This window comes from Saccharibacillus sacchari DSM 19268, assembly GCF_000585395.1.
In the GTDB taxonomy this organism is placed as follows: Bacteria; Bacillota; Bacilli; order Paenibacillales; family Paenibacillaceae; genus Saccharibacillus; species Saccharibacillus sacchari.
On record NZ_KK073875.1, the window covers coordinates 438,529 to 553,871 of the forward strand.

The 115,343-nt window shown below is 52.7% G+C and carries 96 protein-coding genes, 1 pseudogene and 1 riboswitch (2 of these 98 only partly in view); of the genes and pseudogenes, 20 read left to right on the plus strand and 77 right to left on the minus strand.

What is annotated here, in order from left to right; all coding sequences use genetic code 11:
• A protein-coding gene (locus tag SACSAC_RS02015; RefSeq protein ID WP_037282928.1) for a glycoside hydrolase family 1 protein crosses the window boundary here: on the plus strand, window positions 1–1,145 show its 3' portion. The gene continues 313 nt to the left of window position 1, outside the view; 1,145 of the gene's 1,458 nt are visible here — the last part of the coding sequence; its start codon lies off the left edge, out of view; the stop codon is at window positions 1,143–1,145.
• Window positions 1,146–1,586: 441 nt separating this feature from the next.
• On the opposite strand, the gene SACSAC_RS02020 is transcribed toward SACSAC_RS02015, so the two are convergent.
• A complete protein-coding gene (locus SACSAC_RS02020; protein ID WP_037282930.1) occupies window positions 1,587–2,039 on the minus strand; it encodes an NUDIX hydrolase in 453 nt (150 codons plus the stop codon).
• Window positions 2,040–2,151: 112 nt separating this feature from the next.
• Between SACSAC_RS02020 and SACSAC_RS02025 the strand changes: the two genes are divergently transcribed.
• On the plus strand, window positions 2,152–2,814 hold the full coding sequence (locus SACSAC_RS02025; RefSeq protein ID WP_037282932.1) for a hypothetical protein: 663 nt from the start codon (window positions 2,152–2,154) through the stop codon (window positions 2,812–2,814).
• Here SACSAC_RS02025 and SACSAC_RS02030 read toward each other — a convergent pair.
• The 3 genes from SACSAC_RS02030 to SACSAC_RS02040 form a co-directional block, all read right to left on the minus strand.
• Window positions 2,811–3,785, minus strand: a complete 975-nt coding sequence (locus SACSAC_RS02030) for an alpha/beta hydrolase family protein (protein ID WP_037291805.1) — start codon at window positions 3,783–3,785, stop codon at window positions 2,811–2,813. The genes SACSAC_RS02025 and SACSAC_RS02030 overlap by 4 nt on opposite strands.
• Before the next feature lie 172 nt (window positions 3,786–3,957).
• Window positions 3,958–4,608, minus strand: coding sequence for a GNAT family N-acetyltransferase (locus SACSAC_RS26705; RefSeq protein ID WP_051506797.1), 651 nt, complete (start codon window positions 4,606–4,608; stop codon window positions 3,958–3,960).
• Window positions 4,595–5,392 (minus strand): MerR family transcriptional regulator, encoded by a 798-nt coding sequence (locus tag SACSAC_RS02040; protein ID WP_037282935.1) that lies wholly within the window; start codon window positions 5,390–5,392, stop codon window positions 4,595–4,597. The genes SACSAC_RS26705 and SACSAC_RS02040 overlap by 14 nt, the downstream gene beginning before the upstream one ends.
• Before the next feature lie 372 nt (window positions 5,393–5,764).
• Between SACSAC_RS02040 and SACSAC_RS02045 the strand changes: the two genes are divergently transcribed.
• On the plus strand, window positions 5,765–7,954 hold the full coding sequence (locus tag SACSAC_RS02045) for an ATP-dependent Clp protease ATP-binding subunit (RefSeq protein ID WP_051506798.1): 2,190 nt from the start codon (window positions 5,765–5,767) through the stop codon (window positions 7,952–7,954).
• Window positions 7,955–8,036: 82 nt separating this feature from the next.
• Here the strand turns inward: SACSAC_RS02045 and SACSAC_RS02050 are convergent, their stop codons facing one another.
• The gene (locus tag SACSAC_RS02050; RefSeq protein WP_037282937.1) at window positions 8,037–8,888 is read right to left on the minus strand and encodes a MurR/RpiR family transcriptional regulator; all 852 of its coding nucleotides are present in this window, start codon (window positions 8,886–8,888) and stop codon (window positions 8,037–8,039) included.
• Between the two features lie 175 nt (window positions 8,889–9,063).
• Window positions 9,064–9,705, minus strand: coding sequence for a hypothetical protein (locus SACSAC_RS02055; RefSeq protein WP_051506799.1), 642 nt, complete (start codon window positions 9,703–9,705; stop codon window positions 9,064–9,066).
• 134 nt (window positions 9,706–9,839) lie between these two features.
• Between SACSAC_RS02055 and SACSAC_RS02060 the strand changes: the two genes are divergently transcribed.
• Window positions 9,840–10,841 carry a Gfo/Idh/MocA family protein gene (locus SACSAC_RS02060; RefSeq protein ID WP_037282940.1) on the plus strand — a complete coding sequence of 334 codons (1,002 nt, stop codon included), beginning with the start codon at window positions 9,840–9,842 and terminating at the stop codon, window positions 10,839–10,841.
• A 133-nt stretch (window positions 10,842–10,974) separates the two neighbouring features.
• On the opposite strand, the gene SACSAC_RS02065 is transcribed toward SACSAC_RS02060, so the two are convergent.
• The gene (locus SACSAC_RS02065; RefSeq protein WP_037282942.1) at window positions 10,975–11,337 is read right to left on the minus strand and encodes a winged helix-turn-helix transcriptional regulator; all 363 of its coding nucleotides are present in this window, start codon (window positions 11,335–11,337) and stop codon (window positions 10,975–10,977) included.
• A gap of 201 nt (window positions 11,338–11,538) precedes the next feature.
• On the opposite strand from SACSAC_RS02065, the gene SACSAC_RS02070 reads away from it, so the two are divergent.
• The 3 genes from SACSAC_RS02070 to SACSAC_RS02080 all read left to right on the plus strand — a co-directional run bounded on the left by SACSAC_RS02070 (window position 11,539) and on the right by SACSAC_RS02080 (window position 15,748).
• Window positions 11,539–12,750 (plus strand): MFS transporter, encoded by a 1,212-nt coding sequence (locus SACSAC_RS02070; protein WP_037282944.1) that lies wholly within the window; start codon window positions 11,539–11,541, stop codon window positions 12,748–12,750.
• A 73-nt stretch (window positions 12,751–12,823) separates the two neighbouring features.
• Window positions 12,824–13,690, plus strand: a complete 867-nt coding sequence (locus SACSAC_RS02075) for an aldo/keto reductase (protein ID WP_037282948.1) — start codon at window positions 12,824–12,826, stop codon at window positions 13,688–13,690.
• Between the two features lie 345 nt (window positions 13,691–14,035).
• Window positions 14,036–15,748 carry a methyl-accepting chemotaxis protein gene (locus tag SACSAC_RS02080; protein WP_037282951.1) on the plus strand — a complete coding sequence of 571 codons (1,713 nt, stop codon included), beginning with the start codon at window positions 14,036–14,038 and terminating at the stop codon, window positions 15,746–15,748.
• 104 nt (window positions 15,749–15,852) lie between these two features.
• Here SACSAC_RS02080 and SACSAC_RS02085 read toward each other — a convergent pair whose 3' ends face one another.
• The 3 genes from SACSAC_RS02085 to htpG form a co-directional block, all read right to left on the minus strand.
• Window positions 15,853–19,329, minus strand: coding sequence for a DEAD/DEAH box helicase (locus SACSAC_RS02085; protein ID WP_084777874.1), 3,477 nt, complete (start codon window positions 19,327–19,329; stop codon window positions 15,853–15,855).
• 197 nt (window positions 19,330–19,526) lie between these two features.
• A complete protein-coding gene (locus tag SACSAC_RS02090; RefSeq protein ID WP_037282955.1) occupies window positions 19,527–20,102 on the minus strand; it encodes a DUF6097 family protein in 576 nt (191 codons plus the stop codon).
• A gap of 487 nt (window positions 20,103–20,589) precedes the next feature.
• Entirely contained in the window at window positions 20,590–22,470 is a 1,881-nt protein-coding gene (gene htpG, locus SACSAC_RS02095; protein WP_037282957.1) for a molecular chaperone HtpG, read from the minus strand.
• A 187-nt stretch (window positions 22,471–22,657) separates the two neighbouring features.
• Here htpG and ybaK point away from each other — a divergent pair, with 187 nt between their 5' ends.
• A complete protein-coding gene (gene ybaK, locus SACSAC_RS02100) occupies window positions 22,658–23,140 on the plus strand; it encodes a Cys-tRNA(Pro) deacylase (protein WP_037282959.1) in 483 nt (160 codons plus the stop codon).
• Between the two features lie 76 nt (window positions 23,141–23,216).
• Here the strand turns inward: ybaK and SACSAC_RS02105 are convergent, their stop codons facing one another.
• The 21 genes from SACSAC_RS02105 to SACSAC_RS02205 form a co-directional block, all read right to left on the minus strand.
• The gene (locus tag SACSAC_RS02105; protein WP_037282962.1) at window positions 23,217–24,278 is read right to left on the minus strand and encodes a glycoside hydrolase family 53 protein; all 1,062 of its coding nucleotides are present in this window, start codon (window positions 24,276–24,278) and stop codon (window positions 23,217–23,219) included.
• 61 nt (window positions 24,279–24,339) lie between these two features.
• A complete protein-coding gene (locus SACSAC_RS02110; RefSeq protein ID WP_342666437.1) occupies window positions 24,340–25,410 on the minus strand; it encodes a glycoside hydrolase family 53 protein in 1,071 nt (356 codons plus the stop codon).
• Between the two features lie 43 nt (window positions 25,411–25,453).
• A complete protein-coding gene (locus SACSAC_RS02115; protein ID WP_051506800.1) occupies window positions 25,454–27,133 on the minus strand; it encodes a type 2 periplasmic-binding domain-containing protein in 1,680 nt (559 codons plus the stop codon).
• A gap of 590 nt (window positions 27,134–27,723) precedes the next feature.
• Window positions 27,724–28,602 carry an RNA polymerase sigma factor RpoD gene (rpoD, locus tag SACSAC_RS02120; RefSeq protein ID WP_229714293.1) on the minus strand — a complete coding sequence of 293 codons (879 nt, stop codon included), beginning with the start codon at window positions 28,600–28,602 and terminating at the stop codon, window positions 27,724–27,726.
• Window positions 28,603–28,893: 291 nt separating this feature from the next.
• Complete coding sequence (locus tag SACSAC_RS02125; protein ID WP_037282967.1) at window positions 28,894–29,661, minus strand: hypothetical protein; 768 nt, start codon at window positions 29,659–29,661, stop codon at window positions 28,894–28,896.
• Window positions 29,655–30,356 carry an ABC transporter ATP-binding protein gene (locus tag SACSAC_RS02130; RefSeq protein ID WP_037282969.1) on the minus strand — a complete coding sequence of 234 codons (702 nt, stop codon included), beginning with the start codon at window positions 30,354–30,356 and terminating at the stop codon, window positions 29,655–29,657. Before SACSAC_RS02130 ends, SACSAC_RS02125 begins: the two co-directional genes overlap by 7 nt.
• Entirely contained in the window at window positions 30,340–30,744 is a 405-nt protein-coding gene (locus tag SACSAC_RS02135; RefSeq protein WP_037282970.1) for a GntR family transcriptional regulator, read from the minus strand. The genes SACSAC_RS02130 and SACSAC_RS02135 overlap by 17 nt, the downstream gene beginning before the upstream one ends.
• Before the next feature lie 116 nt (window positions 30,745–30,860).
• A complete protein-coding gene (locus SACSAC_RS02140; protein WP_245608715.1) occupies window positions 30,861–31,604 on the minus strand; it encodes an ABC transporter permease in 744 nt (247 codons plus the stop codon).
• 1 nt (window position 31,605) lies between these two features.
• Entirely contained in the window at window positions 31,606–32,583 is a 978-nt protein-coding gene (locus SACSAC_RS02145) for an ABC transporter ATP-binding protein (RefSeq protein ID WP_051506801.1), read from the minus strand.
• Between the two features lie 183 nt (window positions 32,584–32,766).
• On the minus strand, window positions 32,767–33,228 hold the full coding sequence (gene nrdR, locus SACSAC_RS02150) for a transcriptional regulator NrdR (RefSeq protein ID WP_037282973.1): 462 nt from the start codon (window positions 33,226–33,228) through the stop codon (window positions 32,767–32,769).
• Window positions 33,229–33,285: 57 nt separating this feature from the next.
• Window positions 33,286–33,846 (minus strand): lytic transglycosylase domain-containing protein, encoded by a 561-nt coding sequence (locus SACSAC_RS02155; RefSeq protein ID WP_037291819.1) that lies wholly within the window; start codon window positions 33,844–33,846, stop codon window positions 33,286–33,288.
• Complete coding sequence (gene coaE, locus SACSAC_RS02160; protein WP_037282975.1) at window positions 33,843–34,439, minus strand: dephospho-CoA kinase; 597 nt, start codon at window positions 34,437–34,439, stop codon at window positions 33,843–33,845. The genes SACSAC_RS02155 and coaE overlap by 4 nt, the downstream gene beginning before the upstream one ends.
• Window positions 34,440–34,441: 2 nt before the next feature.
• Entirely contained in the window at window positions 34,442–35,284 is an 843-nt protein-coding gene (gene mutM / locus SACSAC_RS02165; RefSeq protein WP_037282978.1) for a DNA-formamidopyrimidine glycosylase, read from the minus strand.
• A 47-nt stretch (window positions 35,285–35,331) separates the two neighbouring features.
• Window positions 35,332–38,010 (minus strand): DNA polymerase I, encoded by a 2,679-nt coding sequence (gene polA / locus SACSAC_RS02170; RefSeq protein WP_037282980.1) that lies wholly within the window; start codon window positions 38,008–38,010, stop codon window positions 35,332–35,334.
• A gap of 121 nt (window positions 38,011–38,131) precedes the next feature.
• Complete coding sequence (locus SACSAC_RS26710) at window positions 38,132–39,172, minus strand: magnesium transporter CorA family protein (RefSeq protein WP_051506802.1); 1,041 nt, start codon at window positions 39,170–39,172, stop codon at window positions 38,132–38,134.
• A 198-nt stretch (window positions 39,173–39,370) separates the two neighbouring features.
• On the minus strand, window positions 39,371–40,030 hold the full coding sequence (gene phoU, locus SACSAC_RS02180) for a phosphate signaling complex protein PhoU (RefSeq protein WP_037282982.1): 660 nt from the start codon (window positions 40,028–40,030) through the stop codon (window positions 39,371–39,373).
• Between the two features lie 40 nt (window positions 40,031–40,070).
• Window positions 40,071–40,826: a phosphate ABC transporter ATP-binding protein PstB gene (pstB, locus tag SACSAC_RS02185; RefSeq protein ID WP_037282985.1), complete on the minus strand. Its 756-nt coding sequence runs from the start codon at window positions 40,824–40,826 to the stop codon at window positions 40,071–40,073.
• Between the two features lie 96 nt (window positions 40,827–40,922).
• A complete protein-coding gene (locus SACSAC_RS02190; RefSeq protein WP_051506803.1) occupies window positions 40,923–42,341 on the minus strand; it encodes a methyl-accepting chemotaxis protein in 1,419 nt (472 codons plus the stop codon).
• Between the two features lie 114 nt (window positions 42,342–42,455).
• Complete coding sequence (locus SACSAC_RS02195) at window positions 42,456–43,190, minus strand: response regulator transcription factor (protein WP_037282987.1); 735 nt, start codon at window positions 43,188–43,190, stop codon at window positions 42,456–42,458.
• Between the two features lie 168 nt (window positions 43,191–43,358).
• Window positions 43,359–45,164: a two-component system histidine kinase PnpS gene (pnpS, locus tag SACSAC_RS02200; protein ID WP_037282990.1), complete on the minus strand. Its 1,806-nt coding sequence runs from the start codon at window positions 45,162–45,164 to the stop codon at window positions 43,359–43,361.
• Window positions 45,161–46,135 carry a bile acid:sodium symporter family protein gene (locus SACSAC_RS02205; RefSeq protein WP_037282993.1) on the minus strand — a complete coding sequence of 325 codons (975 nt, stop codon included), beginning with the start codon at window positions 46,133–46,135 and terminating at the stop codon, window positions 45,161–45,163. The genes pnpS and SACSAC_RS02205 overlap by 4 nt, the downstream gene beginning before the upstream one ends.
• A gap of 180 nt (window positions 46,136–46,315) precedes the next feature.
• Between SACSAC_RS02205 and yfbR the strand changes: the two genes are divergently transcribed.
• Window positions 46,316–46,948, plus strand: a complete 633-nt coding sequence (gene yfbR / locus SACSAC_RS02210; RefSeq protein ID WP_037282996.1) for a 5'-deoxynucleotidase — start codon at window positions 46,316–46,318, stop codon at window positions 46,946–46,948.
• A 98-nt stretch (window positions 46,949–47,046) separates the two neighbouring features.
• Here the strand turns inward: yfbR and SACSAC_RS02215 are convergent, their stop codons facing one another.
• The 19 genes from SACSAC_RS02215 to SACSAC_RS02305 form a co-directional block, all read right to left on the minus strand.
• Window positions 47,047–47,928, minus strand: a complete 882-nt coding sequence (locus SACSAC_RS02215) for an SDR family oxidoreductase (RefSeq protein ID WP_037282999.1) — start codon at window positions 47,926–47,928, stop codon at window positions 47,047–47,049.
• Between the two features lie 159 nt (window positions 47,929–48,087).
• Window positions 48,088–48,516 carry a hypothetical protein gene (locus tag SACSAC_RS02220; protein WP_037283002.1) on the minus strand — a complete coding sequence of 143 codons (429 nt, stop codon included), beginning with the start codon at window positions 48,514–48,516 and terminating at the stop codon, window positions 48,088–48,090.
• Window positions 48,517–48,715: 199 nt separating this feature from the next.
• Window positions 48,716–49,669 carry a malate dehydrogenase gene (gene mdh / locus SACSAC_RS02225; protein WP_037283004.1) on the minus strand — a complete coding sequence of 318 codons (954 nt, stop codon included), beginning with the start codon at window positions 49,667–49,669 and terminating at the stop codon, window positions 48,716–48,718.
• A 212-nt stretch (window positions 49,670–49,881) separates the two neighbouring features.
• Entirely contained in the window at window positions 49,882–51,180 is a 1,299-nt protein-coding gene (gene icd / locus SACSAC_RS02230) for an NADP-dependent isocitrate dehydrogenase (RefSeq protein ID WP_037283007.1), read from the minus strand.
• Window positions 51,181–51,360: 180 nt separating this feature from the next.
• Window positions 51,361–52,473: a citrate synthase gene (gene citZ / locus SACSAC_RS02235; RefSeq protein WP_037283010.1), complete on the minus strand. Its 1,113-nt coding sequence runs from the start codon at window positions 52,471–52,473 to the stop codon at window positions 51,361–51,363.
• A 413-nt stretch (window positions 52,474–52,886) separates the two neighbouring features.
• On the minus strand, window positions 52,887–53,279 hold the full coding sequence (locus tag SACSAC_RS02240) for an FxsA family protein (RefSeq protein WP_037283012.1): 393 nt from the start codon (window positions 53,277–53,279) through the stop codon (window positions 52,887–52,889).
• A gap of 14 nt (window positions 53,280–53,293) precedes the next feature.
• Window positions 53,294–53,815, minus strand: a complete 522-nt coding sequence (locus SACSAC_RS02245; protein ID WP_037283013.1) for an acyl-CoA thioesterase — start codon at window positions 53,813–53,815, stop codon at window positions 53,294–53,296.
• A 368-nt stretch (window positions 53,816–54,183) separates the two neighbouring features.
• A complete protein-coding gene (gene pyk, locus SACSAC_RS02250) occupies window positions 54,184–55,602 on the minus strand; it encodes a pyruvate kinase (protein WP_037283015.1) in 1,419 nt (472 codons plus the stop codon).
• Between the two features lie 264 nt (window positions 55,603–55,866).
• Window positions 55,867–56,841 (minus strand): acetyl-CoA carboxylase carboxyltransferase subunit alpha, encoded by a 975-nt coding sequence (locus SACSAC_RS02255; protein WP_037283017.1) that lies wholly within the window; start codon window positions 56,839–56,841, stop codon window positions 55,867–55,869.
• Between the two features lie 4 nt (window positions 56,842–56,845).
• Complete coding sequence (accD, locus tag SACSAC_RS02260) at window positions 56,846–57,739, minus strand: acetyl-CoA carboxylase, carboxyltransferase subunit beta (protein WP_037283019.1); 894 nt, start codon at window positions 57,737–57,739, stop codon at window positions 56,846–56,848.
• A 98-nt stretch (window positions 57,740–57,837) separates the two neighbouring features.
• Window positions 57,838–58,026, minus strand: coding sequence for a hypothetical protein (locus SACSAC_RS02265; protein ID WP_037283021.1), 189 nt, complete (start codon window positions 58,024–58,026; stop codon window positions 57,838–57,840).
• Between the two features lie 361 nt (window positions 58,027–58,387).
• Window positions 58,388–62,089 carry a DNA polymerase III subunit alpha gene (locus tag SACSAC_RS02270; RefSeq protein WP_037283024.1) on the minus strand — a complete coding sequence of 1,234 codons (3,702 nt, stop codon included), beginning with the start codon at window positions 62,087–62,089 and terminating at the stop codon, window positions 58,388–58,390.
• 29 nt (window positions 62,090–62,118) lie between these two features.
• Window positions 62,119–63,453: a DRTGG domain-containing protein gene (locus SACSAC_RS02275; protein ID WP_037283027.1), complete on the minus strand. Its 1,335-nt coding sequence runs from the start codon at window positions 63,451–63,453 to the stop codon at window positions 62,119–62,121.
• A 174-nt stretch (window positions 63,454–63,627) separates the two neighbouring features.
• The gene (locus SACSAC_RS02280) at window positions 63,628–63,972 is read right to left on the minus strand and encodes a YlbF family regulator (protein ID WP_037283032.1); all 345 of its coding nucleotides are present in this window, start codon (window positions 63,970–63,972) and stop codon (window positions 63,628–63,630) included.
• A gap of 72 nt (window positions 63,973–64,044) precedes the next feature.
• Window positions 64,045–64,737, minus strand: coding sequence for an HAD family hydrolase (locus SACSAC_RS02285; protein WP_037283035.1), 693 nt, complete (start codon window positions 64,735–64,737; stop codon window positions 64,045–64,047).
• A 7-nt stretch (window positions 64,738–64,744) separates the two neighbouring features.
• Entirely contained in the window at window positions 64,745–66,109 is a 1,365-nt protein-coding gene (locus SACSAC_RS02290) for a hemolysin family protein (RefSeq protein WP_037283037.1), read from the minus strand.
• Window positions 66,110–66,155: 46 nt separating this feature from the next.
• On the minus strand, window positions 66,156–67,292 hold the full coding sequence (gene yfkAB / locus SACSAC_RS02295) for a radical SAM/CxCxxxxC motif protein YfkAB (protein WP_037283039.1): 1,137 nt from the start codon (window positions 67,290–67,292) through the stop codon (window positions 66,156–66,158).
• Between the two features lie 128 nt (window positions 67,293–67,420).
• Complete coding sequence (locus SACSAC_RS02300) at window positions 67,421–68,515, minus strand: HD-GYP domain-containing protein (protein WP_084777877.1); 1,095 nt, start codon at window positions 68,513–68,515, stop codon at window positions 67,421–67,423.
• A 120-nt stretch (window positions 68,516–68,635) separates the two neighbouring features.
• Complete coding sequence (locus tag SACSAC_RS02305) at window positions 68,636–70,072, minus strand: bifunctional metallophosphatase/5'-nucleotidase (RefSeq protein ID WP_037283042.1); 1,437 nt, start codon at window positions 70,070–70,072, stop codon at window positions 68,636–68,638.
• Between the two features lie 639 nt (window positions 70,073–70,711).
• On the opposite strand from SACSAC_RS02305, the gene SACSAC_RS02310 reads away from it, so the two are divergent.
• Window positions 70,712–71,767 (plus strand): HD-GYP domain-containing protein, encoded by a 1,056-nt coding sequence (locus SACSAC_RS02310; protein WP_037283044.1) that lies wholly within the window; start codon window positions 70,712–70,714, stop codon window positions 71,765–71,767.
• Window positions 71,768–71,834: 67 nt separating this feature from the next.
• Here the strand turns inward: SACSAC_RS02310 and SACSAC_RS02315 are convergent, their stop codons facing one another.
• From SACSAC_RS02315 to SACSAC_RS02370, 12 genes are all read right to left on the minus strand, one after another.
• On the minus strand, window positions 71,835–72,404 hold the full coding sequence (locus SACSAC_RS02315) for a hypothetical protein (RefSeq protein WP_037283047.1): 570 nt from the start codon (window positions 72,402–72,404) through the stop codon (window positions 71,835–71,837).
• 246 nt (window positions 72,405–72,650) lie between these two features.
• Entirely contained in the window at window positions 72,651–74,246 is a 1,596-nt protein-coding gene (locus tag SACSAC_RS02320) for a response regulator transcription factor (protein ID WP_051506804.1), read from the minus strand.
• Window positions 74,221–76,059, minus strand: a complete 1,839-nt coding sequence (locus SACSAC_RS02325; RefSeq protein WP_245608716.1) for a cache domain-containing sensor histidine kinase — start codon at window positions 76,057–76,059, stop codon at window positions 74,221–74,223. The genes SACSAC_RS02320 and SACSAC_RS02325 overlap by 26 nt, the downstream gene beginning before the upstream one ends.
• A gap of 65 nt (window positions 76,060–76,124) precedes the next feature.
• Complete coding sequence (locus SACSAC_RS02330) at window positions 76,125–77,768, minus strand: type 2 periplasmic-binding domain-containing protein (protein ID WP_037283050.1); 1,644 nt, start codon at window positions 77,766–77,768, stop codon at window positions 76,125–76,127.
• Between the two features lie 34 nt (window positions 77,769–77,802).
• Window positions 77,803–78,696 (minus strand): carbohydrate ABC transporter permease, encoded by an 894-nt coding sequence (locus SACSAC_RS02335; protein ID WP_037291831.1) that lies wholly within the window; start codon window positions 78,694–78,696, stop codon window positions 77,803–77,805.
• 11 nt (window positions 78,697–78,707) lie between these two features.
• Complete coding sequence (locus SACSAC_RS02340) at window positions 78,708–79,601, minus strand: ABC transporter permease (RefSeq protein ID WP_037283052.1); 894 nt, start codon at window positions 79,599–79,601, stop codon at window positions 78,708–78,710.
• 159 nt (window positions 79,602–79,760) lie between these two features.
• Window positions 79,761–81,158, minus strand: a complete 1,398-nt coding sequence (gene sufB / locus SACSAC_RS02345) for a Fe-S cluster assembly protein SufB (protein WP_037283055.1) — start codon at window positions 81,156–81,158, stop codon at window positions 79,761–79,763.
• 18 nt (window positions 81,159–81,176) lie between these two features.
• Window positions 81,177–81,602 (minus strand): Fe-S cluster assembly sulfur transfer protein SufU, encoded by a 426-nt coding sequence (gene sufU / locus SACSAC_RS02350; protein ID WP_037283058.1) that lies wholly within the window; start codon window positions 81,600–81,602, stop codon window positions 81,177–81,179.
• Window positions 81,592–82,812 (minus strand): cysteine desulfurase, encoded by a 1,221-nt coding sequence (locus SACSAC_RS02355; protein WP_037283061.1) that lies wholly within the window; start codon window positions 82,810–82,812, stop codon window positions 81,592–81,594. The genes sufU and SACSAC_RS02355 overlap by 11 nt, the downstream gene beginning before the upstream one ends.
• Window positions 82,812–84,113, minus strand: coding sequence for a Fe-S cluster assembly protein SufD (sufD, locus tag SACSAC_RS02360; RefSeq protein WP_037283064.1), 1,302 nt, complete (start codon window positions 84,111–84,113; stop codon window positions 82,812–82,814). Before sufD ends, SACSAC_RS02355 begins: the two co-directional genes overlap by 1 nt.
• A 32-nt stretch (window positions 84,114–84,145) precedes the next feature.
• Complete coding sequence (gene sufC, locus SACSAC_RS02365) at window positions 84,146–84,934, minus strand: Fe-S cluster assembly ATPase SufC (RefSeq protein WP_037283067.1); 789 nt, start codon at window positions 84,932–84,934, stop codon at window positions 84,146–84,148.
• A gap of 305 nt (window positions 84,935–85,239) precedes the next feature.
• On the minus strand, window positions 85,240–85,704 hold the full coding sequence (locus tag SACSAC_RS02370; protein WP_037283069.1) for a Dps family protein: 465 nt from the start codon (window positions 85,702–85,704) through the stop codon (window positions 85,240–85,242).
• 378 nt (window positions 85,705–86,082) lie between these two features.
• Here SACSAC_RS02370 and SACSAC_RS02375 point away from each other — a divergent pair, with 378 nt between their 5' ends.
• Complete coding sequence (locus tag SACSAC_RS02375; RefSeq protein WP_037291833.1) at window positions 86,083–86,625, plus strand: hypothetical protein; 543 nt, start codon at window positions 86,083–86,085, stop codon at window positions 86,623–86,625.
• A gap of 255 nt (window positions 86,626–86,880) precedes the next feature.
• Here the strand turns inward: SACSAC_RS02375 and SACSAC_RS02380 are convergent, their stop codons facing one another.
• A complete protein-coding gene (locus SACSAC_RS02380) occupies window positions 86,881–87,264 on the minus strand; it encodes a DUF423 domain-containing protein (protein WP_037283072.1) in 384 nt (127 codons plus the stop codon).
• 321 nt (window positions 87,265–87,585) lie between these two features.
• On the opposite strand from SACSAC_RS02380, the gene SACSAC_RS02385 reads away from it, so the two are divergent.
• Both SACSAC_RS02385 and SACSAC_RS02390 read left to right on the plus strand, forming a co-directional pair.
• A complete protein-coding gene (locus SACSAC_RS02385) occupies window positions 87,586–88,176 on the plus strand; it encodes a hypothetical protein (protein ID WP_037283076.1) in 591 nt (196 codons plus the stop codon).
• 254 nt (window positions 88,177–88,430) lie between these two features.
• Complete coding sequence (locus SACSAC_RS02390; protein WP_037283080.1) at window positions 88,431–89,279, plus strand: DegV family protein; 849 nt, start codon at window positions 88,431–88,433, stop codon at window positions 89,277–89,279.
• A gap of 63 nt (window positions 89,280–89,342) precedes the next feature.
• Here the strand turns inward: SACSAC_RS02390 and SACSAC_RS02395 are convergent, their stop codons facing one another.
• Entirely contained in the window at window positions 89,343–91,253 is a 1,911-nt protein-coding gene (locus tag SACSAC_RS02395; protein ID WP_051506806.1) for a PAS domain-containing protein, read from the minus strand.
• Between the two features lie 185 nt (window positions 91,254–91,438).
• On the opposite strand from SACSAC_RS02395, the gene SACSAC_RS02400 reads away from it, so the two are divergent.
• Window positions 91,439–92,989: a phospholipase D family protein gene (locus tag SACSAC_RS02400; RefSeq protein ID WP_084777879.1), complete on the plus strand. Its 1,551-nt coding sequence runs from the start codon at window positions 91,439–91,441 to the stop codon at window positions 92,987–92,989.
• Window positions 92,990–93,098: 109 nt separating this feature from the next.
• Here the strand turns inward: SACSAC_RS02400 and SACSAC_RS02405 are convergent, their stop codons facing one another.
• The 5 genes from SACSAC_RS02405 to SACSAC_RS02430 form a co-directional block, all read right to left on the minus strand.
• Window positions 93,099–93,938 carry an alpha/beta hydrolase gene (locus SACSAC_RS02405; RefSeq protein WP_037283083.1) on the minus strand — a complete coding sequence of 280 codons (840 nt, stop codon included), beginning with the start codon at window positions 93,936–93,938 and terminating at the stop codon, window positions 93,099–93,101.
• 202 nt (window positions 93,939–94,140) lie between these two features.
• Complete coding sequence (locus tag SACSAC_RS02410; RefSeq protein ID WP_037283085.1) at window positions 94,141–95,148, minus strand: DMT family transporter; 1,008 nt, start codon at window positions 95,146–95,148, stop codon at window positions 94,141–94,143.
• 187 nt (window positions 95,149–95,335) lie between these two features.
• A riboswitch (FMN riboswitch) is annotated at window positions 95,336–95,490 on the minus strand.
• 235 nt (window positions 95,491–95,725) lie between these two features.
• Complete coding sequence (locus SACSAC_RS02415) at window positions 95,726–96,277, minus strand: acyl-CoA thioesterase (RefSeq protein ID WP_051506807.1); 552 nt, start codon at window positions 96,275–96,277, stop codon at window positions 95,726–95,728.
• 492 nt (window positions 96,278–96,769) lie between these two features.
• Window positions 96,770–99,319, minus strand: a complete 2,550-nt coding sequence (locus SACSAC_RS02420; RefSeq protein ID WP_037291843.1) for a beta-mannosidase — start codon at window positions 99,317–99,319, stop codon at window positions 96,770–96,772.
• Between the two features lie 330 nt (window positions 99,320–99,649).
• Window positions 99,650–100,654: a LacI family DNA-binding transcriptional regulator gene (locus tag SACSAC_RS02430; RefSeq protein WP_037283089.1), complete on the minus strand. Its 1,005-nt coding sequence runs from the start codon at window positions 100,652–100,654 to the stop codon at window positions 99,650–99,652.
• 183 nt (window positions 100,655–100,837) lie between these two features.
• On the opposite strand from SACSAC_RS02430, the gene SACSAC_RS02435 reads away from it, so the two are divergent.
• The 3 genes from SACSAC_RS02435 to SACSAC_RS02445 all read left to right on the plus strand — a co-directional run bounded on the left by SACSAC_RS02435 (window position 100,838) and on the right by SACSAC_RS02445 (window position 103,181).
• Window positions 100,838–101,554 (plus strand): DUF2161 family putative PD-(D/E)XK-type phosphodiesterase, encoded by a 717-nt coding sequence (locus tag SACSAC_RS02435; protein ID WP_037283091.1) that lies wholly within the window; start codon window positions 100,838–100,840, stop codon window positions 101,552–101,554.
• Between the two features lie 149 nt (window positions 101,555–101,703).
• Entirely contained in the window at window positions 101,704–102,120 is a 417-nt protein-coding gene (locus SACSAC_RS02440; RefSeq protein WP_037283093.1) for a hypothetical protein, read from the plus strand.
• Window positions 102,117–103,181, plus strand: coding sequence for a phosphodiester glycosidase family protein (locus SACSAC_RS02445; RefSeq protein WP_037283095.1), 1,065 nt, complete (start codon window positions 102,117–102,119; stop codon window positions 103,179–103,181). The genes SACSAC_RS02440 and SACSAC_RS02445 overlap by 4 nt, the downstream gene beginning before the upstream one ends.
• Window positions 103,182–103,264: 83 nt before the next feature.
• Here the strand turns inward: SACSAC_RS02445 and SACSAC_RS02450 are convergent, their stop codons facing one another.
• From SACSAC_RS02450 to serC, 3 genes are all read right to left on the minus strand, one after another.
• Entirely contained in the window at window positions 103,265–103,519 is a 255-nt protein-coding gene (locus SACSAC_RS02450; protein WP_037283097.1) for an AbrB/MazE/SpoVT family DNA-binding domain-containing protein, read from the minus strand.
• A 165-nt stretch (window positions 103,520–103,684) separates the two neighbouring features.
• Window positions 103,685–104,152 (minus strand): tRNA (uridine(34)/cytosine(34)/5-carboxymethylaminomethyluridine(34)-2'-O)-methyltransferase TrmL, encoded by a 468-nt coding sequence (gene trmL, locus SACSAC_RS02455; RefSeq protein WP_037283100.1) that lies wholly within the window; start codon window positions 104,150–104,152, stop codon window positions 103,685–103,687.
• A 151-nt stretch (window positions 104,153–104,303) separates the two neighbouring features.
• Window positions 104,304–105,392 (minus strand): 3-phosphoserine/phosphohydroxythreonine transaminase, encoded by a 1,089-nt coding sequence (gene serC, locus SACSAC_RS02460; protein ID WP_037283103.1) that lies wholly within the window; start codon window positions 105,390–105,392, stop codon window positions 104,304–104,306.
• Between the two features lie 270 nt (window positions 105,393–105,662).
• On the opposite strand from serC, the gene SACSAC_RS26715 reads away from it, so the two are divergent.
• Window positions 105,663–107,411 (plus strand): methyl-accepting chemotaxis protein, encoded by a 1,749-nt coding sequence (locus tag SACSAC_RS26715; RefSeq protein WP_051506808.1) that lies wholly within the window; start codon window positions 105,663–105,665, stop codon window positions 107,409–107,411.
• A gap of 292 nt (window positions 107,412–107,703) precedes the next feature.
• On the opposite strand, the gene glnA is transcribed toward SACSAC_RS26715, so the two are convergent.
• The 5 genes from glnA to aldA all read right to left on the minus strand — a co-directional run bounded on the left by glnA (window position 107,704) and on the right by aldA (window position 113,632).
• Window positions 107,704–109,128 (minus strand): type I glutamate--ammonia ligase, encoded by a 1,425-nt coding sequence (gene glnA / locus SACSAC_RS02470; RefSeq protein WP_037283105.1) that lies wholly within the window; start codon window positions 109,126–109,128, stop codon window positions 107,704–107,706.
• 281 nt (window positions 109,129–109,409) lie between these two features.
• Window positions 109,410–110,474, minus strand: coding sequence for a 3-deoxy-7-phosphoheptulonate synthase (gene aroF / locus SACSAC_RS02475; RefSeq protein WP_037283107.1), 1,065 nt, complete (start codon window positions 110,472–110,474; stop codon window positions 109,410–109,412).
• 211 nt (window positions 110,475–110,685) lie between these two features.
• Complete coding sequence (locus SACSAC_RS02480; RefSeq protein ID WP_037283110.1) at window positions 110,686–111,660, minus strand: permease prefix domain 1-containing protein; 975 nt, start codon at window positions 111,658–111,660, stop codon at window positions 110,686–110,688.
• Between the two features lie 5 nt (window positions 111,661–111,665).
• Window positions 111,666–111,992 carry a PadR family transcriptional regulator gene (locus tag SACSAC_RS02485; protein WP_037283113.1) on the minus strand — a complete coding sequence of 109 codons (327 nt, stop codon included), beginning with the start codon at window positions 111,990–111,992 and terminating at the stop codon, window positions 111,666–111,668.
• Window positions 111,993–112,186: 194 nt separating this feature from the next.
• The gene (aldA, locus tag SACSAC_RS02490; RefSeq protein WP_281175745.1) at window positions 112,187–113,632 is read right to left on the minus strand and encodes an aldehyde dehydrogenase; all 1,446 of its coding nucleotides are present in this window, start codon (window positions 113,630–113,632) and stop codon (window positions 112,187–112,189) included.
• Between the two features lie 193 nt (window positions 113,633–113,825).
• On the opposite strand from aldA, the gene SACSAC_RS02495 reads away from it, so the two are divergent.
• Both SACSAC_RS02495 and SACSAC_RS02500 read left to right on the plus strand, forming a co-directional pair.
• Window positions 113,826–114,590: a (Fe-S)-binding protein gene (locus SACSAC_RS02495; RefSeq protein ID WP_051506809.1), complete on the plus strand. Its 765-nt coding sequence runs from the start codon at window positions 113,826–113,828 to the stop codon at window positions 114,588–114,590.
• Window positions 114,587–115,343, plus strand: a pseudogene (locus SACSAC_RS02500) (LutB/LldF family L-lactate oxidation iron-sulfur protein) (its annotated part continues 656 nt past the right edge of the window); the annotation flags it as partial. The gene SACSAC_RS02495 and the pseudogene SACSAC_RS02500, both read left to right, overlap by 4 nt.

The following is a 115,343-nucleotide window of genomic DNA, read 5'->3' on the forward strand; positions in this document are numbered from 1 at the left end:
CGGAGCCTAGCGAAGAAGGTTTGAAGTTCTACGATAGCGTCTTCGCCGAATTGAAAAAGCAAGGCATCGAGCCGCTTGTAACCATTTCCCACTATGAAGCGCCTTTCGCTCTCGCTCAGAAATACAACGGCTGGTCCGACCGCCGCGTCATTGACTTCTACGTCAAATACTGCGAGACGCTGTTCAACCGTTATAAAGGCGTCGTGAAATATTGGCTGACCTTTAACGAAATTAACATCCTGACCATGCCGTTCGGCACATTCTTGGCCGGTGCTATGCTTCCCGAAGGCGGCATGGAGTTGACTAACCCGAACTCCAGCTCCGACCAAGCCCGTTTCCAAGCGCTGCACCACCAATTCGTAGCGAGTGCCAAAGCCGTTAAGCTCGGACACTCGATCGACCCGGACTTCAAAATCGGCTGCATGATCGCTTACATGTGTGCTTACCCGCTCACCAGCAATCCGGACGACGTTATTCTCGCGCAGCAAAAAGACAATATCGGCAACTTCCTGTGCGGCGACGTTCAAGTGCGCGGCGAGTATCCAGGCTTCGCGAAGCGTTACTTTGCGGAAAAAGGCGTCGAACTCGAAATTGCGGAAGGCGACGAGCAAACGCTGCTGGAAGGCACCGTCGACTTCTATACGTTCAGCTACTATTCCTCCGTGTGCGTAAGCGCCGATCCCGAGCAAGAAAAAATCGGCGGCAATATGTCGATGGGCCTCAAAAACCCATATCTCAAAGCCAGCGCTTGGGAATGGCAAATCGACCCGCAAGGCCTGCGTTGGGTGCTGAACAATGTCTACAACCGCTACCGTCTGCCGATGATGGTCGTGGAAAACGGCCTGGGCGCGGTGGACGAAGTTCAAGCCGACGGTTCGATCCATGACGACTATCGGATCGAATACCTGCGCGAGCATATCAAGGAAATGAAAGAAGCGATTATCGACGGCGTAGACTTGATCGGCTATACGCCTTGGGGCTGTATCGATCTGGTAAGCGCGGGTACGGGCGAGATGAAGAAGCGTTACGGCTTCATTCACGTCGATAAAGATAACGAAGGCAAAGGCACGCTGGACCGTTCGCGGAAAGATAGCTTCCATTGGTACAAAAAAGTAATCTCCAGTAATGGGGAAGCTTTGGAATAAGCTTCTGGGGAAAGTCCTATTCGGGGAAGAAGCTGGGGCGCTGCGGGGGAATTCGTTCAAAGGCGTTTTTCACTGAATTCCCCCTCCGCTTTTCGCCTCGTCCGCGAGCGGAAAATTCCCCAAAGCTTATAGTCAGCTTTTAAAAGTGAACAGCAGCTTGACCGCTTAAGATGTCAGGTTGTGCCCATCGCAAACCTTGAATTTAATGCGGTCAAGGTACTGCTTTAAGGACTTTGACTATTTTCCATCTCGTTATACCCGTAATACCCCCATGTTAAAGCCGCTCCCTGCTTCCCTCAGGGTATGGCGTTTCCGTGATCTTCGGTGAAGATGACGGGCACGCCGAGCGGCTTTTTGTTATGCGTATTTTAGTTTGCGAGGCTTCGGTCGGTTGGCTATGCGCATAGACCAACAGTCTTGATCCGACGCTTATCTAAGCATTTATTCGCCTTCGTAATTAAAAGTATCGTACCACCGGCCTTGTTGAGCGTTTTTCCAGGCTTGTTTGATAAAAGGGATCGTTGTATCGGGCAGACTGTGCAGCGGGAACCAGGATAATTCTTGGCATTTATCCGGTTCGCGGTTGGTAATCTCGCCGTTCCAGCGGGTGGTTCGGAAAAAGAAGTCGATGCGTTCGTCGGCTTCCGGGTGAGGTGCGCCTATTTGCATGACGGCAATCAGACATAGGTCATCGGGATCGACGACGGCGCCGCATTCTTCGAAGGCTTCTCGGACGGCGGCTTGAAGGGCGATTTCTCCGCGGTCGATTTTGCCTGCGGGGAGTCCGTATTGGTTGTCGTTATGGCCTGTGTTTTGCCTTTTCAAGAGGAGGACTTGGTCTTGCCTCGTAAAAAAGATATGGGCGACGCTGACGCGTTTGAAAGTTGAGGTCATGACGGCTTTTTTCTCCATTCTGTCAGGTTTTGATTTCGGATTTCGCTTGCAACACTTTTCTATTTCTTTGCGTTATTAAAGATAAGAAAAAGGATTGATCAGGGAGGTTCGTATGAAAAATGCTGCATGGTTTCGGGTGACGACGATCATGATTGTTCTATTCGTTACATGTACGGCTTGCGGAAATCCGTCGGAACAGTCGAATGGAACGAATAGCGCGCGTAAAGTCGGCCAAGAGCATCAGGATCGGTTTATTGCTCATTCCCAGCCTGAACTGATTCAATATGATAAAAATCAATTGGTGAACGAATCGGATGTGATCGTGTCCGGCATTGTGCTGTCGCAAGAAGTTCAAAAGGATTTTGAAGGACTTCCTGCAACGGATACATGGATACAAGTTCAAACGGTATATAAAGGAACTTCTGCCGAGACTGTGGAAATACGAGCGGACGGCGGAGAGATGGAAGATGTCATTCATATCGTCGATGTTCCTACCCCGCTCCAGTTTTCTATTGGCGAAAAAGTAATGGTGTTCCTTAGTCATAATAAAGGTTCTCGGCCGGATCAGGAAGATTTCGGCTACTATGTGGTCGGACAAGCTCAAGGAAAATTTAATATCGACGCGCTTTCGGAATCTTTGATCCAAAACGATACAGGCACGCACCGTTTCGATCTCCAAAACTTTCAGCAGGAAATCGATCAGATCGAGGCTTACAACAAGAAACATAATACGCCCAGAACGACGTTACCCGAAGGGCAAGAAAGCCGGATTTAATAACGTAGAAATTCCCGCATTCCGCTCAAATAGCCTTTATCGAACAATTGTTTTGGCATGAATATGGCAGTGAGGGCCGTCCAGAGCTTCGAGTCGACCATTTGCGGCTTCAGCATAGAGTGGTTGGCTTCTGGTAGACGTTGTACATCCAGTAGAGATTTCGGAATCTTGCTCCGGTATACGGCTTCGGTATTGTCCGAATCCACATTGATATCTTGGCCGCCCAGCACCAGATACACGGGACTTTTAAAATTCGCCAATTCATCGGTCGAATCCGATTCGAAGTTTTTGCCGATAAAAGTCCAGCGGTCTTGTGAAACGGCTTCTTCATCGGATAAGGCGACTTTCTCCCGATACTCTTCATAAGTCGCACGCTGCTTTAACAGTTCCAGCACAATGGCGTCTTCTTGTTCGACTTTTGCGATATCCGCTGTGGATGCTCCACTCTGCTCCAATTCTTTTCGCGTATTATATCGTCCCTGCCGAATCCAGTTCACCGCGGGAGCTACGAGAATATGGAAGGCCAGATCAGGCTCGTCACGGTCAATTTTAGGAATAACCCAACCTGCCTGGCTTGCCCCCCACAGACCGATATGCGAAGCGTCGATCTCCGGCTGAGCGCGCGCCCACTCTATCGCATACCGTGTATCTCTCGCCCGATCCTCCATGCTCTGATCCAACCAGTTCCCCTCAGATCCGCCAACTCCCCTTTTATCCAAAGACAACGATGCATAACCTTCCTCGGCAAAAGCTTCCCATAATGGCTTATAAGCATCGTCATAAGTGGCATTCGTTGGACCGTCTCCATGGACGAATACAACCAATCCGAACGGACCGGAACTGTTTTTCGGCAGCACTAACACGCCCGTCAATATTCCCTCCGGCGTCTCGATCGACACCTGCCGCTCGTCAAAACGGAACGTATTTTGAACAAGGAACAAGGCGACGGCCGTCGCGACAATCGCAAGCATAACCGCCCCGGTGATCCAAAGCCGTTTTCTACGGAGAGATGGTTGGATTTGCTTGTACGGTTTCCGCTGCTCCGCAATCTGATTCTGATCTTCAATCGCTTGTCTTCTCTCCATCTTGCTTCGAATTCTCCTTCCTTCATGCCTTGAGTCAAAACGTGTTATCTTTGGCGGCTCAACGAACATTCCTTTTCATCAGCTGCCAGTTTCGTTCGCCGAACAGCCATCCGCCCAGCGGCCGCCGCTCGGTTCGAACATATGAAAATCCCATGGATTCATACAGCCGCATTGCACCCGAATTGTGTTCCGACACATGCAAGGAGAAAACTGTAAAGCCGTGTTGATAAGCAAAAGATAAAACCTGCTGCATCAGTTTCCGTCCGATTCCACACCCCCGATAACGAGAATGAACCGCCACATGCTCGACATAACATTCGCCCTCGGACGGCGTATACGCGAGTGCGGCCATTCCCGCTGTCAGACGCAATACGTCCCATAACCCGAATTCCAGCACAAGCGCGATGAGCGAAGGTTCGTTTGTCTGACTGCCGGCACGAAACGCATCATCTTTATATCGAGGCGTTCCCTTCCAGGCAATCGTTCCGACGGGCGTATGTTTCAGGAAAGCTGTGTACTGCCGACAATCTCCTTCATTACGATACGGCCACGATGCGGCTAGCAAGCGGGCAATCTTTTCTTTATCCATTCGAGCGGAAGTCGCGAACTTTTTCCGAAATGAGCCGGCCAGCAATCGACATGCGTCGAGATGATAATCCGCACTGCTCGGTTCAATTCGAAGAGACGATAAGACTTCAAGATTCGTCATCTTCTTCCCACTCTCCCACGCGGACTTGCAGCTCGACCTTCATCGAAGTCCCGCCGAACAGCGAGAGGTACGATTTTTCGATCAAAATAAAGATGTCCGCCTCAAAGCCGAAAGTTTCTTGGATATAGAGAAAAGCCTCTTCGATTCTTCGACCTACCTCCGCGTTATCGACAGCATCGAAGTTCTCGCACAGATACAGGCCGCGTTCAAGAATCCGATCGACCGAACACGCCTGCCGGTCGTCCTCTGCATCGAAATATAAAATCGTTCCTTGATCGCTCTGTACATAATATAAGTCTGTCTCGAACAAATTCGCCGGACGATTTTGTGCTTTCAGCAGCATTCTTGCCGTTGGCTCGGTTCGATCTCCAAGCTCTACCCAACGTACAAGTTTACGATCAGGTTGACGCCGTAGCTCTCGTTGGACGTTCTTTTGTGCCTGCATATTCGCTCGTTCCTCTAAAATATGCCGGGTAAAATATTCGATTCGTTGCAAACGAACAATCTCTCGCTGAAGCTGCTGCACGGAATCAAGCAAGAGCTGTTCATGAGCTTCCGCATCGTCTTCATCAAACACCTTCCCGACCTCCGCTACCGGAATATTCAAGTTACGCAGCAGCAGAACATGCGACAGTCGGTAAATTTCGTCAACGCCGTAGCGCCGATAGCCGTTGGCTTCGATATGCGCGGGAAGCAGCAGCCCTTTTTCTTCAAAATAACGCACCTGATGCACGGACACTCCCATCAATTGCGCAAATTCGCGTATGCTCAAAAAATCATTCATGACCTTTCCCCTTTCCGATTCCTGTCTTTACTATAAAGGTTAGGTCAGACCTAAGGTCAATCTTTAAGTCGTATTTGCATGTTTGCCACCTTTTTCAACAAACTTACTAAAAATAACCGAAAAAGTGTTGACATTGATTGTGCACGAGGTATAATAAGGTCAAAGAAAGTCAAAGTCAGGTCGAAAGATCAAACTTTTACCTTGATGAACAAACTTGAAGAACGTCACCTCCGATTAGCGGTCTTCGATTCTGTGCAGCCTTTGACTTTCGTTCCCCCTATTCCGGCAGGCCCCTTCTCCCCTGAAGGGACCCGCCGTTTCCTGAATCACATGAGAAATACTTAAATCGTACAATGAAAGGGGCATGCCTTCATGCGCTGTCAACACTGTAACCATAATCAAGCAACCGTCGGTTTGAGCCTCACCCTTAACAATAAATCCGAAAAAATGTTCCTTTGCGAAGACTGCTACGCCAAAGTGAGCGGCGGCGTGCCGTTCGCGGCAGGCATGGGACAGTCTGGCCAATCACCGTTCGAAGAACTGTTCCGCGGCTTCATGCAAGGTCAGTCCTCCAACGGACAGCCATCCCGCCAACAAGGCGCTCAAGCGCAAAACGGTCGCCGCGGCGGCGGTCTGCTGGATCAACTCGGCCGCAACCTGAACGATGCGGCTCGCGGCGGCAAGATCGACAACGTCATCGGACGCGACGAAGAGATCGATCGCGTGATCGAAATTCTGAATCGTCGCAACAAAAATAATCCGGTCCTGATCGGCGAGCCGGGCATCGGCAAGACGGCGATCGCCGAAGGTCTTGCGCTCCGCATCACGGAAGGCCAGGTTCCCGCGAAGCTTTTAAATAAAGAAGTATACTCGCTGGACGTCGCTTCCCTCGTGGCAGGCACAGGCGTCCGCGGTCAATTCGAAGAAAAGGTCAAGCAACTGATCGCCGAGCTGGAGCAGCGTCAAAACGTATTGCTGTTCATCGACGAGATTCATTTGCTGGTCGGCGCGGGTTCTGCGGAAGGTTCCATGGACGCGGGCAATATTCTGAAGCCGGTACTCGCTCGCGGCGAACTGCAAGTGATCGGCGCGACGACATTGAAAGAATACCGTCAGATTGAAAAAGATGCCGCGCTGGAACGTCGTTTCCAACCCGTGATGGTCGATGAACCGACTGCCGAAGAAACGGTCGAAATTCTGAAAGGACTGCGCGCGAAATACGAGCAGTTCCACGGCGTTCGTTACCCGGACGAGACGCTTGAAGCGTGCGTGCGTTTGTCGAGCCGTTACATTCAGGACCGTTTCCTGCCGGACAAAGCGATCGACTTGCTGGACGAATCCGGAGCGAAATTGAATCTGCGCGCTTCCACGGGCGGAACCGATGAGATCAAGGCTCGTTTGGAACAAATCAAGATCGAAAAAGACGCCGCTGCACGGGAAGAAGATTACGAACGCGCCGCCAAGCTGCGCGATGAGGAAACATCCCTGACCGCTCGTCTGAACGGCGAAGTTCCGGCTGAAGAGATGCTTGAAGTCAGCGTCGAAGATATTCAAAACATCATCGAACGCAAAACAGGCATCCCGGTCGGCAAACTGCAAGCGGACGAGCGCGGCAAAATGAAAAATCTGGCCGCGCGTCTGGAAAGCCGCGTCATCGGCCAAGCGGAAGCGGTCGACAAAGTTGCCAAAGCCGTTCGCCGCGGACGTGCCGGACTGCGCAACGATACCAAGCCGATTGCCTCCTTCCTGTTCGTCGGACCGACCGGCGTCGGCAAAACGGAATTGTCCAAAGCGCTGGCGGATGAATTGTTCGGCAGCAATGAAGCGATGATCCGTCTCGATATGAGCGAATACATGGAACGCCACTCCGTGTCCAAGCTGATCGGCTCGCCTCCGGGTTATGTCGGTCACGAAGAAGCAGGGCAATTGACGGAAAAAGTCCGCCGCAATCCGTACAGCATCATCCTGCTCGACGAGATCGAAAAAGCGCACCCGGATGTTCAGCATATGTTCCTGCAAGTGCTCGACGACGGGCGTCTGACCGACAGCCAAGGCCGTACGGTCAGCTTCAAAGACACGGTTATCATCATGACGTCGAATGCAGGCACAACAGCCGAGAAGAAAATCACGATGGGCTTCACGGCGAAAACGGAAGAAACGCGCTCGATCATGAATTCGCTGGGTCAGCATTTCCGTCCCGAGTTCCTGAACCGTTTCGACGGGATCGTACCGTTTGCTTCACTCAAGGAAGAAGACTTGGTGACGATCGTCGACAACATGCTCGGCGAGATCAAATCCAATCTGTCGGCGCGCGGCATCTCGCTGGATATCACGGACGAAGCGAAGCGCAAACTGGCCGAGCTGGGCTACGATCCTTCCTTCGGTGCCCGTCCGCTGCGCCGTATGATTCAACAACATGTGGAAGACGGCGTGACGGATTTGCTGCTGGATGACGAGGACGTAACTGCCATCACGGTAGAGTTGGTTGACGATCAGATCGTGGTCGTACGAAACGAAGACGTTCAAACCAGCGTAGCGCCTCTGCTGCATAAAGAAGTCTAAACTTAATCCCTTTTCTTTTCGACAATATAGATACAAAAAAGCTGCCTTGAACCGATTACCGGTTCAAGGCAGCTTTCTTTTTTTACAATCCATTCGTCCGCTCGACATAAGTCTGACCGGACTGCTTCATCTCGAAGTTGCTTTCGTAGCGCAGATTGAACATGCACGAATACAAGACGTTTAATACATAATCAATCGCAATCTGGGAAGAAAAGGTCGCAATCTTGCCCATCGGATCTTCGCTGAGCGGCAGCGGAAGCACCAGATCGCACAGATTAGCGAGCGTCCCCTCGCTATTGGCGGTGATCGCGATCAGCTTGACCCCTTTTTGCTTCATCGTATCCGCATATGCCGCGTACCCCGATTGCCGACCGTGATACGTAATGAACACCGCGCAGTCTTCCGCTCCGGCATTATAGGCATGATAGCCTTGTTCCTGCATCAGGTGGGTCACATGCACAAGCCGATTGATCTTCAGCAGCTTCCCCTGAAAACTGAGCGCCCGCACCATGGAATCCCCTGTCGCGAACAGATACACCTGCCGCGCCGAATCCAGCATGGCGGCGGCAGCGTCCAGATCCGGTCCATGCAGCAGCTCCGCGCCTTCCCGCACGGTCGCCTGAGTCAAATCAGCGATGCGTGCGGCAATGGTCTCCGCGCTTTCTTTTAGACCGAAAGGCACGTTGGCATCTACGTCTTCGATCCCTGCCGAACGCTCAAGCTCCGAAGCCAGCACAATCTTGAATTCGCGAAAACCGCTGACGCCCAGCTTTCGGCAAAGACGCACAATCGTGGGGTTGGAAGCATAAGCCGCCGCCGCCAACTGTCCGATCGTCATGCCCAGCACCTGCTCCCGACGCTCCAGCACATAGCCGGCAATCTCCCGTTCCGCTTCGGAGAAACCTTCCCCGCGGCGTAATTTTTCAAGCAGCAATGAATTCCCTCTTTTCCCGTTTCGACTCCGAATCCCGATCATTCAAGCGTACTTAAAGTACGTATCCGCGAAGGCTTTGTCCGTTTCCATGTACTTCAATTATAATGTCCGCCGGGTCGAGCCACAACAGGCAGAGAGCGCCTATAATGGGGGTGGGAACTCTCTTGTTGTACCTTTAATTCGGGACAATGCTGGTCAACGAATTGGAAATAATCTCGATAAACGTTCCGGCGAATTCGCTGGTCGGCGCATGGACGCGGAACAGATACGAATCCCCTTTTTCCGACGTCCAAATGATGTAGTTCCAAAGATTACCCTTCGAATCGCTTGCTTGTATTAACAGCTTGGCAGAAGCCATCGGGCTTTCGAATAATTGGTCGCCGCTGTAACTGCTGACCGTACCGTACTTTTTCAACTCGGCTCTGCCCTGCTTACTCACTTTTTGCAGATTGAAGTTGGCCGGAAGTTTCTCGATCTGCGCGTTATAAGACGGATATTGGGTCAGGTAGATCTTGTTTTTCGCCTTGCTGAACGTATAGCCGTTGGCCACATAGAGCGAGTAGCCGTTGCCTTGCTTCAGGTGAGCCGTACGTTTGACGTTCTTGCCTTGAACCATTAGCGAAAACGACTGAGTGGCCGGACGCACACTTTTGCTGGCAGAGGCGGAGCTTGCAGCCGCAGCCGATAAGGTCGTGCCTGCCGCATGCGCCTCATTGGACAGCAGGGAATTATCGGAAGCTGCGAACGGGACGGCTAAGGAAAAAGCAAAAGTCAACGCGGCGATTTTACGGAATGGTTGGTTGAATGTACGTTTCATGATTGAACACTCCTCTAATTTGGGTTTGGGGAACAGAGAACGAAAAGCCCCCTGGTCCTTGTGATGCATTAGACGGGAGTGTGCATCGAGGCATTACACTTTTCGCAAAATTAATTTGAAAAGAGGAATCATAGATGAAGATCGGAATCGCAGGAAGCGGCATGATCGTACGAGTGGCTTTGGATGCGTTGGCAGCAATCGAAGGGACAAAAGTGACGGCGATCTGTGTGCGGGAGCGCAGCGAGCAGACCGGACGCGAACTGGCTGAACGTTATGGTATCGATACGGTCTATACGGACTACGATGTGATGCTCCAAGACCCGGACGTCGAATTTATTTATATCGGGATCGTGAACAGCTTGCACCATCACTATGCCAAACGCGCGATGGAGGCGGGCAAGCATCTTCTGGTGGAAAAACCGTTCACGTCGACCGTGGAAGAAGCGCGGGAATTGATGGAACTGGCGGAGTCGAAAAAGCTTTACCTATTCGAAGCGGTCGTAACGCCGTATTCGCCGGATTACCTGAAAGTCCGCGAACTGCTGCCGGAGATCGGTCAGGTTCGCCTGGTGCAAAGCAACTTCTCCAAGCGCTCCAGCCGCTACGGCGACTACCTGGAAGGCAAAGTGCTGCCCGCGTTCGATCCGGAACTGGCCGGAGGCGCGCTGTATGACCTGAACATTTACAATCTGCATTTCGCGATCGGCTTGTTCGGTCGTCCGAACGATGCACGCTATATCGGAAATATCGGTCCGAACGGGATCGACACGTCCGGCGTGCTGACGCTGGCCTACGATGGATTCGCGGCTGCCTGCCTGGCAGGCAAAGACTCCGACGGCGACTGCTTCACGCTTCTTCAAGGAGAGAACGGCAGCATCCGCGTGGACGGTCCGCCGAATATGTGCAGCTCGATCACGTTGAAGACGCGCGAACGCGAAGAGACGTTTGCGTTTGACGTTCCTAACAATCATATGTCGAACGAGTTCCGCGCCTTCGCTCGAATGTACCGGGATCGGGAATGGGGAAAAAGCATGGAGATGCTGCGGCATTCCGTGCTCGTCATGGACATCGCGACGAAAGCGCGCCGCGAAGCCGGGATCGCGTTTGCGGCGGATCGAGTGTCTCCAAGCGTATGACCGTGAGCAAACTCAATGACGCGCATCTTCATCAGAAAAAGCGGTACGGGAACATTCGGTTCCCGTACCGCTTTTTTGTGCGTTTCGTTTTTGACTATGCGCCTATCATTTTTCCCGAATCGCTCGGCCGAAATTACCGGTTCAACACGCTGTCTTCCAACATTGAGGCTTTATCCCCGAATTTGCGCTCGATATGCACCATGCCCCAATTGCATAGCGAATCGAGAATGCCGCGAAGGCTTTGCCCGTACTCCGATAATTCATATTCGACCTTGGGCGGGACCTGATTATACGCGATGCGGTTGATAATCCCGTCTTCCTCCAATTCGCGCAGCTGTTGGGTCAACATCTTCTGCGTGATACTCGGCATAAGCCGTTTGAGTTCGCTCGTGCGGAGCTTGCCGTGAGTCAAATGACACAGGATCACGCATTTCCACTTCCCGCCGATGACCTCAAGCGTGGCTTCGACCGAGATATTATATTTTTTTGCCGCCATTATAGGTTCGCTCCTTGTATCGGGATGAATTCGGATCGTATAGGCACCAAAAAGTACCTACAGTACTTAAAAGTACGTACTGTTCATTCCTAACCCTTTGTTTCATACTAACATCACCGGCCGAAATTAACCAGGGCGTGCACGCCCCGTCATGACTCGCATGCGCTTCGCATCGCGAAACCGAACAGGAGTGGAATCATTATGGCTTTATCCTCGAAAAGAAGTACTTTGGCATTGCTCGCTCTCGCGGTCAGCGCCTTCGCGATCGGTACCACCGAGTTCATCAGCGTCGGGCTGCTGCCGCTGATCTCTGCCGATCTGGACATCCCGGTCTCTCTGGCAGGATTGACCGTCACCTTATATGCGCTTGGCGTTGCTTTCGGCGCTCCGGTCCTCACTTCGCTCGCCTCCGGCGTACCGCGCAAAACCTTGCTGCTGGGCATTATGGTGGTGTTCGTGATCGGCAACGCGCTTGCCGCAGTCTCGACGGAACTTACCCTGCTGCTTATTGCACGGGTACTCAGTGCTTTCGCGCACGGCGTATTTATGTCGGTCGGATCGACCATCGCCGCCGACCTGGTTCCGGAAAACCGCAGGGCCAGCGCCGTATCGATCATGTTCTCGGGCCTGACGGTCGCGACGGTAACGGGCGTTCCGCTCGGTACTTTTATCGGCCAGCAGCTCGGTTGGCGCGCCGCGTTCGTCGCGATCGTCGTGATCGGCGCCGTTGCCTTTGCAGCCAATCTGCTGCTGATTCCCAAAACCGGATTGCGCGGAGGCACGCGGACGCCGGTATGCGAGCAATTGAAGTTTGCGCGCAACGGTCGCTTACTGCTGGCCTTGCTGATTACCGCGCTGGGTTACGGCGGCACATTCGCTGTATTCACTTATCTGTCTCCGATTCTGACGGGTATTACCGGTTTCGGCGAATCGGTCACGGCCCTGCTTCTGCTGCTCTACGGCGTCTTTATCGCGGTCGGCAATCTGGTGGGCGGCCGTGCGGCAAACCGAAAGCCGTTATCGGCGCTGCGCATCATGTTTGCCGCTCAAGCTGTCGTACTGCTTATTTTGTTCTTCACTGCGCCGTTTAAAGTCGCCGGATTGATTACCGTACTGGTCATGGGGCTGTTCGCGTTCATGAACGTACCCGGTCTTCAGGTGCATGTCGTCAATCTGGCCGAACGGCTGTCTCCCCAAGCCGTCGATGTCGCCTCGGCTCTCAATATCGCAGCTTTTAACGCAGGCATTGCGCTGGGAGCTTATATCGGAGGAGTGGCGGCCGAACACGGAGCGCTTCTGCATACCGCTTGGATCGGTGCGGCAATGACGGCATCGGCCGCTCTGCTGACCGGCTTCGCTATTTCGTTAGAACGCCGCACTGAAGCCAAACGTTCCGGCGGCCTTGCCGCTTGATCGATGAACACAAAACCTATCGTTTTGGAATACTTTTATTTCTATTATTCATGACATTCAGGAGGAACAGCTAATGAAAACGACTTCTAATCAACAGACTGCCCTTGCTCTTAACGATCGCATCACACTGGTTTCCGGTACGGCGATGCCTCCGCTCGGACTCGGCGTATTCCAAGTCGAAGAAGGCGACGATCTGATCGCCGCGGTCAAAAGCGCGATCCGCCTCGGCTATCGCAGCATCGACACGGCAGCCGTGTACGGCAACGAATCCGGCGTCGGCCAAGGGATTCGCGAAGCGCTGCTCGAAACCGGCCTTCGCCGCGAAGAATTGTTCATCACTTCGAAAGTATGGAATGCAGACCTCGGCTATGCCGAAACGCTGGCCGCCTACGAGCTAAGCTTGCAAAAGCTGGGATTGGACTATTTGGACTTGTATCTGATCCACTGGCCGGTCGAAGACAAATATCAATCGGCATGGAAAGCGCTCGAAGAGCTTTACCTGGCAGGCCGGGTCAAAGCGATCGGCGTCAGCAACTTCCAAACGCGTCATTTGGAAAAACTGATGCAGAATGCCGAGATCACCCCGATGGTCAATCAAGTCGAGTTTCATCCGTTTCTGACGCAAAAAGAGCTTCTCGATTTTACTCGCAAGCACAATATCGTAATGGAAGCCTGGTCGCCGTTGATGCAGGGCGGTTTGTTCGAAGAACCCTTGCTGCTGGAGCTGGCCTCCAAATACGGCCGAACGGTCGCCCAGATCATTCTGCGCTGGGATTTGCAGCACGGGGTCGTCACGATTCCGAAGTCGATCCGCGAAGCGCGCATCGCGGAAAATTCGCAGGTATTCGACTTCGAACTCTCCCCGGCGGACATGGAGCGGATCGACGGATTGAACCGAAATCTGCGCGTCGGTCCCGATCCCGACGATTTCGATTTTTAATTATAGACATAAGGAACACCTTCGGGTGTTTCTTTTTGTTTTTCCAAGGTGCGCGCGTTGTTGAGTTTGCTTAGACGCCGTGGTTTTCACCCTTTACCTTGCTTGCTTTAATACAGCGAAGAAAAAAAGTTTTTTTCTTTTTTTATATTCATTTTTTGTCGAACTACACCGATAAATTCCATATAAAAGGGGATTTTATGTCGAAGGAAACGGCATATTGAACGCGTCGAAAAGATATTCCGGCGCGTCAAGCCGTCACTTCCGCGTGAACGCAAGCTTGTCATCGAACGCGTTCGACGTACCGATTCCACAGCTATTTATTCCAGGATAATGGAGAGTGACTTTATGAACATGTTTCACAACCTCAAGCTTCGTTCCAAACTTTTAATTCTGAATGCAACAGCCATCGTATTCCTGCTGATCATAGGCGGGGTCAGTTACGCCTCGGTCAACCAGATGGCTTCGAATTCGCGCATGATGTACGAAGAAAGCCTGGTTAAGGTCAAATCGATCAATCAGGTCATCACGAACTTCAACCGAATCATGAATGATATTTTGCAAATGATGCTGACTACGGATGAGGCCAAAAATACAGAAATGAAGCAGCGATTCCAAGATACGTTCGAAAAAAACTCTAACCTCCTCGAACAATACGATCAAATGAACATGACCCCGGATGAGCAAGCACTCTTCGATCAACTTGGCGATTCTCGCGCAAAATTACTCGATCTGGAAAACCAAGTCATCGCGTTAGCTGAAGCCAACCAAAATACGGAAGCTTATTCGCTTTATTTGAATGAACTTGAGCCTCAAAAAGAAGGAAGCGAAACACTGTTCCTGCAATTGGCGGCTTATGTCGAAAATGATGCGGAAGTCAGCAACGTCAAAAATATCGAAGCGGCCGCGTTCTCCAAAACGGTAAGCATCGTTTCGCTCGTCTTGGCGGTCGCTTTGCTATTGCTGATGGCCACCATGATTTTGCGCTCGATCACGCGTCCGCTGCGCGAGCTGCAAGTTCTGATGCAGCAGGCAGCCGAAGGCGACTTCACCTCGACGGGCAAAAGCCTGACCAAAAACGAAATGGGTGCACTGACTCGTTCTTACAACAGCATGGTCGGGGCATTGGGTGTGCTGGTGAAGCAAATTTCGGAAAATGCGGTTACTCTGGCCGCAAGCTCGGAGCAACTTCTTGCAAGCTCCGAACAAACCGCTCAAGCCACCGAACATATCTCCACGCAAATTCAGGAACTTAGCGAAGGGTCCGACTCCCAAGCTCGCGGATCGATCGAAATGAGCCGCACGATGGAAGAAATGAATGTCGGTATTCAACGGATTGCCGAGTCGGCAACGGAATTGGCTTCGAATTCCCAAGAATCCGAAGTCAACGTGACTCGCGGGCACGATAAACTCGAACAAGCGATTCGCGAAATGGAACAAATCCATCGCTCGATCGGAACCTTGTCCGAAGTCGTCACTTCGCTTAACGAAAAGTCCGCCAGCATCGGCGAAATCACCGACACGATCAAAGCGATCGCGGATCAAACCAGTCTGCTGTCCCTGAACGCGGCTATCGAAGCCGCCCGCGCAGGAGAGGAAGGCCGAGGCTTTGCGGTAGTTGCCGCAGAAGTCAAAAAGCTGGCCGAACAAACCCAGGAATCCTCCTCCAATGTATCGGGACTCATCCATGAAATTCAGAGCGAGACGCAAAATGCTTTCCGCAGCATGGAACTCAGCCGTACGCAAGCGGAAACCGGACGTCAAGTGATGCGCGACGTATCCCTCGTCTTCGACGGCATCATGAGCAGTACGCGCAATCTGTCCGTGCAGCTGCATGAAGTCTCCGCAGTCACCGAAGAGATGTCCGCAAGCTCAGAGGAAGTATTGGCAACGGTCGAGTCGTCCTCCATGATCGCGACCAATTCCAAAGACATGACCCAAAGCGCAGCCGCGGCCACGCAGGAGCAGCTTGCTTCCGTGCAGGAAGTCACCGGCTCCGCCGCTTATCTCAGCAAGCTCGCGCAGGATCTGCAAACATCAATCGAACGCTTCAAAGTCTGATCGAAGACGGAAGCGACAAAACAAGCATCGACACGCAAAAAAGGAAGATATCCCTTCGGGGATGTCTTCCTTTTTCTCTTGAGGATGTCGATATTGCGAGTCGCTTATTCCGGTCCCAACAGCTCCAACAAATCAGCATCCGTCAACGACGTTACGCTGTCTTCGCCGGGGCGAATCACATCGTCGATCAGGGTGATCTTTTTCTGTTGGAGTTCATGCATCTTCTCTTCTACCGTTCCGCGTGCCACCAGTCGGATAACCTGAACCGCTCGGGTCTGGCCCATTCGGTGCGCACGGTCTTCGGCCTGGCGCTCGACAGCGGGATTCCACCACAGATCGTATAAGATGACGGTATCGGCCCCGGTAAGATTTAGTCCGGTTCCGCCCGCTTTGAGCGAAATCAGGAAAATATCTTTTTCGCCTTCATTAAATCGTTCGCATCGATCCAGTCGTTCTCTCGGCGGCGTATTGCCGTCCAGATAAAAGAACGGCATCTCGCGAACCCCCAATTCGCGTGCGATCAGGCCGAGCATCTCCGTAAACTGCGAGAACACCAGCACCCGGCGTCCCGCGCGGCGGCATTCCTCCAACGTCTCCAGCAGCTGCTCGAACTTGGCCGAACGTCCTTCGTATCCTTCCACGAACAGTGCAGGATGGCAGCAAATTTGGCGAAGCCGGGTCAAACCGGCCAAGAAACGGACACGACTTCGTCCCAGCTCTTCGCTGTTATCCAGATGCTTCAATGTTTCGTACCTGAGTTTGGCAAGCTGGCCTGCGTAAAGCCGCTTCTGCTCCGGCAGCAGTTCCGTTACGCGCACGGATTCGATCTTCTCCGGCAGCTCGCCGAGCACGTCGACCTTCAATCGACGCAGCAGAAACGGTCTGGCCCGTTTGGCTACGGTCTCGCGCGTCAACTCCGCGAATTTGCGGCGGTTGGGATATAGGCCCGGCAGCACGGCATCGAATATGGATCGAAGCTCGTCAAGAGAGTTCTCGATCGGCGTGCCGGTCAAAGCAAAACGGAATCCGGCTCGCAGCGACTTAACGGCCCTTGCTGTCTGCGTATCCGCATTTTTGATCGCTTGCGCTTCGTCAAGCATGAGCGCGTGAAACTCCATGCGTTCGTAATGCGGCAGATCCCGACGCAATAGCGGATAAGAGACGATCAGCACATCTGCCTCTGCCGCATGCTCGGGAGACAGCAGCGATTCCCGTTCAGCCTTACTCCCATCCGCGATCAAGGCGCGAAGCTGCGGCGCAAACCGTTCCAGCTCGCTGCGCCAGTTGTACAACAGCGATGCGGGAGCCACGATAAGCGCAGGTCGGCCGCTTTCCCGGATCTCCGGCAGTACGGACAGCAGGTAGGCGATGCTTTGAACCGTTTTTCCCAGACCCATATCGTCGGCAAGCACGCCGCCCAGGCGATAATGGGCCAGCGTCTTCAACCAGCGATAACCGGTTTGTTGATAATCGCGCAGCACTGGAGCCAGCGATTCCGGCACGGGGAAATCGAGCAGATCCGGGCTTCGAAGACTATCCAATAATCGGCGCAAGGCTCGATCAGGCCGCATTAAGCTATCCGGACCTTCTGCATACTCTTGCAGCAAATGCAGTCCTTCTGCAACGGGTAGACGGAACGACGCCGCGTCTTCCTCCGACAAAAAAGGGCGATGCCCGTTCAGAAATTCAGTCAGCGTTCGAAAAGCCTGCGTCTCAAGCGGAAGCAGCGCACCGCTGCGCAAACGATAATACTTCCGTTTATCCAACAGCGCTTCGACAGCAGAACGAATTTCGGCTTCCGGGATTCCTTCGATGGCAAAATGAAACTCCAGCCAGTTGGATCGTCCGTCCAGCGCAGCCGAGATTTTCGGCGGCGGACTGGCCGTAATCACGCGTTCTTTGACCGAGGTCGTAGCGTACACCTTCGCTATTTTTTCCAAATGCGGAACGATCCCGTGCAGGAAAGCAAATTCCCGTTCTTCGTCCTGCATATAATAACCGGCTTCTGTACGGATAAAGCCGGCCTGCTCCATCAACTCCAAAATTTGCAGTTCCTTGCCGCCTTCCCGGACAAGAATCCGGCTTTCTCCCCGCCGTTCTCCTCCGCGCTCCAGCGGATTGATGACGATATCTCCATATTGAAACTCCAATCCGGCCAACAATCGATCATGCACCCGGTCCAGGTAAACGCGTGCAGCCAGCGGAATCCGTACCACCTGATCCGATACGCCGCCTGCAAAAAACACATCGCCCAGCTTCATCAGTCCCGGCACGACCCGTTCCATAAACGCACGAATGTGCGGCTCGGGAATATCCACCGTATCCCCGTCAAGACCGTTATCGCCCGACTCTGTATTCGCCGCCAGAATCTGCTTCAATTCAGCTAAACGACGCGCCTCCGCCGAACCGATGCGGTAAAAGATTCCGGCGTTGAGCGTCAGTCCGTACGATTCAAGCACGGTCGTCTCATCCATGCCGCGCGCACGCATACGCAGCGAGCCCGCTTGTCCGCGATCAAACTCGAAACGAAGCGGCAACAATTCCTTCGAGACGTTGATTCCCGAATGCGTACGCCCTTGAGCCCGAACCGCCGCCTTGGGTGCCGCCCCCAATAAGCTCACCAATCCTTCCCAAGCATGCGGCGGCAAAGGCAGCGAAGGGGGATCTCCGATTTCTCCCGTATATAATGCACCTGCCGAAGCCCGCTGCATTTTCTCGCTTCGACGAATCTCCGCCAATCTCAGCAGCACGGCATCATCCCGAATCCCGAAGCAGTGATCCGCAGGATCGTAGGTAAAATGACGGGAGAAAGAATAACGTTCCCCGCGTTCGAATCGGGTTAAAAATTCGCGGATATCCGATACAGCGTATGTTCGGTCTGGGCCGACTCGCAATTCCGCACCAAGCAATCCCCGCCGTGGCCCATGCGGATAAGGAGCAATCCAAAATTCCGCTTTTAACTCTTGTCGCGATTCGAAGATCGAACGCGATCCGGCCAACGCACGCGGCTGCCGGCGGAATAAATCCATCACTCGACCCACCAACCGGTTCTCTGCCCGTTCTTCTTTCTTCAAGACACTCTCGCCGTCCAAACGTCCGCTTTCCCTTTCCGCTACATCAGCTTCAAAACGCCCCGGCTCGTCTTGCACGTCTTCGGCAAAGCTTTGCAGCTCATCGCCGTCGCCATCATATGCATGCAGAGTCTCTGCGCTCTGAGCATCTTCTGCTCCATTAAGCGTCAGCCGATCTGCACTCTCATGACTCAACAATCCTTCTCTTCGCAAATAAAGAAGCTGCAACAAGGCCGCCGCCGTATGCTTGCAGCAGCGTTCAAAAGCAAACCCGGCCGAACATTCGCACTGCGCCGCTATCCCGTCATCGCTTCCAAAACGAAGGGTCAAACGCAGCGTATCGCCGTCGCGCACGAAAGCTTCATAGACCCCCGAGCCTTCCTCCGTCAGCCGCCGCACTTCCGCTTTTCCAGCACGAAACAACGTCTCGCCTTTCCGGTAGGCGCCTGCTCCGCACAACGACTTGATCATCCGTTCATTCCATTCTCTCTCCGCCGCTCGTTCTCTCAATGCACGTCCTCCATTGCGTGTAGTCTGAGTCCCAGTTTAACAGAAGCCCGCACTGTTTGCATCGTGTTCGCATGTCTCCAAGCTTGCCGAACACGACAAAAAACGGCTCAGAACGAGAAATTCCCGTACGCAAGCCGTTTTCCCTTCAAAGTCGATGCCCGTAAAAAGGCACGCAGCCTCTTCCATTCTTATGTAGTTCAGAAAAGAGAATTCGGATTAGCTTCTTCATCCCGTACGGCCTGGCGGCTCATCCATTCATTCAACGCTTCGGACAACGCATAAGGCGAGTCCGCGGGCATATCCAGTGCCGGATTGACCACCTCAAGCACCCGCTGCCATAATTCCACCAGTCGTTCTTCGAGTTCCCGCCCGAGCGAGCGACGAAGGCCCATTAATCCGACCGTCAGCATTAGCAGCGCCGCTACTGCCAAAAGCACCGCTTCCAGATTGGCCGCGACCCCTCCAAGGATCGACTCGCGCAGCCCTAACGAAGGCCAAACCAGATCAAGTCCCGCCGTTCCCAACATGCCGACCAAGATCAGCAGGGATAACCCGTTAAGCGCATAATCGGCAATCCGCAACCTTCCCGCCGCGCGTTCGAACCCCACTTCACCGGCGTAGCGCTCCAGATGAATCATCTGCTTGCTGAAGCTCCAAGGCTCCTTTTCCACCGGCAGCAAATAATAATCGATCAATCGCTGCGCCGCCGACAAATGCGAACCGGTGACACGGAACTCATGCGGCCCCAACACCGCCTGTCTCATCAGACTCATACGGATTCCCTCCTGTTCTTCCAGTCTTTTCTCAGTTGCTTCCAGTATAGGAGATTTGCGCACATAAAAAAAGCCTCTACCGTCCGACAGGCTTTGGTCCCAGTATTCGTCTTTTTCCATCACTCACAAGGTCTTACGCCTAGGGTTTTTTATAAGAAATTTCTTTCCCTTCCCGACTTGCTCCCTCATCCCGGGACTCCGCCGCCTCGAAATCCGGGACACTGAAGTTGTTTGATTTAGCGGTGACAGTCCAAAGCCGCCCAATAAAAAAAGAAGCTCGGAACGATAACAGTTCCAAGCTTCCTCTATGTTTTGCTTTTTTCCCTGTTCCTACCCACTAAGAAAAGATAGAGCGGCGAAAGGGGAATGTCTGTGGAGAGAGCCTTTGCAATCGGGAAGCCTCATTCTGCGTCCAATCCAGCTTCCCGATTGCAACACGCGAACGAAACAGACATTCCCCCGGCAGCCGCTCAATCTTTTCTAACCTCTAAACCATCACCTTGCACATCATGTTCGTAAACTCCACGGGATCTTCAATCGGCAAGCCTTCGATCAGCAGCGCCTGATTGTACAGCAGGTCCGTGTACAGATCGAGCTTCGACTTGTCGTTTTCCAGCGAGGATTTCAGCGAAGCGAATACGTCATGGTTCACGTTCACTTCCAGTACTTTGTCGGCTTTGACGTTCGGGTTGTCCGGCATCATGCTCAGGATTTTTTCCATCTCGATCGAGACTTCGCCGTCGCTGCTCAGGCAGACCGGATGCGAACGCAAACGCTTGGACGCGCGCACATTCGATACTTTTCCTGCCAGGCGTTCCTTCATGTACTCGAACAGTTCTTTTTCGCCTGCGGCTTCCGCTTCGTCCTGCTTTTCTTCTTCGTCCGATTCGATGCCAAGATCGCCGGCGGATACGGAGCGGAATTCTTTTTCGTTGTAACTCAGCAGCACCTTCACGGCGAATTCGTCGATATCGTCGGTGAAGTACAGGATTTCGTAGCCTTTATCGGCAACCATCTCCGTCTGCGGAAGCTTCTCGATCCGCGAATGCGAAGCTCCGGCCGCGTAGTAGATGTATTTCTGTTCTTCCGGCATGCGTGAAACGTACTCGTCCAGCGTCACCAGCTTTTTCTCCGTCGAAGAGTAGAACATGAGCAGGTCTTTCAGTGCGTCCTTATGCGTGCCGTAGTCGCTGTATACGCCGTATTTCAGCTGGCGTCCGAATGCTTCGAAGAACTTGTCGTACTTCTCGCGGTCGTCTTTTTGCAGCGATTTGAGTTGGCTTTTGATCTTGCTTTCGATATTTTTGGCGATCAGCTTGAGCTGGCGGTCATGCTGCAGCATCTCGCGGGAAATGTTCAGCGAGAGACTCTCGGAGTCGACCATGCCTTTGACGAAGCTGAAGTAATCCGGCAGCAGATCGGCGCATTTATTCATGATCAGCACGCCGTTGGCATACAGCTCCAGTCCTTTTTCATACTCGCGGGAGTAGAAGTCGAACGGCGGCGTTTCCGGGATAAACAGGATCGAGCGGTACACCACGGCACCGTCGGCGTTGATGTGTACATGCGACAGAGGCTTATCGAACCCGTAATGCTTTTCGGCATAGAAGTTCTCATAGTCCGCTTCGGTCAGCTCGCTTTTGTTTTTGCGCCAGATCGGCACCATGCTGTTGACTTGTTCTTCTTCAATCTTCTCGTCGAATTCGCCTTCCGCTTCTTCTTTCGGTACGCGAACGGTCGTGTCCATTTTGATCGGATAACGGATAAAATCCGAGTATTTCTTGACGATGGAGCGCAGGCGATAGTCTTCCAGGAACTCGTCGTAGCTCTCGTCTTCCGTGTTGTTTTTGATCGTCAATACGATTTCCGTACCGACTTCGGCTTTCTCGGCAGGCTCGACCGTATAGCCGTCGGCGCCGTCGGATTCCCATTTGTAAGCTTGGTCTTCGCCCAACGCGCGGCTTGTCACGGACACATGATCCGCGACCATGAATGCCGAGTAGAAGCCTACGCCGAACTGCCCGATGATATCGTGGCCGTCTTTCGCTTCGTTTTCCTTTTTAAAAGCAAGCGATCCGCTTTTGGCGATGACGCCCAGATTGTTCTCCAAATCTTCGCGCGTCATGCCGATCCCCGTGTCGGTCAGCGTGAGTTTGCGGTTCTCTTTGTCTACGGACAATTTAATGTAGTAATTTTCAGGGTTAAAGGTCAGGTTGTCGTCGGTCAGAGCCCGATAATAGATCTTGTCGATCGCATCGCTCGAATTGGAGATCAATTCGCGCAGAAAGATTTCTTTTTGCGTGTAGATCGAGTTGATCATCATTTCGAGCAGGCGTTTGGATTCGGCCTGGAACTGCTTCTTTTCCATGCGTAATTTTCCCTCCGATTGGTTGAGACTAATGTTGTTAGCACTCTTTATCGCGGAGTGCTAATCCAATTTCTTTTATAGCATTCTTCTATTTTCATGTCAAGAAAAGGCCCTTTTCGTTTTCGGCACTTTTTCGAGTATAATTTCAGCATGCGGAAAAAGTACGGCTTAATTAGGAGGTCTTTTTATGGCAGCACCCAAAGCAAGCAAAACAAACGCCATGCGCAAACTCGACGATCTGGGAATTCCGTACGAGGTGTTCAGCTACGATAACGAAGACGGACGGATTCACGGCACGGCCGTCGCAGAAAAGGTCGGACTCTCGTCGGAAACGGTCTTCAAAACGCTGGTCGCCCATTCAGGTCCGAACGGCTTCGTTTTCGTGATTCCGGTCGGCGAAGAGTTGGATTTGAAAAAAGCGGCACGGACCGCGGGCGAAAAAAAGATCGAAATGCTTCCGCTCAAAGAACTCCAAAAATGGACCGGCTACGTGCGCGGAGGCTGTTCGCCGATCGGGATGAAAAAACATTTCCCGACGTTCATACATGCCGGCGGCGATGCCTTGGAGCATGTGGCAGTCAGTGCGGGCAAAATCGGGCTCCAAATGAAGCTTGCTCCCCGCGATCTGGCCGAAGCGGCTCAAGCCTCGTTTGCGGATCTGATCAAGTAAAGCGCCATTCCCCATATACGAAGCAAAAGAACCGATCCTTCTTGAAAAGGATCGGTTCTTTGCCGTTGATCAAGACTTAATTCAAGAAACCTTCCAACGCCTGCGTCGGCTTGCCGTCGGTTCCCCAAGCGCCTTTGTTGTAGCCGCCGTTGTAGCCAGGAGGCGCTTCAGGTTCCCAATAAAAGACGCCTTTGCCCCGACCGTTCGGGATATTGCGAATTTTCTGCTTGATATCGGAAATAAAGCTTTTGGTCGCCGCGGCCTGGTTATACTCCAGTCCGATCTCGGTGACGATGACGTCTTTGTTGTATTTGGCGATGATATTGTTGGCGTTCGCCGCCGCTTGGTTGACTTTGGTCTGCCAATCGGACGCGCTCGGATACAGCGACATCGCCACCATATCGAACGTCGCCCCGTTGTTGATCAGTCCGCCGATATTCCATTCGAACAGTGCCGAATCATGGCCGCTGGCCAGATGCACGATCGTTTTGGTACTGCTGCTGACCGATTTGACCGCGTTGTTGCCCGTGTTTACCAGCCACGCGTAATTTTTCATTCCGCCTTGGGAAGCACGGCCGTCCGGCCACAGCATCCCGTCGCTCGTCTCATTGCCGATCTGCACCCAATCCGGCGTTACGCCTTTGTTTTTCATCGTGTTCATCACGTAGACCGTATGACTCCATACGGCGTCCATCAATTGGGTAAAGTTGAAATTCTGCCATGCGTAAGGTTTGGTCTGCTGGCCGGGATCGGCCCAAGAATCGCTATAATGCAGCGTCAGCATGACGCTCATGCCGAGTTTCTTGGCGCGGGCCGCAAGTTCTGCCGCTTTTTCAGCGTTCAAATATCCGTTTTTGTAGTCGCTCATGTTCGGATTGACCCAGACGCGAATCCGCACGGAATTGATCTGATAATCGTCTTTAAGAATTTGCAGAATGTCTTTTTGCTTGCCGGTTTTGTCTTTCCAGGTCTGACCTTGGGCTTCGAGCCCGGCTACCCAACTGATATCCGCGCCTTTGGCGAATGCGGGCGCGGCAGCCGAAGCCGTGTTCGGAGCGGCGACGCTCCACGTCGAGATCAGGAAAACGGCGCACAACACCGTCAACATTAGGGTTCTGATCGGCTTTCTTGTCTCCATTCTATCCCTCCTGGTTGAAAAACTCGGCCGGAAGCCATTCAGACGGGCTTCCGGCCGGCGATCATTTCGCAGTCTGTCCGGCGAACGCCGCAAAAGACTTCAACGCTTTGCCTTCGAAATCGAACATCGTCAGATTGGCCCAGTTGTTCGGATGCCCCACGGACCATTCTTTTTGAGAAGGAATCCAGGCCGGCTCCCAGTAATAAAATCCTTCGCCCAATCCGTTCGGCACAGCGCGCACGATAGCGATCAATTCCTCCAAATAACGCTGTTGCCCTTCGGCTGTCGGCGGGTATTCCGGCAGCGGGAGCAGTCCTTCTTTGCCGTTCATCACCCATTTCGATCCTTCCGGTTCTTCCAACGTCCACGGATAAGCCGTTTCGACCACGTTGATCGGTTTGCCGTAACGGGCGGCCAGATCATGCAGGTTGTCGCGCAAAGCATCCAGCGTTCCGTGCCACCACGGATAGAAAGATTGCCCGATCACGTCAAATTCCACTTGAAGCTCCTCGAACCGGTCGAAAAATTTGACGCTGGACGCATTGTCGCCGCCACGGTCGATATGGATCATGACGCGGATATCCGTACTTGCCGCATGTACGGCTTCGATGCCCCGTTTGACCAACCCGGCAAATTGTTCCCACTGCCGGTCGTTGTCGTAAGCTTCGCCGTCCACTTTGCCTTCGTTCCACAGCATGCCGGGCGTGATCTCGTTGCCGACCTGCACCATATCCGGCAGCGCGTTTTCTTTTTTCAACGCATCCAGCACTTCCGCGGTGTAATCATAAACGGCTTGTCCGAGCTGCTCGAAGGAAAAAGTTTCCCAAGCCGCGGGTTTCCATTGGTTGGCCGGATCGGCCCACTTGTCGGAGTAATGGAAGTCGAGCAAAAAGCGCAGTCCTGCCTGTTTGATCCGTTTGGCGATCGGCACGGTGCGCTCCAAGTTGCAGAAGCCTCCGACCGGATCGTTCCAAATACGCAGCCTTACGGCATTGACGCCTTTTTCCTTCACCAGTTCCAGCAGCTCCCGCTCCTGTCCCAATTCATCGAAATAACGTCCGCCTCCATGTTCGATTTCATCCATGAAAGACAAATCCATGCCGACCGAAAAGTCCTTATCGCGAATATCCAAGATTACGTTCCTCCGTTTGCCTATTTATGCGCGTGCAAAAAGGTTACTTCACGCTGTCATACCATTCGTTGACTTCCTGCGTGATTTGTTCGCCGCCTCCCGATTGCCAGGATTGCGCGAACGCATCGAATGCATCGACCGGACTTTTGCCGTAAATGATTTCGTTGAAGACCTGATTCTCCATTTTGTTCAGATAATCCAGTTTGGATTTCATCGTCTCGGTAGTCGGTCCCGTAAACATGTTTTTCTTGGAGATTTCTTCCTGGCTCAGCAGAACTTTGGCCGCGGCAGGAGTCTCCGCCCCGTAGTTGAGCGCCACGTCTTTTTCCATCTTGCTCACCGGTTCTTCGCCGTCCGCAAGCTTCAGCAGCGCTTTCATCTGGGCATCCGGAATGCGGGCTCCGTCATGAACGAGCAGGTACAGCGTGACGTTGACATAGGCGCCGTCTTTGCTTTCTTCGCCCGGAATCGGCTGTCCTTGCGCATCCAACTCGTAGTCGTAGCCTTCGAACAGGCCGTAATCGTACGGGCTTCCCGGCGCCGGGTCCGCGTAGTTGTCGAACAAATAGTTTTGATACGTGAAAAACGCTTCCGGATGCGCCATGTCTTTTTTGATCAAAATGACGCCGTTGGAAAATTTCGTCTCGTGGCGCATCGCGGTACCGTCCGGACCTGACGGAATCGCGATCGGTTTCCACACGGCATCCGGCACGTTTTGCTCGGTGTCCTGAAGCGGCCATCCGCTCATCCAATACGGCCCCGGAATGATGCCGGCCGTTCCGGCAACCGCGGGCTCTGCTGTTTTGTTCGCATCCCATAAAGCCGCTTCCTGAGGAATATATCCTTTATCGAGCCAGTCTTTGATTTTGACGAGACCTTCTTTCATGGCCGGGTTGACTGATCCGTATTCCAGCTTGCCGTCCTCGCCCGTGTTCCACTGCTGCGGCAGCGTGCCGTAAGCGCCGAAAATCCAGGAAGGGTCGCCCATCCAAGTGTTCATTGTCGTTTTGAACCCGATACTGAGCGGAATCACTTTATCCGGCGCCAAGCCGTCGGGATTTTTGGTTTTGAAAGCCTCCATGACCTTTTCCAGTTCATCGATCGTTTTCGGCGCTTGCAAGTTCAACTTGTCCAGCCAGTCTTGACGAATCCACAACAGGTAGTCGTTATTGTAAGCGTAATCAAGAATCGGGATCCCCATCCGTTTGCCGTCGCGCGTATACGGGTTCCAAATATTCGGGTCAAGCTCCATCGCTTTTTTCCATGTATCCGAAGCATATTGATCGAACAAAGGTCCCGCTTCCTGATACATGCCGGAGTCGATCAAATCCTGTGCCAACAAATCGTCGCCCACGGTCACGATTTCCGGCATTTCCTGTCCCGAAGACATCGATAGCCTCATTTTCGTCGTGAACGCGTTGTTCGTGTCCGTTACCGACCAGAGCGATTTGATGTCGATGCCGAACTTTTCTTTGGCCCACTTGGTCGCCACGTTGTTTTCGATCGTTTCTCCGTTTTTGAATTCGGCGATCGGATTGATGCCCCAAGCGGTAGTGATGGTCACCGGCGGATCATAGCTCTCTTTGTATACGTTTTCAACTTTCGGCGAATCGCTGCTTTCCGCCGTTTCGCTGCTTGTTCCTCCGCCGCCGCATCCGCTTAATGCCAAGCCGGCGCATAGCGCCAGAAGGCCCCCTTTAATTCCCCATCGTTTTGTTCCCAATTCTTCCCCTCCCTAAGTTTTGAGATCGCTTCCTTTTTATTGTAGAGGGGAAAAGGCTTCGCGGCCTATGTCGCATCTCCAACATTTCTGCACCTTTCGCAACCTTTTGGAGCGTTGTGTCGGTGGAGGAAGAGTTTCGTTTCGGTCGCGTGTTGAACCAGGGCGTGTCTTCAAACCTCGACGGAAGCAGATTTTGCCGAATTTTCGTGCTGAATAAGGAACTTTTCTGAAGGCGTGCCGGGGCACGTCAAGGGAAAGTGACGCGACGTTGCCGGAATCGTACACGCTTTAGGTACGAATCCGGGGCAGTGCGAAAAGGCGGTAAAAGATGCACGTTGGCAGGTTTGAAGACACGCCCTAGTAGAAAGAGACCGGGACGACAAGATTTGACTCCTTATAAAAAAAGCGAAAAGCGGAGGGAGAAATTCAGTTTAAGACGCCTTTGAACGAGGAAAGCCGGAGGCTTTCTGCGTGAGGCAGCGACTTAAACGAATTTCTCCCGCAGCGCCCAAGCTTTCCGCACGAACAGGATTTTGTCATCAAAAAAAGACCGGAACAAAGTGTTCCGGTCTAAGATAAGAAACGAAAGTCTACTCCAGGTAGCCTTTCAGAATTTTGCTGCGGCTCGGGTGGCGAAGTTTGCGCAATGCTTTAGCTTCGATTTGGCGGATCCGTTCGCGGGTAACGCCGAACTCTTTTCCGACTTCTTCGAGCGTGCGGGCGCGGCCGTCTTCCAGACCGAAGCGCAGACGAAGAACGTTTTCTTCGCGCTCGGTAAGCGTATCGAGCACTTCTTCAAGCTGTTCGCGCAACAGGCCCGCTTCCGCGAACTTGGATGGGGCGATAGCTTCTTTGTCTTCGATAAAGTCCCCGAGTTTGGAATCTTGTTCATCGCCGATCGGCGTCTCGATCGAGACCGGATCTTGCGCGATTTTCATGATGTCGCGGATCTTCTCTTCGGTCATTTCCATCGCTTTTGCCAATTCTTCGACGGAAGGTTCGCGGCCGAGCTCCTGAAGCATTTGACGCGAGACGCGCATGAACTTGTTCATCGTCTCGACCATATGCACCGGAATACGGATTGTTCTGGCTTGGTCGGCCAGAGCGCGCGTGATCGCCTGGCGAATCCACCAAGTCGCATACGTACTAAATTTGAAGCCTTTAGTGTGGTCGAACTTTTCAACGGCCTTAATCAGACCCATGTTGCCTTCTTGAATCAGGTCGAGCAGCATCATGCCGCGTCCGACATAACGACGGGCAATGCTGACAACGAGACGCAAGTTCGCTTCGGCCAATCTCCGCTTGGCTTCCTCGTCTCCTTGTACGATGCGTTCCGCCAAGGAAATTTCTTCGTTCGCAGACAAAAGGGGCGTGCGCCCGATTTCCTTCAGGTACATTCGTACCGAATCGTCGCTTCCCGCGCCGGTTAGAACAGCTTCTTCCGGAATCTGAGCGGACTCGGTTTCCATGTTTCGATCCATTTATAGTTCCCCTTCCTTCCAGAAATTGAGGGTTGACTCCCTAATAAATCGTTCTAAAAATTATTTGACAATAAAATCAATCCGTGCTATGATTTTAATATATTTGTTTATAATAACTAAATTACGGACAGCTATTAGTATAACATCTTTCGAGTTGAAAATCAACTGCGGAAGATTTTTTTATTTCAATCCTAAACAAATAGGTAACTTGTGTATGAATGTATTAGATAATAAAAGAGCCCTCTCCATTATATAGTGGAAAAGGCTCTTTTTTGTTGCCTATTTTATTTGAACGCGACGATCAATCAGCTTGATCGTCAGCCAGATACACAAAACCACGACAACCGCTTCAAAAACAAAGGCTGCCCAACCTGCGTCGAGGCCTTGAATACGCAAATCCATAACGGACTGACTTTCAACTCGAATGCCTGGTATAGCTTGTGTACCGCGTCCGCCAAAAAAAGCATTTTCTATCCACGAGAGTAGCGAGCCCATTGCGAAAAACAAGAAGACGCCTACCAGGCTTCGAGCCTTGACGCGCAAGCTCTCTGTTAGGGTGATCGCTAAAAACAAGGCTGATAATCCTAATATTACTGCCCATAATAACGTAAACGGAATACCTAACCAAATCAAAGGCGGCGTTAGCCATTCCAATCCCTTGATATTAACAGCTCCGAGACCTTTCAGTTCTTCCCATAAGCCGCTCTGCCAATAATAAAACAGTTGTCCGATTCCCAGCACCAGCAAGCAAATACCTGTTAATAACGCATACAAGCCCGCTGACGCGATATAGGTCCAGCTATGTACAGGCAGCAGCCTTCGGCTAGTCGACCCGATGTTTTTCCGAAAACTGGTACATACAATGACCAACATCCCGCAGCCGGCAAAAAAATACGTCAGCACGGTCAGTACAAATCGAACGTCGGCTTCCATGCTCCAGTATCGCCCGCCTATTTCAATCGCCAGTAACAACAAGACGATTGCCGCCCCGCCGCCAAGCAGCATGAACATATCCCTTTTCAAATCATACTTCAATAGCCTCAACATTCGGCATACACCTCTTTGAACAGTTGGTCGATGCTTTTGCCCGATGCCATCCGCAGCTGTTCCGCATCCCCCTGCATGATCACGCTTCCTCCTTGAATCATCACGATCTCGTCAAAAATCCGTTCGATATCGGAGATCAGATGGGTCGAGACCACGACACTGCTCTCTTCCTCGTAAAACTCGACCAACGCATCCAGAATATGATCGCGCGCTACCGGATCGACGCCGCCGATCGGCTCGTCGAGCAAATACAGCGAAGCCTTGCGCGATAACGCCAACGTCAACTGTAGCCGTTCGCCCATCCCTTTTGACAAGGAGACCGCTTTATCCCGTCTCGACAGCTTCATAAAATCCAGCATTCGCCGTGCTTTGTCCGCATCGTAGTCCGCAAAAAAATCCCGTTGAAAATCAAGAGCATCCCCAATGCTCATCCATGATTCAAACTGCGGACGATCCGGCATAAAGGAAACAGCAGCTTTCGTTCGAACTCCCGGAAGTTGCCCCCGAATACGGACGCTGCCGGAGTCCGGATGAAGCAACCCGGCCGCGATCTGCATCAAGGTCGACTTGCCGCTCCCGTTGCTGCCTAGCAAGCCTACGATCCGTCCCGGTTCAACCGATAACGAGAGGTCAAGCAATGCCGTTTTTTTCCCGTATGCTTTGCTGACCGACTGCAACTCAAGCAAGGGTACCATGCGCGTCTCCTCCTCCCCCGCTCCGACCGCCTTCGACCGACTCCGTGACGATCTTCACGATATTTTCGTTGTCGAAACCAAGCTCTCGCATGCCTCCGATGAAGCGGTCGAGCAGGTCGGAGGCCATCTCTTTTTTTATACTCATGATCTTCTCATCCTCGCTTGTCACGAACCGGCCCAGGCCGCGCCGACTCTCGGCTACGCCTTCCCGTTCGAGTTCCTGAAACGTCCGCTGGATCGTGTTCGGATTAATCTTCAGTTCGGAGGCTAACTCGCGCACAGAAGGAATCTTCTCGCCGGGGCCCAGTTTGCCTGTCACGATTTGCAGTTTGATGTAATTCATGATCTGCAGATAGATGGGTAGATTGTTGTCAAATTCGATAGTCACGCCTGACGCTCACACCTTTCCGCATGCCGGGACATACGCGCAGTATCCTTCATCCGTCACGTTGAATGATGTAACGGACAGCCTGCTCTTTCGACGCCTTTAGTATTGACAAGGTACTAAGCCACGTCCCGGCGTCTGAACACAGTATACCCCGCGACCAGAAACAGCGCCACGTATACAACCAATACCAGAATCGAAAATCCGAGCGTCATCCCCGGCAGCGGAGGTCCCATATTGCCGTAGACCGACAGATCCGCATTCGGGAACAATACATATTTGTAAAAGTCTTTGTAGATGAGAATTCCGCCGAACATCGTCCCCGTCAACCCTACGCCAATCGCAACGCCCGTCGAACGTGTCAAGACGCCGATCATAAAAGCAAACGAGGCATACACCAGAGAGTAGACAAAGCCGTAAGTCGCCTGTTTCAGCACGGCTATCCATTGCTCGCCCGTACCTCCGAATCCAAAAGCCATTCCTCCGACGATAAAAAGAACAACAGCTGCAATTGCCATCATCATCAAGATGTACAATAAAACGACCAGATATTTCGAAATCAAGATTTCTCCGCGACTGCGGGAACGGATCAGCAAAAATTTAATCGTGCCTTGCGCATACTCCTGAGCAATGATTCCCGATGTCGCGACTACGGACAAAATGGCGATAAATTGCCCCATCCCCGAAGCACCCAGCATCCCGGCCATGTAAGCAACTCCCGAGCCCATCTCCTCTACATCGGTTCCGAATTTGTAGAGCATAAAGGTCACTAATCCGGTAATCGCGACCAACAAAGCCGGCGATACCCAGAAGCTTTTCTTTTTCGTCAGCTTCAGCCATTCGTTCTGTACCAATGCCGTCATATTACGCAATTTGGTTGCCTCCCGTCCATTGCAGGAATTCGTCTTCAAGCGATTTTTTCGATTCGGCAATGCGGTATACAACCACGTCCGCTTCCCGAAGCGCATCGATCAGGGTCGGCATGTCCGCGTCCGCTACCCGGCAGACCAACTCGGACGCGTCTTCCTTAACCTCGATCATCTGCACAGGCTCCAGCTTTTTCAAAATTTGTACCGCTGCAGAAGGACGATCTACGCGAATTCGCAGTTCCGGAAGCAATGTCGCATTCTTTGGATCCCCGATATTGTGCTCCGTTACCAACTTGCCATTTTGAATGATAACAACGCGCGTGCACATCTGCTCAACTTCCGACAGCAAGTGGCTGGACACCAAAATGGCGATTCCCTCGGATTGCGCGATCTTCTTCAGATAGTCGCGCATCTCGCGTATTCCCGCCGGATCAAGCCCATTCGTCGGTTCATCCAAAATCAGCAGCTTGGGGCGATCCAGCAGTGCCTGCGCAATCCCGAGACGCTGCCGCATGCCGAGCGAATAAGCTTTAACTTTCTTATGAAGCGCCTCCTGGAGGCCGAGAAGGCTAATAACTTCCGTAATACGCGCGTCCGTCACGTTATCCGTCATGCGCGCCGCCTGCTTCAAATTATCGAACCCGCTCATATACGGATAAAATTCCGGATTTTCAATAATGCCTCCGACATGAACGATGGCTTGCTTAAACTGCTTCCGAATGCTCTGCCCCGCAATGCGAATATCGCCTTCATTGATCGTAAACAATCCCGTCATCATGCGAATCGCCGTCGTCTTCCCCGCGCCGTTCGGCCCAAGCAGACCCACAATCTCCCCGCGACGCACTTCAAACGACAATCGGTCCACAATCGTCTTCTTCCCAATACGCTTCGTCACCTGATCCAGCATAAGCACCGGTTGTTCATGACTGACCTGCTGCGAGGAATTCGGATGATTCGTTTGTTCCAAATTCATGAGCCTTACCTCCATGTACTAGTGTTATATTTATATAGTACACCGACACACATGGAGTGTAAACCATTTTTTTGAAAAACAAAAAAAGCGTTCATATGCCTGAGGCAAATGAACGCTCATCTTTTCTTACCCTACAAAAATCCGATCCCAAAGCGCTTCCTTGCGAATCGGATTTCCTCCTTTTCACTGCCCGTCTTTCGAGAGCAGCGTTTTCAGTTCCTTCATGAACATATTAATGTCCTTGAACTGCCGATAGACCGAAGCGAAGCGCACATAGGCCACCTCGTCCACCGGATATAGCTCTTGCATGACCTGCTCGCCGATCTGACCGCTTTCGATCTCTGCCACTGCCGTATTGCGCAGGGAGCGCTCGACGCGGGAGACGACCGTCTCCAGCTGCTCGACTGATACCGGACGCTTTTCGCAAGCCCGGATCAATCCGCGCAAAATTTTATCCCGGCTGAATTCCTCACGGCTTCCGTCCTTCTTAATAACGATCAGCGGCGTCTCCTCGACCATTTCGAATGTGGTAAACCTTCGGGCACAACTTTCGCATTCGCGCCTTCTCCGGATCGATTTGTTTTCGTTGGCCGGCCTTGAATCCAGCACGCGGGTACCGCTGTAATCGCAATAGGGGCATTTCAAAATTTTCACTTCCTTTCTTCCGGCAGCCGGAGCTTCCGTACAGGGTTCTCCGTCCGTTCAGAACGTCTCGTAAACCTTCGTATACTGATTATAATAGTAAACGACCCGCTGTACATAGTGCCGGGTCTCTCCGATCGGAATATTCCGCACACTTTCCAGCTTCCCGTCCCAAGTCCCTTCCTCCAGCCATTTCTTCACGTTGCCGGGTCCCGCGTTGTACGCAGCCACTACCGCCAGCGTATTATCGCCGAATTGATCCGACAGGTTGCGCAGATACCAGGTTCCGATACGAATGTTCGTATCCGGCTCGTGCTTGATTCGCTCGATCGTCGCTTCAGGCAGCTTGCCCTGTTCGATCGCCCAGGTTGCCGTGTCCGGCATCAGCTGCATGATTCCGAGCGCCCCGACCCTGGATTCCTTGCTCGGCTTGAAGTTCGTTTCCACTCGAATGATCGACGCGATCAAAAACGGATCGATGGCATAGGAGTCGGACTGCTGCCGGATTTCTTCCTTGTAGCCGATCGGATAGACCCAGGACATCCATCCGCTATTGAAAAAAAGCACGCCCAGCACCAACACGAACAACGGCAGTACAAATCTCTTCTTCAACATTCTCATCGCGCCACCCATTGCTCCAACAGTTCCTCGACCTGACGCCGAGTCTCTTCAAGCGTGCCGCTGTTGTCGATCACGAAGTCGGCTCTGCGCTTTTTTTCCTCGATATCGAGTTGGGCGTTCAGGCGGCCCTCCGCCTGTTCCGGCGTTAGACCGTCCCTAGACGTCAACCGTTCGAGCTGCACGGCACGCGGCACGTAGACCACGACGATCTTCTCGTATAAGTCTTCCAAACCCGACTCGTACAAAAGCGGAATATCCGCAGCCACGATTCCCGTCGGGTCAGCCGCTTCCGCGGCCTCGACCTGTCCTCGAATCTCCGCTCGGATCGCCGGATGGACGATCGCATTGAGCGCTTCGCGTTCTTCGGGCCGGTTAAAAATATGCTCCGCCATCCGCCGCCGATCCAATCCGCCTTCCGGCAGCAAAAACTCCGAGCCGAATCGGTCCGCCACGACAGCTAACAACGGTTGCCCCGGGTTCATTACGTCGCGCGCAATGATGTCGGCATCGACGATATGAACGCCGCGAGACGCCAACATTTTGGAGACCGTGCTTTTGCCCGTCGCGATGCCGCCGGTCAATCCGATTCTCATGCTTAAAGCCCTCCTTCGTTCGGCTTCTGGCAGTTCGGGCAGTAGTGAGTACCGCGCCCGCCTACCACGATGCGCTCGATCGGGGTCCCGCAATTATGGCAAGGTTGTCCTTTGCGACCGTATATTCGATGCTGATCCTGGAACGAGCCGGATTCGCCCTGACCGTTCACGTAGGATTTCACCGAAGATCCGCCCGCAGCGACCGCTTCGTTCAGGATATCCACGATGCAGCGATGCAAACGTTCCAGCTCCGCTCGATTCAGGCTGCCTGCCGCCCGCTCGGGATGCAGGCCTGCGCGGAACAACGTCTCGTCCACATAAATGTTACCGATGCCCGCCACAATCTCCTGATTGAGCAGCACCGTCTTCAGGCGCGTTTTCTTTCCTTCCAGCTTCGCTCCCAGCGCGTCAGCCGTAAATTCCGGTACCAAAGGCTCGAGACCGAGCTTAAGCAGCGGAGCGCCCGCAAATTCCTCGCCGGCAGGCAGCAGATCCATCGTCCCGAACTGCCGAACGTCGCGATAGCGAAGCTCGGTGCCGTCCGTAAAGTGGAAAATGACATGGGTATGCTTCTCCACCGGATCGCTTGACGCGTACAGCCCGTATCGGCCTTCCATGCGCAAATGGGACACGATGACCCACCCGTCCAGATTGAAAAGCAAAAACTTGCCGCTGCGCTCGATATTGCGCACTTGTTGTCCTTCGAGCAGCGCGGCGAACATCAGCGGGTCTTCCGGGCGGCGAATGATGCGCGGCAACGACACGGTAACGCGTTCGATCGTTTTGCCCGTGATGAGCGTATTTAAAGTTCGTCTGACGGTTTCGACTTCTGGTAATTCCGGCATGCTTTTATCACCTTTCTGTATGGCAACCGGGTTATCCGGCAATGCGATTATTTCGCTTCGTACCAGTTGTCGCCGAAGCTGACGTCCGCCTTCAACGGCACGGACAGCTTAAGCGCGCCTTCCATCGTTTCCGGTACGAGCTTTTTCATGAGTTCCAATTCGTCCGCCGGCACTTCGAATACCAATTCGTCGTGCACTTGAAGCAGCATGCGGCTCTTGAGCCCGCGCTCGGCGAGTACTGCATCGACCTGAACCATCGCAAGCTTGATAATATCCGCGGCGGTACCTTGAATCGGGGTATTCATGGCCGTGCGCTCGGCGAACGAACGCTGCGCGAAATTACGGTTATGGATATCCGGCAGATAGCGGCGGCGTTCAAGCATCGTTTTGACGTAACCGTCTTTTTTCGCTTCTTCCACGATATCGTGCATATACTGCTGGACGCCTTTGAACGCGGCGAAATATTGCTCGATAAACTCGGCGGCTTGTTTCCGAGTAATGCCGAGGTTCTGCGACAGTCCGTAATCGCTGATTCCGTATACGATGCCGAAATTGACGGCTTTCGCCGAGCGGCGCATGTTGGAATCGACTTCTTCCTTTTTCACGCCGAACACGTCCATCGCCGTTTTCGTATGGATATCCATATCGTGCAGGAACGCTTCTTTCAACCCTTCGTCGTTCGAAATATGCGCCAATACGCGAAGTTCGATCTGCGAATAGTCGGCGGCCAGAATCGTCCATCCCGGCTCCGACGGAACGAAAGCTTTACGAATTTTGCGACCTTCCTCCAGACGAATCGGGATGTTCTGAAGGTTCGGATATTGGCTGCTCAGACGTCCGGTGGCGGTCAAAGCCTGACGGTAATACGTATGCACCTTGCCGGTCTCCGGGCGAATTTCTTTCAACAGGCCGTCGATATACGTCGATTGCAGCTTCGCCAATTGGCGATACTGCAAAATGGTCCGCACGATCGCGTGATAAGGCGCCAATTCCTCCAACACTTTCGCATCGGTCGAATAACCGGTTTTGGTCTTCTTTTTCACGGGCAAGCCCAGTTTGTCAAACAGGATCTCGCCCAGTTGGCGCGTCGAGTTGATATTGAATTCAGTGCCGGCATGCTCGTAAATCTCGCCTTGCAGACGTTTGATCTCCACTTCGAATTCGCTGCCCAACGCCTCCAGATCATCCGGATTGACGGCGATTCCCTGCTTCTCCATATCGGCCAGAATGCGCGAGAGCGGCATCTCCAGCTTATAGAACAGATCGTTCATTTCGAAACTTTCCAGCAGCTCGCGCTGCTTCGGAATGATCGCTTCGAGCGCTTCGACTTTGCGCGCCGAATGATCCGCGAGCGTCTCGACGTCCGGCCACGCGAACTTGGTCAGACGGCCGTAGACCGCGTCGTCCTCGGCCAGCGTCGGCAGTTCGTATTTGACCGCAAGGCCGCTTACCGTCGTCGCCGTCTCCGTCGGATCGATCAGGTAAGCCGCAAGCTGCGAATCGAATGCCGCGCCCGCGAAGCGCACGCCGTTCCAATACAGCGCCAGATCGGTACGGTGCAGATCGTAGCCGCTTTTCGGCGCGTCGGCGTTTTCCAGCCAATCCAGCACCGGCGAAGCTTTCGGCGAACGCAGCAGCTCGAACGGCACGTAATAATACCGATCTTGCCCGTGCAGCGTAAGTCCGGCGACTTCGGCGTGATGCGGGTTATCGCCGTGCGTTTCCGCGTGCAGAATGCTGATGTCCGGCAGGAATTCGATCAGTTCGCCCAGCGTGCCTTCGTCCGCGATCCGCACATCGAGCGGCGGACGGTCTTCCGCTTTCGGAGCGGGTTCCGCGAACGGATCTTCGTCTTCTGCGCCCGCGTAAGGGATTTTTTCGATCAACGAATTAAACTGAAGCTTGCGCAGGACGGGTTCCGCCGTTTCGCGGTTCGCCCCGGCGTAAGCGAGCTCGTTCCATTCCAGCGGCAGCGGGACTTCGCGGAAAATAGTCGCCAGCTTTTTGCTGAGCAGCGCGCTATCTTTATTTTCTTCGACTTTTTCTTTTTGTTTGCCTTTCAGCTTGTCGGTATTGTCCAGCAGATTCTCGACCGAACCGAATTCGTGCAGCAGCTTCAACGCCGTCTTCTCGCCGACCCCCGGCACGCCGGGAATGTTGTCGGACGAATCACCCATTAAGCCTTTGAGATCCACGATCTGTGCCGGCGTCAAGCCGAAGCGCTCCATGATCTGCTCGGGTCCGTGCGGCAGCACGTCGCCTACTCCCTTGCCCTTGAGCAAGTTGATGCGCACATGTTCGGAGGCCAACTGAAGCACGTCCTGGTCGCCGCTGACGATGACGGTTTCGCATTTCTCCGCATCGGCCCGAGCCGCGAGCGTTCCCATAATATCGTCTGCTTCATAGTTTGCCAATTCGTATTGCTTGATGCCCAGCGCCTCGATCAGCTCCTTCAACAAAGGAAACTGCGTGGTCAGCTCGGGCGGCGTTTTTTGACGTCCTGCTTTGTACTCGCTATACGCGTCGTGCCTGAATGTCTTCTTGCCTGCATCGAACGTGACCAGGATGTGCGTCGGCTTCTCGTCCTGCAGCAGCCGAAGCAGCATCAGCATAAAACCGTACACCGCGTTGGTCGGCCGTCCGTCGGCCGTCTGGAGCGGGGCGGTAATGCCGTAGAACGCCCGGTAGATCAGATTGTTGCCGTCGATCATCATTAATTTGTTCATGCACAACCTCCGCTTTGGTGTAATCTTCGTTCCTCTATGATACCATCAAACGCGTAAAAAGCCGAATTGCGCTTCTGCGTAATCCGGCAAAAAACAAGAGCTGCCAAGCGGGGAAAAGGAATCATTTATGCTTACGGCGCTCCTTTTTTCCCGTTCGGCTTCCTTGGGCGGAATCGGTGTTCATATTGAGGATATCCGCTGTCAACCCCCGCTGTTTCAACCACCAATAGGTCGCTCCGGTAGAGGCCAGAATCACAGCCAACGCGAACGCATACCCTAACGGCCACGACAGCTCCGGCATATGTTCAAAGTTCATCCCCCAGATGGCTCCGAGGGCCGTTGTCGGCGTCAACAGTACCGTATAGAGAGTCAGCGCCTTCATAATGTCATTCGAACGGTAATTGGTAATATTCTCGTCCACCCGCAACAGCGAGTCGATCTCCTCGTTGTACTCGCGCTGGAGCATCCCGATTCTGCGAAGGCGCAGATCCAGAATATGCTTGCAATCCGACTCCTCTACATCGCTGCGGAAGGTCTCTTCGGAGGCATAGCGGATTTCCTTGATCGGAATGATCTGTGCGTTCCAGTAGGTCAAGTCGTTGCGCAGATTAATCGTTTGTTTCAAAATTCGTTTGTCGTTGCGAGTACGCATCTCTTCTTCCATAGCATGCAGACTTTGTTCGAATCGATCGGACTGGATAAAAAAGAACTCCAGAATTTCGCTGAGAAGCACCAGCAGCGCGTCGATCGGCGCCTGACAGGCGAGCATGGACTCCGCCAAGCGTTGCTCATCCGTTCGAGTCAAGCCCACGCCCAGATCACCAATCAGAATCAGCAGATCTTTTTTCACGAAATAATGGATTAACAGATTATTGTCACGCTTGTTGGGTGCCATATCGAGCGATAGGGTTCCGTTGAGCACGCTGTCTTCAACGGCGGCATGGCGAGCCGTTGCAAGCGTGCGATTATGTATTCTCGCCGTGCTCTCCGACAACCACTGAAGAATGACGGGATCTGCTGCGTAATCCGGGTGCGCTTTCGCTTCAGCGTGATCCGAAAACGCATACCATCGCCACTCCCGCCCGGCTTCTTTTACGCCTTCCGACTGTTCTTGATTTCTATGTCTATTGCGATGTATGCGCGGTTGATCTTCTTTATTCATGCCGATTCTTCCTTCCCTGCATGCTCACGTCTGCCTTATCCATTACCCTGCCGGCTTCGCTCTGCAAACCAAATTGAAAAGCCCGCGTTCTCCGGCAGGGAATACCGGAGAACACGGGCAGCGGGAAAGCGAGCGTTGGGTGGTAGCGGGCAGCGGATAAAGCCACTGCCAAGCTGGGGCGACGCTCGCGGGAAACAATTAAGAATTCAAATCGGGACGGCGTCCGGTTACCAGGAATACGACGTTCTCGCCGATATTCGTCGCATGGTCGGCAATACGCTCGATGTAGCGGCCCACCATCTGAAGCAGCATCATTTGCGGCGCGGCTTCCGGTTTGTCGATCAGCAGCGCATACAACTCACGCAGCATGGAGCCGTACAGCTCGTCGACTTCGTCGTCGTCTTTCGCCATTTTATACGCGAGATCGGTGTTTTCGTCCATGTAGGAACGAATCGACTCCGAAATCATGGTCGAAGCGATGCCGGCCATGTGCGGAATATCCACCAACGGCTTAACAATAGCTTCGCCATCCAAACGTACGGTTACTTTCGCGATATCGCGGGCCAGATCGCCCATACGCTCCAAATCGCTCGAAATTTTGAAAGCCACGATAATGCGGCGCAAGTCTTTGGCAACCGGCTGCTGCGTAATAATCAACTGCGAGCCGAGTTCCAAAATTTCTTCTTCTAGCACGTTCAGCTCGCCGTCGCGGCGGATCACCTCTTCGGCTTTTGCCAAATCGGCTGTCTTCAGCGATTCTACCGCTTCCTGCAGCGCTTCGTCCATTCGCGTACCCATCTTGATGAGCAGTTCGCGAAGCTGGTTCAATCCCGAGTCAAAGTCTGTTCTGCGGACCATATCGAAACGACCTCCCTATTCCTTGTACTTTATAATGTGATTAACCAAACCGGCCGGAAATGTAATCTTCCGTGCGCGAATCTTCCGGCGTGGAGAATAAGGTCTTGGTTTCCGCCGCTTCAACGACTACGCCGTTCAGGAAAAAGACAGTCTTATCCGAAACCCGTGCTGCCTGGTGCATGTTGTGCGTCACCATGACGATCGTATATTTATGCTTGATTTCGCGAATCAACTCTTCGATCTTCGCCGTCGAAATCGGGTCGAGGGCCGAAGTGGATTCGTCCATCAGCAATACGTCGGGTTTTACCGCAAGCGCGCGCGCGATGCACAGCCGCTGCTGCTGACCGCCGGACAACCCGAATGCCGAACGCTTCAGGAAATCCTTAACTTCATCCCAGAGGGCCGATTGTTTCAAGCTCTCTTCGACAATCTCGTCCAACTCAGCCTTTTTATTGATCCCTTTCAGACGCGGACCATAGGCTACGTTCTCATAGATCGACTTCGGGAAAGGATTCGGTTGCTGGAAAACCATGCCGACTCGCTTGCGCAAGTCTTCGACTTCCATGTTCTTATCATAAATATCGGCACCGCCAAGCGACACGAGTCCTTCGATACGCGTCCCGGCGATTTGGTCGTTCATTCGGTTAAGCGTTCGAAGCAGCGTCGACTTGCCGCAGCCCGAAGGTCCGATAAAAGCGGTCGCCGCTTTTTCGGGAATATCAAGATTGACGCTCTTCAGCGCATGAAACTGGTCGTAATACAGATCCAGGTTTTCGGTACGAATAATCGGTTCCATTCTTCTGAGTCTCCTTCGCGGTTCTCCTCAAGCCAGTGTATCGTCGGTTTGTTAAGGATATTAAGAAGAATTGTAAACGCAGAGTAAAATCTGGTCTTATCGTTCGTTCAGCGATTGTTCCAGTGCAGAGCGAACCGCCTCGACTTCGCGAAGCGCCCCTTCCGTCAATCGGAAGGTGACGCGCCCGCCTTTTTCAGAGCCGCGAGCCGACGCGGACACTTCTTGAAACTCTCCGTCGGCGGCCCCCATTCGGTCGGACGCGCTGCGAATTCGAGTCTCTGCTTCTTCCATACCCGATGCCGCTCCTTGGCTCAATGTGTTCAGGCGTTCCAATAGGCTGCCGATTTCATCGGAGAGCCGGCGCGTGGATTCTGCCAAAGCCCGAACTTCGCCCGCAACAACAGCAAATCCTCGTCCCGCTTCGCCCGCTCGCGCAGCCTCGATCGAAGCATTCAGCGCGAGCAGCGAGCTTGTACCTGCAATGCCGCGAATCGAACCGGTTGCCCGTGCGATCTCCTTGGCACAATTCAGCATATTGTCGATCGATCCACGCTGATCCGCAATAGCCGAAGCCGCCTCGGAAAAGGCCGAACCCGCCTCAGCAAGCGCTTTACGACCGTCTTCCGTCCGGCGATTCATGCGTTCTGCCTCGCGCACCGCATGACCGGCGGCATCATGAATTTCTGTCAATGAACCGGATACCTGCCCCAGCATGCGGCGGCTTCCCGTCATTTGGTTTTGACGCTCTTTCGCGGCACGCTCTTGCAGGTCGCGCGACAAACGGATCAGATCCCGTACGGTGAGTACGCCTTCGTAACGCCCGTCGCGCGTTAGGATGACACAGTCTGCGAACGACTCGTCGCCTCTTGCCAGTGCCGTATCGATCAGATCTGCCGGGCACGTATCTGCCTCAGAGCTTAAAGGAGGCAGACCGGCTGCTTCCGCTACCGGACGGTCATAAAATAATTCCGGCGCAAAACGTCCGGTCAACTTGCGGTAAAAAGCGTCTCGCATCAAGAGCATCATCGGCTGGCCGCTTGAAGAGCAGACAACTACGCAAGGCGCGTCAGGCTCGCTTTTAAACGCCTGCAAAGCCTCAAAGCAGGTCAGTTCCGGCCCGATGACCGGAGCCGGACGCGCGTAATCAGACAATGAAAGAGGTTCTTCCTCACGTTCCGGCTCATCCGCTAAAACAGGCCCGTTTCGGAATGATGCATCCTCTTCTGCAGGTGCTGCCGGTCTATGGGTGGCCTGACTTGTGAATTCCTTCACGGAAATCTCCAACTCTAACTCGCGTTTGGCGTATTTCTCAGGTCCGGTAGCATGCTCCAGCGGCCCCTTGCCGCGGAGGAGCGAAGCGAGAACGGAAGTTGGCGACATTTCTTCTTGACCTTCATCCATCGCGGCAGACGCCCCTGTCCGCTCGCGATGCCCGGCTTGCCCGTTGGGTAAATGTTCTTCCGACCCTGACTTTTGAACTACTTCTTCTTTTTCCAGCGTTCCCGCTCCAGGCATACATGCTTCGCCCCCGTTGTGTTTTTTTCAATTATAGCGCGCTCTCGTTACTTAGGTGTCAACGCCCGGTTAACACTAGGTAAAAAGACGCAAAAAAAAGACTCCGACCTTCCCTTAAAGGGATGGTCTAGAGTCTGCTTTGGCTTGAGCCACAACCAGTTTATAACCTACGCCCCGAATCGAGTCAATGTGTACCGATCCCGGATCAAGTTCCAGCTTTTTACGCAAAGAGCTGACGTGAACGTCTACGGTGCGTTGGCCGCCGATGTAATCGAAGCCCCAAACCGCATTCATCAAATCATCCCGCGTCATCACGACGCCGGGCTTGCGCGCCAGATACAACAAGACTTCGAATTCCTTCGGTCTCAAATTAATCGCCTGCTGACCGAGCATGACTTCGTATTTATCCGGATAAATCGTCAGTGCACCCAAGCTGATTTTGGATTCGGAAGTTGCCGGAGCCGTATATTCCGACTCCTCACCCGACGTACGCCGGATCACCGCACCCACGCGCGCCAGCATTTCCGATACGCCAAACGGCTTGGTAATATAATCGTCCGCGCCGAGCTTCAATCCGAGCACGATGTCTTCTTCCGCGTTTTTGGCGGTTAGAATAACGATCGGCGTCTTGACGCCGGAAGCGCGAAGCTTCTCCAAAATTTCAATGCCGTTCATGCCCGGCAGCATCAGGTCCAGCAGGATCAAATCGAAAGCTTCCCTGCGAGCCCGCTCATATCCGCCCGTCCCATGCTCCTCGAGTACAACCTCGTAGCCGTCCTGAGACAGATTGTAAGAAATCAACCGGGACAGCGTCGGCTCGTCTTCGATCACGAGCAGTTTCCTAGCCATTGGCTCGATCCCCCATTTCGTTTGCCTTCAACATTTGCGCAAGAAGCCGCAAGTCACGTTTACCCTTGTCTGTTTAACGCTCTTCGGGTGAAAAATGACAGGCTTTTGCCTATGTCTATTTTTGACCTTCATCAGCATATCACGGCATTGTTAACTCTGTGTAAAAAATTACGGATTTTCCTGAAGCACAGGAAGTTCGACAATAAACGTGCTGCCAATCCCGAACTCGCTCTCTACCGAAATGGTTCCGCGGTGCAGTTCCACCAAATGTTTCACGATCGATAGACCCAGACCGGTACCGCCCGAAATGCGCGAACGAGCTTTATCCACCCGATAGAAACGCTCGAAGATCCGCGGCAGGTCTTTTTTCGGAATTCCGATGCCGTTGTCTACAATGCTGAACCGCACGCGGTCTTCTTCATATTCTTCGTGCAGGAACTCTTCAACCTTAACCGTCACGCGCCCGCCTTCCGGTGTATAGCTAATTCCGTTTCCGACCAGGTTAATGAAGATTTGCCGCATCCGATCCTCGTCCGCTTCGACAAACAACTCATCGGGCACTTGAAGGCGAATGTCGATCCGCTTATGCTCAGCCGACGCTTCGAGAACCTTGCTTACCGATTGGAACAAGGTCAACACATGCACCGGCGCATAGTCGAGCTGAATGCGTCTGGATTCGATCTTCGACAGGTCCAAAATATCGCCGATCAACCGATTCAATCGGTCTCCTTCATCATAAATGATTTTGAGGAATGAACGCGCGGTATCTTCGTCTTTTACCCCGCCGGAAAGCAGGGTCTCCGCAAATCCCTGCACGGCCGCTACAGGCGTCTTCAGTTCGTGCGAGACGTTAGCGACGAATTCGCTGCGCATCCGCTCCAGGCGCCGAATATCCGATACGTCCTGGAAAAGGAACAGCATGCCGTGATACGAATCATCGTGCAGCACCGTCATCGGCACGCCGTCGAGCGAAATCAATCGTTCCTCCGGCACGAAGAGCGTCAGCTCGTCGTGCATCCGGTTTTTATGATGCAGCCCGTCCTCGATGAAACGGGTCAGCTCATAGAACCGCTTCAGTTCGGTATAGGGACGCCCCACCACGCGGTCTGCCCGAATGCCCAGCATCCGCTCGGCCTGGCGGTTAACCAACCCGATTCGCTCCTCTTCGTCGATCATCAGAATCCCGCCGGTCATATTGTCCAGCACGTTCTGAAGCAGGCTCTCGTTATCGCGAATCGTATGCATCTGTGCTTGCAGGCTGTCGGCCATATTGTCGATCGAAGCGCCGAGCTGCCCGATCTCGTCGCGGCGCATCGGACCGACCCGCGCATCGTAATCCAGCTTGGAAATGCGGTTCGCCGTATCCATGATATGCTCGATCGGCTTCGTCAGCCCTCCGGCCAACCGGTAACTGAGCGCCGCCGAGAGCAGGAACAACGCGGCCAAGGCACTGCCCATAATGAGCCACCCCCGCTGCAATCCCTCTTCGACGATTGCCAGGCTCATCGATAAACGGATATATCCGTCGAACCCTCCCGACGAGAGAATAGGTGCGGCCACGTAAAGCATATCCCGTCCGAGCGTGTCGCTGTACCGAACGGCATGTCCGGGCACGTCGGCGCGCGATGTTCGAATCTCTTCGCGATTCAGGTGATTGTCCATCGAGGCCGGGTCGCTTTGCGAATCGCCGATTACGCGGCCGTCTTTGGCGATGAACGTCACGCGGGAATCGGTTAATGAAGCAAGGCGACGCGCTTCTTCTGCGAAGTTCTGCGAGATCGCCTCCCCCTCCTGCGGAGAAGGCGGAAGCACCAATAAATCTTCAAGCAAAGCAATCTCGCGTCCCATATACTCTTCAAGCGAACGAATATGCGAGTCCCGGAATACTTTGGCCATCGTAAGTCCCGCAGCCAGCACGGAGATGCCGACGAGCAGCAGTAAAATCAAGGTGAGACGGGAACGAAAGGGTTTCATGAACGGAGGCTCTCCTTCAACGGATACGGTTTGAATTTACGCAAAACAAATTGATGCAATGTAGCAAGCGGCTGTTGAACCAAGATGGCGAGCACAACCGGAACAGCTGCCTGTGGCGAAAAATAACCCAGCGCGAGTACCAGACCCAGCGAATTGTTGCGCATCCCTGTCGCGAACGAGACGGTCACCAGCACCTCGGGCGCGCGTTGCTTGAAAAGCAGCGGCGTGTAGTAGCCCAACATATACCCGATGCCTACCAGCAGAAGCACCGCCGGAATGACCGAAGCCAAATCGCCGCGCAGCTCATACGCATACGGCGCGATCCCCGCTGCATTGAGCAAGATCACAAGCATGAAGAATATTTTCGAAATCGGAAGCAGGATCGGTCCTGCCTGCTGCTTGAACTTGCCGCCCGAGCGCTCGTAGATGACGACGCCCAAAGCGGTTGGCGCAACAACCATCAGCAGCAGGTCCCGCATCAGATGCAGCGTATCGAACGTCAGCTCCGCTCCGAAGAACAGTTGGATCAAACCCGGCACGACGATCGGACTGAGCGCCGAATCGAGCAGCACCATCGCCAAGCCCAGAGCCAAGCTACCACCCGACAGCTCGATCCACAGCACCGAAGATACGCCTAGCGGAATGATCGTGAACAACACCAATCCGATCGTATAAGGCGAGGAAGAACCGAATAGGGCGCTTCCCAGAGCAAAAGCGGCAAGCGGCGCCACCAGGTGGCTGATCACAAGCGTCAGTACAATCGGCAGCGGCCGGGAGAAGACTTGTTTCAGATGCTCGCGACCGCAGCCGACGCCCATTACGAATGTGATATAGGCGAACAAGTACGGTATGGCGGGCACAAGCGGAAGAAACGGCTTGGAAAAGACCAGGCCCAATACCAGCAGCGACGGAGTGATCCAAAACATTCCCCGGTCCACCCAACTGCTGAACGCCAGGGCTTTTTCTCTCATCGGCCCTTGTCCTTCCGCTTCATTCCTGCAATTTTCACTTGCGTCCCTTCCTTTCAATCCTGCTATAATGGGTAGCGTACTTGTCTGGGGCAGATACGAAAACTCAATAATCCTTTTTCATTTTACCACAAAGTCCGGCGACCGAAAGTCGTGAACGCAGCAAAGAAAGGGTGCCTTCTTTTGACTACTTATCCGTTTTCCGCTTATTTATACCGTCTTAAGCATATTAAGCGCTGGAGTCTGATGCGCAGTACCATGACTGAAAATGTTGCCGAGCACTCTTACCATGTGGCGCTGCTCTCGCATCTATTATGTACGATCGGCAACGAAATGTACGGCAAATCGCTCAACGCGGATCGTGCCGCCACGCTTGCGCTGTTCCATGATGCGCCGGAGGTCTTCACCGGCGATATCCCGACTCCGGTCAAGCATCACAATGAAGCGCTGCTGTCCAATTTCCGCCTGATCGAGCAAATGGGCGCGCAGCGGCTGACCGACATGGCTCCCGAAGCGCTCCAACCGGTCTATGCGCCGCTGATCGGCACAAGCGAACCGAACGCCGAAGACCGGGAGCTGCATGCCTACGTCAAAGCCGCAGACCGCATAGACGCCTATCTGAAATGTGCCTGGGAAGTCGCGGCGGGCAATCGGGAATTCGCGGTAGCCAAGCAGCAAACGGAAGAGAAGTTGGCGGAATCCGCCATGCCGGAGGTCGAATATTTCCTGAAGCATATGGCTCCTGCCTTCGAGATGACGCTGGATGAATTGTCGGCGCAGATCGGCGAAGAAGCGCAGCGTCCGGAAGTACGTTAAGTCCGAGATCCAAACCGTTGAACGTTCAAAAAAAGCCGCTTCCCTCGGCGCGCTGCTGCGCCCGGGAAACGGCTTTTCGGCTTATCCTTTATTCCTTTTTATCCGTTAATAATCTCTCCGCCGTTGATATGAATGATCTGTCCGCTGACGTAAGACGCGTCCGGCGAAGCCAGGTAGACGTAAGCGGGTCCGAGTTCGGACGGTTGGCCCATTCGGCCGATCGGTTGGCTTTCGCCGAACGATTCGACTTTTTCTTCCGGGAACGTGGCAGGAATCAAAGGCGTCCAGATCGGCCCCGGCGCTACGCCGTTGACCCGGATCTTTTTCTCGGCCAAACTCATCGACAGCGAACGGGTGAAGCTCGTGATCGCGCCTTTGGTTGACGAGTAATCCAACAGCTCGGGACTGCCGCGATACGCCGTGATCGAAGTGGTGTTGATGATCGATGCACCTTCCTTGAGATGCGGCAGCGCCGCTTTGCTCATGAAGAACATGCCGAAAATATTGGTCCGGAACGTGCGCTCCAACTGATCGGCCGTGATATCCAGCAGCGACTCCTGCGGATGCTGCTCGGCCGCGTTGTTGACCAGAATATCGAGTTTGCCGAACTTCTCGATTACGCGGTTCACCGATTCCTGCGCGAAGGCCTCATCGCCTACATCGCCGACCAGCAGCAGACACTGCCTGCCTTCCGCTTCGACGAGACGTTTCGTTTCCTCGGCGTCTCCGTGTTCGCTGTAATACAGGATCGCGACGTCCGCGCCCTCCTTGGCGTAATGCACGGCAACGGCGCGGCCGATTCCGCTGTCTCCTCCGGTAATCAATGCGGTCATGCCTTCAAGCTTGCCCGCGGCTTTATAACTCGGCGAAATATATTCGGGTCTCGGCGTCATGTCCGATTCCGAACCGTGCCCTTCAAGCTGTTGGGCAGGCGGGCTTTTGGGTCTCAATTCGTTGGCTTGCTGTTCGTTGGCTGGCATACTGAAAACTCCCTTCGTGTTTGTCCGTAGTTGTCTTCGAGCTTCCGTCTCATACTTACCACACCTTGCCCCAACGAAAACATCCCTTTTACAAAAAGAGAAAGTTCTTCCGAACTCCATGCTCTTTTCATAAAAGGGATTGAATGCAAAAATTTGAATTTAAGCGAACAAGCGGTAGAACATCATAACGAATAAAATAGCCACGAACGACACGCACACCATTGTGCCGAAGACGCGCAGCTTGCGAAGCTCCGCGGCGATATCGCGCTTCTCTGTAAGTCCGTCGAGCGCGCGCCGCAGCGGTCCGCCCATCATGCCGCCGAATGCGCCGATCAGCACGAATAATACGGATGTCAGCACGATCCAGAGTACCGAGTAATCATCTTGGGTGAACAGGTAGATTCCCGTTAACAACTCCAGCACCAAGCCGTATTGCGCATATGTATTGAGTGAACGCATGACGGACAGTATGCCTTTTTTCGCTTCGCCCTCCAGCTTGTTCAATTGCGAGACGATGAGCGGTGCCAGCAGATAAAATCCCATGGCTACAGCACCTAATACGTGCAGAAATAAAATAAAACGTTCCATTCTTCTCCCCCTGTTCGATTCCATGTCGCTGCCTTTTACCCGTTCAAGCGTTTGTTTACCGGTAAATTGGCTTCAGCGCTTTATTTTACCGCATAAGAAGAAGAATGTCAGTGATTGAAGCCTGATAAAAAGCGTCCGACTACCGATATTTGGGATCGGAGCGGACGCTTGAGCTGAAGATATTCTATTTTCAAAAAATTTAGTCAGGCAGTCCCGCAGCCACAACGGAAATCACGCTGCGGACAGAATCGGCCGACACGTCGAGCGCCGACTTTTCTTCCTCCGTCAAGTCCAATTCAAAGATCCTCTCAATACCGTCCCCGCCCAATACTGCCGGTACGCCAAGGAACAGGTCCCGATATCCGTACTCTCCGTCCAGCAGCGCGATAACGGGCAGCACCCGCTTCTTGTCTTTTAAAATAGCCTCGGCCATCTGTACCAGCGAAGCTGCCGGAGCATAGTAAGCACTGCCGTTGCCGAGCAGGTTCACAATCTCTCCGCCGCCTACCCGGGTGCGTTGGACAATCTCCGCGATACGCGCCTTCGGAATCAAAGTCTCGATCGGTATCCCTCCGACGCTGGAATAGCGCACGAGCGGAACCATGTCGTCGCCATGTCCGCCCAATACAAAACCGCGTACATCCTCCACCGATACGTTCAGCTCTTCGGCAATAAACGCGCAATAGCGGGCCGTATCCAGAACCCCCGACTGCCCGATAACCCGATTCTTCGGAAAACCCAGCGTCTGATACGCCGCATAGGTCATCGCATCGACCGGATTACTCAGCACCAGTACGGTCGATTCCGGCGCTACCTGCTTGATCTGTTCGCAGACCGAACGCACGATGCCGGCATTGGTATTGACGAGGTCGTCGCGGCTCATTCCCGGTTTGCGGGCAATGCCTGCCGTCAGGATGACCAAATCGGAATCTCGGGCATCCTCATAGTTTGACGTTCCTTTGATTCTGGCGTCGAAGCCGAGCACCGGCAATGCTTCCTGCATGTCCAATGCTTTCCCGCGAGTCGGATTCTCAAGCTGCGGAATATCCAACAAAACGACGTCGCCCAGTTCCTGTTGGACAATCATTAATGCTGCCGTAGCTCCGGTAAAGCCGGCACCGATAATCGTAATTTTTTTGCGCGTAATCGTCATAATCATGCTGCCTCCTTATTTGATAAGTAAATGAGATTCGGCAAAAAAAAGAACGGATCGAAAGACGGGCAACGTATCCGATCAACATTAAAGGTAGGGTTAGGGCCGCCCGAAACGCATCTAAAGCGCGCGCGTTTCGGGAGAACGTAAACCTTTGATTAAGAGTTGATAAGATACTGTGTCGGCCCATCTTCGTCCGTTCGTGTTCCTTCTTACTTCATGTTGCTGATGACTTCGTCAGCAAACTCCGAGCACTTCACTTCTTTCGCGCCTTCCATCAGACGGGCAAAGTCGTAAGTGACGGTTTTGTTGTTGATCGACGTTTCGAGACCTTTGTAGATCAGGTCAGCCGCTTCTTGCCAGCCCAAATGCTCAAGCATCATAACGCCGGACAGGATGACGGAACCCGGGTTCACTACGTCTTTATCCGCGTATTTCGGAGCCGTACCGTGCGTCGCTTCGAAGATCGCGTGGCCTGTTACATAGTTGATGTTAGCGCCCGGTGCGATACCGATGCCGCCGACTTGCGCAGCCAAAGCGTCGGACAGATAGTCGCCGTTCAGGTTCAATGTCGCAATGACATCGAAATCTGTCGGACGCGTCAGAACTTGTTGCAGCGCGATGTCCGCGATTGCGTCCTTCACGATGATCTTGCCAGCGTCTTCAGCCGCTTTTTGCGCCGCGTTCGCTGCATCCGTACCGTCTTTTTCTTTGATTTCGTCGTATTGTGCCCATGTGAACACTTTATCGCCGAATTCGGCTTCAGCCACTTCGTAGCCCCAGTTTTTGAAGGCGCCTTCGGTAAACTTCATGATGTTGCCTTTATGCACGAGCGTCACGCTCTTGCGTCCGTTGTCGATTGCGTATTGAACCGCTGCGCGAACCAGACGCTTGGAGCCTTCTTCCGAAACGGGCTTGATGCCGATACCCGAAGTTTCCGGGAAACGGATTTTGTTCACGCCCATTTCGTTTTTCAGGAACTCCAGCACTTTCTTCACTTCTTCGCTGCCTTCTTGGTACTCGATGCCTGCATAGATATCTTCCGTGTTCTCGCGGAAAATAACCATGTCGACCAGTTCCGGACGCTTAACCGGCGAAGGTACGCCGTCGAAGTAACGAACCGGACGCAAGCAGACGTACAGGTCAAGCTCTTGACGCAACGCTACGTTCAGGGAACGAATGCCGCCGCCGATCGGCGTAGTCAGCGGTCCTTTGATCGCTACGATATATTCACGGATCGCTGTCAGCGTGTCTGCCGGCAGCCACTCTCCGTATGTATTGAATGCTTTCTCGCCTGCGAATACTTCGTACCAGGCGATTTTTTTCTCGCCGTTGTAAGCTTTCTCCACCGCCGCGTCAAGAACGCGTTTGGAAGCCTTCCAGATGTCGCGGCCTGTGCCGTCGCCTTCGATAAACGGAATAACCGGGTTGTTCGGAACAACGAGCGTCCCGTTATCGATCTGAATTTTTTCTCCCTCAGTCGGTGCGGCGAATTTTTCCAATTTAGACATGAATGGAATTCCTCCTTCAAAGTGTTGGTAAAGCCCGGTGCCCGCTGCTCAAAAAGCAAAGTTGCACCTGCAACCTCTTACATTGTAGCTCATGACGAAGCAATTTTGAACAAAAGGTGAAAACCTTGCCGAAAAAAAGCCGTCCGCAGCTTCTTTAGCCGTCGGACGGCCTGCTTTTGCTTAGCGTTGTTTGATCGGCACGTAGGTCAGATCCAGTTCGCCTACATACTCGGCACGCGGACGGATCAGGCGGTTATCTTCGTATTGCTCCAGGATATGCGCGGTCCACCCCGAAACCCGGCTGATCGCAAAGATCGGCGTGAACAGTTTGCGCGGAATTCCGAGCATCGTATAGACGGAAGCCGAATAGAAATCGACGTTGGGCTTCAGGCCTTTTTTCGAAGTGACAAGTTCTTCTACCTTTACCGACATTTCATACAGCGACGTATCGCCTTTGGTCTCGCCCAAACGGCGGGACATCTCCATCAGATGCTTCGCGCGCGGATCGCCGTTCTTGTAGACGCGGTGGCCGAAGCCCATAATCTTGACTTTGTTGTCGAGTTTGTCGTTGATGTAACTCTCTACGTTATCGAGAGTACCGATCTCTTCAAGCGTTCGCATGACGGCTTCATTCGCCCCGCCGTGCAGAGGCCCTTTAAGCGCGCCGATAGCCGAAGTTACGCCGGAATAAATGTCCGACAGCGTTGCCACGGTTACGCGCGACGCAAACGTCGAAGCATTCAGCTCATGGTCGGCGTGCAGCACGAGCGCTTTGTCCAAAGCTTCGATAGCGGTCTGCTCAGGTACTTCCCCGCTCATCATGTACAGGAAGTTCTCGGTCAGGCCCAGTCCTTCCTTCGGTGCGATCGGCTCTTGACCTTCGGAAATGCGAGCCAGTGCCGCAACCAAAGTCGGCAGTTGCGCTTGCAGACGCTCTGCCTTCGTCAGATTCGCTTCGCGGCTCATGTCGTCGGCTTCCTTATCGTACAAAGCCAGCCCCGACACCGCGGTACGCAGCGCAGCCATCATGTTCATATCCTTCGGATACAACTTCATCTGCTCGATCAATTCCGTCGGAACCGCCGCATACTTCTCCAAGTTGCTTCTTAATGCAGCCAGTTGCTCTTCGTTCGGCAATGCGCCGTGCCAGAGCAAGTACGCCACTTCGTCGAACGAGGCGTTAACGGCCAGATCGTCGATGTTATACCCCCGGTATGTAAGCACACCGTCCACGATCGAACTGATCGAAGAAGTTGCGGCTACAATGCCTTCCAGACCTTTAGTCGCTGTCATCGTACATCTCTCCTTTACGAATGGAACGGATACATGCAGGCGTTCATTTTCGGAGGCATGCAATGTGTTTGCAACCCGCAGAACTTCCACGGGTCTTCGGGTTTGAAACACACCCCAAATAGTTGTAACCGTTTTTACCGATTAACAAACGTTTGGGCCTCCAGTATCAAAACCTTGCGAGGAAAACAACAAGGCGCGTAACCTTAGTTCTTCGTTATCATACCGGATTTTGTCAATTTTTTGAACGTTTCTTCGTGTTAACGAGGAATCAAATTGTTTTATCGGGGTTATAAACATAATTTGAAACCCCTTACAATGATCTATGTTACAGCAGAGAGCAAGCGTTTGCAAGTTTGGTAAACAGTCAAAAACCGTCCGCTGGATGCGGACGGCAAATTGGACAAATCAATGAATTAACGACGATAGAAAGTAATATTGCCGTTTTTCATCCGTTTCTCGATCCAACGCATGGCGGCGCGATGGTATAGCGGACGCGTCAATGGAAAGACCATCGTGATGCCGATCAGGTCGGTAATAAAACCGGGAGCAATCAGGAATGCTCCGCCGGCCATGATGCAGACGCCGTCTACCAATTTACGGCCAGGCGGCTGTCCGCTCTCCGCGAGCAATTTGAGATCGTTCATGGCTTTGCGTCCTTCAAATTGCACCATGGCGATACCGATTACGGTTGTTGCAAGCGCCAATATCAGCGTTTTGAAAAAGCCGAAGTATTCGATTAACCAAGCAAACGCCGCCGCTTCAATCACGACGCCGAGAATAAATAAAATGGCCATTCTATTTTTCATGCATGTGCCCTCCCTTATGTCGTTAATGCGGCAGAAACCCAGTTTTCGATACGTCTGTACAGTTCCGGCGCGGTCTTATGAAGACGAATCGGCTTCCAATCGGCGCTAAGCCAAATGTGTTCGGTGCTTCCGGTATTTAACAATGTTCCCGCCCGTTCTTCGCCTCGAGCGAGTTCGAAGGAATCCGTACTCCAATCGGACTCGTTCTCGCAGCGGCGAATTTCGTATTCGTACTCCAAACGCAGCGGAGAGAATCCGCTGATCCGCGCATAAATCCAGATATGATCATCATAACGCGCCGGGCTGACGAACCGGGCATGTGCCTCAAGTAGAGGCAAATATACCCCTTGTTCTTCGATCTCCCGGTACGATAATCCGATCGCACGGATCATTTCCGTTCTCGCAATCTCGAACCAGTTCAAATAATTGGCGTGATAGACCACGGCCATTTTATCGGTTTCCTGGTAGCGCACTTTAAGGCCTGTACGGAACCAGCCTCCCTGCCCTTCGGCAGTCTTTTCTTCAGAACTCCCCATGACTCCCACTCCTTGTTTGGTCAAACGGGACGCTTCGTTCGTTTATCATGCGTCCTTAAGCCTATCTATATTGTATACGAAATATAGGGGGGATTTCCAACAGGGGGTGTGCGGTTGGGCTGCGGGAGAAATTCGTTCAATTCGCTGTCTCACCCGGGATTTGAAATTTGAATTTCCATTCAAACTTCAAATCCCGGGTTCAAAGGCGTCTTGAACTGAATTTCTCCCTCCGCCAGGCACTCCGACGTTGGAGTTAAGGGGATGAAAGAAAAAGCAGCAAGATAAAACTGCAAAATATAAACAAAAAAAGCCGCCGTTTGGCACGGCGGCTTCTCAAAGCAATGAATCTATGATTGGCGAATCAAATCTTAGTGGATTTGATCGACTTTGATCAGGTTGGTCGAACCGGAACGGCCGAGTGGGACGCCGGCCGTGATGACAACCAGGTCGCCGTCTTGAACGATGCCGGAGTTTTTCGCGCCTTGCAGTGCGCTTTCGAACAGTTCGTCAGTCGTTTCGGCAACTTCGCCTTTGACCGGGATAACGCCCCATGCGAGAGCCAGGCGACGAAGGGTTTGTTCTTGAGTCGTTACTGCGATAACCGGAGCTACCGGGCGGTATTTGGAGATCATGCGCGCGGTTGTACCGGATTGCGTCGAAGTGACGATCGCTTTAACGTCCAGGTTCCATGCCGCGTGAGCAACGGATTGGCTGATCGACTCGGTAACGGATTTTTGTTGAGCTTCGCTTTGTTTTTTCAGGATCTCACGGTTGTTGATCGTGGATTCTGCTTTTTCGGCGATGCGGGACATCGTTTGTACCGATTCGACCGGATATTTACCCGCAGCGGTTTCGCCAGACAGCATGATCGCGTCCGTACCGTCGAGGATCGCGTTCGCTACGTCACTCGCTTCGGCGCGAGTCGGACGAGGGTTGCGCTGCATCGAATCGAGCATTTGCGTAGCCGTGATGACCGGTTTGCCCGCACGGTTGCATTTCTCGATCATTTGCTTTTGCACGATCGGCACGTCTTCGGCAGGAATTTCTACGCCGAGGTCGCCGCGGGCAACCATCAGGCCGTCGGACACTTCCAGGATTTCATCCAGGTTGTCGACGCCTTCTTGGTTTTCGATCTTGGAGATGATTTGGATATGTTCTGCGTTATGCTTTTTCAACAGTTCGCGAATTTCCAGCACGTCGCTAGCTTTACGCACGAACGAAGCCGCAATGAAGTCCACGCCTTGTTCGATACCGAAAACGATATCGTTCGTATCCTTCTCCGTGATGCCCGGAAGCGAGATGCTGACGCCCGGCACGTTTACGCCTTTACGGCTTTTGATTTGTCCGCCGTTGACGATGCTGCATTCGATCTCGGTACCTTCAACCTTGGTAACCGTCAGCCCGATCAGGCCGTCGTCGATCAGGATTGTCGAACCTACCGATACGTCTTTCGGCAGGTCAACGTAGGAAACGGACAAACGGTTTTTATCGCCGGCGATTTCTTCCGTCGTCAGCGTGATGTTTTCGCCTTCTACCAGATCCAGAGGCTCGACCGCGATTTTGCCTGTGCGGATTTCCGGTCCTTTGGTATCCAGCAGCAGCGCAACGCTCTTACCGAGCTCTTGGCATGCTTGGCGGATATTTTTAATGCGGTTGCCGTGCTCTTCGAAGTCACCGTGGGAGAAGTTCATCCGAGCTACGTTCATGCCCGCCATGATCAGCTTTTTCGTGTTTTCGAGCGATTCGCTCGCAGGTCCGATCGTACATACGATTTTTGTTTTACGCATTTGGGTTCCTCCGTTTTTTGATCTCTGTCGATCTCTGTTTGTTCCCCTCTCGGGGACTCTCTCTGTTTTCTTGCTTGTTTCTGAAAAAGGGAATCTATGTCCATCCTTCCACTTTCCGCGCAAAAAGAGGCCGGTTCCGTGGTACGCCGACCTCTTAATCCTACGCATGCAGAAGTCGGTTTTCGGAAGGTTATAAAATCCTCACCAACAATTAAATCTACACTAAAATCGCGAATTTGTATAGGTTTTTAAAGTAAAAACTACTCAGGAATTCGGTAAAGTCTGCTCGGACGCATATTGCCCGATCTTACGGAATTTCTCGTAGCGATCCGTAATCAGCCCTTGCGCATCCAAAGCGGACAACTCGCCCAAGTGACGCGTCAAAGCGTCCTTGATCGCGAGACCCGTTGCTTCGTAATCGCGATGCGCTCCGCCTTTCGGCTCCGGCACGATATCCTCGATGACGTTCATCTCAAGCAGATCGGACGCCGTGATTTTCATTGCTTCCGCAGCCTGATCGGCTTTCGAAGCGTCTTTCCACAGAATCGACGCGGCACCGTTCGGAGAAATCGCGGCATAGATGGCGTTTTCCAACATCAATACGCGGTTGCCTACGCCAAGCGCCAGCGCGCCGCCGCTGCCGCCTTCGCCGATAACGACGCAGATGACCGGAACTTTGAGCATCGCCATATCGCGCAAGTTGCGGGCAATCGCTTCGGATTGTCCGCGCTCCTCGGCCGTATTGCCGGGATAGGCTCCCTTCGTATCGATAAAGGTAACAATCGGGCGTCCGAATTTCTCGGCCTGCTTCATCAAGCGAAGTGCCTTACGGAAGCCTTCCGGGTGCGGACTTCCGAAGAAACGCGCAATATTGTCTTTCGTGTCTTTGCCGCGCTGATGGCCGATCACCGTAAGAGGCGTCCCGTTCAACCGGGCCAAGCCGCCTACAATCGCCAGATCGTCGCCGAACATCCGATCGCCGTGCAGTTCCACGAAATCCGTGAACACGAACGGAATCAGATCAAGCGTCGTCGGACGCTGATGATGACGTGCCAAGTGCATTTTCTGCGCCGGCGTTACATTGGTATAAATTTCATGCTGAAGCTGCGCGTGACGCTCCTCCAGCCGAGAGATTTCGTCGCTGAAATCGATGCCTTTTTCCTGTCCGAACTGCTTGAGCTCGTCGATCTTCTTGCGCAGCTCTACGAGAGGCTGCTCAAATGCCAATTCTCCTGCCATCCGCCTAGAGCTCCTCCTTTGTACTGTGCATGCCGATCAGTTTGCCCAGCGTCGTCTTCATTTCCTTGCGGTGTATGACCATATCAAGCTGTCCGTGCGCCATATTAAACTCCGCCGTCTGGAAATCTTCCGGCAGTTTTTGACGAATGGTTTGTTCAATGACAATCCGGCCCGCAAATCCGAACGTAGCGACCGGCTCCGCGATGATGATATCTCCGAGCATAGCGAAACTGGCCGATACCCCGCCCATCGTCGGATCGGTAATAACCGATAAGAAAAGGCCGCCTTTTTCCGAAAATTGCCCCAGTGCAGCGCTAGTTTTGGCCATCTGCATCAGGCTGAGAATACTTTCTTGCATCCGTGCGCCGCCGGAAGTCGAGAAAATGATCAGCGGCAAATCGTATGCGCCCGCATGCTCGATAATCCGGGTGATCTTCTCACCAACGGCCGAACCCATGCTTCCGCTAAAGAAATCAAAGCTCATGACCGCGACTGCAACAGGTTGGCCGTTAATGGCGCCTTCACCCGTTACGACGGCTTCTTTCAATCCGGATCTCAGCTTCTGCTCTTCCAACTTCCCGGCGTACCCCGGAAATTGCAGCGGATCGATCGAAACGACATCGTCGTCGCGCTCTACGAAGCTTCCTTCGTCCAGCGTCATCGCAATGCGTTCCATGGCGTTCAATCGCATATGATGTCCGCAAGACGGGCAGACTTTCAAATTTTTCTCCAGCTCTTTGCTGTACTGGATCGCGCCGCACTTGCTGCATTTATTCATGAGCCCTTCGGGAATCTCCCGTTTTGGACGCTGCTGCGCCTCCGAGCTGCCGTTTGCGGCGCTGCGGTCGGGAGGAAGGGTTGCGTACTTTCTCTTTTTCTGAAATAAATCCTTGAACACCACTACACCTCTTCAGCCGTTATTTGGCGGGCCTCGCCTTGAAGGTCGTTCTTAAACCGTGCACTCTCGCATTTGATCCCGGCCGGGTGCGGCTCTACTCAGGGATGCAAGATGTAATTCAGCACCTCCTGAATTTCTTCAAGCTCGCCGGAAGGAACCAAAATCTCGAACTGCTGTTTGGACATGTTGACGGGACGGATCTTGACGAGAAAACCTTCTTCGGTCAGCCTGCTCTGGAGCTTCTCCGCCAATTTGGCGGTAGAGGCGATATAGATCACCGTCCACATGAACAAATATGTCCCCCTTATCGACTGCCCGGATGAACCCGTATCCCCGCATAATGGCTTAATGATACCATAAGGCTCTTTTTTTTAGCAACAGAATCGGCGCGGGAGCAGGTGCGGCGAAACTTGAGAACGTTGAACCTAGTACTCTGTATCACCTCAAATAGCAGGTTTACGTTCGCCTGAAATTCACATGGTTCTAGTCCGTTTCAGGCGGGCGGAACCTCACATCTTAAGCGGTCATGGTACTGGACGCAAAAATCAAGCAAACAATTAAAAATAATAAAGGCGGAGCGTGCCCGATCGGCAAGAAAAGATCAATAGCCGACAGCCCTATCGAGGCATGTCGGCCGATCCAGTTCTTTTATTTGACCCGAACGGTTCCGCCGCCGAGCAAGCCTTCCATTTGATCGAATAACCCGGGAGAAGGTTGGATCCGGTAGGCATCGCTGAGCGCGATCAACTTCTGCGTATCTTCGTAAAAAAGCAGCGTAGGCATCGGGCCCGGATGGCTTTGCAGCATCGTTTTCAGCGTCTCCAGCAGTTCGGGATTCCGGCGATCCGACGCAATCTTCACAAAGACTCGTTGCTGCGGCGATTCCTGCTCCACGGCATTGGTTCGACGGCCCGAAGCAGGGGACTCAGCCGAATCGTCAGGCATCGCTGGATTCGAAGCTTGCTGACTCTTTGCATCAACTACCGCACTTGTCGAACCACGCGCATTGCCTGATTTGGCAGCGGCGGTTGAACCCGCGCCGCGCGCTCCTGACGACCCTCCTACCGAGGAATTGCCCGCGCTAGCAGCTCTCGATGATCGACCGGATGATCCGCCGGCACGCGCTTCCCCGCGCGCAATCAATCCATGAACGGCATCTTCAGCAAGCGGAAGCACCGTATCGGCCAATAGCTTGAATCCCTCATCCTGCTGCTGCACTTTTGCGCGAAGCGCAATTAAAGCCCCGGGTTGCAGCACATCCTGACTTCTTTTCCATACCTCGGGGAACAACACCAGCTCGCATCGCTCAATCTGGTCCTCGATTTCGGCAAAAGCCATCGCCTTGCCCTGCTTGGTCGTAATCGTTTTAACACTGACCACCATTCCCGCAGTCACGGCATGGCTTTCGTCGGGAGCCTCGCCCAGCTCCACCAGTTTTTGCGCGCCCGTATCGCTCAGCAAACGATCGTAATCATCGAGCGGATGCCCGGACAAATACAAACCCAGCAGTTCGCGTTCCAAATCCAACTGCTCCGTAACGGTGTATTCGCGCACGTTCGGATATTCGATCTCCCAGTTCGGCGTTTCCACGAAATCGAACATCTGGATTTGGAAATCTTCGCGTTCTTTGCGCCATTTGTTTGCCGCATCCAAAGCTTCATCCAGCATGGCGAGAAGCTGCGCGCGATGACCCGGCAGCGAATCGAAAGCACCCGCTTGAATCAACGCTTCGATCACGCGCCGGTTGCAAGTTTTCGTATCGACGCGGCGGCAGAAATCAAGCAGGCTCTCGAACGGCTGCTTGGCGCGTTCTTCCATGATGTTGCGGATCGCGTTCGTGCCGACGTTTTTGATGGCAGCCAAGCCGAAACGAAGACTGCGTGTGCCTTCCTCTTCCGACGGCGTGAACAGCATCCCGCTTTTATTCACGTCGGGCGGCAGAACCGGAATGTTCATGCGCCGGGTCTCGACCACATATTCGGCAACCTTGCGATGATTGCCGGTCACGGCCGCAAGCATCGAAGCCATGAATTCGACGGGGTAATGCGCCTTGAGATAGGCCGTCTGGAAAGCCAAAACGCCGTATGCCGCCGCGTGAGCCCGCGGGAAACCGTAATCGGCGAAGCGCACGATCATGTCGTATACCTTGTTGGCGTCTTCTTCGCTATACTGCTGGCCCAAGCTGCCGCGAACGAAGTGTTCGCGCTCCTGGTCCAGCGTCTCGCGCTTTTTCTTCGATACGGCCCGGCGCAGCAAATCCGCTTCCCCGAGCGAGAATCCGGCCATCGTCGAAGCGATCTGCATAATCTGCTCCTGATATACGATAATGCCGTGCGTATCTTCCAGAATCGGTCGTAGATCTTCATGCGGATAATGCGCCGTGACCGCTCCGTGCTTCACTTGGATATAATTGGAGATGAACTCCATCGGACCCGGACGATACAAGGCCACGACCGAGATGATGTCTTCGATCACCGAAGGTTTCATTTCTTTCATCACGCGGCGAATGCCCGGCGACTCCATCTGAAACACGCCCAACGTGTCGCCCCGACCGAGCAGCTCGTACGTTCCCGGGTCGTGATCCGATACCGTTTTGAAATCGACAGGCGCACCAACACGCTCGGCAATCCAGTTCTGGCAGCGTTCGATGATCGACAATGTGCGCAGTCCCAGGAAGTCCATTTTGAGCAGGCCGACCGCTTCCAGACTTTCCATCGGATACTGGGTCAGCGCCGTCTTTTCGCCGCCTTCCTGTAAAGGAACATAATCCGTCAACGGACCCCGCGCGATAACGACGCCCGCCGCATGCGTAGAGGCATGGCGCGGCATGCCTTCGACGCGTCTGGCCGTATCGATCAACTTTTTCGTATCCGGCGACTGGTCGACCCGTTCGCGCAGCGCCGTATTTTGCATAAGCGCCTTATCGATGGTCATCCCGACCTGAACCGGAATCAGCTTGGCCGTTTTATCGACCTCCCCGTACGGCAGCGCCAGTACGCGACCGACGTCGCGCACGGCGGCCCGCGCCGCCAAAGTTCCGAAAGTGATGATTTGCGCCACCCGATCGGAACCGTATTTGTCCGTTACGTAAGCAATCACTTCATCGCGACGCTCGTCGCTGAAGTCGATATCGATATCGGGCATCGTGATCCGCGCCGGATTCAAGAAACGTTCGAACAACAAGTTATATTTGATCGGATCGACATCCGTAATGTTCAACGTATACGCGACCAGACTGCCCGCCGACGACCCCCGGCCGGGCCCCGTCACGATTCCTTGCTCATGCGCGTAACGGATAAAGTCCCAAACGATCAGGAAATAATCGGAGAAGCCCATCGTTCCGATCACGCCGAGCTCATACTCCAATCGTTCGTCCAGCTTGCGCCGCTCGTCGGCATCTTTCCAATTCGGAAGTTGGTCGTAACGGCGCTCCAATCCTTGCTGGCACAGCTCGATCAGATATTGGTGCGGGGTTTTGCCTTCGGGCAATGGCTGATACTCGGGTAAAATGGACTGCCCCAACTCCAATTCCAGCTCGCACTCTTCCGCAATTTTGGCCGTATTCGCCAGCGCCTGCGGCAGATGCGGGAACAACTTCGCCATCTCGTCGCCGCTTTTCAGATATAACTGACGGGTCGGAATGCGGAACCGCTCCTCGTCCTCCATCGTTTTTCCCGTACCGATACAGATCAGCACATCCTGAATCTCCGCATCCGGCTCAGCCAGGTAGTGAGAATCGTTGGTGGCAATCAGCTCCACGCCGATCTCTTCGGCCAACGCGATCAGCATCGGATTCACCTTTTTCTGTTCGGCCAATCCATGATCCTGCAACTCGATATAAAAGTTTTCGCCGAAAATCTCTTTATAGCGCAAGGCCGCGATCTTTGCTTCCTCGGGACGTCCGTTGAGGAAATGCTGCGGAATCTCGCCGCCGATGCAAGCGCTGGTGCAGATAATGCCTTCGCTATGCTGCCGAAGCACTTCGCGGTCGATTCTCGGCTTATAATGGAACCCTTCCAAATGGCCGATCGAACACATCTTCATCAGATTGCGGTAGCCGACTTCGTTTTTGGCAAGCAGCAGCAAATGGTAGATCGGCTGGTCCTTGCGGCTGCCCCGCTCATGGCGGGAATCGGACGTATAATAAGCCTCGAAGCCGAGAATCGGTTTGATCCCGGCTGCACGGCATGCTTTGTAAAACGGAATTGCGCCGTACATGACGCCGTGGTCGGTCAACGCAAGCGACTTCATGCCCAGCTCCGCCGCACGCCCCACCAGTTCCTTAATCCTTGCCGCTCCGTCGAGCAGGCTGTATTCGCTATGCACGTGCAGATGGACAAAATCGTTCATGCAGGCGTTCCCCCTTTTCTTTTGTTCAACTATCCGTTTTCGATCGAATGCAAGGTCATCATCGCTTTCGCGACGGTCTGTTCCTCATGCGAGATCGCAATCTCCAAGCGGCAAATCCGGCGGCCCACTTCCAACACGAGAGGCATCACCGTCACCGCGTCTTCGATCTGAACCGGGCGAATAAAATACGTGCTCATATTGTCGACGACATAATCGTTGCCGCTGTAATCTTTAGCCATGCGCAAAGCCGCTTGAATCATCACGGACGTCATCACGCCTTCCGAGATGGTGCCGAGATCCGTCGCCATCTGCGGGGTGATGAAGCCGTGGAAAAACAAACGTCCTTCCGCATCCCGCTCTTCCGCAAAGCCGTTCCAGATCAGATGGTCGAACGTCTCGCCCAGACTGCTCTGTTCGCGCGCATCCCGCATCGCCTGAAGCACTTCGCGGCGCGTCAGCACACCGGCCAGTTTGCGATTGCGGTCGACGATCGGAAGGAAATCAATGCCTTCCCAGGTCATGATCTGCGCCGCCGAAGCCAATGAGGTAAGCAAGCCCGCCGTAACGGGATTTCGCACCATGGAACGCTCGATCGTATGCCCAGGCTCGATGCTTTCGATATCTTTGCGACTGATGATGCCGAGCACGCGATTCCACTCGTCGGTTACCGGAAAGCTTGTGGTTCCGGTCCGCTCCGACACGCGCCAGAAATCTTCTGCCGTACTCGTTGCTTTCAGCGAATAAGGTTTGGGCTTTAAGCCGACCAAATCCTCAACCAGCATGATTTTCTTTTTGATCAATCGGTCAAAAATGGCACGGTTGATCATCGAGGCCACCGTAAACGTGTCATGCCTCGACGAGATGATCGGCAGCCCTAATCGATCCGCCAGACTTTTCACCTCGCGGCTTGTGCCGAAACCTCCTGTAATCAATACCCCCGCGCCATGCTCGATTGCCAGCGAATGGGCATTCTCCCGGTTGCCGACGATCAACAAGCTTCCCGTATCGATATAACGAGCCATCGCATCCACCTTCATGGCGCCGATCACATATTTGTGCAGCGTGATGGATAAGCCTTCGTTTCCTCCAAGCACATGGCCTTCTACAATATCCACGACATCCGCAAAGGTCAGTTGATCCGTAATATTACGAGGCTTCTTCTCCACGCGAACGGTTCCGATCCGTTCTTTCGTAATCACGATGCCGAGCGTCTCCGCTTCTTTTACAGCCCGATAAGCCGTGCCTTCGCTGACGCCCATTTCCTTCGCCAGCTTACGCACCGAAATCTTCGTGCCGACTTTGAGCTGTTCGATATGCTGAAGCAATTGTTCGTGCTTCGTCACGGTCTGTTCATGCCCTTCCAACTGTTGTACTCCTCCCCAGAAATCTGTATTAGACTGTACTCATTATACCATAAATATCCGCATTGAAAATCGACAGCAATCAGTGAGAAGAATGCGAAAAGCCCCGCTTCCCAAAAAGGAAAACGGAGCGTTTATCAAACGCCTTATAACATGCGGTTTACTTCTAAAAGGCAATCAGCGCGGATCGTACATATTGGCCAGGCTGTCGGAAATAATCTTGTTCACGTCCTGGATGATGACGCTCAGGCGTTGTTCGGATTCGAACAGACGACGGATATTCAAGTTCAAGCTCAACACTTCGAACAGCTTCTCCATTTGCTCCATCTCTTCTTGAGGAGGAACGTCTCCGCCCATGATGCGCTGTTGAATATTCATTTGGCGCGTGCGGAAGTCGTCCAGCATGCGTTTGCTTTCCGGGTCGGCTTCGATCAGTTTCAGCGCCGCCGTAATATCCTGCACTTCCTGGCTTTCTTGAAGCGATTTTGCGAGGTCGTGGGCTTTATCGTAAACGTTGGTCATGAGGTAAGTCTCCTTCTGTTCGGGGTGTCCCCGTATCTTTTTTGACCGTGCTGCCAGGAGGCGTCTTCCCTTCTAAGCAGACGGCGCGTTGTCGTACAGTTCGATCAATTGGCTGAATTCGGTAATCAACACGTCGGCATCTTCCAGCTCATGGTTGGCGCCGAAATCCGCATAAGCGCAGCCGATGACGCCAAGCTCGTTGCCGCGGCCGGCTTGCACGTCGGAGGATCGGTCACCGACCATCCAGGCACTTTTTACCCCATGGGTGTTGAGCAGCATTTCCACAAGCAACACCTTGGTCGCGGTCCGGTACTCTCCTGCGCTGTATTGGGATTCGAACAACTCCTCGATACCCAGCGCGGCCGACACTCCTTTTACATACCCTTCAAGGCCGTTGCTGGCTACAAAAAGACGCACGCCGCGTTCACGAAGCTGTTCCAGCGTCTCCTTGACGTCGGGATAGAGCAGCGCCTCTCCGCCTTTCAACACTTCCAACTGAAGTTCAAGCAGCAGGTCGTTGGCCCGGTTGCGAAGCTTTTCGTCGGCATCCGGGATTACGATCTTCCAAATTTCCTCCAGCAGCATGCCGAGACTTCCCAGAATCAATCGCTCCGGCGGCGTTTCTCCCTCGTAAAGCCCTTCGGCACGCAGCACGTCGAACATTTTGTGGTACGCCGGAAGCAATGCGGTCTCCGTCTTGAACAATGTCCCGTCCATATCAAAGATCATCGCTTCCGGTTTTTGCAGGCTGGTTGCCGTTTGCATGTTCAGTTCAATCCTCTCCTCGTTCGTTTTCCTCCCCGTTTTCTTCGTTCCCGTCCGCCTCTTTGTGCGGCTTATGAATATGAACGCGGGTGATGCGCAATCGCTCGGCTTCCGCCACTTCAAACCGAATGCGGCCGAACTGAACGATCTGTCCCGGCAGCGGGTTGCCCTCAAGCTCCTTAAACATCCAGCCGCCGATCGAATCGACTTCCTCGTCATCGATGCCGGCTCCGGTCAAATCATTGACCTCTTCGACCAGCATCCGACCGTCGACCGAGATGATGTCACCGATCACTTCAACTTCCGGACGCTCGTTCTCGAATTCATCATACAAATCGCCGACGATTTCTTCCAGAATCTCTTCCGCCGTCAGCAAGCCGGCCGTGCCGCCGTACTCATCGACGACGAGGGTAAGTTGCGCACGCTTCTGCTGCATCAACCGTAACACATGACTAATCTCCATCGACTCCGGTACGTTCAGAATCGGACGAACCAGCTTGCGCAGATTCGGTTCCGTACCCTGCGGCCAGAGCAGAATATCCGTGATATGTACGAAACCGATAATTTGGTCCTTGTCTTCGATCGCGACCGGATAACGAGAATGCCGCGTCTCGGTAATGATCTTCATATTGTCCTTCAATGGAAGATTCACATAGAGACAGTCCATATCCGTTCGCGGAAGCATGACCTCGCGTGCCAACATATCAGAGAAGTCGAAGATGTTATCCATCAGTTTGACTTCCTCCAGATCGATAGCTCCGCTCTTCGCGCTCTGATTCATCAGTATTCGAATCTCTTCTTCGGAATGGGCGACGTCGCCTTCCCCGGCAGGTTGAATCCCGAATATGCGCAAAAATGCGTTAGCCGCATGATTAAGCAGCCAGATCACCGGAAGGAATACGTAATAGAATACGAGCAGCGGTCCGGCTAACGCGAGGGAAGTCCCTTCGGACTTTTGAATCGCCAACGATTTGGGTGCCAATTCGCCGAGCACGATATGCAGGAACGTAATGATGGCGAACCCGATCGCGACCGATATGCCGGAGATCAGACCCGGATCGGTGAAACCCATTTGATACATCAGCGGTTCGACCAACAGCTCCGACACGGCCGGCTCGCCGAGCCACCCGAGCCCCAGCGAAGTCAACGTGATGCCGAGCTGCGTAGCGGATAGGTAGGCATCCAGCCGACTAGCTACTTTTAAAGCGTAAGGAGCCAGTCGGTTTCCTTCCGTTTCAAGCTGAAGCAGCCGGGAATGCCGAACTTTGACGAGCGAAAATTCCGCAGCGACGAATACGCCGTTCAGGAGAACCAGCAGCAGAACCAAAAACAGATTGATCGCCAATGTCCCTATCTCTATCTCGTGGCCCAATGAAATCTCCTCTTTTCTTCAGCACATGCCGAAAATCCGGTTGTTCTTAGTCCAAAATCGCGCGGCGCGACTTGAAGTCTACCCCTTTGTAATACATGTCTGCTACGAGCAGGTTCGGTCCGCAGCAGCTTGCCGCATCGCAAAAACAATTAACGGTGCGATTGAGCGGATGGTTAGTCGTCCATTCTTCGAAGATGGAATCGAGATTGTCTTTATATACACTACCAAATGAAGGGATGGCTGCAAAGTCCGTGACAAATACATCGCCGGTAAACATATTGACGTTCACGCGGCTGCGTCCGTCCGGATCGTTGCGCACCGTTACATTTTTGGCACTATACAGACGATTCAGCAACTTGCGCTCTTCTGCGTTGCTTCCGCAAGCGTAGAACGGCAACGTGCCGAACAACATCCAAACATCCTCGTTGCGGTGATCCAGCAAATCATGGATCGCTACCCGCATCTCGTCCAGCGACAACACCGGCAGATTAGCCGCGAAAGCCGAAGGGTACATCGGGTGGACTTCATGACGCACGCAGCCCATATCGAGCACAGCCTGGTGCATTTGCGGCAAATGTTTGTGCGTACGGAAATTGATCATCGTTTCCGCCGAAATAAACATGCCCGACTTGCTGAGGCTTTTCGCGTTGTCGATCATCCGATTATACATTTTCTCAGCCGCGGCAAACGGAACCGGATGACCGCTGTTCGCAAATCCGGTCTCGTGAAAATGCTCGGGTCCCGTGTAGTTGAACGAAATATGCATCACGTCCAAATAAGGCAGCAGTTTCTCGTAACGTTCGAGATCCAGCGTCAGGTTCGAGTTGATCTGCGAACGGATGCCGCGCTCTCTCGCATAACGAAGCAACGGCACGATCACATTGTCGACGGTCTGACGACGGAAGGACGGCTCGCCGCCCGTGATGCTGATTGTTTCCAAATGCTCGACCTCATCCAGACGACGCAGCATCAGATCGAGCGGAATCATGTCCGGCTCGTTCAAGACGAGCGTATCCCCGACCGCGCAATGCTCGCATCGCATATTGCACAGGTTGGTAACGGTCATTTCCACGCTGGTCAGACGGTGACGCCCGTGTTTTCGGAGCGAACGGATCGGATCCCACGGATCGTAGCTGGGAGACAAATCGCGAAGTTTCTGACCACTGTTATTGATTACTGTCATGTTGACCACCTTTATGATTAAGAACTGCCTTCGGACCGCTGCGAAAAAAGTCGCGGCAGTCCAAAAGGGTAAAAGCTGCTTTTCTTTACTATAACCGTTTTACGACTAACGATTGCCGGATCGGATTTTTAGCGATCCGCAATTCGTTCCACCATAGTGGAAAGATGCTGCGAAAGATCGACCTCATAAGGCTGCACGCTGCCGCCTTCCGCGTCTTCGATAATCCGCACGATCGGACGATTGGGCGTTTTCGACGGAACGCTCGTGACTACGCCCGTTTCCCCCGAACTGAGTTTAACCGTCAAGCCTACCGGATACAACGCTACCTTGTCCCGGAATACTTCCAGCTTGCGCTGATCATACTGGGTGCAAGATCCTCCATATAAAATGTCCACGGCTTGATGCGGCAGCATTCCCCGACGGTATACCCGGTTGGTCGTCATCGCATCATAAGAGTCGGTTATGGCAATCCACTTGGCAAAGTCATGAATCTCGCTATCGTGAATCCCTCGCGGATATCCGCTGCCGTCCAACCGTTCATGATGTTGAAATGCGCAATGAGCGGCAAGCAGCGGCACGAACGGTTCGTCTTTTAAAATCGCGTAGCCCAATTCGGTGTGCCGCTTCATCTCCGAAAATTCGTCATCCGACAACTTGCCCGGCTTCAGCAGCACTTTCGGCTCGATACGGGTCTTTCCGATATCGTGCAGCATGGCGCCCATTCCGAGCGTGAACAGATCTTCCCGCGAATAGCCGGCGGCCATGCCCAACGTCAGCGTATAAAGGCAAACGTTGAACGAATGAGTATACAAATAGTGGTCCGTCGTATGAATGTCGCCCAACATAATCAAAACGTCTTCCCGAGAGCCCAGATCGTTCAGAATCTCTTCGGTCATTTTGCGAAAGCTGTAGCCCAGATGCGGATAAGACATGCGTCCCATCGTATCATTCATCATGCTGCGGTAAACGGTTCGGATTTGCTTGATGGCCTGGCGTTTCGTTTCGTCGGAAATCATCTCCGGCGGTACGATGTCGTCGGTCAACTTGTCCTGAATGTACAGCATATCGACCCCGAGCCTTTCCAGCCTGCGGAGGATCGAAGCCGTCAGCTCGGCCCCTTCGGCCAGCAGCGTCAAACCCTCTTCATTATAAATGCGTTTGCCCAGCTTCATGCCGGGCTTTACTTGTCCGATCGACAGCAGGCGCACAAACTTCCACTCCATTTAAGCCGTCCCGTAATCCGGATCGCGCGGCAACCGATCCCGGCGGCGAGGGCCGTTGATATTTTGAACTTTGCTATAGGACGGGTCTTCGTCGTTCCCTCGGCGATACGCTCCCAGCCGTCAGGCGCGTATCCAACGCGAAGCGGAGGCTTCTCCGGCGGCGCCGGGGCGCCCGAGTTCCATGCGCAACAGGTCGCGCAAAAATTCGGGCAAGATAAACGTTTTATCCGTTCCGCGGCTGAGCGATTCGTAACCGGCGCCGAACGTAAACATGTCCAGCGTCCCCACCCGGTACTCCTCGTCGGGTTCGATTGTCCGTTCGGACGTTCGAGCTTCCAAAATGCGCGAATACGGCTCGGCTTCCGGATCATAGCGTACGAATAATCCGTCCGCGCACAACCCGCCAAGCCGTTCGCCTCTAAATCCGAATCCGGTCAATTTCTTGCCGGTATATTCCGGTAAGAGCGACTGCTCCAGACTGCGTAAAATATCGCTGCCGCGCAGCGTCACCACGCATGGATTGATCGGCGAGGGACAAAGCGCGTGCAGCATGCCTTCAGTGATCTCTCCCGGAGGCAGCGGCCCAAGCACCTGACCGGAATTAACCAGCGAAAATTCCCCTCCGGCAAAACGCCGAACCGATTGGGCAAGCAAATTGCCAAGCTCGGACTCCTGCTCGTAATCGACGCCCAATTCGCGCTCGGAGACGGCAATGACCCGCCGAAGCCGCTTGGCCGCCTCTTCATGATGCCTCGAAATGGCATGATCGATCCGATCATCGGAGACGGCAGCGTCGTCGAGTGCGACAAGACCTGCCTCTCTAACTTTGCAGCGGCCCGAAGCGGTATCGCGTTCGATCACGATTCGTCCGATATGCTGACCGAATTTGCCGGCCGCACATACGACGGTTGTCCCGATCGCAACAGGCTCGGCAAGCAGATGATGCGTGTGCCCGCCCAGAATCAGGTCAATCCCTTCAATCATGCTTGCTATTCGCTCATCCGACGCAAGTCCCAGATGAGATAACAATACAATAATATCGACGTGTCGGCGCAGTTCGCTTACCTGCTGCTGAAGAAGCGAAAAAGGATCGGATACCTCGACGCCCAACAATCGATAAAAATCAGAGAACGGTGCGGTCAGGCCCAGTATGCCCACTCTAAACCCGCCGGTTTCAACGACTGCCGAGTCTTGCAGCCAAGCAGGCAATGAACCGTCCGCCATCCTTACGTTACCGCACACAACCGGACAGTCCAAATGTGCATAGACCTCTCCAAGCTGCTGCGGCGTAAAGGTCAAGCCTTCGTTATTGCCGATCGTTACGGCATCATAGCCCGTGCGATTGAGAATGTCGACATTGGCCAATCCCAGACTGCCTTCGGTCTCGATCGCCATTCGATCCATATGATCGCCCACGTCGAGCGTGCATACCGGCTTACCTTGCGATTTTTCAGCAGCGATAAACGCGGCGATCCGGCCCATCTGCTCAAAGTGGCTGTGAAGGTCGTTGGTATGCAAAATCGTCAACGTGTCTTGCTCTTCTGTCTTTGAGCCCATTGAGGCCGTCCTCCTTCGGACCTTGCATCCTGCGCGAGCGACGCAACACCGAAATTTCCGGCGATGCGCCGACGCGAAATCGTATTCGTTTTGACACTCAATCATAAGGCCATACCCGCGAACAAACAAGTCTGTTTACGGGCCCTATGCAAGCATTTTAACATGACGCCGGGCACTCGAAAAGAATAAGACCTGCCTTGCATCCAAAATGTTGATTAAACACCTAGAAAAAAAGATGAAAAATAAGGATATTTTGTGCTTGTGTGATAGAATTGTCTAGTACATTACTCTCCAATTTAAGGGTGGAATATGATATATTGAGAACGTACATGAGATAAAACAAGGTACTAAAGCAGTAAGCAAACAAATCGGAACTATACTGCCGATATACGAGTTAGACGTTATCTGCGCATTTCGGCCCAGATAACGAAGCGATAACTCCATGATGCGCTTGATCCGGTCTTCGAGCGGACTTCGCGCCCCATGTTTCGTTTCAGCCGACGCGATTGAGGGACCGGATCGTGCCGATCTGCAAAACCTGAGATCTCGGAGACGACAAAGTCTTACGGGAAGCGATATCCCCGGCAGTCTCCATCGTTCTCCGCAGCATTCGTTCGTTACAGAAAGGAGACATCGCTTTTGAAAGTTTACGTAACCGATCTCAAGCCCGGCGACCGCCTGCTTGCCGACACCTTCAACCGGCACGGCGTGCACATTCTTGCCAAAGGCACTGCCCTGCACGATGCGGAAATCGCCCGTCTTGTTCAGCACAGTATTGATTATGTCGAAGTTCAACCCAATGTGGAAGAAGCTTATACCAATGCTAGCTCAGCCGCTTACTTCTTCCCTGAAATCAAGTCGACGTTCGACGATGCAGTCCTCATGTTCGAATCTTTGTTCCACGAATCCATGACGACCGGCACTTTCAACAGCGAACTCGTTGAGGACATTATGCAGCCGCTCTTCAATGTACTGGCTTCCCAAAAGGATGCTGTGGCCTTACTTTTGCTGCTGAACCGGGACGCCAACTACACGTATGTTCATTCCATGCAAGTCGGTATGCTGTCTTACTACCTTGCGCTCTGGCTTGGCCATCCGCATGATGAAGCTTCCGCTATCTGTCAGGCAGGTTATCTGCACGACATCGGCAAATCGACCATTCCAAGCGAGATTCTGAACAAGCCGGGCAGGTTGACGCGCGAAGAGTACGAGATCATCAAGACGCACACCGTAAACGGGTATGAAATCATTCGCAACTCGCTGGGTGACACGGTCGCTGCGACCGCTGCTCTCCAGCATCACGAGCGCGGAGACGGAAGCGGTTACCCTTACGGAATCAAGGAAGAGGAAATGCATCCCTGGTCACGTATCATTGCCGTGGCGGACGTTTATAGCGCCATGACCAGCAACCGCGTGTATCAGGACAAGCAAGAACTCATCAACGTGCTGAAAGAATTGTATTCGCTCAGCTTCGGGCAATTGTCCGCCGAACCTACGCATACGTTCATTCGCAACATGCTGCCCTACTTTATCAACAAAAAGGTAAAGCTGACCAACGGGGAGTTCGGCTATATCGTGATGAATCACCCCACCGACTTTTTCCGGCCTCTTATTCGTGTCAGCGACCGCTTCGTGGATCTCTCCATCGAACGCGACGTGGATATCGAAGAAGTGTTCTCGGATAGCGAAGCCTGATTCCTTTATCGCATTGCAGCAGAAAAAACACGTATCCGCCAAAAGCGGGCACGTGTTTTTATTTGGTCTATTTCTTCAATACCAATTTGACGGTCGACGCCTGAACGTCCTCGTCCTTCGACGCAACGTAACGGTTCAACAGCTTCTGGGATTGAATCATGGCACTTGGCGTTTCCGTTCCGGTCTCTTTCCAATAGCTTTGGAGCAGCTCATACAGATTGCCGTATTTCCCTGCGCCTTCCGCCAGGAAGAAATAAGCAATCTCGTTGCCGCGCGGCTTCAAATGACGTTCTGCACGGCTGTTATGGTCATACGTGCAGACTTCGACGTCTCCGTCTTTGTTCACGCCGCCGAATGCCGTCATGATCGATTTGCTTTTTTCGGAAAAAGCGGACAGCGTCATTTGCAAAATGACCAAAATACGGTCATAAGGCGTGCCTTCCTTCAGCAGATCCTCAACGTGCTTCGTAATAACCGCACGCGCTTCGCGATCCCCTCCGGCTGTAGCCACAAACTCGCGATCTCCCACTCTCACCACATGCTCTTCCGGCTGTGGCGTATGTTCCGAACCGGCGGCGACATTATCGCTCATCACGGTTATAAATTTCTCTTTTGCGATTACGGAAATGAAGCTCATTTTCTTATACTCCTCCTTCATCTGAAGCGTATGTACTTCTGCATCTTTGCTCGGCTGATATGCAATGGGTACATAACGCTGTAAGCCAAACGATCCGCGAATCAAGCTTTTTCGGCCTTTATTGCGCAGACTCAAACAACTATCGGGTTTCGGCTTACTCAGTATACCAGATGAAAGCGACCTCAAGCTATTCCTTAAAATATTCTCGGTGCAAAAATAAGCCAATTCAGATAAAGCTTATTCGTTTCATCGGTAATTTTTAAAATCCTGGGGCGAAACGCCTACGTTTTTTTTGAACCAACTAGTAAAGTAAGCTGCATTCTGAAATCCCATCTGCTCCGCCGCTTCATATATTTTCGTCTCGCTGTTTCCCAAAAGCTCTTTGGCTTTTTTGACTCGGATGTTTTGCACGAATTCCGAAAGGGTCTGTCCGGTTTCTTTTTTGAACAATACGCTCAAATAACTCGGATTCAGACGGAACCGGGCCGCCAATTCGCGAACCGTCTCGTGCATCAAATGATTTTCTTCGATATGGGCGATAATCTTTCGGATTGCCGCATGCACGGAATCGCTTTTTTTCGATTGGGCTTCGAGGTAATCATGCAAATAGCCGAGCAAAACTCCCCGCAATTCGTACTCCTGCGTACAATCGATAATGCGCTGCCACATTTTTACGCTCTGATTGTCTCCGGGCTCTTCCCTGGAATCGAATTTTCCGGATAGTTCGCCCACAAGACTCATCGCGAAAGCCTGAACGTAAGAAAAAGAAAACCTGCCCGTGCATAAAGACTGCTCAAAAACGCGATGGAACAAAGAAATCGCGCGATCTCCTTTTCCTTCTTCCAAAAGCTTGACGATCTCGGGAATAGCGTCTTCCCTCATTTGATCATCATGGTAACGGTTCGCCATCTGCAAATCGAAATAATAAACGCCTCCTTGCTCCGGCTTTCTCGCATTGTTAAGCATATGCTTGACTTCTTTATACAGTCCCGAGGATTCTTCCAGATCGCCTTCGCGGCTTACCCCGATCGAGACGTCGATCTGATGCTGCCGCTGCATCGTTTCGCGGACGAAAGAAAATTGTTTTTCGATTTTGGCCCTTTCGTCCGGAGTCGCGTTCAAATGCAAGATGACGACTTCGCCTACCGCGTTTTTGCCGATATAACATTTTTCCAAATTCGCCAATGATACTTTTACGATTTTCGCCAAGCCTTCGGCAAACTCGATTCGTTCTCTCGGATCGGCTATGCCGACCGAAGGTGCATGGTAACTGAATACTAACAAACGTGCTTTGCGCATGCTTTGCGGGAGTTCGAAAATATGTGCCCAGTAGGCCAGAATTTTGCTTTCCTGAATTTTGCCTTCGATGATATCGGCAACGAACCGTTCCTGTACGACGTCCATGCTGCTGTTCACTTTTTCTTTCAGCAGCTGCGTCTCTGTCTGGACTTCTTTTCGTTTTTCGAGTTCCGTTTTGAATGAAAGTAATTTTTGCTTCAATTCTTCCGGCTTGATCGGTTTGAGCAAGTAAGCTTTGGCTCCGAGCAGAATCGCTTTTTGAGCGAAATGAAATTCGTCGTAGCCGCTGATCAACAGCGTCTGGACGTTTTGAAAACCTTCGAATTCTTCCGTGCAGCGCGACAGCATTTCGATGCCGGACATGCCGGGCATCGAAATATCCGTAATCAGCACGTCAACGGCGCCTTGTTTCAAAACAGCCAAAGCTTCTTCGCCTGTTTCCGCAACCCAAGGCATCGCGTACCCCATGGCTTCCCAATCGATATGCCGCATGATGCCTTCCGTATGCGCGGGTTCGTCATCCACGATCAATGTTTGTATCATGTTCGTCACCTCGTATGATTTGCGGACGTTCGGAGCAAGCCGGAATCACGATAGAAATATTCGTAAATCGGTCTTGCTCGCTCTCGATCATCAATCGCGATCGATGCCCGAAATACAAAAATAGCCGGTCTCGGATATTGGAAATGCCTAACCCGTTTCCGGAACCCGAATAGATGCCTGCTTCGATTTGCTCCAGTTTCGAAGATTCGATTCCGTATCCGTTATCAAAAATCCCGAAATGAACGTTGTCCTCGAAACCGAAAATCTCAATACGTATCGTTGCCCCTTTACGCTGCGCGATACGGCCGTGCAAATAGCAATTTTCGACGATCGGCTGCAGCATGATTTTAGGCACGTAAAAATTCATGACGTCCGACGAAATTTCCCATTCGACTTTGACCCTTCCCGGGTAACGGTGCTGCTGGATGTCCAAATAAGCTTTCACATGCTCGACTTCTTCTTGAATCGAAGTTACGTTTTCATGATTGTTAAGCGCTTTCCGGTAAAACGTCGTCATGGAATCAATCAAATCGACTTGCACCTGATCATTCGAATCCAATGCCCGCCAACGGATCAATCCTAGCGTGTTATAGATAAAATGGGGATTGATTTGCGATTGCAAAGCTCGATACGCCTGCTCTTTCTCTTTGAGCACGGCTTCCGTTTTTTCTTGAACCAGTCTTCGGAGTTGTCCCGTCATCTGATTGAACAACACTTCAAGTTCTCCCAATTCGTCTTGGTTGCGGGTTTTGACTTTTGCTTCGAACACGCCGTTCGAGATATCCCCGACGCGTGCCGCCAACTTGTCGATTCTCCAAACAAGCTGTTTCAAAATAAGCAGCAGCAGCAAAACGGACGTCGATACAAGCAGTGTTCCGCCTATTCCGACCATGATCAAAGTGGGTCTGAGCTTCTTCTCCAACTGACGGATATCGAGCAATGCCATAATTTTCGATTCCGGATCGCTGTCATCCGTCAGCACCCATTTTCCGTCGATTCGATTGGCCGCTTCTCCTGCCTGAAGATAAGGTTCGATTGCGGTATCCGTTACAGGTTTGCCGATATCGTTTCGAACGGACGAAGCCAAGACCCGCTCGCTTTGATCCACGGCATACACTTCTCCGGCTCCCCCGAACGGATCGCGAAAAGCTTCGGCGAAAATCTCGTTATAATCGAGCAGCAGATAGACCAAACCGCAGAGCTCTCCGCTCGTATCGAAAATTTTGTGGCTGACGATGATTTTCGATTTATCTTCTCCTGCATTTTGCCATAAAAGCGGTTCGTTGCTTTCCCTTCTCTGTTCGTACCAGCTTTTCTCCGTTTGGTCGATCAGCAGGCGTTCTTCCGGTTTCCAAAGGATTCCTCCGTCTTGCACCAGCGAATCATTGTCGTGATAAATACGAAAATCGATGATTCCGGGCAAATACCTGGACATCCCTTGAAAAGAACGATCCACGTATCGGATGGTGTCCAGATGCTCCAGGCGTTCCGTATAGTTTCGCGACAGCCTTGCGATCAACTCCCCGTCCGAAGCGGTGCGTATCGCCAGCAGGTCATAACTTTGCTTTTTAAAAGAGAAACTTTGGGAGGTCTGCTTCAAGGCTTCCTGCACCGTGAGAAGATAGTTGGATCTGGCTTCTTTGATGAAATAGTTGCCCACCCCGGCTACTACGATGGATGTAGGCGCGAATACGATTAACAAATACAGCAAAACGATTTTTCTTTTCAAACTCATGGAACGAAATACGGACATGATTTGGGTATTAACCGAATTTTTAAACGTCTCGGCTCCTCCTTTCCCGATAATCGGCACGATATTCAAAAGGGAGCATCTCCTGGGTTCAAGATGCTCCACGCCAAACAATTCGAATATCCGCTTTATTTACTGATCATGGTTTGATACGTATCATTCCATTCTTGCTTCAACTCGCTCCAATGCGCTCTGGCCTCCATGGCCGAATTGAAATCCGTCCAAGCCTTTTCGAACTCCGCATCGTCTTTGGCCAAAATCAGTTTGGCTTTGTATTCTTTTCGGACGCTTTCCAGCTCCGGGCCGTATCGTTCCCAGGCGCCGCCGGAACCGGGTTTAACCTGATCGTAAGGTTCCGCTACGCGGGTCGAGCCCATTTCCCCGATTTTTTCCGAAAATTCCGCCGTTTTGCTTGCCCCTTTGTATTCTCCTCCTCCGTAATTCCACCATGCGTACCATTCTTTTCCGTAATTCGTGATTTGCCATAATTCCGGCGTAAGCCCTGCTTTTTTGGCCGCGTCGCCTGCATTGCGTTTTTCTTTGTAATCGGCGTCGATATAATCCCATTTTCCGTAGGGTTCGCCGGTCCAACCCCAATATTTTCCTTCGGGTCCTTCGCTCACCGCGAAACCTTGTGCCGGATCCGTACCTAAAGCATAATCATAAAATTTTAAAATAGCATCTATATTTTTTGTGTTTTTGCTCACGTAAGTATCATAGGCCGGATACGGATTGATGACTTGCGAGGTCCCCAACCGATCAATGCCTTCAACTTTCGGAAAAGCGATCGGCGCATAAAACCATCCCGGAGCCGTAGGACCGTTAAGTTGTTCCCAAAGCGATGCGTCCAGGTTCCAAAAACTTCCTGCATTCATCGCATAACGTCCGCTTTTGTTTTTCTCGGTGTAGCGTTCTTTTTTGTCGGTGAGCGATTCGGGATCAAGCCAGCCTTCGCGATAAGCTTTGTTCAACCACGCATAAGCTTGTTTATAACCGGGATCTTCGTATTGGAAAACGATCTGCCCGTCTTTCTCGCTGACCGGCGTGATTCCTCCTGCTGCCGCCGTGGTGACGCCAAAGCTGGCAAGCACGGCATTTTCGTCGTTCGAATCGATCAAAATTCCGAGCGGAAGCAATTTTTTACCGGATTCGTCAGTCAGCTCCGATGCTTTTTCCAAATACGTTTCGATGCCTGCTATCGTTTGCAAATCGCTTTCTTTCAACCCTGTTTTCTCCAAAATATCGCTGCGGACAAACCAGGAATTCGACGCCCATCCTTTCCAAGGGTCGACCGGATCACGATCGAAATACGTCGGGATTGACCAGATATGTCCTTCGCCGTCTTTCATTTGTTCTAAATATTCTTTCGGAATTTGCGCTAAATTAGGATATTTATCGGGCATATCGAAATATTGTTCAAGCGGCATCAGGAGATTGGATTTTCTCATCGCGTTATCGACGGTAGTACTTCTTCCGAAAAGAGCCGCGTCTTTGAAGCCTCCCGTGTTGAGTTTAAGATTCAAAGCCGTTGTCGCGTCGCCCTGAGCAGCTTCCGTTTTCACTTCGACTTTGGGGTCCGTATCGCGCCAATATTGTTGGATCAAACTATTGTTGTTCACGGTAGCCGCCCATCCCAGCCAAAGATCGAACGCCGCTTTGCCTTCATTTTCCGCGTTTTCCGAAGTTCCGGTGTCGGAACTGCATCCCGCCAAAACGAACAATACCGCGCAAAGCGACGCAATCAACGGTTTACGCACAAATTTGAATGCCATCTTTTTTTCTCCCCTTTTCGAATATCGTCCATGTTCAGCCTTTGACCGAGCCGATCAATACGCCTTTGACGAAATACTTTTGCAAAAACGGATAAACGCACAGAATCGGCAGCGTACTGACCATGACTACCGCCATTTTGATCGACATCAACGTAATATTTTGCATTGCCGAATCGCGGGCCAGAGCTTCTTGATTGGTATTCGAACCGATGACCGCCGAAATATCGGACGCGGAGAGCAGTTGTTGAAGGAACGTCTGCACGGGAATCAGCTGTTGATCGGTGACGTAAAAAGCTCCGGCAAACCAATCGTTCCAATGCCCGACCGCCGTGAACAGTCCCAACGCGGCCAACATCGGCTTGGACAACGGAACGACGATCGAAAAAAGCACCCGAAACGGTCCTGATCCGTCCAACTCCGCCGATTCGATCAACGCTTCGGGAATCCCGTTGACGAATTTGAGCATGACGAACATATTCCACACCGAAAACATACCCGGAATAATGAAAACCCAGAACGTGTTCAGCAAGCCCAGATGGTTCAATTGAATATATAAAGGAATCAAACCGCCGCTGAACAGCATGGTAATCAAAATGTAAGTCATGATCGGAGCGCGAAACGGAAGCCTTTTATAAGAAAGTCCGTAAGCGGCAAGCAAAGTGATCAACAAACTTGAAAGCGTTCCCAAAATAGTTCGAGCAATCGTTACCAAATAAGCATGACGAATGACTTCATTCCCCAGAACGATTTCGTAATTGGCAAGCGTGAAAGATCTGGGCCATAAATAAACGCCGCCTTTCGCCGCATCGGCGCCTTCGTTCAACGAGATCGCCAACATATACAGAAAAGGATAAATGACTGACGCACAGATCAAAAGCATGACGACGATCAAAACAACTTGCGCCCATCTTTCGCTTCTTGAACGCATAACCCCCATTTTCACCACAATCCTTCGCCATTCATTTTACGGGAAATTTGATTGGTCACCAAGACAAGAATCAAACTGATGACCGAAGACAGAAGCCCGACGGCCGTCGCGATGCTGAAATATCCTTGCTGCAAGCCATTTCTCAGCACGTAAGTATCAAGAACGTCCGCTACAGCCATATTTGCCGTGTTCATGAGCGGATAAATCTGATCCATGCCTACCGTAATCAAGCTCGGAATGCTCAAAATCAATACGATCGAGATTGTAGGCAAAATTCCCGGCAGAGTAATATAACGGATTTGCGCCCATTTCCCGGCCCCTTCGACTTTTGCCGCTTCATAAAGTTGAGGATCGATAGTCGTAATCGCCGCCAAATAAAGAATGGTGTTCCAGCCGGTTTCTTTCCATAAACTGCTGCCGATCACCATGGGCCTGAACCACTCGGTCGAACCCAGGAAGAATATCGGTTCTCCGCCGGATTTTTGAATCATGTCGTTAACCATGCCTCCGTCCATCGTCAGAAAAGCCTGTAAAATGTAAGCCACGACGATCCACGAAAAAAAGTGCGGCAGATAACTGACCGATTGCACGAACCGCTTGAATATCGAGCTTCGGATTTCATTGATCATCAAAGCCAAAAGAATCGGCGCGGGAAAACCGAAAATGAATTTGAATGCCGAAATCCACAACGTGTTCTGTACAACAACCCAAAACTGCGGCTCTTTCAGAAAAGAAAAGTTATCCCATCCGACCCAAGGGCTTTCCCACATGGATGTTCCGATCCGAAAATCGCGAAAAGCGATTTGAATGCCGAACATCGGGACGTAACTGAACAAAAACAATAAAACGACTCCGGGCAGAATCATCATGTACTGCCACCGATACTTTACTAATCTTGCCAACATGTTGTCCCTCCTTTGTTCCCATAGTAACGGATCGAAAAAACCGCGAACATACAGAATGATTGGATTTATTGCGTTTTGATTGGATCGGTTTCAATAAAATAAAAAAAGACGAACCGCGAAGGTTCGTCTTTTCGTTTTCGTTAACAGAATGTTCGCGGCTTAACCGATCGAACCTTCCATCTCGAATTTGATCAATCTATTCATCTCGACCGCGTACTCCATCGGCAGTTCTTTCGTGAACGGCTCGATGAAGCCCATAACGATCATCTGCGTCGCTTCGTTCTCGCTGAGGCCGCGGCTCATCAGGTAGAAGAGTTGATCTTCGGATACCTTCGATACCGTGGCTTCGTGCTCGAGCATCACGTCGTCGTTCAGAATTTCGTTGTACGGAATCGTATCCGACGTGGATTGGTTATCCAGGATCAGCGTATCGCACTTGATGTTCGACTTGGCGCCCGTCGCTTTGCGACCGAACGAAGCCAGACCTTGATACGTAACTTTGCCGCCGTGCTTACTGATCGACTTGGAAATGATTGTCGACGTCGTATCCGGAGCCAAGTGGATCATTTTCGCGCCCGCGTGCTGATGCTGGTCTTTACCGGCAACGGCAATCGAAAGTACGGAACCTTTGGCGCCGCGTCCTTTGAGAACGACAGCCGGATATTTCATCGTCAGTTTGGAGCCGATGTTGCCGTCGACCCATTCCATATTGGCGTTTTCTTCCGCAACCGCGCGTTTCGTTACGAGGTTGTAGATGTTGGACGACCAGTTTTGGATCGTGGTGTAACGAACGCGGGCGTCCTTCTTCACGATGATCTCGACGACCGCGCTGTGCAGCGAGTTCGTGCCGTAGACCGGAGCCGTGCAGCCTTCGACGTAGTGCACGAAGCTGCCTTCGTCGGCGATGATCAATGTGCGTTCGAATTGGCCCATGTTTTCCGAGTTGATCCGGAAGTACGCTTGCAGAGGCACTTCGCACTTCACGCCTTTCGGCACGTAGATGAAGCTGCCGCCGGACCATACGGCGCTGTTCAGAGCCGCGAATTTATTGTCGGAAGGCGGAATGACTTTGGCGAAATGTTCTCTCAGGATCTCCGGGTGCTCTCTAAGAGCCGTATCCGTATCCATGAAGATAACGCCTTGGTCTTCCAGTTCCTTCTGCATATTGTGGTAAACGACTTCGGATTCGTACTGCGCCGAGACGCCGGCGAGGAACTTCTGTTCCGCTTCCGGAATGCCCAGCTTGTTGAACGTTTCCTTGATCTCGCTCGGAACTTCTTCCCACGTTTTGCTTTGTCCTTCGGACGGCTTCACGTAGTATTGAATCTCGTCGAAGTTCAATTCGCTCAGGTCGCCGCCCCATGTAGGCATCGGCATTTTTTGGAACTGCTCGAACGATTTGAGGCGGAAATCGAGCATCCATTCCGGTTCGTTTTTCATTTTCGAAATGGAGATGACGATTTCCTTGGTCAGGCCTTTGCCGCTCTTGTAAATCGACTCGTGTTCATCGCGAAAACCATATTGGTACTCGTCGCTAATCGGTGCTTCTTTAGCCATGGTGATTCCTCCCTTTCGTTAGTGGGCTTCCCTTTCGATCCCCTTGCGCAGGGCATTCCAGGCAAGCGTCGCGCATTTGATGCGGGCAGGGAACTTGTTGACGCCCGATAAAGCTTCGATATCTTCGTATTCGTCGAACTCCACGTCTTCGCCTTTCATCAAAGAAGAAAAGCGTTCGGCAAGTTCAAGCGCCTGCGGCAGCGTTTTTCCTTTGACGGCTTCCGTCATCATCGACGCGGAAGACATGCTGATCGAACAGCCGTCGCCGGTATAGCGCGCGTTTTTGACGATTCCTTCTTCCAACTGAAGCTGAAGCGAAATTTTGTCTCCGCAGGTCGGATTGTTAAGGTCTATCGTTACGCCCTCGTCTTCGAACTTGCCTTTATTCCGAGGGTTTTTGTAGTGGTCCATGATGACGCGGCGGTACAGGTCGTCAAGTTGCATCTCCAAAATACTCCTTTGTCCGGATCAAGGCGTCGATCAGACGGTCGATGTCTTGTTCGTTATTATACAGGTAAAAGCTGGCGCGGGCCGTCGAGCTGACTTCCAGCCAACGCATGAGCGGCTGGCAGCAGTGATGACCGGCCCGAATCGCGACGCCGTAAGAATCCAGAACGGTCGCGACGTCGTGCGGATGCACGTCGTCCAGGTTGAAGGTTACGATGCCGACCTTGCGGTCTTGCGGACCGAATACTTTCAGCCCGTCGATTTCCTGAATTCGGTTCATCGCGTAAGCAGCAAGGCGATGCTCATGCTCGGCTACGTTATCCATGCCCAGCTCGTTCAGGAAGTCGATCGCAGCGCCAAGCCCGACTGCTCCGGCGATAATCGGCGTGCCGCCTTCGAAGCGCCACGGAAGATCTTTCCACGTCGATTCGTACAGGCCGACGTCGTCGATCATTTCCCCGCCGAATTCAACCGGCTCCATCTTCTCCAATAATGCTTTCTTGCCGTACAAAGCGCCGATACCGGTCGGTGCGCACATTTTATGACCCGAGAGCGCATAAAAGTCGCAATCCAGATCCTGCACATCCACCTTCATATGCGGCGTACTTTGCGCTCCGTCTACGACGATAACCGCACCGTGCTTGTGCGCGAGCGCTCCGATCTCTTTGACCGGATGCACGACGCCCATAACGTTGGACACGTAAGCGATCGCCACGATCTTCGTCTTGTCGGTAATGACTTTCGCAGCAGCTTCAACGTCGATCGTACCGTCCGGATTCGGCTCGATATACTTCAGAACCGCTCCTTTGCGTTTCGCCAACTGTTGCCACGGAATCAGGTTACTATGGTGTTCGATCGGCGTGAGAACGATCTCGTCGCCTTCGTTCACGTTGGCATCCCCGTAAGAAGCCGCAACCAGGTTAAGACCTGTCGTTGTCCCGCGATTGAATACGATCTCTTCGGGATGGGCCGCACCGATAAACGCTGCGACCTTTTCCCGTGCGCCTTCGTAGGCATCGGTTGCCCGGCTGCCCAGCGTATGCACGCCGCGGTGCACGTTGGAATTATCCAACTCGTAATAGCGGCGTACCGCATCCAGAACGGCGCGCGGCTTCTGCGAAGTCGCGGCGCTGTCCAGATAAACGAGCGGATGCCCGTTCACTTCCTGGTTGAGTATCGGGAATTGCTCCCGAACCGAGGCGTTCATTACTGCCCCAGCTTTCTTTCAACGATGCGCTGCAAGCGGGTACGCAGCAGTTCGAGCGGAATTTCTGCGATAATCGGCGCCAGGAAGCCGTAAATGATCAAACGCTCGGCATCCAATTTGGAAATACCGCGCGACATCAGGTAGTACACTTGCTCCGGATTGACTTTGCCTACCGAAGCGGCGTGTCCGGCCATAACGTCGTCTTCGTCGATCAGCAGGATCGGGTTAGCGTCACCGCGGGCAGCCGGGCTCAGCATCAGAACTTTTTCCGTTTGCTGACCATTGGCTTTCGTTGCGCCGTGTTCGATCTTCGTGATGCCGTTGATGATCGATTGCGCTTCTTCGCGCATGACCGCACGGGTAAACATGTCGCTTTCGGACGATTTGCCGAAGTGAACGGCGCGCGTCGTGAAGTTGAGTTTTTGCGTGCCGGAACCGATCGCGATGATTTTGGCGTCGGAATGCGTGCCGTTGCCGTTCAGCGAAGTTGCCGTATCCGCAATCGTATCGCCGTCGTTCATCTCGCCGACGATCCATTCGATGTCCGCATCGTTCGACAGCAGGGCGCGACGGTAAGAAAGATCCGTCACTTCTTTGCCGAACTGGTGAACCGTCGCGTATTGAACTTTCGCGCCGTCCAGCGCGATGACTTCAACCACGCCGTTATGCAGCACTTTGCCGTTCAGTCCCGTCGATACGTAGTTGTCTACGTAAGTCACTCGGCTGTTCGCGTCGGCCACGACCAGAATATGCGGCGCGAATGTCGCCGAAGCGTCGTCGGTCAGGAATACCGCTTGCAGCGGCACTTCCAATTCAACGTTTTTCGGTACGTACAGGAAGACTCCGCCTGTCCATGCCGCATAGTGAAGTGCAGACACCTGATGCTCGCTTGTTTTCACGGCAGTACCCAGATGTTTTTTGACCAGCACTTCATGCTCGCGCGCAGCCGTTTCCAGATCGGTGAAGATTACGCCTTTTGCGCGCAGTTCTTCCGACAATTCCGTGTACACGACGCCGGAGTTGTGCTGAACGATCAGATTATGCGTGCCTTCTTCGATGAATTCCTTCGTCGCGGCAGGCAGTTCTTCTCTCGATGCCGCTTTGGCAACCGATTTAAACGCGCCGTAAGCGCTCAGGTCCCAACGGTCGAGCTTGGTTTTTTCCGGCTTCGGCAGTTCCAGGGAAGCAGCCAGTTCCAGCGCTTGCAGACGGCGTTCGGTCAGCCATGCGGCTTCGCCGCGGGCTTCCGCCCATTCCTTGATCTGCGCGGCCTGTACCGGAAGAATGGTTTGTAAGGTCATAATCGGTGTTCCTCCTTCCGCTTCTTATTGAATTATGCTTCTTGTTCTTGTCCGACCGTCTCGTCCGTGATGCCGAGCTCTTCCTTGATCCAATCGTAACCGTCTTGCTCCAGGCGCGCCGCGAGTTCCGGTCCGCCGGATTTCACGATACGACCTTGCATCATGACGTGCACGAAGTCAGGCGTAATATAGTTCAGCAAACGCTGATAGTGGGTAATGATCAGGAATCCGCGATCTTCGTTCTTCATTTCGTTCACGCCGTTCGCAACGATGCGCAGGGCGTCGATGTCGAGACCGGAGTCGATTTCGTCAAGGATCACGACTTTCGGATCGAGCATCATCATTTGCAGAATTTCGTTACGCTTTTTCTCGCCGCCGGAGAAACCTTCGTTCAGGTAACGGTGCGCGAATTCAGGGTTCATTTCCAGACCCTTCATGCTGCTTTCCATTTGGCGGATGAACTTGATCAGCGAGATTTCGTTGCCTTCGCCGCGACGCGCGTTGATCGCGCTGCGCAAGAAGTCGGAATTCGTGACGCCCGCGATTTCGCTCGGATACTGCATCGCGAGGAACAGACCCGCAAGCGCGCGCTCGTCGACGCCCATTTCCAGCACGTCTTCGCCGTTAAGCGTAGCCGAACCTTCGGTTACTTCGTATTTCGGATGCCCCATCAGTGCGGAAGCCAGCGTACTTTTGCCGGTACCGTTCGGTCCCATGATCGCGTGGATTTCCCCGCCGTTCATTTCCAGGTTGATCCCTTTCAGAATTTCCTTGCCTTCGATCTCAGCTTTGAGTCCTTCGATGACGAATTTAGTTGCCATGTTCAGCGTCCCTCCAGAAATATAATGGTGAATCCGTGATATCCTTTTGATCAAGCGCTCTAATCAAAATAATTATAACCTTGTAATGATTATAAACTGATTATCGTTGATACTCAATTTATTTTACCCGAATTTATTTTACAGTTCAACGAATCGACATACATTTAAAAATTAAATCGTGTTAATAATGAATGTTGTGCAACCATTTGTATGGAGAAACGGACGTTTCAAAAGGAAAACCCGATCCAAAACGGACCGGGTTTTCTTGGTATGGACATGTATTGAATATTTCGTAAACTCGGTTTTTAGTGTCCGAGGAACGAACGCAGCATCCACATATGCTTTTCGAGATCTTGCTTCATGCTGATCAGCATGTCGCTCGTTGCTTGGTCATGCGCTTCTTCGGCCAACTCCAGGCCTTCCTGCATCTCTTCGGCTACAGTCGCGAAATCTTCGATCAGCGTTTGTACCATCGTGCGATAGTCTTCGCCGCCGGCTGCTTCCTGAATGCTGGACAATTCCAGGTATTCTTTCATCGTAGCGGCCGGGCTGGCTTTGATCGTCAGCATGCGTTCTGCCACTTCGTCCATTTTCTCCGTGACTTCGTTGTAGAGTTCTTCGAACTTCACGTGCAGCGTATAGAAGTTTTCGCCTTTGACGTACCAGTGGAAGTTATGGATTTTAACGTAAAGAACGTTCAGGTTCGCAACCTGGCGGTTCAGGATTTCCTCAATTGTTTTAGTTTGTGCTTCTGTTTTTGTTTTATCCATGGTTAATCCCTGCTTTCGTTAAATTTTATCCGTCACGCCGAACATGCGGGCTTGAAGGATTATTTGGTAAAATCTCGCGGCGACCCATGTGCTTTTCGCCGTTTCTAGTTACCTTTTACCCGTACGAAAATCAGGCGAAACAAGTCGAACCTTCAAAGCGATGTCCGTTTTGCGACGAGTTGGCACTGCTTCGTTGTGTAACTTTTATCACAGAAGAACGCTTGCTCGCTTCCATCCATTAAACTGGATAATTTCCCGGCGTGACAGCCCCTCTGGGACTAGGATTATGCCAAAAGTCATGGTATCATGAAAGGACGCGGGATTCCGATTTCCACTAAGCTCGGATCCAAATTTGAACTGGTTAAGACCGGGGGAATTATGAACAATAAGACATCGCAAGAACGTTCCGGATTTTTATTCAATGTTGATATTCTGATTGACGGTTCGACAAACGCCCAAGCCTTACAGTCCCTTTTGGCACTTCTCAACGCCTCGGACAAGGTCGTCGATCTTCGCGTGAATTCCGGCCTTGAGCTCGGTCAAATCATCGAAGCCTCTTTGTCCAATCTCAAGACGAATTACGTTGAAAAATCCAGGGCAGGCCTCTCCTCGGCAAAAGGATTACAGTTCAAACATGCCGCGGCTGCCGAAAGCGCTCTAAAAGCTGCGCAAAAAGCAACTCAACCCGTAGCCGCCGCGCCGTCGGCTTCGTTTTTAACGCCTGACGATATTCGGGATAGCATTAGCAAAAACCGCTTGGTTCGCCTGATCGTCAATAAACCGGGGGGTACTCGATTGAGCATCCCGTGCCGGATCCTCAACTTCGACGAAGCAGCCCAAATGCTGAGCGTCTATCACGTTGACGAAAAACAAGTGTACAGCTTCTCGCTAAACGAAATCGACGAGCTGACCGGACAGTAATTTTTCCAAGATCAGCATGTCCAAACGCCTTTCCCAACATCTTCATTTAGGCAAACGATATTCGCAAAGAAAAGACCGAGTGAACGTTCCCGTTCACTCGGTCTTTTCTTCTCAATAAACCCTCTCAAGAAAACCTAACGTAACTGGAAGCGAAAAGACGGAGAGAAAAATTCAGTGAAAAACGCCTTTGAACTTGGAAAACCTCTACTCGAATTTCATTCCGGTTTTCCAAGTGAGACAGCGTTTTGAACGAATTTATCTCGAAGTCTTTTCGCTTCCCATCGACAACGCAAGCAAAATCCACCCCGCAATAAAAGCGACTCCGCCCAGCGGCGTAATCGGCCCGAAGATTTTAAGCCCGGTTGTGCTCAGCAAGTACAAACTGCCCGAGAACATGACGATACCGGCAAAAAATAACCAAGCCGCCCAGGTCAGTCTTCGAGATTCGCCCCATACTCCCATCGCAATAGACGCAATCAACATGGCAAGTGCATGGATAAAATGATACTGAATGCCGGTCTGAAACGTCTTTAACGCGTCTTCACCGATCTGTTCGCCAAGAATGTGGCTGCCGAAAGCCCCTAATCCAACGCCGATCATGGCGACGATACAAGCAACGATCGCAATTTTCCGCTGCATACATTCCCTCTTTTCCTTTTTTAACTTGAAACCTGTTTGCAGGCTCTTCGTTTCGCCTTGCAAATCGACTTTCATTATAGGATGTTATGAAGGCAAAGGCCAGAAAAAGGCGAAAACTTCATTATTTTTCGCGATCCGTTCAGCTTATGGCCGGGTAATACTTATTAATTCCCTACCTGCTTCCGATGTGTATTTTAACTGAAACCAGATGATTAGTCGCTGCGTATTACGGGAGACAGTCGGCAATTCAGGGTTGCTTTTTGATGCGGAATATGAAAGAGTAATCACGTAAAAGCTTCCAAAATAAAGGAGAGTTGAAGCATGGATAATCGGTTTCCACCATCCGACGGCAAAGATGACCGTCAAAACGGGCCGGATCTTCGCAAAGATCCTTACCGGAACGAATCTGAACCCAACAACAATTTCGGAGACCCGTATCGCAGCGAACCCGACGGACGCGGTTATGACGACCGGGTTAACCCGCCGTTCAGCCCTTACGATTCGTATCCGCAAGGCGATCGCCCTCAAGAACGTCTCAAACATTCCGGAGTCGGCATCGCTTCGTTCGTGCTTTCGCTGCTCAGCATCGCCTTGTACGTGGTCTTTGTCATTTCGGCGTTCAGCGTCGTGTATTCGCTTGGCGAAGTGGGAAGCACGGTAAATTTCGACGTGAACTCAGCTACAGAAGAACAGCTGATGAGCGTCGGGCTTAGCGCCATCGTCCTCATTTTCAGCGTTCTCGGCGCAGCCGTGTTGAATCTGGTCGGCGCGATTCTGGGCATCGTCGGTATCGTATCCAAGACGCGCAAAAGAGTCTTTGCCGTGATCGGTACCGTCTTGAACGGCTTGTGCCTGCTCGGCGGAGGCGGCTTTATTATCTTCAGCACAGTGATCGGAGCCGGCGGCCTGTAAAAAGTCTCTTTTGCCAACATAAGCGATAGCAGCGCGATTCTCAAAAAAGGCCGACGCTTCACCAGCGTCGGCCTTTCGTCTGCCGATTCGCTTCGGATCATGATATACTGTTAGCTGCGGAGAATGTCTCTACATACGTTGTCTCGCCCGATTTGCAACCCGACATCAATTGCTTGCCGAAGACAATGTAACAGCTTTGCTTATTTCGCCCGCTTGCTTTTTAAGTGTGCGGGAGCGTCCATGAGGAGATGAATATGCCCAACATTCGAATTTTTTCTGACAGTACCAGCGATCTGCCTGCCGGGCTAATCGAGCAATACGGCATTGGAATCGTACCGCTGTACGTCGTTTTCGAGGATCAAACTTACCGTGATGGCGTAGACCTTACCCCATCCCAGCTATTTGATAAAGTCGCCCGTCAGGGCAAGCTACCCAAATCCGCAGCCCCTTCGCCGGCCGATTTCGGTCAAGCGTTTGCTCCTTATATTGAAAAAGGGGAGCGTATTCTGTATATCAGTCTCTCTTCCGAGCTGTCATCCACGTATCAGAACGCCCGGATTGCCGCCGATGACTTCGATCCGGGCAGCGTAACGGTCTTTGACTCGCTAAATCTCTCGACGGCAATCGGCATTCAAGTGCTTCAAGCAGCCCGTCTTGCCGAAGCCGGTGCGGAGATTGACGAGATCGTGCGCAAGCTGGAACGCATGCGTCCCGAGGTGGAGACCGAATTCGCGATCGACACGCTGGAATATCTGCACAAAGGAGGGCGCTGCTCCGGCATGCAAAACCTGATCGGAAGCCTGCTCAGCATTCGCCCGATTATCAAGGTCAACGACGGCAAGATGACACCGGCTTACAAAGTTCGCGGGAAGCGGGAAAAAGCGATCGACAAGATGCTGCAAAACCTGCTGGTCAACAAAGACCGGATCGAAGGACCTGTGGTCGTCGTGAACGCGCACGCCGAGGAAGACGCGATTCAAATGCGCGAATTTATTCTTCGGGAAACGAATGTAACGGAAGTGCTGATGCCTTCGGCCGGATGCGTCATTTCGACGCACTGCGGTCCAGGCACAATCGGTCTGATGTACGCCAAAAAAAGCTAAATCCCTTTATCAAAAAAGACCGCCGTTTTCTCCAGCCCAAGGAGAGGAAACGGCGGTCTTTTTTTATTCTTCGCACAACATCGGCAAAGTGAACGAGAAGACCGATCCGGCCCCCTCTTGGCTTTCTGCCCAGATCGTTCCTCCCATCCGCTCGATCCAACGTTTACAGATGGCGAGCCCCAGACCGGTTCCTTCATAACTGCGAGCCAGCGTCGAAGAATGAATTTGGGAAAACGGCTGGAACAATAGTTCCATTTTGTCTGCCGGAATCCCGATCCCGCTATCGCGAACTTCGACTTTGAGTACGCAGCGCGCCATCTCTCCGTGACCCGTACGCGGCCGAACCACGCATTCCGCAAACACTTCGATCAGCCCTCGCGGCGTAAATTTAACGGCATTACCGACAAGGCCTACCATGATCTGCCGGAGTTTCCCTTCGTCCCCAACCAACTCTGAAGGGAATCCGTCGGCAATTTGAAGCGCCAACTCGACGCCGGACGTCTGTGCCTGGACCGAAAAAGCTTCGACCGATTCTTCGATCAAGCGGCGCGCCCGGAACGGCTTGTTCTCAAAACGCAATGCCCCGCTCTCCGCAGCATTAAAATCAAGGACTCGATCGACAACGGCCTGCAGGCCTCGCCCGCTTAGCAGCAGCACTTCCATATAATCCTGCTGTTCCAAGGTCAATTCGGTTTGCTGCATCAATTCCGCCATGCCGAGCACGCCGCCGAGCGGCGTGCGTAGTTCATGGCTCATCAGGCTCAAGAACTTCGTTTTGGCAGCAAGTCCGCGTTGCGCTTCGTCTTTTTGCCTAACGATCTCCGCTTCGCTGGTCACATCCTTGAAAACGACGACGGCTCCTGCCGGTTCGCCGTTTTCGAATAACGGATTCACCCGGTACTCGACCAACAGGCTGCTTCCGTCTTTGCGCCAGAATACTTCACCGCGAACTTCCCGGACAATGCCTTCGCGCATTGAACTGTGAATCGGACACTCCTCCACCGGATACGGACTGCCGTCGGCGCGGCTGTGATGAATCAGATCGTGATTATAGATATTTTGGAATTCTTCGATTTCGTACCCGAGCATCTGCGCCCCTGCCTGATTGATGAATACGGAGCGCCCTTCGCGATTGATCTCATAAATTCCTTCCGATACCGCATTCAGGATTGACGTGTATTGATCCGTCAATTCCCGGCTTCGCTGCATCTGCCGCTTCGACTCCGTAATGTCGAGCGCGATCATATACACCCCCAACACTTGTCGATCGACAATGATCGGCAGCGTAGTGAGATTCACGTCGATCCGCTGTCCGTCAGTTGCCAGAAGCTGCGCCTCGAAGTTGCCGGAATGTCCGCTTAGGGCGTACTCGAACCGTTGCTCTAGCAGCATGGACGACTCCGGTGCAAAAAAATGAGCATAAGGTTGTTCGGACAACTCGCGATGCGAATAACCGGTCATCGCTTCCAAATTCGGATTGACCGACAAACAACGTCCCTCGGGATCAAAGGACAAAATCCCCGCCGGGTTATATTCAAACAACGAATGGTACAGACGTTCCTGCTCGCGCAATTTGCGGTTCCGATGTTCGTCCTCCGTGATGTCTTTGGCAATCGCATATACGCCTACCCGAACATCGTCTTGTTCGATGGCTACATACGTAATCGCCAGCATTCGCTTTTCGCCGTCTCTGCGTATAATTTCAAGCTTGAACTCCAGTCTTTTTTGCGTGTCCATCGCGTTCCAGTAAAGCATACTTCGGCCCGGTTCGCGATTGGCGGAAAAATCGCGCAGCGTCATGGATTGCATCTCTTCAAAAGTATAACCGGTGATCTGTTCGGTCGCAGGATTCGCATAGACCAGATCTCCCGCCATGTTCATCACGTAAATGGCGTCGGGATGGTGAAAAAACAGCGGGCGATACACTTCACTTTCCGCAACCGTTTCTCCTAACAAGCCAAATGAATTTTTCAAGGCGGACTCCCTTCGTTTCACACATCGTCTCTTGACTCATTTTATCTCAATTTTTCTTTAAAAAACAGGGAGTACCGAACGGGTTTGCCGAATTTATTCCGCTTCCTTTTTCCTGTTGCGTCAGTCACGCTTGCTTGTTGTTATATAGAGATAGAGATAGAGCCTACATAGAAGGGACGAACGGAATGGGCAATGATGAATTATGGGCGACGCATCGCAGCGGTACGATCATGCGCGCGTCGGGCAACCGGCAATACGAACCCAAGCGCCCTCGCGGCAAAAAAAACAAACGCAGCACTCCGCTGACGACCGGAAAGATCATATGGCGACTGGTTATTTTGCTGGCGGTGTGGCTGCTCGCGGTGTTGTTGTATCAGATGAATAAGCCGCTGCCGGAAGGAATTTCTTACGAAAGCCCGGTCTATCGCACGAACCAGGTCGATTTCTTATACGATTTGACCTATCCGGCGCAGACTCGCGAATTCACGCAGGACCGGCAAATTTTTGATCGAACGCTTGAAATGATTCAAGAAGCGGAACAGTTTATCGTGATCGACGTGTTTCTTTTCAACGATTATACGCATGAAGGGCAGCAATACCCGAAGGTTAGCGCCAAACTGGCCAAAACGCTGATCGAGCGCAAACAGGCCGTGCCGGAGCTCGATATCGTGTTTATTACGGACGAGGTCAATACGAATTACGGCTCGTCTTCCAACGCGCTGCTGGAAAGCATGAAAAAAGCCGGGATTCGAGTCGTCGTCACAAATACCGATCCGCTGCGCGATTCGACTCCGATCTACTCGGCCGTTTGGCGCACGTTTATTCAATGGTTCGGTCAGTCCGGCAACGGTCATATTCCGAACCTGATGGCCAGCGACGGGCCGGATATCACGCTTCGTTCTTATTTGAAGCTGCTGAACGTCAAAGCCAACCACCGCAAAGCTTTTATTACGGAAAAAAGCGCGATCGTCTCCAGCGGCAATATTCATGATGCGAGCGCCTATCATTCCAATGTCGCGCTGGAAGTCAGCGGCCCGATTATCGGCGATCTGCTGAAAGCCGAGCAAGCGGTGTTGGACTTCTCCGGCGGCGGTACGCTGCCCGTATATGCGGGCAGCACCGAACAAGACGCAAACGCCCCTTACGCGGTACGATATCTGACCGAAGGCAAAGTGCATCAGCATGTACTGGCGGAAATCGACAAAGCAAGCGAAGGCGATACGGTGTGGATGGGCATGTTTTATCTTGCGGATTACGACGTGATGCAGTCGCTGATCGACGCATCGGATCGGGGCGCGGAAGTTCGCTTGGTGCTTGATCCCAACGAAAATGCATTCGGCCGGGACAAGATCGGGATTCCGAACCGCCCAGTCGCTGCCGAATTGCATGAAGAATCGCCGGAAGACATTCAGATTCGTTGGTACAACACGACCAAGGAACAATACCATACCAAAATGCTGTTTATCGATCGGACCGAAGGCCAAAGCAGCATCCTGGCCGGTTCGACCAATTTCACTCCGCGCAACCTCAAAGATTATAACCTGGAAAATGAATTGTTCGTGGAAGCACCGACCGACAGCGAATTGACCGGCGACGTGCGCGGCTACTTCGAACGGATCTGGAACAATGACGGCGCCGAATATACGCTGGATCTGGACGAACATTTGGAAGCGACAACCTGGATCAAAGATATTTTGTACCGGATACAGATGAGACTCGGATTTACGACGTTTTAAAAAAGCAGGTTGTCTAAGGAAATATCAAAAATGCAGTTCGCTCCTGTGAAGGAACGAACTGCATTTTTTGTCATTCCCCGTAAAATCCAAGTTTAAATACGCGGCTTCTTTACGATTTGAGATGACTATCGAAAAACTCGCCGACTTTATCAAGCACGTCGCTCCGGGTCAACATCTCCGCCGTGGAGTGTCCCGTTCCCTCCAGTACGCACAATTCGGAAGGAACATCGGCTTGCGTAAGCGCATCATGCAAGATTCGGCTTTGGCGCAAAGGGACGGTTGTGTCCGCATCTCCATGCACGATGAGGAACGGAGGAACTTCGCGTCCGTCCAGATAGTGCGTCGGATTGGTGCTGCGCGCAAGCTCCGGCTTCATTCGAATCGTACCGCCGAGCATCAATGCCATTACAGGCATATGGAACTCGCTTTGGAAGTCCAGCTCGATATCGATCGGACCGCTGAAATCGACAACCGCCTGAACTCGCGTAGACTGCTGCAAATCATCGGCGGTCTCGAATTCCGGCGAACCGCCCGTCACCCCTAGCAGCGCCGCCAGTTGTCCTCCTGCCGAGTGTCCCCATACGCCGACGCGACTGCCGTCAATGCCGTACTTGTCCGCATTGGCACGCAGGAAACGCAGCGCACTCTTGACATCTTCGATCTGTGCGGGAAAACGCGCTTCATGCGCCAACCGATACTCGATCGCGGCTACTGCATACCCCTGCTCGGCAAAACGAACAAGTTGAGGCAAATTGCGCGCCGAATTACAGCTGACCCAAGCTCCGCCTACAATCCATATAATCAGCGGCGCCGGTCTTTCCGCAGCCGGAAGCAGCAGGTTCATACTGAGCGTCTTGCCTCCTGCAAAACGCGCGAACTGCACGTCCGGTACAAGTCGGACAAAAGCTTGGTCCGGCTTGCGCGCCGACCAGGTTGATTCTCCATTCATGAACATTCTCTCCGTTTCTCTACGCAAAATTTTTCAACGCTTCATGCAATCTATTATGTTCATCATAGCATATCTGATTGGCGATCCTAAAACCCTACTCTCATCGCAAGCTCTGCCATCGTATCCGCATGAAAAAAGGTTCCCTCCCAAGATCATTCGGAAGAGAACCTGAATATTCGACTGTGCCGAATGCCTGCTGCGCTTAAGCCGCTTCTTGCGCCAATCGTCCCGGACCGATCTCTTGCGTCTGTTGACGGGAGATAATGAACAGTACCGACCAGATCAAGATAAAGCCGATCACCTGCGCCGGCGTGACTACCTCGCCGCCGTACAACCAGTTCACGAGCACGCCGACCATAGGGAAGCTCAATTCGGCCAATGTCGCCACTGAAGCTTTAGTCGTTTTCAGTCCTTTGTAATAAGCCAGAAGGCTAAGCAGACCTGGCAGCAACGCTTGCAGAAGCAAGTTCACGCCAACCAATGTAAGTGCGATTCCGCCTGCCGGCAGCGCCCAAGCCGCACCTTCGCTGGCTGTAATCGCGAGCAGCAGCGGCAAAGCCAGAATGAAGCGCAGCGAAGTCACGGTCTCGTATTTCAGCTTGCCTACCATATAGCGTCCCATAACCGTCGATCCGCCCCACAGTGCCGCAGCACCCAAAGCGAGCAAGCTGCCCAGTTGCATAAACTCGCCCGCGTGACCGAACGGAACCGTAAAGCCGAACGTCAGCAAGTACGTACCGCCCAGCGCAACGAGGAACAGCGGACCGAATTGACGCGGCAGCGATTCTTTCAACATGAAGTGCGCCAAAACAATCGCGAACAGCGGTTGAAGCTTTTGCAGCAAAAGTACTGTATTGAATGCTCCGCCCGCATGCTGCAGAGCCAGCGTGAACATCAAGGTCGCCAGAGCCGAACCGCCCCAGGAAATGAACAGCAACGCACCGATTTGACGCCATCCCAAACCTTTCAGTTCCGTCCGGTTTTTCCAAAGAATCGGCGCCGCGACAAGTCCGATAATGACATGTTCCAGCAAAACGATCTGCGAAGAGGTCATCGATTCCAACAGCAAAATCCGGAACAGCGGATCGATGCCCCACATGGCCGCGCCGAGTACGATCAACCAAAATCCGCTTCCTGCTTTGGAAAAGAAGGAGCTTCCTTTGCCTCCTGTGCTTGCTTGAGTAAAGTCGTTGCGATTGGCTGTTTTCATTTCCCTAGTCTCCTCATCTGAATAAGGGGGATCATACGCGCAAAAAGCCCCGAAGACCGGAAGATCCGGCGTTCGGGGCGGTTTTTACGTTAATCGAAGGGTCGAGCGGTTCAACAAACACGAAGCGAGTATCCGTTGGCAGGTTCCTCAAAAAAACCTACAGTCGGCTCGCACCGGCATGTCTGCGCTTGATCTTCTCCCATCCGGACTGTACCGTCGGCTCTGGAATCGCACCAGATCAGTCCCGATCGTTCATGACGAACGATGCGAGAGTCGCGGGCTAGATTTGCGTCGCAAACCATTACCGCCGGTCGGGAATTTCACCCTACCCCGAAGATCCTTTATTCATTTATTTTTTATAATCTTATTTTAAAACAAATCCAGACGATATGCATGTGAAAATTGTCACGATATTCGTACATTTCCCGATATTCGCAAAAATGATCGAGAATGATGTCGTCTTTCGCAAACTTTCATCTGCGTTCAGTCTTTCAAGTCTGGTTTCATCATAAACCATGTTACACACTTTTACAAGCTACTGAATAAAATAAAGTTAGTTTCCGGGTTGCGTATTCCTTTACGGCGAATTTTCGCTGTCTGTTTCGCCGCTTTCCTCAGGTTCCCATGGATAACTTTTGGTCAAAAACTCCGCCAATGTCCGGCTTGCTTCTCTGCGCTGCTTGCGCATCTCCGCCCGAATCGGCGCACTCTCGTGCAGCTTCCGTTCTTCTTCGGTCTCCGGATACACAGGCGTAACTTCCGTCTTGCGCCCGTGGTCGTCCAACGCGACAAAGGTCAAAAAAGCCGTCGCCGCAATCTGGCGCTCCCCGGTTTTCAGATCCTCGCGAACGACCTTCACGAACGTCTCCATCGAGCTGCGTCCCGTCCAGGTCACGAACGATTCCAGCGTCACCGAATCGGTCATATAGATCGGATACAGAAAATCGACCGAATCCGTCGAAGCGGTAATCGTATTCGCTCTCGACAGCTTCGCTGCGGCAATCGAAGCGATATCGTCAATATACGCCATCAACCTCCCGCCGAACAACGTCTGATAGCTGTTCACATCGGTCGGAAACACGCGCGCCATTTTATAACTTCTCGTCGTACGAATCGGAATCCCTTCCATCTCTTGCACTTCCTTCTTTGTGTTGATGATCTCGTTTGTCCATTATACGCCTCCGTGACTCAGGCGTACAAACCCTCTGCGTGGGAAGACCGGGGGCGCTGCGGGGAGAATTCGTTTCGGTCGCTGTCTCAATCGGGAAGCTGGATGGAATTTAACAAGGAGGCTTCCCGATTTCAAAGGCGAGCGCTTCGCTCCTACACGAACTCTCCCCTCCGCTAAGGGTCTTCCCAAGCATCGGCTTGGCCTCGCTCGATCTGTTTTTTTAATTAAAAAACAGACGCCGTCTCTTTTCAGACGGCGCCCAGATTTAAAAATGATTTTATATTCCCGGCGAAGCGGGTGCGGAGGGAGAAATTTAGTGTAGGAGCGATAGCGTTCGCCTTTGACTTTGGGAAGCTTCCTTATAAATTTCAATTAGGCTTCCCAAAGTCAACACGCGACCGGAACGAATTTCTCCCGCAGCACCTCCCCCAGCTTCCCACGAATAGGAACTTATTTTTGAATTTTAATAAAATCAGCCATCGATTGAACAGAGACGGCGCCTGGAGCACCGTGGGACAAGGTGCCTTCGGTTTGGCGCGCCCAGAATTCGACGACGATTTTTTCGCCCGGCACGAGGTCGAAGTAGTTGTCGGTGAAGACGCCTTCGGCTTCGGCGGTCAGCCAGACTTGTTTTGCCAGAATGTCCGTTTCGAGCGCAATCGTTGTACGGCCTTCGCCGTCGTCGGTGCGGGTGACGCGGATGTTCGGCGCGGACAGTTCAATCTCGCGTGCCGGCACGAAATAGTGCGTGCGCTGATCGATGACGCGGCCGTCTTGTTCCAGTTCGGCCAACAATACCGTGCGCTCCGCAATTTCTTCGCCGAGCAGTTCGGTCACTTTCGCCGAGTAGACTTTCTCCGCGCTGTTCGCTTTGGCTTCTACAGGAAGTACCTGCTCGCTCCGAACTTCGCCGCCGAAGCTCAGCAGTCGGATGCGCAGCGATGCGGATTCCGCTTGTAAATGATCGTTCAGAACGTGGAAATTCAGGTCTTCTCCGTTCGTGCCGTCGATCGATACGGACAGATCGCGGAAGCTGCGGCGAGCGTAGTAGTGCAGCGCCTTCCAGCGGCCGTAGTAGTCGATGCCCGACCAGGAAGCGACCGGCCAGCTATCGTTCATTTGCCAGTACAACGTTCCCATGCAATACGGCATGCTGCGGCGGTGCGCTTCGATCGCGGATTTCATGGCTTCGGCTTGCAGCACCTGGCTCATGTACAGGAACGAAACGAAGTCTTTCGGCTCCGGCAGGTATTTGTCCATGTATTCCTTGATCAAGAAGTTGCCGCGTCCGTTCTTCTGATGCGCCAGCATGATCTCCGAATCGAGTTGAAGCGCGTCTTCCGGCGCATATTGCAGGACCGACTTGTGTTCCGGGAACGATTGGAAACCGTATTCGCTCATGAAACGGCCGATGTATTTGTTATAGTTCTCGAACGGCTCCGAATTGTGCCATACGCCCCAATAGTGGATATCGCCTTCCGACGTGCCCGGGTGCGCGTGCTGCTTCTCGTCATTGCTCAGCGATACGAGCGGCGAAGAAGGCCAGTACTCCGCGCCCGGTGCCATTTTCGAGATCGCGGTCGGCAGTAGACGGTGGAAGATCGCTTCATAGTCCGCCCAAATGCTGTTTTGCTGCTCCTTGGTGTAGTCCTTTTTCCAGCCCCAACCGCCGTCCGGAATGTAGTGCGCCCATGCCGAGTCGATCTCGTTGTTGCCGCACCACAGCACGATGCTCGGGTGATTGCGCAGACGGAGTAGGTTGTCTTCCGCTTCGTGGCGCACGCTTTCCAGGAAATCTTCGTCGCCCGGATACATGCTGCACGCGAACATGAAGTCCTGCCAGACCATGATGCCGTACTCGTCGCACAGCTCGTAGAAGGCGTCTTCCTCGTAAATCCCGCCGCCCCAAACGCGCAGCATGTTCATGTTCGCTTCGGCCGCCGAGACAACCTCGTAGCGATAACGCTCGCGCGTGACGTCCGTCTCGAAGTTATCGTTCGGAATATGGTTCGCGCCTTTCGCGAAGACCGGAACGCCGTTCAGCTCAATATAGAAGGACGCGCCCGCGCCGTCTTTTTCCCGCTTCAGCTTGGCGCTGCGCAGACCGGTACGCACGCTTTTCTCCGCGCTGAGCGATTCGCCTTCCAAAATCTCCGCCTTGAACGTGTACAGATGCGCGTCGCCGAGACCTCTCGACCACCATAGCTTCGGATCGTTGACTTCGAATTCGAAACGGATCGTATTTTCGCCGCGGCGAATTTGCTCGGTGCGATCAATCTCCAATCCTTCCGCCGAGATGCGCAGACGTCCTTCGAAGTCGCGGTCCGATTCTACGCTTACGATCGCAGTCAGCTTGGCTTTCGACGCCGTGACTTCATTTTGACGGATAAACAGATCGGTGATGCGCTGTCCGGTCCAAGCTTCAAGACGTACCGCGCGCCAGATCCCGCTCGTAACGAAACGCGGACCCCAATCCCACCCGTAGTGATAAGGGGCTTTGCGCGCAAAGATACTGACCCGCTTGTCGCCGAGGCCGCCCAGCTCCGATTGGTCGTTGGATGCGGGCAGTGCGTAACCCAGCTTCTCCAGCTTCGGCAGATCTTCGTTGATCGGTGAACGGAAAAGGATGCGCAGCGTATTTTCTCCGTCTTTCAGATGCGTCTTAACAGGCACGTTCCACGTACGGAACATATTGTCGACCGACAGAATGCGTGCGCCGTTCAGTTCTACGTCAGCGTAGGTGTCCAGACCGTCGAACACGAGGCTGATGTTATCCTGGCGAAGCAGCTCGGCAGGTGCGGCGAAGGTCGTCTCATAGACCCAGTCCTGTTTGTCGATCCACTGCAAGTCATGCTCGTTTGTTCCGTAGTACGGGTCCGGAATTTTGTTGTTTCGATACAGATCGCTATGCACGCAGCCCGGTACGACGGCCGGCAGCCGTTCGTTTTCTCCTGAAGCTGCAAACGTCCATTCTTTCAATTCCCATTTGATTTCGTTCACGATGTTTTCCCCCAATGCTGAAAGTGTAACCGCTTTTAATTTCCATCAACACCGTATCATTCTCCGCACTAAATTTCAATATAATCTCGTTTTTTTATATCATTTTTATTTTTTTAGGAAAACAAAAATACATAAAATTATTTTGTTAGGTTCGTTAGCAAAAGAAAAACCCTGCCGCATACGGTCAGGGTTTTCGATGTGGTGCTTGATAGGCTTGTAAACTTCCATTCCCTTGTCAACGCTAGAAGCAAGGTTGCGTTCGAATGAAATGCACCTGAAGCGCGTTACTTTCATTCGAACGCAATCCTCCGATTAAGAGTTGACAAGGCACTACTTGCGAGGCTTGGCCGTAGTGCTGCGAACAACGAGATTCGACGGCTCTGTCACGACGGAAGGCGCGAAGTCGCTGTTTTCGATCATGGCGATCAAGGTCTCGATCGCGTGCGAACCGATCGACGGAATGTTTTGGTTTACCGTGGTCAGTGCAGGACTGAAGATTTCCGAATAATACGTATTGTCGAAGCCAATGACGGAAATATCCTCGGGCACGGACAGACCGCTGCGATGAATGACGTTGATTGCGCCGAACGCCATCATATCCGACGTGCAGACAACGGCAGTCGGACGCTCCTTCAATGCCAGCAGGTCGGTCATCGCGCGCGTCCCTCCTTCCATGGAATAGTCGCTGATGCGCACATGATCCGGGTTTACGGGTAACTTGTGCTTCTTCATGCCTTCCATAAAGCCTTCGTGGCGAAGCACGCCGACAGCTTTGTCCAACTCGCCCGAGATAAACGAAATACGCGAATGTCCCAGTTCTACGAGATGCTCGACGGCCTGCATGATGCCCGCTTTGTTTTCCGTCGTGATATATCCGGCACGGCGGCCGCGAATGTCCGCGTCGACAAACATCGTGGCAATATCGGAATCGAGCAATTCTTCCAAATGCGGATCGTTGCGCGCTACGCCGAAACCGACTACGCCATCCACGTTCCGACTGAGGCAGTGCTCGACGAACGAATAGCCCGGATCGTCAAATCGCGTCGATAGCAGAACCAGGTCATAGCCGCTGTTTTGCAGCGCCGTCTTGATTCCTTCGAGCAGCTCCGAGACGAACGGATTAGTGAACGAAGTCGTCACGAATACGCCGACTGTCCAGGAACGGCCTTTCACCAGTCCTCTTGCAGCCACGTTGGGATGGTATTTCAGATCTTTGATCGTTTGGCTGACTTTTTTGCGCGTTTTATCGCTCACATCCGGATAGTTATTAATTACCTTGGAAACGGTTGCGACTGAAACTCCCGCTTCTTTGGCCACGTCATGAATCGAAGCCATTGTTTTACCTCCTTCCCGGTCGGATTGTACACTTTTGCGACGCCCCGTCCGGAAACCCATGTTTTTTTCTACTATTATATATAGGTGTCGTTTGCGCGACAAGCTTTTTTGCCAACCGACTGCTTTAAGGGTATGATAAGATATTGAATTCAGGCAATTTGCGACATAAAAGGAGTAAGAAAGATGGCTGTGAAGTATGAAACGGAATTGTATCCGCCGCTCAAATCGTTCTTCGAGACACGAGGGTACTCGGTCAAGAGCGAAGTCCGTCACTGCGACCTGGTCGGTTACCTTGAAGGCGAAGAACGTCCTCTTATCGTGGAGATGAAACGAACGTTTACGCTTGAATTGCTGCTTCAAGGAGCCGATCGCCAGCGCACCGGCGGGTTGGTTTATTTGGCCGTGGAGCGCAATCGAGCCAAAAAAGGGGCGCATAATCAGAGATTCGGCGAAATCGCGCGGCTTTGCGGACGTTTAGGAATCGGACTTATCGTCATTACCTTTTACAAATCCAAGTCCCCGTTCGTTGAAGTCCTATGTGAAGCAGGCGAAGATTCCGGCAAGACAGGCAAAATCTCCGGCAAAAAAGCCAAGCGGTTACGCACAGAGTTCGATGCCCGCAGCGGAGATCACAACATCGGCGGCTCAACCAAACGAAAAATCGTGACCGCTTACCGGGAAAATGCGCTGAAAGTCGCTCGTCAGCTATGGATGTTCGGCGAAGCTTCTCCGGTCATGTTGAAAGAAGCGAGCGGTGTGGGCAAAGCAGCTGCCGTGCTTCAAGCTAATTATTACGGCTGGTTCGAACGGGTGTCCCGCGGTCGTTACAAATTGACGGAAACGGGTCTCGCCGCACTCAACGAGTATGCGACCGTCGTATCGGCTTGGCCCGAGAAATAGGAAAAATCGACTGCATGCTTTGTAATGAAAATTGAAAGCTTTGGTTTGAAATCGGACAAAAGGGCTTTTGCGAAATAAAACCCTGCATGATAGAATGAAAACTGAAATTTGAGGCTCTGCCTTTTTCAAATTATTAATGAGGTGATGGAATGAAAGCTTCAACGGGACCTACCTCCGCCCCGTCCCGCAGCACGAAAAAGGGCAGGCTTTCAGCCAGATGGTTTTTGCTGGTCTGGGTCGTCCTGATCGCCCTTTTCGTTTATGCCGCTTACGAGTACAGCCAAAGGCTGCAAGCCCAGACCGTTGCTGCTTTAGAGCAGCAAACACAGGCTCAAATGGCTGATCTTCGCGCCGATTACGAGAAGCAGCTTGCCGCCCTGAATACGGACCTGAACGAGCAAATCGCTGCCCTGCAAAGCAAAGTGGACTCGTTCAACGAGCTGCTGACCTTTACCAAAGACAACGCGAGCAACAAAACCGATAACAGCAACAAGCTTTATACGCAGTTGGACGAGGTCAAAACCCAACTGAACGCACTTCAGAAGAAAATGGATCTGCTCAAATGACGCGCGTCCAACACGTGAACCGCTTCTTCCTGATCCTGGCGGCTCCGGCAATCGGCCTGTTGCTGTGCCTGTTGCTGTTTCCGCCGCAGCTCGACTTGCAGCTTGATACTCAGGCTTACAAGTCCGAGAGCAGGGTAAGCGTTTCTTCGGCCAAGCTGCTGCAAGACCTGGATACGGCAGAGATCAGCGCCAAATCGACTTCCGACTCGCTGCAGCAGACTTTGAACCTGTACAACCAGACGACGCAAACGATGTCTTCGATTGTGCAAAAAGCGTCCATTCAAGCGAGCCGGCCCGAAAACATCTACGACAAACGCATCCGTTCCAAGCTGGGACTGCCGATAGAGACCGTAGATAGCGACAAGATCCGGGTTGAGTTGTTCCGCGTCAATGCCGTCACTTACAAAGGCTATGCGATGAAAGTAAAGCTGAAAGACCCTTCCGCGATGCGCATGAGTCTGGCGGGCGAGACGCTCGGAAGCTCGGAGACGACGCTCAAAGCCGTACAACGGCACGGCGCGATCGCAGGCATCAATGCCGGCGGATTCGCGGACCAAGACGGCAAACGTTACCCGCTCAGCACAACGATGATGGACGGCCAGTATCTGACCGGATTCCAGTCCAGCTTCAAGGATCTATACTTTGTCGGACTCAACGGTTCCGGCAAGCTGATCGGCGGCAAATTCGATCGTCAGGATCAGCTCGATAAGCTCCGGCCGCAATTCGGCGCTTCATTCGTGCCGATTCTGCTCAAAGACGGCAAGAAGACGGCTATTCCGGCAAAATGGAAAGCTTCTCCGAAGCGCGCCCCGCGTACGATCATCGGCAGCTACAAAGATGACCAGTTGATTATCTTCGTGATCGACGGCTATAACGAAGGCGGCGGCTCCGGCGCAACGCTTGAAGAGATTCAAGGCCAGCTGTACAAAATCGGCGTCATCAATGCGTACAATCTCGATGGCGGCGGTTCGTCTTCGCTCGTCATGAACGGCCGCGTCGTGAACCATCCTTCGGACGGCACGTTACGCCCTGTACCGACCAACTTTTTGTTCTTCAAATAATTTCGCCCGACAAGTAACGATCGGTTATAAAAAAAGAGCCCAAGGGCTCTTTTTTTGCATGATACGGATGTTTTCAATGCCGCTCAGCCATGTTTGGGAAGATGCATCATGTCGACCACGCAAGCTCCGCAGATATAACGATCCTTAAACTCGCTGACTTCATCGATAGAACCGCAGAACACGCATTTCGGACGATAACGCTCCAAAATGATATGATCTCCCTGGACCAAAATTTCGACCGGATCGCCTTCGTTCATTTGGTATCTTTTTCTCAGCGATTTCGGAAGGACGATACGTCCCAATTGGTCGACTTTCCGGACTACTCCAGCAGGTTTCATGATTGAAAACACCTCTTCTGTTTTTAGTTTGCTGTTTCTGCCCCACCTGCAGAAATGATTCTGCAAACCCAACACTAGATATTCGAGGCTCGATTACGAATTCCTTCTTGTTGAGCAAAAAAAAGAAACGTTGGTTAATTATCGGTTTTTTATCTAATGAAGCAATTATTCCATGCCCGGAAAATCCAACTGGCGCAGCGCTTCGTAAAGCATGATCGCCACCGAATTGGAAAGGTTCAACGAACGCACGTGCTCGGTCCGCATCGGCAGGCGGATCGAGGTGTCCGGATTCGCGGCGATCAGTTCCGGGGGCAGGCCTTTGGTTTCCTTACCGAAAACGAGGAAATCTCCGTCCCGGAATTGAACGTCGCTGTAGCGCTTGGTTGCTTTCGTCGTCGCGTAGAAAAAGCGGCCTTCCGGATATTTTTCCTGAAGCTCGGCAAACGAGTCATGATACTCCAGTTTGACGGAAGGCCAGTAATCCAGACCCGCGCGTTTAAGCGAAGCGTCGTCCGTGCGGAAGCCCAGCGGACGCACCAGATGCAGATGCGTGTCCGTCGCTGCACAGGTTCGAGAGATGTTGCCGGTGTTCGCCGGGATTTCCGGTTCAACCAGTACGATATGCAAAGCCATAAGTGTATTCACTCCGTTTCGAAAAATAAGACTGACAGCATTCAATGCTTCTATTAGATGCACGCAGAAAAGCCGCCCGAAGGTTGGGCGGCTTTTCCGTCTCTTCTTTTCTATAGTACCCGAATCGCCAGCTTAAGGGAAGATTGTAACGTTAGCCGTTGCGTTTTTGGAAATCGCCCATGAAGTCGACCAGTGCCGCTACGCTTTCGTAAGGTACGGCATTGTAGATCGAAGCGCGCAGGCCGCCGACGCTGCGATGGCCTTTAAGACCAACAAAGCCTTGCTGTTCGCTTTCTTTGGCAAATGCCTTCTCCAGCTCTTCCGAGCCCAAACGGAACGTCACGTTCATGATCGAACGGCTATCCGTTTGCGCAACGCCGCTGTAGAATCCGCCGCTGCCGTCGATTGCATCATACAACAGCTTCGCCTTAGCATTGTTCTTTTCTTGTACGCCTTCCAGACCGCCTTGCTCTTCGATCCAACGCAGGGTCTGATTGACCATGTAAATGGAGAAAGACGGCGGCGTGTTGTACAGCGAGTTGTTCGACAAATGCGTACTGTAGCGGAACACGGTCGGAATGTTCTTCGCTTCCTGAGCCAGCATTTCTTCCTTGGCAATCACGACGGTTACGCCGGACGGACCGAGGTTTTTTTGAGCGCCCGCATAAATCATTCCGAACTTCTCGATATCGAGCGGACGGCAGAAAATGTCGCTGGACAGATCCGCGATCAACGGCACATTGCCCGTATCCGGATATTCGGCGAATTGCGTGCCTTCAATCGTCTCGTTGGATGTGATATGCACATACGCGGCATTGTCTCGCACTTCGATTTCGCTTTGCGAAGGCATGCGCGTGAACTTGTCGCCTTCGGTCGAAGCCGCGGTATAAATATCTCCGATCAGCTTCGCTTCCTTGGCAGCCTTGGAAGCCCAGCTTCCCGTCATGACATAGCCCGCTGTCTTGCCTGCTGTCAGCAGGTTCATCGGAATCGTCGCGAACTGCGTGCTGGCTCCGCCTTGAAGGAACAGCGTCTTATAGCCGGATGGATTGCCCAGCAGCTTCAGCAGGCGTTCCTGCGCTTCATTATGTACGCTCTCGTACACGGCCCCACGGTGGGACATTTCCATGATCGACATGCCCGTACCCTGAAATTCCACAAATTCCGCCTGCGCGCGCTCCAATACTTCGAGCGGCAATGCAGCCGGCCCCGCATTAAAGTTGTAAGCCCGTTTACCCATGAATCAAATGCCCCCTCAAGCCCAGAATTTAGGGTTAATCATAACAGCAATCTAACATTACTTCAAGTAAAACCATGACGCGATAAAGCGATAACGAGTCGTTTTTTTCAAGCTTTACGCTTTTCGTCAAAAATCATTATTCGTTCGTGTTTTTCGGTTTTTCGCAAAATAATTTTGCGAAATCATTGACTGGAGGTAACTCGCCTTATATACTTCAATAGTCCTATACCATTATTCTTAATACCTTGCTTATTCAAAAGGAGATCCGACATGCAAACCGTCAACAAACGTGCCTGGGGCTATGCCGCTTTATTCCTCGTTTTAGCTTTGGCCGAAATTCCGCTGCGCAATATCCAATGGCAGGGCGGAACCGTTCTGCATACTTCGATGGAGATCATGGCGACGATGCTCGCCGGCTTTATCGGCATTCTTGCCCTTGTGTACTACTATACGCAAAACCGCACGTCCATGCTGCTGATCGGCAGCGGCTTTCTCGGTACGGCTTTGCTTGACGGTTATCATGCGATCGTCACCTCTTCCTTTTTCGCGGACATGTTCCCGTCGGTCTCTTCTTCGCTCGTCGCTTGGAGCTGGCTGGCTTCGCGCATCTTTCTGTCGGTGCTGCTCGTACTGGCTTGGCTGCTGTGGAACCGGCGCGAAGAACAAGCCGCCGAACGCCGACGCACCGAAGGTCTCGTTTACGGCATGACCGCGCTGCTGACGCTGGCCTGCTTCCTATTCTTCATTTTCGTTCCGCTTCCGAAAGCTTACGTGGAAGGCGGATTCATCGGACGCCCTCAAGAAATCGTTCCGGGACTGCTGTTCCTGGTCGCGTTGTACGGGCATCTGAAGCTCGGCCATTGGAAAACGCGTCATTTCGAGCACTGGCTCATCTTGTCAATCATTACCGCGGCTTTGACGCAGCTCGGCTTCATGTCATTTTCGCATGCTTCTTATGACGTCAACTTCGACCTGGCCCATTTATTGAAAAAAGTCAGCTATATTCTTGTTTTGATCGGACTGCTGGTCAGCATGTACTTCCAATTCAAGCGCGCCGAAGCTAGCACCGATATTTTGCGTCAAAAGCAGCAGCTGGAACAGATCATGATCCAGGCAGGCAGCACTTCGGACCGTATCGTGTATATGGCCGCAGAGCTGTCCGACCTGCAAAATCAAAGCAAAGAAATGAACAGCCGAATCGTGTCCGCCATGCACGACATCGCGCATCATTCGCTGCTTCAATCGCAAGGAACGCTGGAAAGCTCGGCGGCGATCAACGAGATTTCGCAGGGCATCATGCATGTGGCGGAAATGAGCGGCGACGTGTCCGAGCAGGCCAAAACGACGACCCGGCAATCGCAGATCGGCGCACAGTCGATCCGGGAATCGATAGCGCAGATGCAGCAGATCCGGGAAAAAGTCGATACGTCTTCGGCTTCGATCGACGAGTTGGACACGATGTCCGAACAGATTTCTTCGATCATCGGCTTTATCCGCGACGTGGCTTCGCAAACGCAGCTTCTGGCGCTGAACGCCGCGATCGAAGCTGCGCATGCCGGCGAACACGGACGCGGTTTCGAAGTGGTGGCGACGGAAGTGCGCAAACTGTCCGAAGAAACCGGCGGCGCCGTGCAGCAGATCGCGCAGGTCGTATCCGATATCCGTCAGCGGATCAGCCGTTCTTCGGCGGACATGACGTCGATTACCAAAGAAGTCGAAGCCGGAATGAGCCGGATGGAAAACAACGAAGCGCAGTTCCGAGGCATCCTTCAAGCGACGGAACGCTCGGAAATGCAGATTCAAAGCGTGAGCGCGTCGGCCGAAGAAATTTCGGCGGGCGCGCAGCAAGTGAATTCTTCGATGGAAGAACTCAGCCGGTTATCGAAGCTGTCCGAAGAAGAAGCCGGCAAGATCGCGCAAATGAGCGAAAGCTATGCCGCTTCGGTCGAACGCTTCTCGGAGTTGATCGAGGATCTGAACCGCATGTCGGCCGAGCTCAAGTCGGCGACGGAAGGCTGAGAAGCAAGGCGAGGCCGGCATCGGCCGAATACATTAACGAACGACCCCGTTTCCGCCTATACGGAAACGAGGTCGTTTTTTCACGCCGCGCGCTTGAACGAAATCGGCGCACGAGTGCCGCGTTTGCCCAGTACTCCGTACCCGATAAAAGTAACGTTACGCTCGTTCGAAACGCAAACCTACTATTTGAGGTGGTACAGAGTACTAAGGCTGAGCGAAAAAAAGCCTCTATCCTTTTACCGGATAGAGGCTTTTTGCCGTATTTGCTTTCACGGAACGAATTCGCGGCGGATTAGCAATCGTAGTACAGGCTGTACTCGTGCGGATGAACGCGGATCGATACTTGCTTCGCTTCCGCACGCTTGAAGGCGATGTAGTTCGCGATGAAGTCTTCGGAGAAGACGCCGCCTTCAGTCAGGAACGCGCTGTCCGCTTCGAGCGAATCCAGTGCTTCTTCCAGGGAACCCGGAACGCTGCGGATTTGCGATTTCTCTTCTTCCGGCAGATCGTACAGGTTCTTGTCGGCAGGACCGTAGCCCAGCTCAACCGGATTGATTTTCTTCTTGATTCCGTCAAGGCCCGCCATCAGCATGGCCGAGAAAGCGAGATAAGGGTTAGCGGTGGAGTCCGGCGTACGGAACTCGATGCGACAGCCCTTAGGCGTCACGGCAGCAACCGGGATACGAACAGCCGCCGAGCGGTTACCCTTCGAGAATACCAAGTTAACCGGAGCTTCGTAGCCTGGAACCAGACGCTTGAACGAGTTCGTGCTCGGGTTCGTCAATGCGATCAATGCCGGAGCGTGGTACAGGATGCCGCCGATGTAGTTCAGCGCCATTTCGCTCAGGTTGGCGTAGCCGCCTTTTTCATAGAACAAAGGCTCGCCGTCTTTGAAGATCGATTGGTGAACGTGCATGCCGCTACCGTTGTCGCCGAAGAGCGGTTTAGGCATAAACGTAGCCGTTTTGCCGTATTGGCGAGCGGTGTTGTGCACGATATATTTGTATTTGAGCAGGTTGTCTGCCGTTTTCTTCAGTGTGTCGAAACGGAAGTTGATTTCCGCTTGGCCGGCCGTCGCCACTTCGTGGTGGTGGCGTTCGATCACGAGACCTGCTTCTTCGAGCAGACGGCACATTTCGCTGCGGATATCCTGTTGGCTGTCGACCGGAGCGACCGGCACGTAGCCGCCTTTGACGCCTACTTTGAAGCCCAGGTTGCCGCCTTCTTCTTGGCGGTTCGTATTCCATGCCGCTTCTTCGGAATCCACGGAGTACGAAGAACTGTTCATGCCGCTGTGGTAACGAACGTCGTCGAAGATGAAGAATTCGGATTCAGGCGCGAAGAACGCGTCGGAACCTACGCCGCTCGCCTGCATGAAAGCTTCGGCTTTCTCTGCGATGCCGCGCGGGTCACGGTCGTAATGTTCGCCGTCCGGCGTATAGATGTTGCACATAATGTTCAATGTTGGATGAGCAGTGAAAGCGTCAATGTATACCGATTCCGTATCCGGCATCATGACCATATCCGACTCTTCGATCCCGCGGAAGCCCGGAATCGACGATCCGTCGAAGGCTACGCCGTTCTCAAAAGTTTCTTCTTCAACTGCGCTTGCAGGGACCGAAATGTGATGAGTCTTGCCCGACAGATCCACGAAACGGAAATCAACCCACTCGATGTTGTTCTCCTGAATAAGCTTCAATACTTTTTCTACCGACATGTCACTTTCCTCCCAAATTTCCGAACATTGAACGGATATGCGTTATGAAACGTTCATGCTCTTTTTTCGCTGTCGTCATTATAAAACGGCACTATTTAGCAGTCAATACTCATGTCAGGTATTTTTTATGGCAATGTAAGTTATGCTCACACTTTGGCGAAACTTGAAGGTGCTTGAAACAAAAGCCCGACATCGACCGCAAATAGCGGTACGACGCGGGCTTTCTTTATTTAGCAAGCGCATGAAAACAGCATGCTTTTTGGTTTGCCAGCATTCAAAAATTAGACGATCGCCCAATTTTTAAAAGCAGCGGCTTCCGCCTTCGGCGTGGCGAAGCTTTTGCCGACGATCGGCGATAATTGTTCCAAATCGCGCATCAAACCCGCGAATTGGTCCGGGAACAACGATTGAACGCCGTCGCCCGTCATGGAATTGTCCGGATCGGTATGCATTTCGATAATCAGACCGTCCGCGCCTGCGGCAACGGAAGCTTTAGCCATAGGTTCGACCAGCTCGCGCCGTCCCGTACCGTGGCTCGGGTCGGAAATGACCGGAAGATGGCTTAGGCTTTGCAGGGCCGGAATCGCCGCCAGATCCAGCGTGTTGCGCGTGTAGGATTCGAACGTGCGGATACCGCGCTCGCACAACATGACGTCAGGGTTGCCGCCTGCCAGGATGTACTCGGCCGCGTTCAGCAGCTCGTCGTACGTTGCGCTGAAGCCGCGTTTGAGCAGGACCGGACGGCCGCAGGTACCCAATTTGCGCAGCAAGTCGAAATTCTGCATATTACGCGTACCGATCTGAAGAATGTCCGCGTACTCCGCACAGATATCGACATATTCCGGCGTCATGACTTCGGTGATCGTGAGCAAACCGTGCTTTTTGCCGGCTTCGGCCATCATGATCAGACCTTCCACGCCGACGCCCTGGAAGCTGTAAGGGCCTGTACGCGGCTTGAACGCGCCGCCGCGCAGCACCTGTCCGCCCGCTGCTTTAACCAAACGAGCGATTTCGTCGATTTGTTCCGGCGATTCTACCGCGCAAGGTCCGCCCATCACAACCAGCTCTCCGCCGCCGATCTTGACGTCGCCGATCTGGATCACCGTGTTCTCCGGGTGGAAGTCGCGGCTGGCCAGCTTGTACGACTTGGAAATCTTCACGACATCCTCGACGCCTTTCATCTGACGCAGATGCTCGGCTAATCTTGGCTCGGCTTTACCGATCAGTCCTACGACCGTACGATCCGCTCCTCTGGACAGGTGAACGGTCAGTCCTTCTTTTTCGATGACGCGAATAACTTCTTGCAGCTGCTCCTCGGGAGCTTGGTTCGATAAGATAGCGATCATAATGGTTTCGTCCTTTCGTTATGGGAATGGGAATCGGGTTCCCGATCAATAGAAATCCAACAAATTCTTTCGCACTTAAACGCTTTTATGCTTTTAGGCTTTTATTCGTTAAAGTAATCTTAGCAAAGAAAAGGCTCCCCGTCAACCCGAAGAGCACCAAATCCTTTTCTTGTTCGCAACGCCTCGAAGTTTGAATTGCCGCATGCGGCATTCAGGCTCTCCCTTTCGATTTTCGGCGCATGCTGTACACGCCGCCGATCGCCGCAAACAAAACAGCGGTGATCGGGAATATCGCCCAATTCACGTCCCAACGCTGATAAACGAAACCGCTGACGAAAAATACCACGAACGCGATCGGCCAAACGACCGCGGCAATACGGTTGATGACCCGGTTTTCTTCTTTCTTTTCCCGCGTATATTCGCCCAACTGAAGCAATCTTTGAAATCCGCCTTGAATGCCTCCGACATACGCGAACAAAGCAATCGCGCCCCCCAACAAAGCCAGCATGATCGCGGCCCCGTAAGGCAGTTGGCCTTCTCCCCTTATGCCCGCGATCAATAAAGCCACGGGAGACAGCGTACCCAGGCAAGCCGCAATGACGATCCCACGGGAATGGACGGGACGAAAAGCTTCCATATGCTGCTCCGTCTTCGATTTGGCACCCGGAGAAAGTTCGAAATCGCCTTCCAGCATTTTATACCGCTCTTTGCCGCTGCCGCTCGCGATAAACAAGCCGATCGCCGGAACCACGAAAACGAACAACGCGATCAGTGCAAGCAGATAGGCCTGGCCGCCGGACCAGCTGCCGAAAGCGCCGTGTTCGTTCAACGCCGCGACGACCATCGTGGCGGCGACGCCGAACAAAATCGACAGCCAACCGATCGCTTGCAGGCGCGAGGAGCGGCGAACGATCTGTTCGTATTGCAGCGCTTGTTGTTCGGAGATGCTGATTTCTTCCCCGGTTTCGGCAGCCGGCAAAATCCCGAGCTCGTGCATCAACTCATCGATGCTGCCGAATTCCGAAATCACGATCCCGATCGCTTCATGTTCGCTTTTGCCATCCTGCTTCAATTCTTCGTACTTGTCCTCCATCGTATCGAGCATCTCCCGTTTCAAGTTCAGTACTTGAGCGGTACGCGGCCATGGGGCAAACAAGCTGTCCAGATAAGCATGCAGTACGTCCATCGTCTTCACGTCTCCTTTATGAATTTATTGACGACTTCTTGAGTGACCTGCCATTCGCTGCATTTCTCCCGATAGTAGGCCAGCCCTTCTTCGGTAATCCGATAATAGGTGCGCCGCTTCCCGCTCTCCCCGTCCTTATGGAAAGAAGCGATATAGCCGTTCTTTTCCAATCGCGTAAAAGCGGAATAAAGCGTCGTTTCCTTCATCACGTATTTTTCTTCCGACAGTCTGCGGATATTTTTCGAGATTTCGTAGCCGTACGATTCTCCGCCGAGCAGCATGTACAGAATCATCGTATCGTTATAACCTCGGATGACGTCGCTGCTAATCAAGGGCCTCCCCCTTTTCTTTTACTATGTCTGTCGTACTTCATCTGTCGTAGTAATTTTGCATCTTCAATGTATCATGGTTACTACGACAGGTAAAGTAGTTTTGCATAAAAAGAAAATGCGAAGAACCGCCTCTTGGCAGCCCTCCGCATTGGGATGATTGAACCTATTATTCCACTTTCGCTTATCGGACGCTTTTACTGAATATCCTTATCGTACTGCAAATACACGACCTGCGTTTGCAGATACTCGTTCAGGCCGTGCTTGCCGTCCGCGCCGCCGATGCCCGACTTGCGCCAGCCCGCATGGAAGCCCTGCATCGCCTCGAAGTTCTCGCGGTTGATGTAGGTTTCCCCGTATTTCAGACGCTTCACGACTTTCATCGCCACATTGAGGTTTTGCGTGTACAGCGACGAGGTCAGGCCGAATTCGCTGTCGTTGGCAAGATCGATCGCTTCGTCCAACGTTTTGAACGAGACGATCGGAATGACCGGACCGAAAATTTCTTCCTGAATGATCTCCATCTCGTTGCTTGCGTCCGCAATGACCGTCGGCTCGTAGAAGCTGCCCGTACCCTCGACCTTTTTGCCGCCCAAAAGAACTTTCGCCCCTTGCTCGACCGCGCGGTCTACCTTCGCTTGTACCGAGTCCTGCGCATCCTTGTTGATCAGCGGGCCCATGTGAATTCCCGAATCTTTCAACGGATCGCCGTATTTCACGGCTTTCATCGCTTCGACGAGACGGTTCGTGAATTCTTCCTTAATGTCTTCATGCACGTAAACGCGCTCGGCGCAGTTGCACACCTGACCCGTATTGATTACGCGCGAATCGACGACGGATTTCACCGCGATATCGAGGTCGGCGTCTTTGTGCACGATCGCAGGAGCTTTACCGCCCAATTCCAGACTGACTTTGATGATATTTTCGGCCGCGGCCTCCATTACCTTCTGTCCGGCAGGCACGCTGCCCGTCAAGCTGACCATTCCGACTTTCGGATTGCTGGCCAGCTCGTTGCCCACTTCGCCGCCGCGTCCGGTAACCAGGTTGAACACGCCTTTCGGCAGGCCCGCCTCATCGACGATTTTGGTAAACGCGATGGCGTTGTTCGGAGACTCGGCGCTCGGCTTCACGACAATCGTATTGCCCGTGATCAGAGCCGGAGCCATTTTGCGGGCGATCAGGAAGAACGGGAAGTTCCAAGGCAGAATGCCCGTGGTGACGCCGATCGCTCTTTTGAACACAAAAATATTCTCGTTGTCGCGGTCGCTCTGGACGATCTCGCCTTCGTAACGCCGCGCCCACTCTGCCATGTAATCCATATAATCCGCCGTGAAATGGACTTCCACCGTCGACAGTTCCAGCGTTTTGCCCACTTCTTCGGAGATCAAACGGGCAATCTCGTCCGCCTGCTTGCGAATACCGTCGGCGATTTTATGTAGATAAATGCCCCGCTCCACCGCCGGTGTTTCTTCCCAGGCGCTTTGCGCCGCTTCCGCCGCGTCGATCGCCCGGGCCACGTCCGCCTTCGTCGCTTTCGGAACCTGAGAAACCGTTTCGTCCGTCGACGGATTGGTCACATCCATCCATTCTCCGTTTTCCGCATCGGTAAATTGCCCGTTAATGTACATCTGATGTTTTTGCACCGAACCTGCCTCCTCAGAAATGGGTTAAAGTCTGTTTCTTCTATTGTATTGTAAACGTTATCAATTTTTATTGTCAACATTTTAGTTCTTTTTATCTGTGGTTTTGTGATGTTTTTTATTTTATTTTTCTGCTTTTATGGTTTTCAATGGAACAATCGCGGAGTACAATAAAGGAGAAACGGAGGGATCGCGAATGAAAGTCAGCATTTTCTCGACCTGCCTGGTTGACCTTATGTTTCCCGGCGTCGGCAAAGCGATGGTCGAAGTTCTGGAACGTCTCGGCTGCGAAACTGATTTTCCCGCTTCTCAAGTGTGCTGCGGGCAGCCGACTTACAATAGCGGTTATTTGGAAGAATCCAAGCAAGCCATGATCAATATGATGAACGCTTTTGAACATTCCGATTACGTCGTCGGTCCGTCCGGCTCTTGCGTCGCCATGTTCCATGAGTATCCGCATATTTTCAAGGGTGATCCGAACTGGGAAATGAAAGCGATTGCTTTAAAAGAAAAGTCATTCGAATTTACCCAATTCATCGTGCGGGTACTCGGCATTACCGATGTCGGCGCACGTCTTGAAGGCAGCGCGACGTATCATCGTTCCTGCCATATGACGCGTTTGCTCGGCGAAGCCGAGACTCCTTTTATGCTGCTCGAAAAAGTGGACGGTCTTCAGCTTGAACCGTTGAAGAATGCCGACAACTGCTGCGGCTTCGGCGGAACCTTTTCCGTCAAAATGCCTGAGATTTCCGAACAGATGGTGGATGAAAAAAGCGCCTGCGTCGCGGACACGGGAGCGGAGTATTTGATCAGCGCGGACATGGGCTGCCTGATGAATATCGGAGGTCGGATGTCTCGAACCGGCAAAGAGATCCAAGTTATGCATATCGCAGAAGTGCTGAATCGCATTCCGGCCGAACCGGAACGTCGCGGTACAGTGGAAGGAGGAGCTTTCGCATGAGTTTAAAAACGGACGATCGGAAATTCGATGCGCGCACGGCGGCCGGAATCGGAGACGCGTTTATGCGCGGAGCGGTCGGTTCGGCGCAGGACAGTCTGAAGACGCGGCGGTTGACCGCGGCGACGGCGCTCGGGGATTGGGAGCAATGGCGCGAGCTGGGCCAGCAGATCCGGCAGCATACGCTGGAGAACCTGGACTATTATCTGGGGCAAATGGCGGATAACGTGGAGCGGCGCGGCGGACATGTCTTTTTCGCGCGGACCAAAGAAGAAGCGAGTGCGTATATCCGCGATGTCGTTCAAAGCAAAAACGCGCGCAAAGTAGTCAAATCGAAATCGATGGTCACGGAAGAAATCGAAATGAACCACGTGCTGATGGAAGCGGGTTGCGAAGTCATCGAAAGCGACCTCGGCGAGTACATTTTACAAGAAGACGATTGGGACCCGCCTTCGCATATCGTCGCTCCCGCCCTGCATAAAAACCGTAAACAGATCCGCGACGTGTTCGCCTCCAAGCTGAGTTATGCCGGAGACGAGACGCCGGAGCATCTGGCCCGGTTCGCGCGGGACATCTTGCGGGAAAAGTTTCTCGAAGCGGAAATCGGCATCACGGGCTGCAATTTCGCGGTGGCCAATCTGGGCGCGATCAATCTGGTCACGAACGAAGGCAACGGCGATCTGACTGCCGCACTGCCCAAAACGCATATCGCGGTGATGGGCATGGAACGGATCGTGCCGACGCTGGAAGAGATGG

Bases quoted from the DNA above. Each gene is read 5' to 3' on its own strand.
- SACSAC_RS02030 (WP_037291805.1), bottom strand. From the start codon at position 3,785: ATGCTTGCGATTGTCGCGACGGCCGTCGCCTTGTTCCTTGTTCAAAAT.
- SACSAC_RS02390 (WP_037283080.1), top strand. From the start codon at position 88,431: ATGCCCAACATTCGAATTTTTTCTGACAGTACCAGCGATCTGCCTGCC.
- pnpS (WP_037282990.1), bottom strand. From the start codon at position 45,164: ATGAAACCCTTTCGTTCCCGTCTCACCTTGATTTTACTGCTGCTCGTC.
- SACSAC_RS02340 (WP_037283052.1), bottom strand. From the start codon at position 79,601: ATGTTGGCAAGATTAGTAAAGTATCGGTGGCAGTACATGATGATTCTG.
- SACSAC_RS02025 (WP_037282932.1), top strand. From the start codon at position 2,152: ATGAAAAATGCTGCATGGTTTCGGGTGACGACGATCATGATTGTTCTA.
- SACSAC_RS02125 (WP_037282967.1), bottom strand. From the start codon at position 29,661: ATGTTGAGGCTATTGAAGTATGATTTGAAAAGGGATATGTTCATGCTG.
- SACSAC_RS02105 (WP_037282962.1), bottom strand. From the start codon at position 24,278: ATGGAGACAAGAAAGCCGATCAGAACCCTAATGTTGACGGTGTTGTGC.
- SACSAC_RS02370 (WP_037283069.1), bottom strand. From the start codon at position 85,704: ATGGATAAAACAAAAACAGAAGCACAAACTAAAACAATTGAGGAAATC.
- SACSAC_RS02140 (WP_245608715.1), bottom strand. From the start codon at position 31,604: ATGACGGCATTGGTACAGAACGAATGGCTGAAGCTGACGAAAAAGAAA.
- SACSAC_RS02435 (WP_037283091.1), top strand. From the start codon at position 100,838: ATGGCTGTGAAGTATGAAACGGAATTGTATCCGCCGCTCAAATCGTTC.
- SACSAC_RS02335 (WP_037291831.1), bottom strand. From the start codon at position 78,696: ATGCGTTCAAGAAGCGAAAGATGGGCGCAAGTTGTTTTGATCGTCGTC.
- SACSAC_RS02270 (WP_037283024.1), bottom strand. From the start codon at position 62,089: ATGAACGATTTTGTCCATCTGCACGTGCATAGCGAATACAGCCTGCTC.
- SACSAC_RS02375 (WP_037291833.1), top strand. From the start codon at position 86,083: ATGAACAATAAGACATCGCAAGAACGTTCCGGATTTTTATTCAATGTT.
- SACSAC_RS02245 (WP_037283013.1), bottom strand. From the start codon at position 53,815: ATGGGGAGTTCTGAAGAAAAGACTGCCGAAGGGCAGGGAGGCTGGTTC.
- SACSAC_RS02285 (WP_037283035.1), bottom strand. From the start codon at position 64,737: ATGCAAACGGCAACCAGCCTGCAAAAACCGGAAGCGATGATCTTTGAT.
- SACSAC_RS02190 (WP_051506803.1), bottom strand. From the start codon at position 42,341: ATGCCTGGAGCGGGAACGCTGGAAAAAGAAGAAGTAGTTCAAAAGTCA.
- SACSAC_RS02385 (WP_037283076.1), top strand. From the start codon at position 87,586: ATGGATAATCGGTTTCCACCATCCGACGGCAAAGATGACCGTCAAAAC.
- SACSAC_RS02410 (WP_037283085.1), bottom strand. From the start codon at position 95,148: ATGAAAACAGCCAATCGCAACGACTTTACTCAAGCAAGCACAGGAGGC.
- SACSAC_RS02205 (WP_037282993.1), bottom strand. From the start codon at position 46,135: ATGAGAGAAAAAGCCCTGGCGTTCAGCAGTTGGGTGGACCGGGGAATG.
- SACSAC_RS02355 (WP_037283061.1), bottom strand. From the start codon at position 82,812: ATGAACGCCTCGGTTCGGGAGCAATTCCCGATACTCAACCAGGAAGTG.
- SACSAC_RS02195 (WP_037282987.1), bottom strand. From the start codon at position 43,190: ATGGCTAGGAAACTGCTCGTGATCGAAGACGAGCCGACGCTGTCCCGG.
- SACSAC_RS02445 (WP_037283095.1), top strand. From the start codon at position 102,117: ATGACGCGCGTCCAACACGTGAACCGCTTCTTCCTGATCCTGGCGGCT.
- SACSAC_RS02040 (WP_037282935.1), bottom strand. From the start codon at position 5,392: ATGAATGATTTTTTGAGCATACGCGAATTTGCGCAATTGATGGGAGTG.
- pstB (WP_037282985.1), bottom strand. From the start codon at position 40,826: ATGGAACCGATTATTCGTACCGAAAACCTGGATCTGTATTACGACCAG.
- aroF (WP_037283107.1), bottom strand. From the start codon at position 110,474: ATGATCGCTATCTTATCGAACCAAGCTCCCGAGGAGCAGCTGCAAGAA.
- SACSAC_RS02130 (WP_037282969.1), bottom strand. From the start codon at position 30,356: ATGGTACCCTTGCTTGAGTTGCAGTCGGTCAGCAAAGCATACGGGAAA.
- pyk (WP_037283015.1), bottom strand. From the start codon at position 55,602: ATGCGTAAAACAAAAATCGTATGTACGATCGGACCTGCGAGCGAATCG.
- SACSAC_RS02255 (WP_037283017.1), bottom strand. From the start codon at position 56,841: ATGGCAGGAGAATTGGCATTTGAGCAGCCTCTCGTAGAGCTGCGCAAG.
- SACSAC_RS02450 (WP_037283097.1), bottom strand. From the start codon at position 103,519: ATGAAACCTGCTGGAGTAGTCCGGAAAGTCGACCAATTGGGACGTATC.
- serC (WP_037283103.1), bottom strand. From the start codon at position 105,392: ATGGGTAAACGGGCTTACAACTTTAATGCGGGGCCGGCTGCATTGCCG.
- SACSAC_RS02220 (WP_037283002.1), bottom strand. From the start codon at position 48,516: ATGGAACGTTTTATTTTATTTCTGCACGTATTAGGTGCTGTAGCCATG.
- SACSAC_RS02300 (WP_084777877.1), bottom strand. From the start codon at position 68,515: ATGGAGTGGAAGTTTGTGCGCCTGCTGTCGATCGGACAAGTAAAGCCC.
- SACSAC_RS02215 (WP_037282999.1), bottom strand. From the start codon at position 47,928: ATGCCAGCCAACGAACAGCAAGCCAACGAATTGAGACCCAAAAGCCCG.
- SACSAC_RS02480 (WP_037283110.1), bottom strand. From the start codon at position 111,660: ATGGACGTACTGCATGCTTATCTGGACAGCTTGTTTGCCCCATGGCCG.
- SACSAC_RS26710 (WP_051506802.1), bottom strand. From the start codon at position 39,172: ATGAATAAAGAAGATCAACCGCGCATACATCGCAATAGACATAGAAAT.
- SACSAC_RS02060 (WP_037282940.1), top strand. From the start codon at position 9,840: ATGAAGATCGGAATCGCAGGAAGCGGCATGATCGTACGAGTGGCTTTG.
- SACSAC_RS02080 (WP_037282951.1), top strand. From the start codon at position 14,036: ATGAACATGTTTCACAACCTCAAGCTTCGTTCCAAACTTTTAATTCTG.
- mutM (WP_037282978.1), bottom strand. From the start codon at position 35,284: ATGCCGGAATTACCAGAAGTCGAAACCGTCAGACGAACTTTAAATACG.
- SACSAC_RS26705 (WP_051506797.1), bottom strand. From the start codon at position 4,608: ATGACGAATCTTGAAGTCTTATCGTCTCTTCGAATTGAACCGAGCAGT.
- SACSAC_RS02070 (WP_037282944.1), top strand. From the start codon at position 11,539: ATGGCTTTATCCTCGAAAAGAAGTACTTTGGCATTGCTCGCTCTCGCG.
- htpG (WP_037282957.1), bottom strand. From the start codon at position 22,470: ATGGAAAAGAAGCAGTTCCAGGCCGAATCCAAACGCCTGCTCGAAATG.
- SACSAC_RS02305 (WP_037283042.1), bottom strand. From the start codon at position 70,072: ATGGGCTCAAAGACAGAAGAGCAAGACACGTTGACGATTTTGCATACC.
- coaE (WP_037282975.1), bottom strand. From the start codon at position 34,439: ATGAGAATCGGATTGACCGGCGGCATCGCGACGGGCAAAAGCACGGTC.
- SACSAC_RS02090 (WP_037282955.1), bottom strand. From the start codon at position 20,102: ATGAGTCTGATGAGACAGGCGGTGTTGGGGCCGCATGAGTTCCGTGTC.
- SACSAC_RS02380 (WP_037283072.1), bottom strand. From the start codon at position 87,264: ATGCAGCGGAAAATTGCGATCGTTGCTTGTATCGTCGCCATGATCGGC.
- SACSAC_RS02265 (WP_037283021.1), bottom strand. From the start codon at position 58,026: ATGTGGACGGTGATCTATATCGCCTCTACCGCCAAATTGGCGGAGAAG.
- SACSAC_RS02440 (WP_037283093.1), top strand. From the start codon at position 101,704: ATGAAAGCTTCAACGGGACCTACCTCCGCCCCGTCCCGCAGCACGAAA.
- SACSAC_RS02065 (WP_037282942.1), bottom strand. From the start codon at position 11,337: ATGGCGGCAAAAAAATATAATATCTCGGTCGAAGCCACGCTTGAGGTC.
- glnA (WP_037283105.1), bottom strand. From the start codon at position 109,128: ATGTCGGTAGAAAAAGTATTGAAGCTTATTCAGGAGAACAACATCGAG.
- SACSAC_RS02055 (WP_051506799.1), bottom strand. From the start codon at position 9,705: ATGAAACGTACATTCAACCAACCATTCCGTAAAATCGCCGCGTTGACT.
- rpoD (WP_229714293.1), bottom strand. From the start codon at position 28,602: ATGGAAACCGAGTCCGCTCAGATTCCGGAAGAAGCTGTTCTAACCGGC.
- SACSAC_RS02045 (WP_051506798.1), top strand. From the start codon at position 5,765: ATGCGCTGTCAACACTGTAACCATAATCAAGCAACCGTCGGTTTGAGC.
- trmL (WP_037283100.1), bottom strand. From the start codon at position 104,152: ATGGCTTTGCATATCGTACTGGTTGAACCGGAAATCCCGGCGAACACC.
- SACSAC_RS26715 (WP_051506808.1), top strand. From the start codon at position 105,663: ATGCAAACCGTCAACAAACGTGCCTGGGGCTATGCCGCTTTATTCCTC.
- SACSAC_RS02405 (WP_037283083.1), bottom strand. From the start codon at position 93,938: ATGAATGGAGAATCAACCTGGTCGGCGCGCAAGCCGGACCAAGCTTTT.
- sufC (WP_037283067.1), bottom strand. From the start codon at position 84,934: ATGGCAACTAAATTCGTCATCGAAGGACTCAAAGCTGAGATCGAAGGC.
- SACSAC_RS02430 (WP_037283089.1), bottom strand. From the start codon at position 100,654: ATGGCTTCGATTCATGACGTGGCCAAAGAAGCGGGAGTTTCAGTCGCA.
- SACSAC_RS02075 (WP_037282948.1), top strand. From the start codon at position 12,824: ATGAAAACGACTTCTAATCAACAGACTGCCCTTGCTCTTAACGATCGC.
- SACSAC_RS02330 (WP_037283050.1), bottom strand. From the start codon at position 77,768: ATGGCATTCAAATTTGTGCGTAAACCGTTGATTGCGTCGCTTTGCGCG.
- SACSAC_RS02145 (WP_051506801.1), bottom strand. From the start codon at position 32,583: ATGAATTTGGAACAAACGAATCATCCGAATTCCTCGCAGCAGGTCAGT.
- polA (WP_037282980.1), bottom strand. From the start codon at position 38,010: ATGAACAAATTAATGATGATCGACGGCAACAATCTGATCTACCGGGCG.
- mdh (WP_037283004.1), bottom strand. From the start codon at position 49,669: ATGACGATTACGCGCAAAAAAATTACGATTATCGGTGCCGGCTTTACC.
- SACSAC_RS02155 (WP_037291819.1), bottom strand. From the start codon at position 33,846: ATGAGAATGTTGAAGAAGAGATTTGTACTGCCGTTGTTCGTGTTGGTG.
- sufU (WP_037283058.1), bottom strand. From the start codon at position 81,602: ATGCAACTTGACGACCTGTACCGCCGCGTCATCATGGACCACTACAAA.
- sufD (WP_037283064.1), bottom strand. From the start codon at position 84,113: ATGACCTTACAAACCATTCTTCCGGTACAGGCCGCGCAGATCAAGGAA.
- icd (WP_037283007.1), bottom strand. From the start codon at position 51,180: ATGTCTAAATTGGAAAAATTCGCCGCACCGACTGAGGGAGAAAAAATT.
- ybaK (WP_037282959.1), top strand. From the start codon at position 22,658: ATGGCAGCACCCAAAGCAAGCAAAACAAACGCCATGCGCAAACTCGAC.
- citZ (WP_037283010.1), bottom strand. From the start codon at position 52,473: ATGACAGCGACTAAAGGTCTGGAAGGCATTGTAGCCGCAACTTCTTCG.
- SACSAC_RS02320 (WP_051506804.1), bottom strand. From the start codon at position 74,246: ATGATACAAACATTGATCGTGGATGACGAACCCGCGCATACGGAAGGC.
- sufB (WP_037283055.1), bottom strand. From the start codon at position 81,158: ATGGCTAAAGAAGCACCGATTAGCGACGAGTACCAATATGGTTTTCGC.
- phoU (WP_037282982.1), bottom strand. From the start codon at position 40,030: ATGGTCCGCAGAACAGACTTTGACTCGGGATTGAACCAGCTTCGCGAA.
- yfkAB (WP_037283039.1), bottom strand. From the start codon at position 67,292: ATGACAGTAATCAATAACAGTGGTCAGAAACTTCGCGATTTGTCTCCC.
- SACSAC_RS02020 (WP_037282930.1), bottom strand. From the start codon at position 2,039: ATGACCTCAACTTTCAAACGCGTCAGCGTCGCCCATATCTTTTTTACG.
- SACSAC_RS02315 (WP_037283047.1), bottom strand. From the start codon at position 72,404: ATGAGCTTCATTTCCGTAATCGCAAAAGAGAAATTTATAACCGTGATG.
- SACSAC_RS02240 (WP_037283012.1), bottom strand. From the start codon at position 53,279: ATGAAAAATAGAATGGCCATTTTATTTATTCTCGGCGTCGTGATTGAA.
- SACSAC_RS02495 (WP_051506809.1), top strand. From the start codon at position 113,826: ATGAAAGTCAGCATTTTCTCGACCTGCCTGGTTGACCTTATGTTTCCC.
- SACSAC_RS02400 (WP_084777879.1), top strand. From the start codon at position 91,439: ATGGGCAATGATGAATTATGGGCGACGCATCGCAGCGGTACGATCATG.
- SACSAC_RS02280 (WP_037283032.1), bottom strand. From the start codon at position 63,972: ATGACCAACGTTTACGATAAAGCCCACGACCTCGCAAAATCGCTTCAA.
- SACSAC_RS02415 (WP_051506807.1), bottom strand. From the start codon at position 96,277: ATGGAAGGGATTCCGATTCGTACGACGAGAAGTTATAAAATGGCGCGC.